We start from the raw sequence: 87,154 nt of genomic DNA, 5'->3' as shown, positions 1-87,154 counted from the left end.
CCTCAAGGGACGCTCCGCGTCCAGTGACGCGGAGCGTCACGGGCTGCATTCCCACGCAGAGCGTGGGAACGATCACTATAAGAGGAACCGGGATGAAAACCCTCTGGCAACACTGCCACGTCGCAACCATGGCCAACGGCGCCTATTCGATCATCGAGGATGCCGCGATCGTCACGTCCGGCACGCTGATCGAGTGGATCGGCCCACGCACTCAATTGCCGTCCGGTGAATACCCTGCGCTCAATGATTTGCAGGGTGCGTGGGTCACCCCCGGTCTGATCGACTGCCATACCCACACCGTGTTCGGCGGCAACCGCAGCGGCGAATTCGAGCAGCGTCTGCAAGGCGTCAGCTATGCCGAGATCGCCGCGCAGGGCGGCGGCATCGCCAGCACCGTGCGCGCCACTCGCGAAGCCACTGAGGACGAGCTGTTCGCCAGCGCCGCCAAACGCCTGAAAAGCCTGATGCGCGACGGCGTGACCACGGTGGAAATGAAGTCGGGCTACGGTCTCGATCTGGCCAACGAGCGCAAGCTGCTGCGAGTCATCCGGCACCTGGCCGAAGAGCTGCCGATCAGCGTGCGCAGCACTTGCCTGGCGGCGCACGCGTTGCCGCCGGAGTACAAGGATCGCGCCGACGAATACATCGATCTGGTCTGCGAGCAGATGCTCCCGGCCCTTGCCGCCGAAGGTTTGGTCGATGCCGTGGATGCGTTCTGCGAATACCTGGCGTTTTCGCCGGAGCAGGTCGAGCGGGTCTTCGTCGCCGCGCGACAACTCGGACTGCCGGTGAAGCTGCACGCCGAGCAATTGTCCTCGCTGCACGGCTCCAGCCTCGCCGCACGCTACAAAGCCTTGTCCGCCGATCATCTGGAATTCATGGACGAGGACGATGCCATCGCCATGGCCGCCGCCGACACCGTCGCTGTGCTGCTACCGGGCGCGTTCTACTTCCTGCGCGAAACCCAATTGCCGCCGATGGACGCGCTGCGCAAGCACAAGGTGAAGATCGCCATCGCCAGCGACCTCAACCCCGGCACCTCGCCGGCGCTGTCGTTGCGTCTGATGCTGAACATGGCCTGCACCTGTTTCCGCATGACTCCGGAAGAAGCCCTGGCCGGGGCGACCCTTCATGCCGCGCAGGCGCTGGGCATGGCTGACACCCACGGCTCGCTGGAGGTCGGCAAGGTCGCTGATTTCGTGGCGTGGGACATCGAGCGTCCGGCGGATCTGGCCTATTGGCTCGGTGGCGATCTGGACAAGCGTGTCGTGCGTCACGGCGTCGAATCGAATCTGTAGGAGAGCGGTTGTGGACAAAGTACTGAATTTCAAACAAGGGCGCGTGCCGCTGCTGATCAGCATGCCCCACGCCGGTTTGCGTCTGACCCCGGCGGTCGAAGCCGGGCTGATCCCCGCTGCGAAGAGTCTGCCGGACACCGACTGGCATATCCCGCAGCTCTACGATTTTGCCGAGGAGCTGGGCGCCAGCACCCTGGCCGCCGAGTATTCGCGTTTCGTCATCGACCTCAACCGGCCGTCCGACGACAAGCCGTTGTATGCCGGGGCAACCACCGGTTTGTACCCGGCGACGTTGTTCGACGGCATTCCGTTGTTTCAGGAAGGTCTGGAACCGTCGAAAGAGGAGCGCGCGACTTACCTGGAGCAGATCTGGACGCCGTACCATCGCACCTTGCAGCAAGAGCTGGCGCGACTGAAAGCCGAATTCGGCTACGCGCTGTTGTTCGATGCGCACTCGATCCGCTCCATCATCCCGCACCTGTTCGACGGCAAACTGCCGGACTTCAACCTCGGCACCTTCAATGGCGCCAGTTGTGATCCGCAACTGGCTGCTGAACTGGAAGTGATCTGCGCGCGGCACGAGCAGTTTACTCATGTGCTCAACGGTCGCTTCAAAGGCGGGCACATCATCCGCCAGTACGGCGATCCGGCGCAGAACATCCACGCCGTGCAGCTGGAACTGTGTCAGTCCACCTACATGGAAGAGTTCGAACCGTTCCGCTACCGCGCCGACCTCGCCGAACCGACGCGGGTGGTGCTCAGGGAATTGCTGCAGGGACTGCTCGCTTGGGGTGAAAAACACCACAACGCCTGAAGCACCCCTGCAGGAGCTGCCGAGGGCTGCGATCTTTGATCGTTCCCACGCTCTGCGTGGGAATGCAGCCCGTGACGCTCCGCGTCACTGGACGCGGAGCGTCCCAAGAGGCGTTCCCACGCAGAGCGTGGGAACGATCAGGCCCCGGAGCATGCTCATTGACGCAAATCGGGTTTATGATGCCCAACGGCAGAATAATACGAGTCCCCCCAGGGATGACCTCGACCCCTTACGGAGCGCGCAATGCAGACTTTGTTTCCGCAGATCAAACCCCACGCCCGGCACGATCTGGCTGTCGATGACACCCATACGCTGTACGTCGATGAAAGCGGCTCGCCGGAGGGTTTACCGGTGGTGTTCATCCACGGTGGCCCCGGCGCCGGCTGCGACGCCCAGAGCCGACGCTATTTCGATCCGAATCTGTATCGCATCGTCACCTTCGACCAGCGCGGCTGCGGTCGCTCGACGCCGCACGCCAGCCTGGAAAACAACACCACCTGGGATCTGGTCGAAGACCTTGAGCGCATCCGCAAACACCTTGGCATTGAAAAATGGGTGCTGTTCGGCGGCTCGTGGGGTTCGACCCTGGCGCTGGCCTACGCGCAAACCCACCCGGAGCGGGTCCATGGTCTGATTCTGCGCGGGATCTTTCTCTGCCGTCCGCAGGAAATCGAATGGTTCTATCAGGCCGGCGCCAGCCGTCTGTTCCCCGATTACTGGCAGGACTACATCGCGCCGATCCCGCTGGACGAGCGCGACGACCTGCTCAACGCTTTCCACAAACGCCTGATCGGCAACGATCAGATCGCCCAGATGCATGCGGCGAAGGCGTGGTCGACCTGGGAAGGGCGCACCGCGACCCTGCGCCCGAACCCGCTGGTGGTCGATCGTTTCTCCGAGCCGCAACGCGCGCTGTCGATTGCGCGGATCGAATGCCACTACTTCACCAACAATGCCTTCCTTGAGCCGAACCAGCTGATTCGCGACATGGGCAAGATCGCTCATCTGCCCGGCGTGATCATTCACGGTCGTTACGACGTGATCTGCCCGCTCGACAACGCCTGGGAATTGCACCAGGCCTGGCCGAACAGTGAATTGCAGGTGATCCGCGACGCCGGCCACGCCGCATCCGAGCCAGGCATCACCGATGCGCTGGTGCGCGCCGCGAGCAAAATGGCCCAGCGCCTGCTCGACCTGCCGCTCGAAGAAGCATGAAGGCGCTGTTGCAACGCGTACGCGGCGCGCGGGTAGAGGTCGCCGGCGAGGTAGTCGGCGCGGTCGATCAGGGTTTGCTGGTGCTGGTGGCGGTAGAACCCGACGACACGCGTACCAGCGCCGACAAACTTCTGCATAAGCTGCTTAACTATCGGGTATTCAGTGACGCCGAGGGCAAGATGAATCTGTCCCTGGCGGATGTGGGTGGCGGGTTGCTGCTGGTCTCTCAGTTCACCCTCGCCGCAGACACCAGAAGCGGCCTGCGTCCGAGCTTTTCCACGGCCGCACCGCCGGCGCTGGGTGAAGAATTGTTCGACTATTTATTGAGTCAGGCGAAACAGGTGCATGGCACTGTGGCATCAGGTAGATTCGGCGCCGATATGCAGGTGCACCTGGTCAACGATGGCCCGGTAACCTTCCTGTTACAGACCTGACAGTGCCTGAAACATGTTTTTCGGCAATTTCGACTGTTTTTAGGCTGTTTTCGCGATAAATACTTTGTTACCCCTGATGCGTTGTCATCCGGGCTACTAGATAATCGCGCGCTGCGGGGATCGACATTCGTTGATCCGTTTTGACTTAGGTAGAGACTTGTCTGGATCCGATTGGGGAATCATTTTGCCCCGGCGGAGTCGGAACATTGCTCGCCAACCTGGCATAAAGATAGCTGGCCGTTGGTTTATTGATCTGTTTTCGGCGAGGGTTGCTCGTGATTGTTAGTCCCTGTAATGCAGCAAAAATGTCTGCCAAACGCATGCGAAGTGCTCTGGTAGCGGGTTCGGCGCTCCTGTGCCTGCTCAGCGCCGGTCAGCTTTGGGCGTTCAATCTTGACGACGTATCGGCCAAGGCCAAAGAGCTGGCCGGGCAGAAGTTCGAAGCCCCGCGCAGCAACCTGCCGAACGAATTCCGCGAAATGAAGTTCGCGGACTACCAGAAGATCCGCTTCCTCACCGAAAAGGCTGAGTGGGCCGATCAGAAGACGCCGTTCAAGCTCTCCTTCTATCACCAGGGTATGCACTTCGATACACCGGTGAAAATCAACGAAATCACTGCGAACACCGTCTCGGAGATCAAATACGATCCGAGCCGCTTCGATTTCGGCGATCTGAAATTCGATCCGAAAGCCACCGAGCAACTGGGCTATGCCGGTTTCCGTGTGCTGTACCCGATCAACAAGGCCGACAAGCAAGACGAGATCATGACCATGCTCGGCGCGAGTTACTTCCGCGTCGTCGGCAAGGGCCATACCTATGGTCTGTCGGCCCGTGGTCTGGCGATCGATACTGCGCTGCCGTCGGGTGAAGAGTTCCCGCGTTTCCGCGAGTTCTGGATTCAGCAGCCCAAGCCGGGCGACAAGCACCTGGTGATCTTCGCTCTGCTCGACTCGCCGCGTGCCACTGGTGCCTACCGTCTGATCCTGCGTCCGGGCAGCGACACCATCGTCGACGTCAAAGCGCAGATGTTCCTGCGTGACAAGGTTGGCAAACTGGGTATCGCGCCGCTGACCAGCATGTTCCTGTTCGGCGCCAACCAGCCGTCGAAAGTGCTCAACTACCGTCGTGAACTGCACGACTCCAGCGGTCTGTCGATTCATGCCGGCAACGGCGAGTGGATCTGGCGCCCACTGAACAACCCGAAACATCTGGCCGTGAGCAACTTCAGCGTCGAGAACCCGCGTGGTTTCGGTCTGCTGCAGCGTGGCCGTGACTTCAGCCACTACGAAGACCTCGACGACCGCTACGACAAGCGCCCAAGCGCCTGGATCGAGCCGAAGGGCGAGTGGGGCAAGGGCACTGTCGATCTGGTAGAGATTCCGACCGCTGACGAAACCAACGACAACATCGTTGCGTTCTGGAGCCCGGAAAAAATGCCGGAGCCAGGCCAGCCGCTGGACTTCGCCTACCGCATGCACTGGACCATGGACGAAGCAGCACTCCACGCGCCGGACAGCGCCTGGGTGGCACAGACCCTGCGTTCGACCGGTGACGTCAAGCAATCGAACCTGATCCGTCAGCCCGATGGCAGCGTGGCCTATCTGGTCGACTTCGAAGGTCCATCGCTGGCGGCACTGACGCCGGATGCCGACGTGCGCAGTCAGGTCAGCGTCGGTGACAACGCCGAACTGGTCGAGAACAGCGTGCGCTACAACCCGGAAACCAAGGGCTGGCGCTTGACCCTGCGGATGAAGATCAAGGATCCGAGCAAAGCGACCGAAATGCGTGCCGCCCTGGTTCAGCCAGTGGTCACAGCAGATCTGGGCAAATCGGTGCCGGCGTCCAATTCGTCGGTCGCCAAGGCTGACAAGGTTGCCGCCAAGCAACAGGAAAAACTCGACAAGGAAGCCAAGGCCGCCGAAGCCAAACAGGCTGAAGCCAAGCCTGCAGCCGACGCCAAGGACAAGGCCAACAAAGACGCCAAGCAGCCAGTCGCTGCCGACGCGGCCCCAGCCACACCGGAATCGGCGCCGACTGAAGAAGTCCTGACCGAGACCTGGAGCTATCAGTTGCCTGCCGATGAGTAATTCACCAGTACAGCCAGAGACTCTGTCCGAGTATCTGGCGCATCTGCCGATGACCGACGAGCAACGCGCGGAACTCGCGGGTTGCCAGTCGTTCAGCGAGCTGCATGAACGCCTGTCGTCCTCGACATTCGACGCTCCTGCCGAAGCCGCCCAGGCTTCGGTGGGCAAGCGTCTGACCCTGAGCACTGCCGAAGAACTCGCTGAAGCGGAAATGCTGGTGCTCGACGCCAGTGGTCGGGTCAGCCTCAAGGCGACCCCGCCGATCCGCCGCACCAAGGTCGTGCCGGAGCCATGGCGCACCAATATCCTGGTGCGTGGCTGGCGCCGTCTGACCGGGCGCACCAACCCGCCGCAGCCGCCGAAGGACGCCAATGTCCTGCCGGCCGCGCGCTGGCGCACCGTCGGTTCGATCCGCCGCTATATCCTGTTGCTGCTGATGCTCGGCCAGACCATCGTTGCCGGTTGGTACATGAAAGGCATCATGCCGTACCAGGGCTGGTCGTTCGTCGATCTCGATGAAGTCCTGCATCAGCCGCTGCTGCAAACCGCCACGCAAGTGCTGCCGTACGCGCTGCAAACCAGCATCCTTATTCTGTTCGGGATTCTGTTCTGCTGGGTCTCGGCCGGTTTCTGGACCGCGCTGATGGGCTTCCTCGAGTTGCTCACCGGCCACGATAAATACCGTATCTCCGGGAAAAGCGCCGGTAACGAGCCGATTCCCAAAGATGCGCGTACTGCGCTGGTAATGCCGATCTGCAACGAAGACGTGCCGCGTGTATTCGCCGGTCTGCGTGCGACGTTCGAATCGGTCGCCGCCACCGGTGACCTGGATCGCTTCGACTTCTTCGTCCTCAGCGACAGTAACGACACCGATATCTGCGTCGCCGAGCAACAGGCCTGGCTGGATGTCTGCCGCGAGGCCAAGGGCTTCGGCAAGATCTTCTATCGCCGTCGTCGCCGTCGCGTGAAACGCAAGAGCGGCAACCTCGACGACTTTTGCCGTCGTTGGGGTGGTGACTACAAGTACATGGTCGTGCTCGACGCCGACTCGGTGATGAGCGGCGAGTGCCTGACCAGTCTGGTACGTCTGATGGAAGCCACGCCGGACGCCGGGATCATCCAGACCGCGCCACGTGCGTCGGGCATGGACACCCTGTATGCGCGGATGCAGCAGTTCGCCACCCGCGTGTACGGCCCGCTGTTTACTGCCGGTCTGCACTTCTGGCAGTTGGGTGAATCCCACTACTGGGGTCACAACGCGATCATCCGCATGAAGCCGTTTATCGACCACTGCGCTTTGGCGCCGTTGCCGGGTAAAGGTGCTTTCTCCGGTGCGATCCTTTCCCACGACTTCGTCGAAGCTGCGCTGATGCGCCGTGCCGGTTGGGGCGTGTGGATTGCCTACGACCTGCCGGGCAGTTACGAAGAGCTGCCGCCGAACCTGCTCGACGAGCTCAAGCGTGACCGTCGCTGGTGCCACGGCAACCTGATGAACTTCCGCCTGTTCCTGGTCAAGGGCATGCACCCGGTGCACCGCGCGGTGTTCCTCACCGGCGTGATGTCCTACCTGTCGGCGCCGTTGTGGTTCTTCTTCCTGGTGTTGTCGACCGCGCTGCTGGCGGTGAACACGCTGATGGAGCCGCAGTACTTCCTCGAACCGCGTCAGCTCTATCCGCTGTGGCCACAATGGCACCCGGACAAGGCCATCGCGCTGTTCTCGACGACCATCGTGCTGCTGTTCCTGCCGAAGCTGTTGAGCATCATCCTGATCTGGGCCAAGGGCGCGAAAGAGTTCGGCGGCAAGTTCAAGGTGACCCTGTCGATGCTGCTGGAGATGCTATTCTCCATGCTGCTGGCGCCGGTGCGGATGATTTTCCACACCCGTTTCGTCCTCGCCGCGTTCCTCGGTTGGGCCGCGACCTGGAACTCGCCGCAGCGTGACGACGACTCGACGCCGTGGAGCGAAGCGGTCAAGCGCCACGGTCCGCAGACGTTGCTGGGCTTCTTGTGGGCGCTGCTGGTGATCTGGCTGAACCCGAGCTTCCTCTGGTGGCTGGTGCCGATTGTCGGTTCGCTGATGCTGTCGATCCCGGTATCGGTGATCTCCAGCCGTGTCGGCCTTGGTTTGAAGACCCGTGACGAGAGCCTGTTCCTCATCCCCGAGGAATACAATCCGCCACAGGCCTTGCTGGCCACCGATCAGTACACCCACGAGAACCGCTATCACGCCCTCAACGACGGCTTCGTCCGCGCCGTGGTCGATCCTCAGCAGAACGCCTTGGCGTGCTCGCTGGCGACCTCGCGTCACGGCCAGGCCGAGCCGATCGAGTGGCTGCGTCAGGAACGTGTGCGTCACGCGATCAAGGTCGGCCCGGCCGGGCTGAACAACCATGATCGCCTGCAACTGCTTAGCGACCCTGTCGCACTGGCACGCCTGCACGAGCAGGTCTGGGCCGAAGGTCACGCTGAGTGGCTGGACGCCTGGCGAGCTTCGGTGAAAGCCGATCCGCACGCGCCGTTGCTGCCGCTGCGACCGGTGAGCCTGCAGGCTCAGCCGGCCTGATGAGAAAACCCCGCTGATTCAGCGGGGTTTTTTTATGTCCGCTGTTGAGCTGCGAACAAATACCGATCAAACCTAAAACCAGTGCATAGCATCCCTCGCCAAATTGGCGCGCCCGTTATCTACGACGCGCAGACCGCGCCGCTGCCTTCGCGAGCAGGCTCGCTCCCACCTTGGAATGCGTTTCCCTGTGGGAGCGAGCCTGCTCGCGAATGGCATCACCTCGGTTACAGGCGAACCGAGGTTGTGCATCAACTCAGACTTTGAAACGGCCTACCAGCATCTGCAGATGCGTGCCCAGTCGCGCCAGTTCAACGCTGGATGCGGCAGTCTCCTCGCTCGCCGCCGAGGTCTGATCGGACACATCGCGCACGTTCAGTACGCTGCGGTTGATCTCTTCGGCCACGGCGCTCTGCTGCTCGGCGGCTGCGGCGATCTGCTGGTTCATTGCCTGGATCGCCGAGACGGTGCGGGTGATGCTTTCCAGTGAGCCACCGGCACGCCGGGTCAGTTCGACGCTGCTGTCGGTGAGGCTGCGGCTGTTGTCCATGATCGTCGCCACTTGCTGGGTACCGTTTTGCAGACCGACGATCAGCTCCTCGATCTCTTCGGTGGACTTCTGCGTGCGCTGGGCGAGGCTGCGAACTTCGTCGGCAACCACGGCGAAACCACGTCCGGCTTCACCGGCGCGGGCCGCTTCGATGGCGGCGTTGAGGGCCAGCAGGTTGGTTTGCTGGGCCACCGACTTGATCACATCGAGGACGCTGCCGATCTTGTCGCTTTCACGCTTGAGCTCGCCCATGGCTTCGGTGGAATGCCCCACCTCGACCGCCAGACGTTCGATCTGGGCGATGGCTTCGCCGACGACCTTGTCACCTTCGCGGGCCTGTTGATCAGCGGCGACAGCGGCCTCGGAAGCTTCTTCAGCGTTGCGCGCGACTTCCTGCACGGTAGCAGCCATTTCGTTCATGGCGGTGGCGACCTGATCGGTCTCGACCTTCTGATTATTGACCCCGGCGCTGGTCTGCTCGGTCACCGCGGATAGCTCTTCAGCGGCGCTGGCGATCTGCGTGACGCCGTCGCTGATGCCACCGATCAATTCGCGCAGGCCTTGAGTCATGCTCTGCATCGAGCGCTGCAATTGGCCGAGCTCATCGCGGCGCAGGGAAACCAGGTTGTGGGTCAGATCACCGGCGGCCACGCGCTCGGCTACTTTGAGGGTCTGGGTCAGCGGAATGATGATCTGCCGAGTGATGATCCACGCTGCCAGCAAACCGAACATCAGCGCCAACACAGTGGCGATCAGCAGCATGTTCTTGGCGTGGGCGGCGTCGGTGTCGCGCACCACGGTTTGCGATTCGGTGAGCTTCTTGCTGGCCATGATCAGGATGTCGCCCTGAGCCGACATGCTGGCCAGTGCAGCGGCGTTCTTCACCTGTGAATCACGGAACTGAGCGACGGCGGCGCGATAGGCCTTGAGCGAGTCGGTGGCTTGCTGCAGGTTGGCGATGTGTTGCTCCGGCACGCGGGTCGGCAGGCTCTCGAGATTTTTTAGGGCGTTGTCGATGGCAGTCAGCGCCGGTTGCTCGGCATCGGCCTTGCCGCTATAGGTGTAACCGCGCACCTGATAGCGCGCCTGCTGCAACAGTTTGCTCAGCTCGATCACCGCGTTGTATTGGGCGACGCTGTCGCCTTGCAGTAGCGCACTTTCAACTTCGCCAACCTTGGCCACGGCATTATCGGCGTTGGCGCCAAGCTTGCTCCGCGCGTCTTCACGCTGGACGGTGGCCTGGGTCATTTCGCCGAAGGCGCGTTTGTATTCGGCGACCGCAGCAAGCTGTTGGTCGACCATCGCCACATCGGATGGCTGCTCGATCATGCCGCGTGCCGATTGCAGACCGCTTTCAAGTTGGTTGAGGTATCCATTGACCGCGCCCGGGCCCTGTTCGCCACGGCGCATGTCGTAGTCCATGCGCGCCAGGCGCAGGTCTTTGGTCAGCTCATTGAGGCTGGAAATGAAACCGAGCTTGTCGCCACGGCTGATGATGCCGCTCATGCCGGTCCAGCCGGTGAAAGTGATCAACAGCGTCAGCAACAGCACCAGGCCGAAACCGATGCCCAGCTTGCGTTTGACGCTGACGTTTCCAAGACTCTCGGCTAACCAACGGTACATGCGACCACTCCCTTCGGACCACTTAATTGGACTTATAGGGGGTGTATCGGCTGGGTGATGGCAATCTGTAACGCCACTTGTCTGCGACTGTAGGGGCTTGTATGAGCTGACGAGTGCAACGAGGCTGCGATCCTTTGATCTTGCTTTTAAAACAAGATCAAAAGATCGCAGCCTTCGGCAGCTCCTACACAGGATCGTTGTTGCGTCAGAACAGGCGTGCGAGCAGGGCGGTGACGGCGGTTTCGACGCGCAGGATGCGCTCGCCCAGTTGCACCGGTTGCAGGCCGGATTTGGCCAGCAGATCGATTTCGTAGGGAATCCAGCCACCCTCGGGGCCGATGGCCAGGGTCACCGGTTCGCTCAGAGCGCGCGGGCAGGGCGGGAAGTTGCCGGGGTGGCCTACCAGGCCGAGGGTGCCCTCGGCGATCGCCGGCAAGCGATCTTCAACAAAAGGCTTGAAGCGCTTTTCGATGACGATCTCCGGCAACACCGTATCGCGAGCCTGTTCGAGCCCGAGGATCAACTGCTCACGAATCGCTTCCGGCTCCAGAAATGGCGTCTGCCAGAAGCTTTTTTCGACGCGATAGCTGTTGACCAGAATCACCTTGGCCACGCCCATGGTCGCGACGGTCTGGAACACGCGGCGGAGCATTTTCGGCCGGGGCAGGGCCAGCACCAGGGTCAGCGGCAGTTTGGCCGGCGGTGGCTGATCGAGGTTGACGCGCAGCTCCGCTTCGCCGGCTTCCAGACGCAGCAACTCGGCCGAACCCATCAACCCGTTGATGCGCCCGACGCGCAGGCTGTCGCCGACTTCCGAACGATGCACTTCCTGCATGTGGGTCAGGCGACGATCACGCAGAATCACGCGGTCGGCCGCAATGAAGTCGGCCTCTTCGAGCAGCAGCAGGTTCATGCCTGGGTCGCTGGCGGCTGGTCGTTGTGGTCGTCGGCCGGCGTTTCGTCCGGGCGTTCGCGCTTGCTGACCAGCGCGCCAAAGAGGATGCCGATTTCGAACAGCATCCACATCGGCACAGCCAGCAGGGTCTGCGAGAAGATGTCCGGCGGGGTCAGGATCATGCCGACCACGAAGCAGCCGATGATCACGTACGGGCGGATCTTCTTCAGGTATTTGACGTCGACCACGCCGATCCACACCAGCAGGACCACGGCCACCGGGATCTCGAACGCCACGCCGAAGGCGAAGAACAGCGTCATGACGAAATCGAGGTAGCTGGCGATGTCGGTCATCATCTCCACGCCGGCCGGGGTGGCAGCGGCGAAGAATTTGAAGATCAATGGGAAGACGAAGTAATAGGCGAACGCCATGCCGATGTAGAAGAGCAGGATGCTGGAGATCAGCAACGGTACCGCAACGCGTTTTTCATGCTTGTACAGGCCCGGTGCGATAAAGCCCCAGATCTGATGCAGGATCACTGGAATCGCAAGAAACAGCGAAACCATCATCGTCAGTTTCAGCGGCGTCAGGAACGGCGACGACACGTCGGTGGCGATCATCGTCGCGCCGACCGGCAGGTACTGGCGCAGCGGCGTCGAGACGAAGGTGTAGATCTGCTGGGTGAACGCGAACAGCCCGGCAAAAATAATGAAGATCGCCGCCACGCAACGCAGCAGGCGGGTGCGCAACTCGGTGAGGTGCGATACCAGCGGCATGTGCTGGTCGTTTTCCGGAAGATCGCTCATGGGGCTCGCGGCGGCAGTGTAGGGTCTTGAGGCGCTGGTGTAGTCGGCGCGGCGGAGGGCGCTACGTGTTCAACCGATGTGTCTGTGGTAACCGGCGCCGGTCCTGGCGGTGTTACAACAGGTGCAGGTGCAGTGGGAGCGGCAGCGCTGTGAATCGTCTGCTCGCCCACAGGCTCGACCGGCGACGGCTCCTGCTGGTTCGGATTGAAGATCTTCCGCGCCTCTTGCTCCAGCGACAGAATATGTTCGTTGTGCAGTTGCCGACGGATCTCGTCGGCACCGATTTCACGTTCAACTTCCTGTTTGATCGCGTTGAAGCTGCGCTTCAGGCGGCCGACCCACAGACCGGCGGTGCGCGCCGCGCCCGGCAGACGCTCGGGGCCGAGCACCAGCAGGGCGACGAGGCCGACGAGCAGCAGTTCAGAGAAGCTGATACCAAACATTAGTCAGTGCTCACACGTCTTTGCGGATCGGCTCTTCGACTTTTTGCGCCTGCACGTCGATGGTGTGCGGCGGGTTGGCCTGAGCGGTGGTTTGCGGCTGCACCGGTGGCACAGGCTGGGCCGGCGGGGTCACGCTAGGCTCGGCCGGTTTTTCGTCGTCGTTCATGGCTTTGCGAAAGCCCTTGATCGATTCGCCAACGTCGGTGCCGAGGTTTTTCAGTTTCTTGGTACCGAATACCAGCACCACGACAATCAGAATGACGACCCAGTGTTTCCAGTCAAAAATGCCCATGTGGCGATTCCTCTCTAAAAGTTGTTCAGGCGGACGGACGCGAGGCTTTCTCGACGTGTCCGGACAGGCCGAAGCGACGGTCCAGTTCATCCAGCACGGCCTGCGGATGCTGCCCCAGTTGGGCGAGCATGACCATGCTGTGGAACCACAGGTCGGCGGTCTCGTAGATCACATCACTGCAATCGCCGCTGATGGCGGCATCCTTGGCGGCAATAATGGTTTCGACCGACTCTTCGCCGACTTTCTCCAGAATCTTGTTCAGCCCCTTGTGATACAGGCTGGCGACATACGAACTGTCGGCGGCTGCGCCTTTGCGCTCTTCAAGTACCTGAGCGAGGCGGGTCAGGGTGTCACTCATGTGTGTGTCCTGCGGAATAGATAGCGTGCGGGTCTTTCAGTACCGGGTCGACCGTTTTCCAGTCGCCGTTTTCGAAGACCCGGTAAAAGCAGCTTTGACGGCCGGTGTGGCAGGCGATGTCGCCGATCTGTTCAACCATCAGGATGATCACGTCGGCATCACAGTCCAGGCGCATCTCATGCAGGGTCTGCACATGGCCGGACTCTTCGCCCTTGCGCCACAGCTTGCCACGGGAACGTGACCAGTAGATTGCACGATTCTCCGCAGCGGTCAGTTCGAGCGCTTCGCGGTTCATCCAGGCCATCATCAATACGCGCCCGGTCTTGTGATCCTGGGCAATCGCCGGCACCAGGCCGTCAGCGTCCCACTTGATCTCGTCCAGCCAGTTTTTCATCGTCAAATCTCGAAAAGCAGCAGCAAGCCATGAGCTTCGAGCTGCAAGTAAAAGCAGGTTGCGGTGTTCCGGTGTCGTCAAGCTTGCAGCTGGCAGCTTATAACTTGCAGCTGATTCGTGCTATCGGCGAACGACCAGATACAAACCGACCGCGATCATGATTCCGGCGGGCCAGTGCGCCCACTCGGTCAGCGGACCACCCGCAGCGAGGATCGCGCCGCCGGCCAGATGCGCGCAGCCGAGCAGGCGCAGGAACCAGTCGTCCTTGCGTTTGCGCCACGGCGGCGGAGGGTCTTTGGCGTGGGGTTGCGACATGCGTTCGAGCAGATCGCGGGCCATGTTCGACAGGTGCGGAATCTGTTCCAGCTGGCTCTGCACGTTGCCCAGCAAGGCTTTCGGGCTGACGCGTTCGCGCATCCAGCGCTCGAGAAACGGCTGCGCGGTGTTCCACAGATCCAGATCCGGGTACAGCTGACGACCGAGGCCTTCGATGTTCAGCAAGGTCTTCTGCAACAGCACCAGTTGCGGCTGCACTTCCATGTTGAAACGGCGAGCGGTCTGGAACAGGCGCATCAGCACCTGGCCAAATGAAATATCTTTTAACGGTTTTTCGAAGATCGGTTCGCACACCGTACGGATCGCCGCTTCGAATTCGTTGAGTTTGGTTTCCGCCGGCACCCAGCCCGAATCGATGTGCAACTGCGCCACACGGCGGTAGTCACGCTTGAAGAAGGCGAACAGGTTGCGCGCCAGATAATCTTGGTCTTCCGGGGTCAGGCTGCCGACGATGCCGCAGTCGATCGCGATGTATTGCGGGCTCCACGGATTGACCGTGCTGACGAAAATGTTGCCCGGGTGCATGTCGGCGTGGAAGAAACTGTCGCGGAACACCTGAGTGAAGAAAATCTCCACGCCACGCTCGGCGAGCATTTTCATGTCGGTGCGCTGGTCAGCGAGGGTCGCCAGATCGGTGACCTGGATGCCGTAGATGCGCTCCATGACCAGCACTTTCGGCCGGCACCAGTCCCAATAGACTTGCGGCACGTACAGCAGCTGCGAGCCTTCGAAGTTGCGGCGCAACTGGCTGGCGTTGGCCGCCTCGCGCAACAGATCGAGTTCGTCGTAAATGGTCTTTTCGTAATCCTGCACCACGTCGACCGGGTGCAGCAGGCGCGCGTCAGCGGAGAATTTTTCCGCCGCGCGGGCGAGGATGAACAGCCATGCCAGATCCTGCGCGATGATCGGTTTCAGGCCCGGGCGAATGACCTTGACCACGACTTCTTCGCCACTTTTCAGCTGCGCCGCATGCACCTGCGCCACCGAGGCCGAGGCCAGCGGGGCAACGTCGAAACGGCTGAACACTTCGCTGATTTTCTTGCCCAGCTGTTCTTCGATCAGCTTGATCGACACTTGCGAATCGAACGGCGGCACGCGGTCCTGCAGCAGCATCAGCTCATCGGCGATGTCTTCCGGCAACAGGTCGCGGCGGGTCGAAAGAATCTGCCCGAACTTGATGAAGATCGGCCCCAGATCCTGCAACGCCAGACGCAAGCGCGCACCACGGTTGAGTTCCAGCGGCTTGCGCGGCAGCCAGCGCCACGGCAGCAAAAAGCGCACGGCCAGAAGGAACCAGGGCAGTGGCAGATCGAACAGCAGGTCATCGAGGCGGTAGCGGATCACGACGCGCTGGATGCGCAACAGACGGCGGACGGCAAGCAGCTTCATGCGTTATCGCTTGGGTCGAGGGATCGGGAAAGGCGCTCGAAACGCGCCTCGAGTCGTTCCAGATCAAGTTTGATCCGGTCCAGTTCGCTGAATCGCGCTTCCGCTTCGCGCTGCCCGACGAGGGTGCGCGATTCTTCGGCGAGGTATTCGGCAAGATTCTGGTTGAGGCTGGCAAATCCTTGTTGATACCAGCGCGCGCGGCTGCGCAGGTGACCACCGAGCAATTGCGTGGCGACCGGACCGAGCCAGCGCGAGAGTTCGTACTCCCAGTCCAGCTCAAGATCCTGCAGCACGCCGGCCAGCTCCAGCAACACACCGCTGTCGCCATCGAGCTCGACTTCGGGTGCGTGCAGCACCGCGGTCTTGTCTTTGCTCAGGGCCAGTTTCACCAGGCTTGAGGCCGGTGCACGCAACGTGCAATCGACATCCGCTGCCCACTGCGAGGCGAGCATCAAGCCTTCGTCGCTGGGCAGGATGAACAGTTGCAGCGCCGGGCTGCGGCAGTCAACGGCAATCACCTTGCCGGCCAAATGCGCCAGGCGCGGCAGCGCCGTGCTGTCGAGACGCAGCACCCGGTTGAGGCCGAGTTCGACGCTGGCGAGCAGCCCGGTAAGCAACATCAGGGCTTGATGCCGCGGTGCAGGGCGACGATGCCTGCGGTCATGTTGTGATAGGTCACGCGGTCGAAACCGGCCTCGACCATCATCGACTTCAGGGTTTCCTGATTCGGGTGCATGCGGATCGATTCGGCCAGGTAACGATAGCTTTCCGAATCGTTGGTGATCAGCTTGCCCATCAGCGGCATGAAGGCGAACGAGTAGGCGTCGTAGGCTTTCGACATCAGTGCGTTGGTCGGCTTGGAGAATTCCAGTACCAGCAGGCGTCCGCCGGGCTTGAGCACGCGCAGCATCGAACGCAACGCGTCCTCTTTGTGCGTCACGTTGCGCAGGCCGAAGGCGATGGTCACGCAGTCGAAATGGTTGTCCGGGAATGGCAGTTTTTCCGCGTCGGCCTGGACGAATTCGACGTTGCCGGCAACGCCCAGATCGAGCAGACGATCCCGGCCGACCTTGAGCATCGACTCGTTGATGTCGGCCAGCACGACCTGGCCGGTCGGGCCGACGAGGTTCGAGAACTTGCGGGTCAGGTCGCCGGTGCCACCAGCGATGTCGAGCACGCGGTTGCCGCTGCGCACGCCGGAAAGCTCGATCGCGAAACGCTTCCACAGACGGTGCATGCCGCCCGACAGAAGGTCGTTCATCAGGTCGTATTTCGCGGCTACGGAATGGAAAACCTCAGCGACTTTTTCCGCTTTCTGGCTTTCCGGAACGTTTTTGAAGCCGAAGTGAGTGGTGGGTTCGGCATCGCTGCCTTTGCGCTGATCAGTCATATCGCTGTCACCAAAAGAGAATGCGCGACATTCTAATCCCCAAGCCATGCTTTGTCTTGGAATGGCTAAAGGTAAGATGGGCAACCTTCGGGACGATTTGCCGCAGATGCGGTCAAGATTCAACGTCAGCCATTCAATCATCAGGAGTCATTCCATGGCCAAAATCAGTGTTGAGCGCGCCCACACCCTGGGCAAGGACGCCGCCCGCGAAAAGGCCGACAAACTGGCCAAAAAGCTCAACGAACAATACGGCCTTGAGCCGCAGTGGTCGGGCGACACCCTGAACCTCAAGCGCTCTGGCGTGAAAGGTGAAGTGCATGTGGCGGACGATTCGATCAGGGTCGACGTCGAACTGGGCCTGATGATGTCGGCCATGAGCGGCATGATCAAAGCCGAGATCGAGAAAGCCCTAGACAAAGCCCTGGCCTGAACAGCAAAAGATCGCAGCCTTCGGCAGCTCCTACATGGGAATGCGTACTCCTGTAGGAGCTGCCGAAGGCTGCGATCTTTTCATTCAGGCACCACCGATTCACATCAGTTGTTAGGGTGCCCTTTCTAATTTTTCTCCCTACTTTGTGCCTGAGCCCGACACTCGTCCGGCAGTTCCTCAAACCTTCTGCGCGTGAGGTGCACCATGGCCAAAGTCATTTTGAAGAAAAAAATCGACGCTTCGACTTCCACTCTGAGCGACGTCAAATCCTATGCCCGCAAGATCTGGCTGGCAGGCCTGGGCGCCTACACCAAGGTCGGCCAGGAGGGCAGCGAGTACTTTCAAGAACTCGTCGCCGCCGGTCAAACCGTTGAAAAGAAAGGCAAAAAAGCCGTCAGCGAAAAACTCCTCGCGGCCAACGCCGAGATCGACGACGCGGCCACTCAGGTCAGCTCGTTCAAGGGTCGCGTTGAAGTTCAGCTCGACAAGGTCGAGAAGGCCTTCGACAACCGTGTGGCCAGCGCCTTGAATCGGATCGGCATTCCGTCTAAACATGACGTTGAGGCACTCTCTGCTAAGCTCGATGAGCTGACGGCATTGCTCGAACGCGTCGCGCGAAAATCTTAAGGAGAACGGGATGGCTGGCAAAAAGAACACCGATAAAGAAAGCAGCTCGTGGGTCGGGAAGGTCGAGTCCTACTCCCGCAAAATCTGGCTGGCTGGTTTAGGCGTGTACTCGAAGATCGACACTGACGGCAGCAAACTCTTCGATGCATTGGTCAAAGACGGCGAGAAAGCCGAGAAGCTCACCAAGACTGCCGTCGGCAAGAAAGTCGAGGACTCGACCTCTTCGGCCAAGTCGCGCATCAGCGGCGTGAAAGACCGCGCCATGGGCAAGTGGGACGAGCTGGAAGGCGCTTTCGACAAGCGCCTGAACAGTGCGATTTCGCGCCTGGGTGTGCCGAGCCGCAATGAGGTGAAGGCGCTCAACGCCAAGGTCGACACGCTGACCAAACAGATCGAAAAACTCACCGGTCTGAAAGCTCAGCCTGTGGCGGCAAAAACCGCTGCGGCGAAACCTGCCACTAAAACTGCAGCGGCCAAACCTGCGGCGAAAACCGCAGCCAAGCCACTGGCCAAAGCGGCGGCAAAACCTGCAGCGAAGGCTGCGGCCAAAACGGCAGCCACCAAGCCTGCGGCCAAAGCGGCAGCCAAACCGGTTGCCGCCAAGGCCGCTGCCAAACCGGCAACCAAAGCGGCAGCAAAACCTGCGGCTAAAGCTGCAGCGAAACCAGCGGCCAAGCCAGCAGCGAAAACTGCTGCCGCCAAACCCGCTGCGAAGCCTGCGGCCAAACCGGCTGCGGCGAAAAAGCCAGCAGTGAAAAAACCGGCCGCGCCGAAAGCCGCTGCGCCGAAACCGGCCGCCGCACCATCGACTGCTCCAACAGCTCCGGCCAACGCGGCAAACTCCGCTGCGGCACCTACGGCAGCCGCTACTCCGACTGCAGCATCGACCCCGTCGACGCCATCCAGTCAGTCCTGATTTCAGGGCAAATCAAAAACGCCCGGCCTGTGAAGGTCGGGCGTTTTTTTGAAGATCAAAAGATCGCAGCCTTCGGCAGCTCCTACAGGGGAATGCATTCAAATGTAGGAGCTGCCGAAGGCTGCGATCTTTTGATTGTGGGTCAGTCGTGATCCTCAAGGTATTGCAGGGCCATTCGCTCTGTCGCCACCTTCACTGGCGGCAGCAAATGCGGCGCCACCAGCATCATGATCTGATAAACCACCAACCTGACCTCACCCTCACGATCCAGAATCCGCTGGTAATCCAGCGAGAACAGCAGCGTCATGGTCACCTGCTCGACCAATTGCCCCAAGGCCTGGGTATCGCTGACCAGTTGCCCCGAAGCCTTCAGTCGCGCCAGCAACGACGCCAGCGTGCGCTTCAGCGCATTGAGCAGATTGCGAATTCCCTTGGCCAGTTTCGGCAAGCGGCCGGCGAGGTTCGACAGGTCCTGGAACAGGAACCGGTATTGCGCCAGGCGCTCGACGATCAAATGCAGAAACAGCCAGTAATCCTCCGGTGCAAGCTCCACGTCCGGTGGCGGGTCGAGCAGGGGCGCGAGCTCGTGCTGGAAGCGTTCGAACAGGCCGAGAATCAGCGGTTCCTTACCGTGGAAGTGGTAGTAGAGGTTGCCTGGGCTGATCCCCATTTCGTTGGCCACCTCCATGGTGGAAACGTTCGGCTCACCCTTTTCGTTGAACAGTTGCAGTGCACATTCGAGGATCCGGTCGCGGGTTTTCATCCAGTCTTCTTAGAAAATTTCGGTTGAGCGTCAGCGCACATGCACATAGGTGCCGGGTGCCGCTTCCATCGGTGGATAGTTCGGATTACCCAGTGTTGTGCGGGTCTCGTTAAGGGCGCCGGAGCGCTGCGCGACCCATTCCAGCCACTGCGGCCACCAGCTGCCGTCGACGTGTCTGGCATCGTAGTACCAGGCGCGCGGGTCACTGCTCAGTTTGGCGTTTTCGACGTAGGCAGCTTTCGGGTTGCTCGGCGGGTTGAGGATGCTCTGCACGTGGCCGCTGTTGGACAGCACGAAACGTCGTTCGCCACCGAGCAGAAGGGTCGAGCGATACACCGCGTCCCATGGCGTGATGTGGTCGTTCATGCCGGCGACGCTGAAGCTGTCGACATTGACCTTCTGCAGATCGATCGGCGTACCGCACACTTCTAGACCGCCTGCGTGGATCAGCGGGTTGTGCTTGAAGAAGTCCAGCAGATCGCCGTGCAGCGCCGCCGGCAGGCGGGTGTTGTCATTGTTCCAGTAGAGAATGTCGAAAGCGGGCGGCTCCTTGCCCAGCAAGTAGTTGTTGACGAAATAGCTCCAGATCAAATCGTTGGGGCGCATCCAGGCGAAGACTTTGGCCATGTCGCGACCCTCGAGCACGCCTCGCTGATACGAGCGACGCTTGGCCGCTTCCAGTGTTTGCTCGTCGGCGAACAGCGTGGCCGGGGTTTCGATCTGGCTGTCGAGCAGACTGACCAGATACGTCGCGCTGGCGACCCGGCGCAGTTGCCGTTTGGCCTGCAAATGCCCTTGCAGGGCGGCGATGGTCAGGCCGCCGGCGCAGGCTCCCATCAGGTTGACTTCGCGGGTGCCGGTAATCGCCCGGCAGATGTTCATCGCTTCTTCGACCGCTTCGACGTAACTCGACAGGCCCCACTCGCGATGGCGCACATCAGGATTGCGCCAACTGATCATGAAGGTTTGCAGGCTGTTTTTCAGGGCGTACTGGACGAAGCTGTTCTGCGGGCTCAGATCGAAGATGTAGTACTTGTTGATTTGCGGTGGCACCACCAGCAGCGGTTTGGCGTACTGCTTTTCGCTCATCGATTTGTACTGGATCAGCTCGAACATTTCATTGCGAAACACCACCGATCCGCTGGTGGTCGCCACGGTTTTGCCGACCTCGAACGCCTGCTTGGTCACTTGCCGTGGCAGGCCGTCGTTGTGCAGCAGATCATCGAACAGATGGCTCAGGCCACGCACCAGACTCTGCCCGCCGGAATTGAACAACTCCTTGACCGCCAGCGGATTGAGCAGAGTGTTGGACGGCGCCACAGCGTCATTGAGCAGGGTGAAAGCGAAGTGCGCACGGGCACGATCTTCAGGGCTCATGTCGCCTTCATCGATCCAGCTCTTGACCTGTTTCTGCCAGGCCAGATAAGCCTGCAGGCTGCGTCGGTAGAACGGGTTGAGGCTCCACGCCGGATCGGCGAAGCGGCTGTCTTGCGGATTGGTCGGGTGCAGGGTTTCGCCGAGCAGTACGCGGCCCAACTGTCCGCCAAGCTTCAGCGCATGCTTTGCGCTGTGCAACGGATTGCGCAAGCCGTGGGCGGCGACGCTGCGCAGTGTCGACAGCAGGTCCCTGCCACGCAGACCGGCGATCGCACTCTGGGCGTTGATAAACACGGCGGGGCTGGGCACCACGCCCGTCGCTGGTTTTTCGCGCATGACTCAACACTCCTTCGTCTTCAGGGCAAAAACACACTCACCGAACCAGAACACCATAGACGCTGTTACCGGTTGCTGCCTGCGCGGCGTCCTGCCGCGCGCTTGATTTGGAAAGTGCTGCATAAAGCAGGCCGCCGCGATCAGCCGCCCAGCGGGGTCGGATGCGGGTGCATGACTGCGCGCAGACGCTCCTCTTCGAGAAACTTCATGATGATCGGCGCCACCGCTTCGGCGCGGGTAATCAGGAACAGATGGCCGTCATCGATGATGTGCAACTGCGCATTGGGAATGCGCCAGGCGAGCATGCGCATGTTGATCAGCGGGATCAGTGGGTCGTCATCGCCGGCCAGCACCAGCGTTGGCTGATGGATCTTGTGCAGCCAGTGGATGCTGGTCCAGCCGAGGCCTGCGAACAGCTGCCAGTAGTAGCCGAGCTTGCCCGCCGAGCGCACTTTCGCCGCATGGCTGGCCGCCAGCGTCGGGTCGCGGCGGAACGAGCCGCCGTAGATCATCGGCGCGATGCGGATCACATGGGATGGCTGGATGTAGCGGCGCGGGCTGGCCATCATCCACAGCACTTTCGGCTTGCCCGGGACCATCACCGCACCGGCCGCGGTCGCCGCCAGTACCAGTTTCTTGCAGCGCTCGGGGTAGTCGTAGGCAAACTGCTGCGCCAGGGCGCCGCCCCACGACACGCCGATCACATTGACCTGACCGTAGTCGAGATAGTCGAGCATCCGCGCCGTCAGTTTGGCCAGGCCGGGGAAGCGATACGGTCGGTTCGGCGTCGACGACCCGCCGACCCCGGGGACGTCGAAGGCGATCACTTCCAGATCCGGGTCGAGCGCCGCGACAAACGGGAACACCAGCTCCAGGTTGGCGCCGATGCCGTTGAAAATCAGCAGAGGCGTCAAATGAGGCTTGCCGGGACGCACCGCCGTGCGAAGGGTCTGGCCATCCAGATCGACGGTGCGGAATATGAACGGTTGCGGCATGCTTCAGGCCCTGTAGATTTCAAGTCCACCCGTATTCCTGTAGGAGCGGGCCTTGTGGTGAGGGGATTTATCCCCGTTGGGTTGCGAAGCGACCCCGAATCCTGAAACCGCGATTTGTCAGACTGATCGCGGCTAGTCGATTCACGACTGCTTCGCAGCCGAACGGGGATAAATCCCCTCGCCACAAGGCCCTCTCCCACAATGGGTGGTGTCAGTTACCGTTCGTGAACATAAGTGCCCGGCGAAGCCTCGCCTGCCGGGTACGCTTTGTTGCCCAGTTTCGTCGGGGCCTTTTTCAGGTTGCCCGAGCGCTCGGCCAGCCATGCCTGCCAGTACAGCCACCAGGAATCGGTGTGCTTGGTCGAGTTTTCCTGCCAGTCATCGGCAGTCGCTGCCATCTCTTCGCTGGTCATGTAACGCGATTTCGGGTTGCCCGGCGGGTTGAGGATGCTCTGGATATGGCCGCTGCTCGACAGCACGAATTCAACTTTGCCGCCGAACAGTTGCGCCGACTTGTAGCAGGACTTCCACGGCGTGATGTGATCGTTGGTGCCGGCCAGCGAGAAGATGTCGGCGGTGACCTGCTTGAGGTCGATCGGCGTGCCGCACACTTCCAGTGCATTGGGGCGGATCAGTGGATTGTTTTTGAACATCTCGATCAGGTCGCCGTGGAACGCGGCGGGCAGGCGGGTGGTGTCGTTGTTCCAGAACAGGATGTCGAACACCGGCGGCTCGTTGCCGAGCAGGTAGTTGTTGACCCAGTAGTTCCAGATCAGATCGTTGGGGCGCATCCAGGCGAAGACCTTGGCCATGTCTTTGCCTTCGAGCACGCCGGCCTGGTAGGAGTGGCGCTTGGCGGTCTCTAGGGTCTGCTCGTCGACGAACAGGGCGACATCGCTGTCCAGGGTGGTGTCGAGCACGCTGACCAGCAGGGTGAGGGCGTTGACCTTGTTCTCGCCGAGCGCGGCGTAGTGGCCGAGCAGGGCGGTACAGGTGATGCCGCCGGAACAGGCGCCGAGCATGTTCACATCTTTGCTGCCGGTGATCGCCGTGACCACGTCGACCGCTTCCTTCAGCGCTTCGATATACGTCGACAGGCCCCACTCGCGCTGGGCCTTGGTCGGGTTGCGCCAGCTGATGATGAAGGTCGGCACATTGTTGCGCAGGCAGAAGCGCGCCAGGCTTTTGTCCGGACTCAAGTCGAAAACGTAGAACTTGTTGATCTGCGGCGGCACTACCAGCAGCGGGCGCTCATGGACCTGCTCGGTGATCGGCCGGTACTGGATCAGCTCCAGCACATCATTGCGGAACACCACCGCGCCTTCGGTGACGCCGAGGCTCTTGCCGACTTCGAACGCGCCCATGTTGACCTGGCTCGGCATGCCGCCGTTGTGCACCAGATCCTTGGCCAGATGCGAGAGGCCATCGAGCAGGCTCTTGCCGCCGGTTTCGAAGAAGCGTTTGACCGCCGCCGGATTGGCCGCCGTATTGGTCGGCGCCATGGCTTCGGTCATCAGGTTGATGACGAAATGGCCGCGAGCGATGTCCTTGGCGGACAGGCTGCTGTCATCAATCCAGGCATGCAGTTCCTTGCGCCAGGCCAGGTAGGTTTGCAGATAACGTTTGTATAGCGGGTTCTGGCTCCACGCCGGGTCGGCAAAGCGGCGGTCATCACCGGCCGGTTGCAGCGCGGATTTCCCCAGCAGCACGTTCTTCAGTTCGAGGCCGAAATGGGTCACGTGCCTGACGCTGTGAATCGGTTGTCTGATGGCCTGTTTCAGCACCATTCGAGCAGAGGCCAGCAGATCCTTTCCGCGCAGCCCGACGACGGGGTTAAGCCCCAGAGTGTTTTCCGAGGCTTGGTACTTCAGGTCATCGTTATTCTTGTCACTCATCTACGACGCTCCATTGTCCTGAGACGAGTACCCGGTTTCACGCTGTCGCTTCCACAGCCAATGCCGGGTACTACTGCTCGGGTGACCGTTGATTCTGCATAGCTGCTTTACAGTCGTAGAGCACTGCAGGGAACTTGCCAGCTCCATTGGTTACCCGAGTTTAATTTTTTTCGCAAGCGGCCGATCCGGGGCCGTATGCGCGGAGCATTCAAACAGATGAAGTTAGAAAATGCCCTCTAAAGAGCGAGAGCCACGGCCTAGAGCATCAGCTTGACGAACGACTCGTTCGGATCCCGGGATTTTCCGGCAGCGCGCAGCTCGGCAAGATAATCGTCCCAGAGTTCGTTCTGGCGCTTGCCGAGTTCGTAGAGGTATTCCCAGGTGAACAGGCCGCTGTCGTGACCGTCGTCGAAGGTCAGTTTCAGTGCATAGTTGCCAGCCGGTTCCAGCTTGCTCAGACCCACGTTGAGCTTGCCGAATTGCAGGATCGGTTTGCCGTGGCCCTGGACCTCGGCGGAGGGGGAGTGCACGCGCAGAAACTCGGCGGGCAGGGTGAATTCCTCGCCGGACGCGTAAGTGAGCGTCAGTGTTTTCGAGGCTTTGTGCAGTTTGATGTCGGTGGGAATCATGAAAAACAGCCTTTAGCTGCAAGCTACAAGTTGCAAGCTTAACTCAGCTTGCCGCTTGTAGCTTGTAGCTTGCCGCTCTACAGAATGTAGCGGGACAGATCTTCGTTCTGCGCCAATTCGCCGAGGTGGCTGTTGACGTAGTCGGCGTCGATCAGAATCGCCTTGTCATCGTGGGCGCTGGCGAGGTCGCCGGCGCTGAACGACACCTCTTCGAGCAGACGCTCGAGCAAGGTGTGCAGGCGACGGGCACCGATGTTCTCGGTTTTCTCGTTGACCTGCCAGGCGATCTCCGCCAGACGCTTGATGCCCTCGGGCTGGAACTGGATGTTCAGGCCTTCGGTCTTCAGCAGCGCGCAGTATTGCTCGGTGAGCGAGGCGTGCGGTTCGCTGAGGATGCGTTCGAAGTCTTCCGGGCTCAGCGCCTTGAGCTCGACGCGGATCGGCAGACGACCTTGCAGCTCCGGCACCAGATCGCTTGGCTTGCTCAAGTGGAACGCGCCGGAGGCGATGAACAGGATGTGGTCGGTCTTGACCATGCCCAGTTTGGTATTGACGGTGCAGCCCTCGATCAGCGGCAGCAGGTCGCGCTGTACGCCTTCGCGGGAGACATCGGCGCCGCCGACATTGCCGCGCTTGGCGACCTTGTCGATCTCGTCGATGAAGACGATACCGTGCTGCTCGACCGCTTCCAGCGCCTTGGCCTTCAGCTCTTCTTCGTTGACCAGACGCCCGGCTTCTTCATCGCGCACCAGTTTCAGCGCTTCCTTGACCTTGAGCTTGCGCGACTTCTTCTTGCCCTTGCCCATGTTGGCAAACAGCGATTGCAGCTGGTTGGTCATCTCTTCCATGCCTGGCGGCGTGGCGATTTCGATGCCGGAGACTTCGGCGACTTCGATCTCGATTTCCTTGTCGTCCAGCTGGCCTTCGCGCAGGCGCTTGCGGAACAGCTGACGCGTATTGGAATCGGAGCTCGGCGCTTCTTCGTTGCTGAAACCCATGCGTGCCGGCGGCAGCAACGCGTCGAGGATGCGATCCTCGGCGGCGTCTTCGGCGCGGTGGCGTACGCGGGTCATTTCCTGTTCGCGGAGCATTTTGATCGCGGCATCGGCCAGATCACGGATGATCGACTCGACGTCACGGCCGACATAACCGACTTCGGTGAATTTGGTCGCTTCGACCTTGATGAACGGCGCATTGGCCAGTTTCGCCAGGCGACGGGCGATCTCGGTTTTACCGACACCGGTCGGGCCGATCATCAGGATGTTCTTCGGGGTCACCTCAACGCGCAGCTCTTCAGGCAGCTGCATGCGGCGCCAGCGGTTGCGCAGGGCAATCGCGACGGCGCGCTTGGCATCGTCCTGGCCGATGATGTGGCGGTTGAGTTCGTGGACGATTTCGCGGGGAGTCATGGACATAGTAATTGACGGTCCTCAAGCAGAAACAAGCCGTGGCACACGGGCCGCAACAGGCTTATTCAGCGAGATCCTGCTCCTCAATGGTCTGGGTGTGGTTGGTGAATACACAGATGTCGCCAGCGATGCCGAGAGCGGTTTCGACGATCTCGCGCGCCGACAGGTCGGTCTTTTTCAGCAGGGCGCTGGCGGCGGCTTGCGCGTAGGCGCCGCCGGAACCCATGGCGATCAGGCCATCTTCGGGTTCGACCACGTCACCGTTGCCGGTGATGATCAGCGAAGCATCCTTGTTGGCAACCGCGAGCATCGCTTCGAGGCGGCTCAGGGAGCGGTCGGTGCGCCATTCTTTGGCGAGTTCGACAGCGGCGCGGATCAGGTGACCCTGATGTTTTTCGAGCTGGCCTTCGAAACGTTCGAACAGGGTAAAGGCGTCGGCGGTGGCACCGGCGAAACCGGCGATGACCTGGCCGTGGTAAAGGCGACGGACCTTTTTGGCGTTGCCTTTCATCACGGTGTTGCCGAGAGAAACCTGGCCGTCGCCGCCCATGACGACTTTGCCGTGGCGGCGGACTGAAACGATGGTGGTCAAGGGAAGAGTCTCCACGCAGCGGGGCGAAAATGCCTTATGCCCATTCATATGGGGGTGCTGGAGGGGATTTCAACCGGCAGGGACGATGGGAGACGAATGGTGTGTGTGATGACTGTGGCGAGGGGATTTATCCCCGTTCGGCTGCGGAGCAGTCGCGAAACCATCATTTGCGGTATGCCTGCTGCACCGCAATGGCTGGTTTCAGGGCTGCTTCGCAGCCAAACGGGGGTAAATCCCCTCACCACAAAGTTTGAAGGTCACCTGCAAGTTGCAGCTGACCTCTGAGAGCCTTAGCGGCTCTGACGTTGTTGTAACAACAGGTTACTGAAGCCCGCACCAGCCAGTTGTTTCTGCGCCGTGGTCAGTTGTTCACGGTTGCTGAACGGCCCGACCAAGACGCGGTACCAGGTTTCATCCTTGACCGTGCCGGACTCCACCGCGACGGCTTGGCCGAGCAGAATGATCTGCGCACGCACCTTGTCAGCATCGGTTTCCTTGCGGAACGAACCGGCCTGGAGGAAGAACTTGGTCACTGGCGCGGCCTTGCTCACTGGCGGCGCTGGCGGCGGCGTGATACCCGCCAAGGCTGCCTGCGCCCGTGCGGTGTCGATCTTCGCCGCTTCGGCCGGGGTCACCGGCGTGGTCGGGATGGCCGGCACTTGCGGCGTCGGCAGGGTCTTCTCCGGTACCGCGTCCGGCGGCACGATCACTTCCGATTCCGGCAGCAAGGTGTAGAAGTCGTACTTCGGCTTCACCGGTTGCGTCGGGCTCGGCGGGGTCTTGTTGGCCTCGGCAATCTTCGACGCTTTCTGCTGTTGCTCGACCTTCTCGCGCTTGACCGTGTCGCTGCCCTTGCCCGGTTCCAGTTTCATCAGAAACACGATGAACGCGCCGACGGTCAGGCCGATGGCCATCCACAGCCAGCCCGGAATCGGTTGTTTCGCCGGGGCCTGATAGCGGCTGGCGCCGCGTTTGGGTGCAGGTTTTTTCTTGGCAGCCAACTTACATACGCTCCAGAGTTTCCAGACCCAACAGCTCCAGGCCTTGCTTGAGGGTGCGACCGGTCAGTGCGGCCAGACGCAGACGGCTCTGCATCTGCGCCGGGGTGTCGGCGGCGAGGATCGGGCAGTTCTCGTAGAAGCTGGAGAACAGGCCGGCGACGTCGTACAGGTAGGTGCAGAGAATGTGCGGCGTGCCTTTTTCAGCGACGTTGTTCAACACTTCGCCGAACTGCGCCAGCTTCGCCGCCAGCTCTTGCTCGTGCGCCGCTTCGAGGACGATCTGGCCGTCGACTTCGCTGAAGTCCTTGCCCAGTTTGCGGAACACACCGGCCACGCGGGTGTAGGCGTACAGCAGATACGGCGCGGTGTTGCCTTCGAAATTGAGCATCAGGTCGAAGTTGAAGCTGTAGTCGCTGGTGCGATGCTTGGACAGGTCGGCGTATTTCACCGCGCCGATGCCGACGACCTTGGCGATGTTGCGCAACTCGTCTTCGGCCAGGGTCGGGTTCTTCTCTTTCACCAGGTTGTAGGCGCGTTCCTGGGCTTCGGTGAGCAGATCGATCAGCTTCACGGTGCCGCCATCACGGGTCTTGAATGGACGGCCATCGGCGCCGTTCATGGTGCCGAAACCCATGTGTTCCATTTCCATCGGATGGGTGACGAAACCGGCCTTGCGCGCCACCGCGAAGACCTGCTGGAAGTGCAGGGCCTGACGCTGGTCGACGAAATACAGCGCGCGATCAGCCTTGAGCTTGCCGCTGCGGTAACGCACGGCGGCGAGGTCAGTGGTGGCGTACAGGTAACCGCCGTCGGCCTTGACGATGATCACCGGCAGCGGGTCGCCATCGGCGTTCTTGAACTCGTCGAGGAACACGCACTGGGCGCCGTTGCTCTCGACCAGCATGCCGGCAGCCTTGAGATCGTTGACCACATTGATCAGATCGTCGTTGTAGGCACTTTCGCCCATGACGTCGGCCATGGTCAGTTTGACGTTGAGCAGTTCGTAGATCTTCTGGCAGTGCGACAGCGAGATGTCCTTGAACTTGGTCCACAGTGCCAGGCATTCGGCATCGCCAGCCTGCAACTTGACCACCAGGCCACGGGCGCGGTCGGCGAATTCTTCGGACTCGTCGAAACGCTGCTTGGCCGCACGGTAGAAGTTTTCCAGGTCGGACAGCTCGTCGCTGGTGATCGGGTTTTCCTGCAGGTACGCCATCAGCATGCCGAACTGAGTGCCCCAGTCGCCGACGTGATTCTGGCGGATCACTTCGTCGCCGAGGAACTCAAGCACCCGGGCCACGCCGTCGCCGATGATGGTCGAGCGCAAGTGGCCGACGTGCATCTCTTTGGCCAGGTTCGGCGCCGACAGATCGACCACGGTGCGCTGCGCCGGGCCGGCCTTGCGCACGCCGACATGGGCGTCGGCCAGTGCGGCGTCGAGGCGCGAGGCCAGGGCCTGGGTGTTCTGGAAGAAATTGATGAAGCCCGGGCCGGCGATTTCGGCCTTGGTGACGTTCTCGTCAGCGGGCAGGGCGGCGATGATTTTCTCCGCCAGATCGCGCGGCTTCATGCCGGCAGGCTTGGCCAGCATCATGGCGATGTTGCTGGCGAAGTCGCCGTGGGTCTTGTCGCGGGCGTTCTCCACCTGGATCGCCGGCGTCAGGCCTTCAGGCAACACACCTTCGTTGACGAGTTGGGTGAGGGCTTGCTGGATCAGCTGGCGAATGGTGTCTTTCATGGTCTTCTCTTTCGACCGCAAGCGCGGCGGGCGCATCGATGCGCGGGTGGAAAAACTGGGCATTATCCGTTGCGAAGACGGGCTTGCCAACCTTAGCAGGCAGGATGTGGATATGTGGTGACATCAAAGTCAAAAGATCGCAGCCTTCGGCGGCTCCTACACAGGAATCGGCATTTATCTGTAGGAGCTGCCGAAGGCTCGGGCCGCGTTCGGACGATCTTTTGATCTTCAATACAAATCGACGGGATCAACATCCAGCGACCAGCGCACGGCCCGCCCGCTCGGCATCTGCTCCAGCACCAGCATCCAGCTGGCCAGCAACCGGTGCAACGGCGCCCGCGCGGTCGCCTGCAACAACAGCTGTGCGCGATAACGCCCGGCGCGGCGCTCCATCGGTGCCGGCACCGGCCCGAGCAGCTCGATGCCGCTCAGATTCAATTCGGCCAGCAGGCGTTCGGCCTCGCTGCACGCTTCATCGAGAAAGCCTTCCGCCTGCCCCGGCTTGTGCGCTTCGGCACGCAACAGTGCCAGATGGGCGAACGGCGGCAATCCGGCGGCGCGGCGTTCGCTCAGGGCTTGTTCGGCGAAGGCGAAATAACCCTGCTCGGTCAGTTGCACCAATAAAGGATGGTCGGCCAAATGCGTCTGGATGATCACCTTGCCCGGCTCTTCAGCCCGTCCGGCACGCCCGGCGACCTGGACGATCAGTTGCGCCATGCGCTCGCTGGCGCGGAAGTCGCCGGAAAACAGGCCGCCGTCGGCATCCAGAATCGACACCAGCGTCACCCGTGGGAAGTGGTGCCCTTTGGCCAACATCTGCGTGCCGACCAGAATGCACGGCTGGCCTTTCTGGATCGTCGCGAACAACTGATTCATCGCGTCCTTGCGCGAGGTGCTGTCGCGATCGACGCGCAGTACCGGGTAATCCGGGAACAGAATCGCCAGACGTTCTTCGGCGCGTTCGGTACCGGCGCCGACCGGGCGCAGATCGACCTTGCTGCACTTCGGACACTGGCGCGGCGTGCGCTCGACGTTGCCGCAGTGGTGACAGCGCAACTCGCCGTAACGTTGATGCACGGTCATGCGCGCATCGCAGCGCGAGCACTCGGACATCCAGCCGCAATCGTGGCAGAGCAGGGTCGGGGCAAAGCCGCGCCGGTTGAGGAACACCAGCACCTGCTGGCCGTTGGCGAGGGTCTGGCCGATGGCTTGCTGCATCGGTCCGGAAATACCGCTGTCGAGCGGACGGCTTTTCACGTCCAGACGCAGGAAGCGCGGTTGCTTGGCGCCGCCAGCGCGTTCGTTCAGACGCAGCAGGCCATAGCGACCGGTGTAAGCGTTATGCAGGCTCTCCAGCGACGGCGTGGCGGAGCCGAGCACGATCGGGATGTTTTCCTGCCGTGCGCGTACCAGCGCCAGATCGCGAGCGTGGTAGCGCAGACCTTCCTGCTGTTTATAGGAACCGTCGTGCTCTTCATCGATGATGATCAGCCCGGGATTTTTCATCGGGGTGAACAGGGCCGAACGGGTGCCGATAATAATGTCGGCCTCGCCATCACGGGCGGCGAGCCAGGCTTCCAGGCGTTCGCGATCATTTACCGCCGAGTGCAGCAGGGCGATGCGCGCGTTGAAGCGCTGTTCGAAACGCGCCAGGGTCTGCGGGCCGAGGTTGATTTCCGGGATCAGCACCAGTGCCTGTTTGCCGGCTTCGAGGGTCTCGCGAATCAGTTGCAGATAGACTTCGGTCTTGCCGCTGCCGGTGACGCCGGCCAACAGGAAGGCGTGATAACTGTCGAAGCCGGCGCGAATCGCTTGATACGCCGCGCGTTGTTCACTGTTGAGCGGCAGCTCCGGTTGCGCCAGCCAGTGTTCATGGCGAGCGCCGGGGGCGTGGCGGCGGATTTCGACCTGCACCAGCCCCTTGGCCAGCAGCAGATCGAGGCTGTCCTTGCTCAGCATCAGTTTGCTCAACAACTGATGGGCGACGCCGTGGGGGTGCTGGGCCAGCGTGGTCAGCGCCTCGCGCTGGCGTGGCGCACGGGCCACTCGCGGGTCGTCAACGCTGGCGCCGGGGGCGATCGACCAGAAGCGTTCCTGCCGGGCCTCGGCCAACTCGCCCTGACGCAGCAATACTGGCAAGGCCCAGTTCAAGGTGTCGCCGAGGCTGTGCTGGTAATACTGCGCGGTCCACAGGCACAGCTTGAACAGCGCTGGCGGCAGTGGCGAAGTCGTGTCGAGCAGGGCCAGCGCCGGCTTGAGCTTGTCCGCCGGTACTTCGCTGATGTCGGTGACCTCGACCAGAATGCCGATCATCTCGCGCCGACCGAACGGCACCCGCAGGCGCATGCCCGGCTGCAATTGCTCGCGCCGCACCCCGGCCGGCGCCCGGTAATCGAACAGGCGGCGCAGAGGCGAAGGCAGGGCAAGGCGCAGAATGGCGTCGGGCACGCGGGAGGATCTCTATAAACGCAAAAGAAGGGTTGAACGCAGATCAATTCTGGGAGCGAGCTTGCTCGCGAAGGCGGTGTATCAGACGCTTGGACATTGACTGACACAACGCATTCGCGAGCAAGCTCGCTCCCACAGGGGAATGCGTTCAAGGTCGGGAGCCTAGCAGACGGTCGGTCTCGGTGACAGCTTGCGCGATTGAAAAGGTCTGGTAGAATCCGCGGCCTAATTACGTGCGGTATTCAACAATAGTGTTGGGTGGCGGCACGCTAGCCTGAGGAAGACACCATGAAAGCCGAAATCCATCCGAACTACCCGGAAATCGCTGTTACCTGCAGCTGCGGTAACAAGTTCGAAACTCGTTCGACCTACGGCAAAGCCCTGGCGATCGACGTTTGCAACGAATGCCACCCGTTCTACACCGGTAAGCAGAAGACTCTGGACACCGGCGGCCGTGTGCAGAAGTTCGCAGACCGTTTCGCTACTTTCGGCGTCGGCAAAAAAGCCTGAGGCTGATCATTTTGGAAGGTCGCTTCGACTTCTCCAGACTGATGAAAAAGGCGTCCCTTACGGGCGCCTTTTTTGTGTCTGCGATTTGGCTGTCCGCCGCCCAGGCGTTCTGCCCGACACCCGCAGGGCTGACCAGCGTTTCCGTGCAGCGGGTGGTCGATGGCGACACTCTGCGCCTGAGCGATGGCCGCAGCGTGCGCATGATCGGCCTCAATACGCCGGAGCTGGGCAAGCAGGGCCGCAGCGACGAGCCCTTCGCCGTGGCGGCGCGCAAACGCCTGCAAGCGCTGGTCGATGACAGCGGCGGCCGGGTCGGTCTGCGGCCCGGCAAGCAGGCGAAAGACCATTACGGGCGTACGCTGGCGCATGTTTACAGTGTCAGCGGTGCCAATCTCGAAGCGCAGATGCTTGCCGCTGGCCTGGGTTTTCAGGTCGCGGTGGCCCCGAACGTCGATCTGGTCGCCTGCCAACAGGCCGCCGAACGCAGCGCGCGACAGGCCGGACTTGGTCTCTGGCGGCAATCGCCGGTCCAGAAAGCGCAGCAGATCCAGCGTTCGGGCTTTGCCGTAGTCAGCGGTAGGGTGAGCAAGGTGCAGCGCAATCGCGGCGGAATCTGGATCGAGTTGCAGGACACGCTTGTATTGCGGGTTGCACCCAATCTGCTCGGACAATTTGACAGTGCTGGTTTGCAAGCATTGAAAGGCAGGCAGATCGAGGCGCGTGGCTGGGTGGTTGACCGATCCCGGCGCGGTGGTCTGCAAAAAGGTCAGGCGCGCTGGTTGCTGCCGTTGACCGATCCTTCGATGCTGCACGTACCGCGCTGAAGAAAAATTGTAGACATTTTTCTGATTGATTGTGAACAGTCCAGCCCTTGTGTGCCGTGGCTCTTGGCCCAAAGTCGTAGGGCAGGGCGCTTGACAGCGGTGACTGCCCAGTCTTGTGGGGACTTTGCGAGGCGCGTATCCTCGCTGACCAGTCTGTCCAACAGTAAAAAAGCGGAATGCCAAAATGTCTGATCTGAAAACTGCCGCTCTCGAATACCACGCCAATCCTCGTCCGGGGAAGCTGAGTGTCGAGCTCACCAAGGCCACTGCAACCGCCCGCGACCTGTCGCTGGCCTACAGCCCCGGCGTAGCTGAACCAGTGCGCGAGATCGCTCGCGATCCTGAACTGGCCTACAAATACACCGGCAAGGGCAACCTGGTGGCAGTCATTTCCGACGGCACCGCGATCCTGGGTCTGGGCAACCTCGGCCCACTGGCTTCCAAGCCTGTAATGGAAGGCAAGGGCGTACTGTTCAAGCGTTTCGCCGGCATCGACGTATTCGACATCGAAGTCGACTCCGAAAGCCCGCAGGCCTTCATCGACACCGTCAAGCGCATCTCCATCACCTTCGGTGGCATCAACCTGGAAGACATCAAGGCGCCTGAGTGCTTTGAGATCGAACGCGCTCTGATCGAGCAGTGCGATATTCCGGTGTTCCACGATGACCAGCACGGCACCGCGATCGTGACCGCTGCCGGTATGATCAACGCCCTGGAAATCGCGGGCAAAACCCTGCCGGAAGCGAAGATTGTCTGCCTCGGTGCCGGTGCTGCCGCCATCTCCTGCATGAAACTGCTGGTGAGCATGGGCGCTCGCATCGAAAACATCTTCATGGTTGACCGTACCGGCGTGATCCACTCCGGCCGTGACGACCTGAACCAGTACAAAGCCGTGTTCGCCCACGCTACCGAGAAGCGCACCCTGGCAGACGCACTGGCAGGCGCTGACGTATTCGTCGGTCTGTCCGGTCCGAACCTGCTGAGCGCCGAAGGCCTGCTGTCGATGGCGGCCAACCCGATCGTCTTCGCCTGCTCCAACCCGGATCCGGAAATCTCCCCGGAACTGGCGCACGCCACCCGTAGCGACGTGATCATGGCCACCGGCCGTTCGGACTACCCGAACCAGGTCAACAACGTGCTGGGCTTCCCGTTCATCTTCCGTGGTGCCCTGGACGTTCGCGCCAAGCGCATCAACGAAGAAATGAAAGTCGCCGCCGCCAACGCCCTGCGCGAACTGGCCAAACTGCCGGTTCCACAGGACGTGTGCGATGCCTACGGCGGTGCTCCGCTGGAATTCGGCCGTGAGTACATCATTCCGAAACCAATGGACAAGCGGCTGATCACCCTGATCTCCGACGCCGTGGCCAAGGCCGCGATCGAGACCGGCGTGGCCACCCTGCCGTATCCGAAGAACTACCCGCTGAAAAGCGTGGATGACGTGTTCAACGGTTAAAAGCAGCCGCCCATAAAAAAACCCAGCCTGGTGCTGGGTTTTTTTATGGGCTACAAGCTACAAGCTACAAGCTACAAGCTACAAGCTACAAGCTACAAGCTACAAGCGTGCATCGTTCGCGCTTTTGCTTGCCGCTTGTAGCTTGGCGCTTGCAGCTGCTCCCTAGAACAGATCGATCGGCGCCTGCTCATCCGCCGGCAGCGGACTGCCAGGCACAACGCCGTTGCCCAGCTCGTTCACCGATGGCGGCGTGTCTTCGGCCTTGAACAGTTCGAAGTACGCCCCCGGTGTGCTCGGTGTCGCTGCACGGCCACTGACCGGATCCACCCGCAGGCTGAGCAGACCTTCCGGCTCAGGCTGCACATGCGGCGGCTTGTCTTTCAGCGCGGCCGACATGTAATTCATCCAGATCGGCAGCGCCACGGTGCCACCGAACTCACGGCGTCCGAGGCTTTCCGGCTGGTCGAAACCGGTCCACACGGTGGTTACGTAATCAGCGTTGTAACCGGAGAACCAGGCATCTTTCGATTCGTTGGTGGTACCGGTCTTGCCGGCGATGTCACTGCGGCCCATGGCCAGTGCACGGCGGCCGGTGCCGAGTTTGATTACGTCCTGCAGCATGCTGTTGAGGATGTAGGTGGTACGTCCATCGACAATCCGCTCGGCCACGGCCGGCGCTTGCGGCACTGCCGGATTGCCCGACGCTTCACCGGCAACCGGAGCGGCATTGACCGTGAACGACTCGGTAGCCGGCGCAGCGATACCGTCGGTCGCCGCACCACCCTGTGGCACGGTCGGCGGGTTGGCGACGAACAGCGTGTCGCCGTTACGGCTTTCGATCCTGTCGATGATGTACGGGGTGATCTTGTAGCCGCCGTTGGCAAAGGTGCTCCAGCCAGTGGCGATTTCCATCGGCGTCAGCGTTGCGGTGCCGAGTGCCAGCGACAGGTTCGGCGGCAGGTCCTGCTTGTTGAAGCCGAAGCGGGTGATGTAGTCGATGGTCTTGCCCACACCCATGGCCTGCAACAGGCGGATCGACACCAGGTTGCGCGACTTGTACAGCGCTTCACGCAGGCGGATCGGGCCGAGGAAGGTGTTGGTGTCGTTCTTCGGTCGCCAGACCTTGTCCAGGTACTCGTCGACGAACACGATCGGCGCATCGTTGACCAGGCTGGCAGCGGTGTAGCCGTTATCCAGCGCGGCGCTGTAAACGAATGGCTTGAAGCTCGAACCCGGCTGACGCTTGGCCTGCATGGCGCGGTTGTAGTTGCTCTGCTCGAAAGCGAAGCCACCCACCAGCGAACGGATCGCGCCGTTCTGCGGATCCAGCGACACCAGTGCGCCCTGAGCCTGCGGAATCTGACTGAATTTCAGTGAATTGTCGGTCTGGCGCTGCACGCGGATCAGATCACCGACCTGCGCGACATCCGACGGCTGGCGCGGGTTGGCGCCCATGCTGTTGGTATTGAGGAACGGTCGCGCCCATTTCATCGTGTCCCAGGCAACGTGCTCTTCACCGGTGCGGGTCAGCACTTGCAGGCCGGTTTTATCGACTTGGGTAACGATCGCAGGTTCGAGACTGCTGATGGTGCGCTGCTTGGTCAGTTCGCTGGCCCACGCTTCGCGGGTCTTGCCCGGCAGGCGCGACTCGGGGCCACGGTAGCCGTGGCGCTGGTCGTAAGTCATCAAGCCTTCGTGCAGTGCGGTGTTGGCCATTTCCTGCAGATTGCTTGGCACTGTGGTGGTGACGCGGAAGCCTTCGGTGTAGGCCTCGCTGCCATAACGACCGACCATTTCGGCACGGGCCATTTCGGCGATGTACGGTGCGTTCACTTCCGGGGTCGGCACGTGGTAGCTGGCGTTCAGCGGCTCGTTGATCGCCGCGGTGTAGTCGGCTTCGCTGATCTTGCCCAACTTGTACATGCGCCCGAGGATCCAGTCGCGGCGTTCTTTGCTGCGTGCCGGGTTGGCCAGCGGGTTGAAGCGCGACGGAGCCTTTGGCAGACCGGCGATCATCGCCATCTGCGCGAGGCTGATGTCACGGATCGATTTGCCGTAATACACCTGCGCCGCCGCCTCGATGCCGTAGGCGCGGTTACCCAGGTAGATCTTGTTGACGTACAGCTCAAGGATCTCGTCCTTGGTCAGCTGTCGTTCGATCTGCAGGGCCAGGAGAATTTCTGTGGTTTTGCGCGAAAAGCTGCGCTCGCTGGTGAGGAAGAAGTTCTTCGCCACCTGCATGGTGATGGTGCTGCCGCCGGACTGAATGTGCCCACTCTTGACCAATTGCGTTGCCGCACGCATCAGGCTGCTCGGGTCGACGCCATAGTGATTGGCAAAATTGTCGTCTTCAGCACTTAGTAACGCATTGATGAAATTGGGCGGAATGTCGGCGAAACGGATCGGCGTACGGCGCATTTCGCCAAATTCTGCGATCAACTTGTTGTCGCTGCTGTAGACGCGCAGAGGAATCTGCAACTGAATGCTTCTCAGCGCCTCCACAGACGGCAAACCCGGACTAAGGTAAAGAAAGGCGCCGCTGAGACTTAAGAGCAGTCCGCAGAAAACGGCGACGATGGACCAACCGAAAAATTTCAGCAGACGAATCAAGGCTTTTGGACATCCAGGGCAAAGAATGAATTTGGCACGGGGCTGCGGTTACACACAGAGCCATCCGCGCGGGCAGTAAAAAGCGGAGAAAATCGCTGGGCATTATAAGCACTTTTCCGTCGGAGGGGTCATTGGCGCTTCTGTCAAGACGGGGGTGAAGGAACGCAATGCGTATTACAGAGTCCGTAACTCACGGAAAGTCATAGGGAATTGGTAGTGCTGGGACTCTTCAATAAAAAGACCAATGCGTTACTGGGGATCGACATCAGCTCCACGTCGGTGAAGCTGCTGGAACTGAGCCGTCAGGGCGAGCGCTACCGGGTCGAGGCCTATGCGGTGGAGCCGTTGCCTGCGAACGCTGTGGTCGAAAAGAACATCGCCGAACTCGAGGGCGTTGGCCAGGCACTGAGCCGCCTGCTGGTCAAGGCGCGTACCGGGGTCAAGAGCGTGGCGGTGGCAGTCGCGGGTTCGGCGGTGATCACCAAGGTCATCGAGATGGACGCCGGGCTGTCCGACGACGAACTGGAAAACCAGCTCAAGATCGAGGCCGACCAATACATTCCCTATCCGCTGGACGAAGTCGCCATCGACTTTGAAGTCCAGGGCGTCTCGCCGCGCAACCCGGAACGGGTCAACGTGCTGCTTGCCGCCTGTCGCAAGGAAAACGTCGAGGTGCGTGAAGCGGCGCTGGCGCTCGCCGGCCTGACCGCGCGGGTGGTGGATGTCGAGGCCTACGCGCTGGAGCGCTCGTTCGGCCTGCTGGCGACGCATCTGGCGGCCTCACAGGAGCGCCTGACCGTGGCGGTGGTCGACATTGGCGCGACCATGACCACTCTCAGCGTCCTGCACAACGGCAAGATCATCTATACCCGCGAGCAATTGTTTGGCGGGCGCCAGCTCACCGAAGAGATCCAGCGCCGCTACGGCCTCACGGTCGAACAGGCAGGCCTGGCGAAAAAACAGGGCGGGCTGCCTGACGATTACGTCAGCGAGGTCCTGCAGCCATTTCGCGAGGCGCTGGTGCAGCAAGTCTCGCGCTCGCTGCAGTTCTTCTTCGCCTCCGGCCAGTACAACGCGGTCGACCATATCCTGCTCGCCGGCGGCACCGCCTCGGTGCCCGGCCTGGACCGTCTGATCGAACAGCGTCTGGACACGCCGACGCAGGTCGCCAACCCGTTCGCCGACATGGCTTTAGGCAGCAAGGTCAATGCTGGGGCGCTGGCCAGTGATGCGCCAGCCTTGATGATTGCCTGCGGGCTCGCGCTCAGGAGTTTCGACTGATGGCGCGGATCAACCTTCTCCCCTGGCGCGAGGAGCGCCGCGAAGAACGGCGCAAACGCTTTCTGCTGGTGCTGATCGGCGTGCTGGCCGGCTCTATCGGCGCGGTGCTGATTGCCGACCAGATCATCACCGCAGCCATCGATCGGCAAATGGCGCGCAACGATTACATCGGCAAACAGATCGCCGTGGTCGACGAACGCATCAAGCAGATCAGCGAGCTCAAGGCGCGCCGCCAGCAACTGGTCGAGCGCATGCGCATCATCCAGGACCTGCAGGGCAACCGGCAGATCAGCGGGCGAATCTTCGATCAGTTGGCGCGCACGTTGCCGGACGGCGTGTATTTCACCGATGTGAAAATGGCCGGCAAGACCTTGTCCATCAGTGGCGCGGCGGAGTCGAACAACCGGGTCTCCGAGCTGATGCGCAATCTCGACGCGTCCGACTGGTTCGACGCGCCGAGCCTGAATGAGGTCAAGGCCACCAGCGCCGATCAGGTAGAGCAGGCCAACATCTTCCAGCTGACCGTTCGTCAGACCCAGCCCAAGGTTGTGGAGGACGAGCAATGAACGCCTCCGAGTGGCTGCAAAGCCTGCGCAACATCGATTTCAACGACCTCGATACCAGCAACATCGGTTCCTGGCCGCCGGCCGTGAAAACCCTGTGCGGTGCGCTGGTGATGGTGTTGATCCTCGCGCTTGGCTATTACTTCTTCATCAGCGACATGGAAAATCAGCTCGACCTCAAGCGCGAAGAAGAAATCACCCTCAAGGAACAATTCGCCAGCAAGGCGCGGCTGTCGGCGAACCTTGAGCTGTATACCCAGCAAATGAAGGAAATGGAAAACACCTTCGGCGTGCTGCTGCGGCAATTGCCCAGCGACACCGAAGTGCCGGGCCTGCTCGAAGACATCACCCGCACCGGTCTGGGCAGCGGCCTGGAATTCGAAGAGATCAAACTGCTGCCGGAAGTGACCCAGCCGTTCTACATCGAACTGCCGATCCAGATCACCGTGACCGGCGCCTATCACGACCTCGCGACCTTCGTCAGCGGCGTCGCCGGCCTGCCGCGAATTGTCACTCTGCACGATTTCGAACTGGCGCCGGCCAATCCCGAGGGCGGGACGAAGCTGCGCATGAGCATTCTTGCCAAGACGTACCGCTATAACGACAAGGGGCTGGAGAAATGACCCCGATTCGTTATCTCGTCCTGCCCGTGGTGCTGGCGTTGAGCGGTTGCGGTGGCGGTGATGATTTCAGCGACCTCGACGCTTACCTCAACGAAGTGCGCCTGCGTCCGGCGGGCAAGATTGAACCAACGCCGACATTCCGGTCTTACCCCACATTCACATACAGCGCCGCCAACCTGCGCAGTCCGTTTTCACGGCAGGCGCGGGTCGATCTGGCCGGGCAGAAGCACGGCTCGCGCAACGTCAAACCCGACCCCAACCGGGTCAAGCAATATCTTGAAGGATTCAATATCGAGCAGTTCGAAATGGTCGGCACGATCGCCAATGCCTCGGGCTCGTTTGCGCTGTTGCGCGGCGCAGGCGGGGTGCATCGCCTGAAGGTCGGCGACTACCTGGGCCGCAACGACGGCCGCATCGTCGCCATCAGCGCCACCCAGGTCGATGTCGTCGAGATCGTGCCCGACGGCGCCGGCGCCTGGCTGGAGCGGCCGCGCACCATTCCTTTGAAAGAGCACTCATAGTGGAAGTCGAACAATGAACAGGATTTTCTCCACCCTCGGTTTTTCGCTATGGATAGCGCTGGTGTCACCGATGGTAATGGCGGCCAGTCTGAAAGCGCTGGATGTTGCCGCGCTGCCGGGTGACCGCGTCGAACTGAAGCTGTCGTTCGACGGCCCGCCACCACAGCCCAAGGGCTACACAACCGAGTCGCCGGCGCGCATTGCACTGGATCTGCCGGGCGTGACCAGCCAGTTGGCCAACAGGAATCTTGATCTGGGCAGCGGCAACGCGCGCACGGCCACGGTGGCCGAAGCCAAGGATCGCACGCGGCTGATTGTCAGCCTGACGCAATTGGCGCCGTACAGCACGCGGGTCGAGGGCAATAATCTGTTTGTGGTGGTCGGTCAGGGCGCTTCCGCGACTGCGCCGCGCCCGGCTGCCGTTGCACCGCGTGCCGCCACGGCCGCTGCGGCACCTGCCAGACCAGCCGCGCAACGAAGCAGGGCGATCCGCGGCGTCGATTTCCAGCGCGGCACCGAGGGCGAGGGCAACGTGGTCATCGACCTCTCCGATCCGACCATCGCCCCGGATATTCAGGAGCACGATGGCAAGATCATCCTCAGCTTCGCCCGCACGCAATTGCCGGAAAAACTGCGCGTGCGCCTGGATGTCAAGGACTTCGCTACGCCGGTGCAGTTCGTCAACGCAGCGCTCACCGGCGATCGCACCGTGATCAGTGTCGAGCCCAGCGGCACCTTCGACTACTCAACGTTTCAGACCGATAACAAGCTCACCGTGAGCGTTCGGCCGATGAGCATCGACGACCTGCAAAAGCGCAACGCCGACCGTCAGGCCTATGTCGGCGACAAGCTGTCACTGAATTTTCAGGACATCGACGTGCGTTCGGTACTGCAACTGATCGCGGACTTCACCAATCTCAATCTGGTAGCGAGCGATACGGTGCAGGGCGGTATCACCTTGCGCCTGCAAAACGTGCCGTGGGATCAGGCACTGGATCTGGTGCTGAAAACCAAGGGGCTGGACAAGCGCAAGATCGGCAACGTGCTGCTGGTCGCGCCGGCCGATGAAATTGCCGCTCGCGAGCGTCAGGAACTGGAATCGCAGAAGCAGATCGCCGAGCTGGCGCCCCTGCGTCGCGAGCTGCTGCAAGTCAATTACGCCAAGGCGGCGGACATCGCCAAGCTGTTCCAGTCGGTGACCAGTGCCGAGGCCAAGGTCGACGAGCGCGGTTCGATTACCGTCGATGAGCGAACCAACAACATCATTGCCTACCAGACCCAGGATCGCCTCGACGAACTCCGGCGGATCGTCGCGCAGCTGGATATTCCGGTGCGCCAGGTGATGATCGAGGCGCGCATCGTTGAGGCCAACGTCGATTACGACAAGAGCCTGGGCGTGCGCTGGGGCGGTTCAGTGCAGAACAAGGGCAACTGGAACGCCTCCGGGGTCAACGGTTCGTCGAGCACCATCGGTACGCCGGGCAGCACCGGCACCAACTCGCCGTTCGTCGACATGGGCACGGTCAATAACACTTCGGGGATCGGAATCGCATTCATCACCGACAACGTGCTGCTGGATCTCGAACTGACGGCGATGGAAAAGACCGGCAACGGCGAAATCGTCTCGCAGCCGAAGGTGGTCACCTCGGACAAGGAAACCGCGAAGATCCTCAAAGGCACCGAGATTCCCTATCAGGAGGCCAGCTCCAGCGGCGCGACCTCGGTGTCGTTCAAAGAGGCCTCGCTGTCGCTGGAAGTTACTCCGCAGATCACCCCGGACAACCGCATCATCATGGAGGTCAAGGTCACAAAGGATGAGCCGGACTACCTGAACAAAGTGCAGGATGTGCCGCCAATCAAGAAAAACGAGGTCAACGCCAAAGTGCTGGTAAATGACGGCGAGACCATCGTAATCGGCGGTGTTTTTTCAAATACTCAAAGCAAGGTCGTAGATAAGGTGCCATTTCTTGGCGATGTGCCGTATCTTGGCCGCCTTTTCCGGCGTGATGTGGTTTCGGAGAAAAAATCCGAGCTGCTGGTATTTCTCACTCCGCGTATCATGAATAACCAGGCGATTGCTGTGAGTCGTTGATTCTGTGCGAAATTTGATACTTGTAGGACCGATGGGTGCTGGCAAAAGCACCATCGGCCGATTGCTGGCCAAAGAGCTGCGCCTGCCGTTCAAGGATTCCGACAAGGAAATTGAGCTGCGCACGGGTGCCAATATCCCATGGATCTTCGACAAGGAAGGCGAGCCCGGCTTTCGTGACCGTGAGCAGGCGATGATCGCCGAGCTGTGCGCGTTCGATGGCGTGGTGCTGGCGACCGGCGGCGGCGCGGTGATGCGTGATGCCAATCGCAAGGCCCTGCATGACGGCGGGCGCGTGGTGTATCTGCACGCCTCCGTCGAGCAACAGGTCGGCCGCACCTCCCGCGATCGCAATCGGCCGCTGCTGCGTACCGCCGATCCGGCGAAAACCCTGCGCGACCTGCTCGAGATCCGTGACCCGCTGTATCGGGAAATTGCCGATCTGGTGGTGGAAACCGACGAGCGGCCGCCACGCATGGTGGTGCTCGACATTCTCGACCGCCTCGCGCAGTTGCCGCCCCGTTAAAGCATCGTCCGAAATGCGCTATCCTCGGCGTCTTGTCAGCGTCCGCCGAGGGTGTGGCGGATGCCGGGCGAGCGGCGTCATACCGCTACAGGCCGCAGAACACCAATAATTTCAGGGCAGGACGCCTGCTTCCATCTTCACTGTGGGGACACATGCAGACACTCAAGGTCGATCTAGGCGAGCGCAGCTACCCGATTCATATTGGCGAAGGTCTGTTGGATCAGCCGGAACTGCTGGCGCCGCATATCCACGGGCGGCAGGTGGCAATCATCTCCAACGAAACCGTCGCGCCGCTCTATCTCGAACGTCTGACCCGCAGCCTGTCTCAGTTCTCGGTGATCTCGGTGGTGTTGCCCGACGGTGAAGCCTTCAAGAACTGGGAAACCCTGCAACTGATTTTCGACGGTCTGCTGACCGCCCGTCACGACCGCCGTACCACCGTGATCGCCTTGGGCGGCGGGGTGATCGGCGACATGGCCGGGTTCGCTGCCGCCTGCTATCAGCGCGGTGTCGATTTCATCCAGATTCCTACCACGCTGTTGTCGCAGGTCGATTCCTCAGTCGGCGGCAAGACCGGCATCAACCATCCGCTGGGCAAGAACATGGTCGGCGCGTTCTATCAGCCGAACGTCGTGCTGATCGACACCGCATCGCTGAAAACCCTGCCCCAGCGCGAGTTGTCGGCGGGCCTGGCGGAAGTCATCAAGTACGGCCTGATCTGCGATGAGCCGTTCCTGACCTGGCTGGAAGAAAACGTCGACGCCCTGCGCGCGCTGGACCAGACCGCGCTGACCTATGCGATCGAGCGTTCCTGCGCGGCCAAGGCTGCGGTGGTCGGTGCCGATGAAAAGGAAACCGGCGTGCGCGCCACGCTCAACCTCGGCCATACCTTCGGCCACGCCATCGAAACCCACATGGGCTATGGTGTCTGGCTGCATGGCGAAGCGGTGGCGGCGGGTACCGTGATGGCGCTGGAAATGTCCGCGCGTCTGGGCTGGATCAGCGACCAGGAGCGTGATCGCGGCATTCGTCTGTTCCAGCGTGCCGGCCTGCCGGTCATTCCGCCTGAAGAGATGCACGAAGCCGATTTTCTCCAACACATGGCAATTGATAAAAAAGTGATCGACGGTCGTCTGCGCCTGGTGCTGCTGCGCCGGATGGGCGAAGCGGTAGTGACCGACGATTATCCGAAAGAGGTTCTACAGGCCACGCTGGGAGCGGATTACCGCGCCCTGGCTCAGCTTAAAGGTTAAAACGATTCCGATGACTAGTTTGCATGCCGACGAGGCGTTTCTCGGCCATTTCCAGTTAAGTCACGACCCGTTCGCGCCACGGGTGCCGGGCTTCAAGTTCTTCCCGGCCCAGCGCAAACCGGTGCTGGGCCAACTGCATCACCTGGCGCGTTACAGCCAGTTGCTGCTGGTGGTCACCGGCCCGCAGGGCAGCGGCAAGACGCTGCTGCGGCAGGCGCTGGTGGCCAGCACCAACAAGCAGTCGGTGCAAAGCGTGGTGGTTTCCGCCCGTGGCGCCGGTGATGCGGCCGGCGTGCTGCGCCAGGTGGCGCAGGCGCTGGATGTCGCTCAGGCCGAAGTCGGTGCGATTCTCGAGCAGGTGGTGCAGCTGGGTCTGACCGGGCAGGAAGTGTATCTGCTGGTGGATGATGCCGAGCAGCTCGACGAGTCCGCGCTGGAAGCGTTGATGGCGCTTGGCGCCGGCACGCCGGAAGGTCGTCCGCATGTGTTCCTGTTCGGCGAGTCGTCGCTGATCGCTCAGCTCGAGGCTTTGCAGCTCGAAGAAGAGCGTTTCCACGTTATCGAATTGCAGCCGTACACCGAAGAAGAGACCCGCGAATATCTCGACCAGCGGCTGGAAGGCGCGGGCCGGGGTGTCGAACTTTTCACCGCAGATCAGATCTCTGATATTCACGAAAGCTCCGAGGGCTGGCCGGGCAACATCAACCAGGTCGCTCGCGATGCACTGATCGAAGTCATGATTGCCAGCCGCTCCGCGGTCAAGCGTCCAAGTATGGGGTTCAACATGCCGAAGAAACACGTATTGGCGATTTCCGCCGTCGTTGTGGTCGCGGTTGCCGCCGCCTGGCTGATGCCGGGTCGCAGCAAGGCACCGACCACCGGTGCTCCGGCCAATGAACAGGCGCAACTGCCATTGGGTCAGGGCGCAGCGAATGGCGCCAACCCGTCCGTCGAATTCGCCGGCAACACCCAGCCGATGCCGCTGCCATTGGTCGGCAACTCGCAGCCGGTCATGCGTGGCCCGCTGGCAGAAGCCGCCGGTGGCATCACCGAAGGCGACGACGGCGTGCCGCTGGAAGGCTCCAGCGATACGCCGCCGACCGTAACCACCTCCGCGCCGCCTGCTGGCGTTCCGGCCGGTCCTGCGCCGACACCGGTTCCGACCCCTGCCCCCAAACCGGCACCAACCCCGGCACCGACGCAGATCGCCACAGCCAAGCCCGCTCCGGCCACTCCGGCGCCAGCCGCGAAACCGGCGCCCACTCCGGCCAAGCCTGCCGACAAGCCGGTCACCGTGGCCAAGGCTGCCGGTGGCAGCTGGTACGCCGGTCAGCCGACCAGCAACTATGTCGTGCAGATCCTCGGCACCAGCTCGGAGACCGCCGCGCAGAACTTCGTCAAGGAGCAGGGCGGCGAGTACCGTTATTTCAAGAAAGTCCTCAACGGCAAGCCGCTTTACGTGATCACCTACGGCAACTTTGCCAATCGTGATGCGGCCGTTTCTGCCATCAAGGCCTTGCCAGCGAAGGTTCAGGCTGGTAAACCTTGGCCTCGCACTGTCGCCAGCGTCCAACAGGAACTGGCAACAACTCGCTGAAGATTCGGCGGCCTTACCCAGGCCGCCTCTCCCGGCACCTCAAAATCTCCATAAGTGCGCGCTTTCTGAAAAGGATGCGTGCCTTGTGGTGTCTGCGTCACAGTAGTTTTTGAGTCGTTGCGGTCAGAATTTAAAAAAGTTTTGACTAGCACAGCATATCGCTTTAAACCTTTCACAAATGCGACATGAATTTGCGACAGTTCGTCGTCAAATTTGTGAGCCTCTGTGTCGCTGTGTACAATGACCACCCTTTTGCCCCCGCTAAGCCGGCGTACGTTCGGCGCGGAACGCAAGTGGTTGAATTGAAAAGAAATTTGCCTCGAATAGAGGCAGCCTGGTGAGAAAGTGTCTATGAAAGCAGGTCTGTACCAACCAGATGAATTCAAGGATAACTGCGGTTTCGGCCTGATAGCTCATATGCAGGGCGAGCCCAGTCATACCCTTTTGCAAACGGCCATCGAGGCCCTGACCTGCATGACCCACCGCGGTGGGATTAATGCCGACGGCAAGACCGGTGACGGTTGCGGTCTGCTGATTCAAAAACCCGACGCCTTCCTGCGAGCCATTGCCCAGGAAAGCTTCGGCGTCGATATGCCCAAGCAATATGCAGTGGGCATGGTGTTCTTCAATCAGGATCCGGCCAAGGCCGAAGCCGCTCGCGAGAACATGAACCGCGAGATCCTTGCTGAAGGCCTGCAACTGATCGGCTGGCGCAAAGTGCCGATCGACACCAGCGTCCTCGGCCGCCTTGCCCTTGAGCGCCTGCCGCAGATCGAACAGGTCTACATCGGCGGCGAAGGCCTGAGCGATCAGGACATGGCGGTGAAGCTGTTCAGCGCCCGTCGCCGTTCGTCGGTGGCCAACGCCGCTGACACCGACCACTACATCTGCAGCTTTTCGCACAAGACCATCATCTATAAAGGCCTGATGATGCCGGCCGACCTGGCCGCGTTTTATCCGGATCTGAGTGACGAGCGCCTGCAAACCGCGATCTGCGTGTTCCACCAGCGCTTCTCTACCAACACCCTGCCGAAATGGCCACTGGCGCAGCCGTTCCGCTTCCTCGCCCACAACGGCGAAATCAACACCATCACCGGTAACCGCAACTGGGCGCAGGCCCGGCGGACCAAGTTCACCAACGATCTGATGGATCTGGAAGAACTCGGCCCGCTGGTCAACCGTGTCGGGTCCGACTCATCGAGCATGGACAACATGCTCGAACTGATGGTCACCGGCGGCATCGACCTGTTCCGTGGCGTGCGCATGATCATTCCGCCAGCGTGGCAGAACGTCGAAACCATGGACCCGGATCTGCGTGCGTTCTACGAGTACAACTCGATGCACATGGAGCCGTGGGACGGCCCGGCCGGCGTGGTGATGACCGATGGTCGCTACGCGGTGTGCCTGCTCGACCGTAACGGTCTGCGCCCGGCGCGCTGGGTCACCACCAAGAACGGTTTCATCACCCTCGCCTCGGAAATCGGCGTGTGGAACTACCAGCCCGAAGACGTGCTCGCCAAGGGTCGTGTCGGCCCTGGCCAGATCTTCGCCGTGGACACCGAGACCGGGCAGATCCTCGATACCGATGCGATCGACAACCGTCTGAAATCCCGTCATCCGTACAAGCAATGGCTGCGCAAGAATGCCCTGCGCATTCAGGCGACCATGGAAGACAACGACCACGGTTCGGCTTTCTACGACGTCGATCAGCTCAAGCAGTACATGAAGATGTATCAGGTCACGTTCGAGGAGCGTGATCAGGTGCTGCGCCCGCTCGGCGAGCAAGGCTACGAAGCCGTGGGCTCGATGGGCGACGACACGCCGATGGCGGTGCTGTCCCAGCGTGTACGCACGCCGTACGACTATTTCCGCCAGCAGTTCGCGCAGGTCACCAACCCGCCGATCGACCCGCTGCGTGAAGCGATCGTGATGTCGCTGGAAATCTGCCTCGGTGCCGAGCGCAACATTTTCCAGGAGTCGCCGGAACATGCTTCGCGCGTGATCCTCAGCTCGCCAGTGATCTCGCCGGCTAAATGGCGCTCGCTGATGAACCTCGACCGTCCGGGTTTCGAACGGGCGATCATCGACCTCAACTACGACGAAAGCCTCGGCCTCGAAGCGGCGATCCGTAACGTTGCCGATCAGGCTGAAGAAGCCGTGCGCGCCGGGCGTACCCAGATCGTCCTGAGCGACCGTCATATCGCCCCGGGCAAGCTGCCGATCCACGCTTCGCTGGCGACCGGTGCCGTGCACCACCGCCTGACTGAAAAAGGCCTGCGTTGCGATTCCAACATCCTCGTTGAAACTGCCACTGCGCGCGATCCGCACCACTTCGCCGTGCTGATCGGTTTCGGCGCCTCGGCGGTGTATCCGTTCCTGGCCTACGAAGTATTGGGCGACCTGATCCGTACCGGTGAAGTGCTGGGCGACCTCTACGAGGTGTTCAAGAACTACCGCAAGGGCATCACCAAAGGCCTGTTGAAGATCCTGTCGAAGATGGGTATCTCGACCATCGCTTCGTACCGTGGTGCACAGCTGTTCGAGGCCATTGGTCTGTCTGAAGAAGTCTGCGAGCTGAGCTTCCGTGGTGTGCCGAGCCGGATCAAGGGTGCGCGTTTCGTCGACATCGAAGCCGAGCAGAAAGCCCTCGCCGTCGAAGCCTGGAGCCCGCGCAAGCCGATCCAGCAGGGCGGTCTGCTGAAGTTCGTCCACGGTGGCGAATATCACGCCTACAACCCGGACGTGGTCAACACTCTGCAAGCCGCTGTGCAGCAGGGCGACTACGCCAAGTTCAAGGAATACACCTCGCTGGTGGACAACCGTCCGGTGTCGATGATTCGCGACCTGTTCAAGGTCAAGACCCTCGACGCGCCGCTGGACATCAGTGAAGTCGAGCCGCTGGAGTCGGTGCTCAAGCGCTTCGACTCCGCCGGTATCTCGCTGGGCGCACTGTCGCCGGAAGCTCACGAAGCCCTGGCCGAAGCCATGAACCGCCTCGGCGCGCGTTCCAACTCCGGCGAAGGCGGTGAAGACCCGGCGCGTTACGGCACCATCAAGAGCTCGAAAATCAAGCAGGTTGCGACTGGCCGTTTTGGTGTAACTCCGGAATACCTGGTCAACGCCGAAGTGCTGCAGATCAAGGTCGCCCAAGGCGCCAAGCCGGGCGAGGGCGGGCAACTGCCGGGCGGCAAGGTCAACGGGCTGATCGCCAAGCTGCGTTACGCAGTGCCGGGCGTGACCCTGATTTCGCCACCGCCGCACCACGACATCTATTCGATCGAAGATTTGTCGCAGTTGATCTTTGACTTGAAGCAGGTCAACCCGCAGGCGCTGGTTTCGGTGAAGCTGGTAGCAGAAGCGGGCGTCGGCACCATCGCCGCCGGTGTGGCCAAGGCCTATGCCGACTTGATCACCATTTCCGGCTACGACGGTGGCACCGGTGCTTCGCCGCTGACCTCGATCAAATACGCAGGCGCACCGTGGGAACTCGGCTTGGCTGAAACCCACCAGACTTTGCGCGGCAACGACCTGCGCGGCAAAGTCCGGGTGCAGACCGACGGTGGCCTGAAAACCGGCCTCGACGTGATCAAAGCCGCGATCCTTGGCGCCGAGAGCTTCGGCTTCGGTACCGCGCCGATGATCGCACTGGGCTGCAAATACCTGCGCATCTGCCATCTGAACAACTGCGCCACTGGCGTCGCGACGCAGAACGAGAAACTGCGCAAGGATCACTACATCGGCACCGTCGACATGGTGGTGAATTTCTTCACCTACGTCGCCGAAGAAACCCGTGAGTGGCTGGCCAAACTGGGCGTGCGCTCCCTCGAAGAGCTGATCGGTCGCACCGATCTGCTGGAAATCCTCGAAGGCCAGACCGCCAAGCAACATCACCTGGACCTGACGCCGCTGCTGGGCAGCGATCACATCCCGGCGGACAAACCGCAGTTCTGCGGCGTCGAGCGCAACCCACCGTTCGACAAAGGTCTGCTGGCGGAGAAGATGGTCGAGCTGGCCGCGTCGGCGATCAACGACCTCAGCGGTGCCGAGTTCGAGCTGGATATCTGCAACTGCGACCGTTCGATCGGCGCCCGAATCTCCGGCGAAATCGCGCGCAAGCACGGCAACCAGGGCATGGCCAAGGCGCCGATCACCTTCCGCTTCAAGGGCACGGCAGGTCAGAGCTTCGGCGTGTGGAACGCCGGCGGTCTGAACATGTACCTGGAAGGCGACGCCAACGACTACGTCGGCAAAGGCATGACCGGTGGCAAGCTGACCATCGTGCCGCCGAAGGGCAGCGTCTACAAGACTCAGGAAAGCGCCATCATCGGCAACACCTGCCTGTACGGCGCCACTGGCGGCAAGTTGTTCGCCGCCGGCACCGCAGGCGAGCGTTTCGCCGTGCGCAACTCCGGTGCCCACACCGTCGTGGAAGGCACTGGCGATCACTGCTGCGAGTACATGACCGGTGGTTTCGTCTGCGTGCTGGGCAAGACCGGTTACAACTTCGGTTCTGGCATGACCGGTGGTTTCGCCTACGTGCTCGATCAGGACAACACCTTCGTTGACCGGGTCAATCACGAACTGGTGGAAATCCAGCGGATCAGCGGCGAGGCGATGGAAGCCTATCGCAGCCACCTGCAGAACGTGCTGAACGAGTACGTCGCCGAAACCGACAGCGAGTGGGGTCGTGAACTCGCCGAGAACCTCGACGATTACGTGCGTCGTTTCTGGCTGGTCAAACCGAAGGCAGCGAGTCTGAAATCTCTGCTCTCCAGTACTCGTGCGAGTCCGCAGTAACGACGCAGCTTCAAGCCACTAGCTTCAAGCGACAAGCTGAAGCTAGTACGCGTTGTACCGGACTAATGTGATTTTCTTGCAGCTTGAAGCTTGTAGCTTGGAGCTGTCGTGTAAGAGGTTTTAGTAATGGCTGAACGTCTGAATAACGACTTCCAGTTCATCGATGTCGGGCGCAAGGATCCGAAGAAGAAACTGTTGCGTCAACGCAAGAAAGAGTTCGTTGAAATCTACGAACCGTTCAAACCCCAGCAGTCGGCCGATCAGGCCCACCGCTGCCTGGGTTGCGGCAACCCGTATTGCGAATGGAAGTGCCCGGTGCACAACTTCATTCCAAACTGGCTCAAATTGGTGGCCGAGGGCAACATCCTTCAGGCCGCCGAGCTGTCGCACCAGACCAACACCCTGCCGGAAGTCTGCGGCCGGGTGTGCCCGCAGGATCGTCTGTGCGAGGGTGCCTGCACCCTCAACGACGGCTTCGGCGCGGTGACCATCGGTTCGGTCGAGAAGTACATCACCGACACCGCGTTCGCCATGGGCTGGCGCCCGGACATGTCCAAGGTCAAACCGACCGGCAAACGCGTGGCGATCATCGGCGCAGGCCCGGCGGGTCTTGGTTGTGCCGACGTGCTGGTGCGTGGCGGCGTAACCCCGGTGGTGTTCGACAAGAACCCGGAAATCGGCGGCCTGCTGACCTTCGGCATCCCCGAGTTCAAGCTGGAAAAGACCGTGCTGAGCAATCGTCGCGAAGTCTTCACCGGCATGGGCATCGAGTTCCGTCTCAACACCGAAGTCGGCAAAGACGTGACCATGGAACAACTGCTCGCCGAGTACGATGCGGTGTTCATGGGCATGGGCACCTACACCTACATGAAGGGCGGCTTTGCCGGTGAGGATCTGCCGGGCGTTTATGACGCGCTGGATTTCCTGATCGCCAACGTCAATCGCAACCTGGGCTTTGAAAAGTCGCCGGAAGATTTCGTCGACATGAAAGGCAAGAAGGTTGTGGTCCTGGGCGGCGGCGACACGGCGATGGACTGCAACCGCACCTCGATCCGTCAGGGCGCCAAGTCGGTGACCTGTGCCTATCGTCGCGACGAAGCGAACATGCCCGGCTCGCGCAAAGAGGTGAAGAACGCCAAGGAAGAAGGCGTGAAATTCCTCTACAACCGCCAGCCGATTGCCATCGTCGGTGAAGACAAGGTTGAAGGCGTGAAAGTGGTCGAGACCCGTCTCGGCGAACCGGACGCCCGTGGCCGTCGCAGCCCTGAGCCGATCCCGGGTTCCGAAGAGATCATCCCGGCCGACGCCGTGGTTATCGCTTTCGGCTTCCGCCCGAGCCCGGCGCCGTGGTTCGAACAGTTCGAGATCCAGACCGACAGCCAGGGCCGCGTTGTTGCGCCCGAGCAAGGTCAGTACAAGCACCAGACCAGCAACCCGAAAATCTTCGCCGGTGGCGACATGGTGCGCGGTTCCGACCTGGTGGTGACGGCGATCTTTGAAGGGCGCAATGCGGCTGAAGGGATCCTCGATTATCTGGGTGTCTAACCCCGGCGCCTGAGCCAAACGCAATACTCCTGTGGGAGCGAGCCTGCTCGCGAAAGCGGTCTGTCAGCCAACTTCAATGTTGGATGTGCCGGCCTCTTCGCGAGCAGGCTCGCTCCCACAGTTGTTTTAGGGTGTTGCGGAAAATCGTGTCCCAGCGCGACAAATTGACCCGATAGACAAAAGGCTGACCCACATCCGTGCCTTTTGCCTCGCGCTCTGAGAAAATGCCCGCACTTTTTTTCCGGATGCCGACATGACTGCCCTGAAGAACGACCGTTTCCTCCGCGCCCTGCTCAAGCAACCCGTTGACGTCACCCCAGTGTGGATGATGCGCCAGGCCGGTCGCTACCTGCCGGAGTACCGCGCCAGCCGCGCCCATGCCGGCGACTTCATGAGCCTGTGCATGAATCCGGAGTTCGCCTGCGAAGTCACCCTGCAACCGCTCGACCGCTACCCGCAACTGGACGCGGCGATCCTGTTTTCCGACATCCTCACCATTCCCGATGCCATGGGCCAGGGCCTGTACTTCGAGACCGGTGAAGGCCCGCGCTTCAAAAAAGTTGTCAGCACCCTGGCCGACATCGAAGCCCTGCCGATCCCGGATCCGCACAAAGACCTCGGCTACGTGATGGACGCGGTCAGCACCATCCGTCGCGAGCTGAACGGACGTGTGCCGCTGATCGGTTTCTCCGGCAGCCCCTGGACCCTCGCGACCTACATGGTCGAAGGCGGCTCGTCGAAAGACTTCCGCAAGACCAAGGCGATGCTCTACGACAATCCGCAAGCCATGCACCTGCTGCTGGATAAACTGGCGCAGTCGGTGACTTCGTACCTCAACGGCCAGATCATGGCCGGTGCGCAAGCGGTGCAGATCTTCGATACCTGGGGCGGCAACCTGTCGGCGGCGGCGTATCAGGAATTCTCCCTCGCCTACATGAAGAAAATCGTCAGCGGCCTGATCCGCGAGAACGATGGACGCAAAGTGCCGGTGATCCTCTTCACCAAGAACGGCGGCCTGTGGCTGGAAAGCATCGCCGAAGCCGGCGCCGACGCCCTCGGCCTGGACTGGACCTGCGACATCGGCAACGCCCGCGCCCGTGTCGGCGACAAGGTCGCGCTGCAAGGCAACATGGACCCGACCGTGCTCTACGCCAAACCGGAAGCAATCCGCACTGAAGTCGGGCGCATCCTCGCCAGCTACGGCAAGGGCAGCGGCCATGTTTTCAACCTTGGCCACGGCATTACGCCTGAGGTTGATCCAGAACATGCCGGCGCGTTCCTGCGTGCGGTGCATGAACTGTCGGCGCAGTATCACGAGTGATCAGCGCCCAATAAAAAACGCCCGGCCAAATGCCGGGCGTTTTCTTTTGCACGATCTAATGTCGTACCCAAATCAACTGTGGGAGCGAGCCTGCTCGCGAAAGCGGTGTGTCATTCAACACTGATGTTGCCTGACACAATGCATTCGCGAGCAGGCTCGCTCCCACAGGGTTTTATCTCAGGCTTTGACACCCTGCAACGGTGGCAGCTTCGCCAGCTTCAGTGCCACCAGCAGTGCGATCAGCAACAACGCACCAATAAACAGCCCGATCCCGTTCCACCCGCCCAGATGCCAGAACACCCCGCCCGCCGTCCCGGCGATGCTCGAACCGGCGTAATAACTGAACAGATACAGCGACGACGCCTGACCCTTGGCCGTCAACGCGCGCCGGCCGATCCAGCTGCTCGCCACCGAGTGCGCGGCGAAGAAGCCGAAGGTGAACACCAGCATGCCGACGATCACCAGTAACAACGAGGTGAACATGGTCAGTGCCAGTCCGGCGAACATCAGCGCAATCGTCGCCCAGAGCACTTTGCGTCGCCCCAGCTTGTCCGCCAAAGAACCGATTTTCGCCGAGCTGTAGATCCCCGACAGGTAGACCACCGAGAGCAATCCGACAAATACCTGATCGAGGTTGTACGGCGCGGCCAGCAAGCGGTAGCCGATGTAGTTGAACAGCGTGACAAACGCGCCCATCAGCACAAACGCTTCAAGAAACAGCAGCGGCAGGCCGGCGTCGCGAAAGTGCATGGTGAAGCCGTCGAGCAGGCTGCGCGGGTGCAGCGAGCGAGCGCGGAAGTTGCGCGACTCCGGGAGTATCTTCCAGAACACCGCGGCTGCGACCAGCGCCAGCCCGCCAATCACCAGCATCGCCGTGTGCCAGCTGACGAAGTCGATCAGCACGCCGGTGATCAAGCGTCCGCTCATCCCGCCGATCGCGTTGCCGCCGATGTACAAACCCATTGCCAGGCCGATGTGTTGTGGATGGATTTCTTCGCTCAGATAGGTCATCGCTACCGCTGCCAGGCCGCTCAATGACAGGCCGATCAGCGCGCGCATGATCAATACGCCGTGCCAGCTCGGCATCATCGAACTGGCGATGGTGCACAACGCGGCAGCGAACAGTGCGGCGACCATCACCGGTTTACGGCCGATGCGGTCGGAGATCGGCCCGGTGATCAGCAGACCGAAGGCCAACATGCCGGTCGCCACCGAAAGGATCAGGCTGCTCTGCGCCGCGTTGATCCCGTATTCGTGGGACAGCAGCGGCATCATCGGTTGCACGCAATAGAGCAGCGCGAACGTCGCAAAGCCGCCACAGAACAGCGCCAGCACTGTGCGCATGAACGCCGGCGTGCCTTTTTCGATGTAGATCTCCTGCAGCTCGGCGAGAGCATCGTCGTCGGCAGCGGGCGGGATTTCGTGGGCAAGGGGCGCGACAGCAGTTTTCACTTCAGACCTCGGAAAGCACAGCCGGGCAGGCAATGAAAAAATCATATAGCTGGCTAATGTTTCTATCCAATATATTGTTCGACCTGTTTGATAGCTTCAGCGACCTAATGGTAATCCTATGGAACTGCGTCATCTGCGTTACTTCATCGCCGTCGCCGAAGAACTGCATTTTGGCCGCGCCGCACAGGTGCTGGGCATCTCCCAGCCACCACTGAGCCAACAGATTCAGGCGCTGGAGCAACAGCTCGGCGCGCGCTTGTTCGAACGCACCAATCGTCGGGTCGAATTGAGCGAGGCGGGCAGGTTGTTTCTGCAGGAGGCGCGGCTGGTGCTGGCACAAGTCGACAAGGCCGCGGATGTCGCCCGCCGTGCGCAACTTGGCGAGCTGGGTGAGTTGAAGATTGGCTTCACCTCGTCGGCACCGTTCAATTCGACCATTCCGCAGGCGATTTTTTCCTTTCGTCAGCGCTTTCCGGCGGTGCATCTGAATCTGCGCGAAATGAGCAGCACCATGGTCGCCGATGCCTTGGTGGACGAGTCGATCGAGGTGGGCATCATGCGCCCGCTCGGATTGCCGGATTCACTGAGTGTTGTGGAGTTGATGCGCGAGCCATTGGTGGCGGTGCTCAGTTCCAAGCATCCGTTGGCCCAAGGCAGCGACGAAGGCCTGTTTCTCTCGGCGCTGGCGCTGGAACCGTTCGTGTTTTTTCCGCGCAGTTATGGCAGCGGGCTCTACGCACAACTGCTGAGTCTGGCCCGTGATGCTGGCTTCAGCCCGCACTTCGCTCAAGAGGCTGGTGAGGCGATGACCATCATCGGTCTGGTGGCGGCGGGCTTGGGTGTATCGGTGCTGCCAGCGTCCTACCAACGCATGCGCATCGACGGCGTGGTCTACCGCCCGCTGCTCGATCCTGAAGCGATTTCGGCGGTTTGGCTGGTGCAGCGCAAAGATCAGAAATCACCGATGGCCAAGGCGTTTGTCGAACTGCTTACGCGAAAGGTTGAACCGCTGAAAACCTGAAATCAAAAGATCGCAGCCTTCGGCAGCTCCTACACCGATCCATGTAGGAGCTGCCGAAGGCTGCGATCTTTGGACTTTGCCCTTCAAGGCAACCGCACCAAATCCCCCTTCAAAGCCACCCGGGTAACAAAAACTCCTGCGCGGCACTCGTAGGTATTCAAATCCTTGCGCACATGCTGGTCGTAGTAACTGACGATATTGACCACCGCATTCGCTCCGACCCGCTTGGCATCAGCCTGCAATTTGATCAGATTCGACTGCAGCACCCATTCGCACGAAGCCTGATCGCTCTTGTTGAAACCGTTGGTTTTCAAATCACTGACCACCCCTTGGCGCAGCAACTGCTGAGTGCCCTGCGGCCCGTTGCCGATCAGGTAGAACTTCACACTGCCATCCAGCCGACCGGCGCGAATGGCGTCCGACAGCACGGTTTCGAAAGGCATGTACATGAGGTTGGTGGCATTGCTGGCACTGGGCAGCAGGGCGATAAGCGCAGCGGCCATCAGGGCTTTCACTTGCATGGTCATCTCCTTTGACGGTGAAAGGGAACTGCGAGGGCAGGTACTGAGCCGGGACCTGCTTAAGCGAGTGTAGATGGTGCAAGGGAGCGAGGGGATTGCAGAGAGCTACATTTCCCGTTACGGATCTGCCTTAGGGGAACGCTCGATTTTTGCGCAAAATCGCCTCTTTTCCAGTGAGTGCCACGGATGCCTCTTCGATAGCAGCCCAAGGAGGGCAGCGTGCTGATTTGCGATTTCAGAGGCTATGAAGTGCCTGAGATGGTGAAAGTCAGGCCCGTTGTCGTTCTGCGTAAACACCGCAGCAATAGTCTGTTGGTGGGGCTGTGATGGCGCTGGATATGGCGCCGAGAGGCGAAACGCCAGCCGTTGTCTGCCAATGCATTTCAAGCAATACTGCCTGCGTTCCCGAAAGGGGTTTGTGAGACTCTGAGGATCCTGGGCAACCAGCCATCGCAGAGCCAGGCAGGTAATCGGCGATCACAAGCCAACCTGTCTGTGAAAGGGCGCCGAATGGCGCCCTTTGTCATTTCTGGCGTTTACTGAACCTTCGCCAGATCACCCTTCAGCGCAACGCCCGCCATGATCGCGCCGGCGTGGCATTCGTAGGTTTGCGCGTCCTTGCGCTCGTTGCGCTTGTAGAAGCTGACAATGTTGGTCACGGCGTTGGCGCCGGCGTTTTTCGCGGCCTGGTGCAGGCTGATGATTGCCGATTGGGCAACCCATTCGCAGGCGACTTCGTCGGACTTGTTGAAGGCGTTGGTTTTCTTGTTGGTCACGGCGTCGGGGCTGACCACGGTGACTTTGCCCGCCGGGGTGTTGCCGGCCAGATAGAATTTCACGCTGCCATCGATCTTGCCGGAGCGGGTGGCTTCGGCGACGGCTTTGTCGAACGGCAGGTAGACCGCCGTGTCGCGGGCCTGACTGACCGCTGGCAAGGTGCAGAGCAGCAGGGTGACAGCGGCGAGTTTGTTGAAGTGCATGAAGGTCTCCTTGACCTGGATTGATTCGGTTATGCCCAGCGGCGGAAGATCAACGAAGTGTTGACGCCACCGAAAGCGAAGTTGTTGTTCATCACATAATCGTGGTGCATCTGACGAAACTCGCCGCGCAGGTAATCGAGCTTGCCGCAGTGCGGGTCGACCTCGTCGAGGTTGAAGGTGTGCACGTAACGGTCGCTGTTGAGCATCTCGATGCTGAACCATGACTCCAGCGCACCGCAGGCACCGAGGGTGTGGCCGAGGAAACTCTTCTGCGAGCTGATCGGCATGTGTTCGCCAAACAGGCTGCTGGTGGCCAGCGTTTCGGCGATGTCGCCCTGTTCAGTCGCGGTGCCGTGGCCGTTTACATAGCCGATGGCGTCCGGGGTGAGGCCGGCATCTTCCAGGGCCAGCTCCATGGCGCGGCGCATCGTGAGCTGTTCCGGGCGGGTGGTGTGCTGGCCGTCGGCGTTGCTGCCGAAACCGACGATTTCCGCGTGAATGTGCGCGCCACGGGCGAGGGCGTGTTCCAGCTCCTCAAGCACCAGCATGCCGCCACCTTCACCAATCACCAGACCGTCGCGGCCCTTGTCGTACGGGCGAGGGCTGGTCTGGGGTGCATCGTTTTTCAGGCTGGTGGCGTAGAGCGCGTCGAACACCATGGCTTCGGTCGGGCAGAGTTCTTCGGCGCCGCCGGCGAGCATCAACGGCAGGCGGCCAAACTTGATTGCTTCGTAGGCGTAGCCGATGCCCTGGCTGCCGCTGGTGCAGGCGCTGGAGGTGGGGATCAGGCGCCCGGTGAGGCCGAAGAAAATGCTGATATTGGCGGCGGTGGTGTGCGGCATCATCCGCACATAGGAGTTGGCGTTCAGGCCCTCGGCCACCGAGTTGAGCAGCATGTTGCCGAACGCTTTGATTTCGTCAGTGCTACCGGTAGATGAACCACAAGCGACGCCCATGCGCCCGTCCTTGATCGATTCGTCACCGAGCAGGCCAGCGTCAGCCAAGGCTTTTTCCGCCGCGCCGACCGCCAGTCGCGAAACCCGGCCCATGCTGCGCAACTGCTTGCGGGTCCAGTGCGACGGTACGAGAAAATCATCGATAGGCCCGGCCAGACGCGTGTTCAGCTCAGTGAAGCGATCCCACTCGTCCATGCGGCGAATGCCGCTGCGATTGGCCGCGAAATTGCCGGCAATGGTCGGCCAGTCGCTGCCCAGCGAGGTGATGCCGGCCATGCCGGTGACGACGACGCGCTTCATCAGCACAGGCCTCCGTTGACCGCCAGCACCTGGCGGGTGATGTACGAGGCTTCCGCCGACATCAGGAAATTCACCGCAGCGGCCACTTCCTCAGGGGTGCCCATGCGTTGCGCGGGGATCATTTTCATCAGCTCCTCCACCGGCACGTTTTCGTCGAGCATGGCCGTGTCGATCAGGCCAGGGGCGACGCAGTTAACCGTAATTTTGCGCTTGCCCAGCTCGATCGCCAACGCCTTTGCCGCACCGATTACTCCGGCCTTCGAGGCGCTGTAATTGACCTGGCCACGGTTGCCGATCAGGCCCGACACCGAGGTGATGCAGACGATGCGCCCGGCGGCGCGACGACGGATCATCGGCATCATCACCGGGTGCAGAACGTTGTAGAAACCGTCGAGGTTGGTGCGCAGGACCACGTCCCAATCGTCATCGCTCAGCGCCGGAAACGCGCCGTCGCGGGTCAGCCCGGCGTTGAGCACCACGCCGTAATAGGCGCCATGGTTTTCAACGTCGGCTTCGAGAATGCTTTTGCAGGCTTCGCGGTCGGCGACGTCGAATTGCAGGATGCGTGCGCGGCGGCCCAGAGCTTCGATTTCTGCCTGCACCGCTTGGGCTTCAGTCATGCCGCTGCGGCAATGCAGGACGATGTCATGCCCGGCCTGCGCCAGACGCAAGGCAATGGCGCGGCCGATGCCCCGGCTGGAGCCGGTGACCAGTACGGATTCAGTCATCGTGCGACTCCTTTGTCTGTTGCAGATATTGATTGGCTTGCGGCGGACGGAACACGTTCAGCCGGGCGCTGGCATGAATGCCGTCACCGTGGATGTGACATTCGAATACGCCCATGCCGTTGTCGTCTTCCAGTGAGCGCAGGCCGTGGATGGTCAGCTCGCTGCCGGGCGCAAAGGCTTCGACGTTGCACTCGAATTTGCGCGTGCCGAGGAGAAAGCCCAGCTCCGGCGGATTGCCTTTTTGCCGGGCGTGGCAACCGGCGAAAGCGGCGACGCTCTGCGCCATCAGCTCGACGCCGACCCACGCCGGCAGGCTGCCGTCGGGCAGGTTGAACAGGCCGTCGGACTTGACCGTCAGGCGAGTGAAAATCTGCTCGTCATCGAAGCGCTCGATGGCGTCGATCAGGATCATGTCGCCGGCATGCGGCAGCAGTTCGGCGAGCGGCCAGTGGCTCATGGTGCGTCTCCGATAATCAGGCTGACGTTGTTGCCGCCGAAGGCAAACGAGTTGCTCATCAGGTAGCGCGGTGCAATGGACGTCAGGCGTTCGCTCGCGGTCACCCACTTGAGTGGCGGCAGCGCGGGATCGGCCTGGCCGTCCCAGATGTGTGGCGGCAACGCCTGTTCAGGGTTTTCGGCACTCAGACTGAGCCAGCAGAACGCCGCTTCCAGCGCGCCGGCCGCGCCGAGGGTATGGCCGGTCAGCGGCTTGGTTGACGAGCAGGCGACGCCTTGGGGAAACAGCGCCGCGACCGCCAGACTTTCCATCGCGTCGTTGTGCTGGGTCGCGGTGCCGTGCAGGTTCAGGTAGTTGATTTGCCCGGCTTGCAGATGCGCGCGGCCAAGGGCTTTCTGCATCGCTTGCAGAGCGCCGCGACCGCTCGGCTCCGGTGCGGAAATATGGTGCGCATCCGAGCTGGCGCCCGCACCCAGCAGGGCGATTCCCGGGCCCTTGCCGCGCTGTTTGCTCATCACGAACAGTACCGCTGCCTCGCCGATATTGATGCCGTTGCGGTTGGCGGAAAACGGATTGCAGCGTTCATCTGAAACGGCTTCCAGCGAAGAGAACCCGTTCAGCGTGAGCTTGCACAGACTGTCGACGCCGCCGCACAGCACCGCGTCGCACAGGCCCAGATCGAGCAGGCGCTGAGCGCTCATCAGCGCGCGGGCGCTGGAAGTGCAAGCGGTAGAAATCACGTAGGCGGGGCCGCTCAGTTGCAGCCATTCGGCGAGGAAATTCGCCGGGGCGCCGAGTTCCTGCTGGCGATAGTCGTACTCGGGAGGAAATTGCTGTTCGCGGATGTAATGCGCCAGACCCCGGCTGGCCTCGTCGATGCCCGAGGTGCTGGTGCCTAGCACCACGCCTATGCGCTCGCGGCCGAAGGTCTGGATCGCACGATCGATGTCGTCACGAATCTGCAGCGCGGCTTCCAGCAACAGCTGATTGTTGCGACTGCTGTGCTCGACCAGTTCGGCAGGGATCGGCGCCAATTCACCGTGTACGCCGGCCACTGGCAGTTCACGTTCGGCGACCCAGCCGGACTCGCGGCGCATGCCCGAGCAGTCGCCGGCAAACAGATTGCGCGCGACTTCAGACTTGTCGCGGCCCAAAGCGCAGATCACGCCGAGGGCATTCAGGTAAGCGGTCATGGCGTCGATTCACCTAACTGGGAAACGCGATATTGCGGGCCTTGGGGCAGATTCAATTGGAAGCTCAACGGTTGTGAATAGCGGATGTTCCAGCGCGCCGGCAGTGAACGCTGATCGGCCTGTTGCCGGGCGTCGGGATAATTGCCCAGCAGTTCGGCGGAAGGCGTCAAAGCGAACAGCAATGCGGCGAACAACTCCCGCGCTTCCGGGTTCGGCGGCAGCAGACCGTCGGCCTGCCAGTGCCCGTCGATCAGTTGCTGACGGGCCTGGGGAATGCCCAGCGGATCCATCATCGACCAGCGCGTGCCGGCGCCTTCGCGCTGGATCACCAGCAGCCAGTCCTGACGCTGCCCGGCCTGCTCGCGCTCGATGTGCAGTTGCAGCGGCAGAGGCAGTGTCGGGTTGGCCGCTGGCAGCGGTGGCTGGCTGGTGCAGGCACTGAGCAGCAGGGCTGACAAAACGATCACCATCCATGCAGCAAACCCTGTGGGAGCGAGCCTGCTCGCGAATGCAATCTGACATTCGCCACCTTTGCTGACTGATACACCGCTTTCGCGAGCAGGCTCGCTCCCACAGGGTTTCAGGTGTTCAGATCGATAGCCGTACATCAGACAGATTCCTGCAATGGCTTGCGCGCGACGACATTCACCAGCGTCTCTTCACGCTCACCGAATGGCTTGGGTTTGCTCAACCCCAGCCGCTCCAGCAATCCAAAATCCTTCGACCGACTCCACCACAGATACGGGTAGGACACATTGCGCTCGGCAAACTCGAAGCCCTGCTCGCGAATCATCTGCAGATAGCCGGCGGCGCTCTTCTGCACATGCATCGGATGGCGGAACAGCCAGCGAATCACCCAGGTATCAATGTAAGCCTCGGTGGATTCGGCGAACAGCAGATAGCCGCCCGGCTTGAGCACGCGATAGAACTCGGCCAAGGCCTTTTCCTGCTCGACCAGATGATGGAAGGTCTGGTGGCAGAACAGCAGATCGACGCTGGCATCGGCGACGTTGAGCGTGGCGCAATCGCTGCCGATCAACTCGACTGGCATGCCCAGGCGCGTGGCCTCTTCGGCGCTGAGTTGCAGGCTGTGCGGGTCGGCGTCGACGCCGATCAGGCGCTGCGGGGCGAAGGTCTGGCGCAGGTGGCCGAATGACTTGCCCTGACCGCAACCGGCGTCCAGCAGCACCGGGTGTTCCGGCAGCGCTTCACTGAACAAGCCACGCAGGTCGTTGATCGCCACACGTAGCACATGGTGCTGCCAGGTGTGGCTGCGCAGGAACCAGAGACCGAAGCGGGTTTCCTCGACGTAACTGTCGCTCAGGTAATTCATGAGGCGTCCTGCGCGCAGAGTTGGGAAATCATCTTCAGCCGGCGCCGCGCTTCGCTGACGAACGGGTTGCGCTCGTCCCAGGCGTAACCGGCGAGGATCGAACAGATCATCCGGCGAATTTCCGCCTGGCTGTCCTCGTAGAAAATCACGTCCTGGAAGGTGCCGGCGTACCAGCCTTCGACGTAGCAGCGGAACGTGTCGACGCCGCGTTTCAACGGCTCGGCAAATTCGCTTTGCCAGTCCACCGTTTCACCCTGCAACTGACGGTGCAGCACGCCAGCGGCCATGCTTGCCGAACGCATGGCGATGGTCACGCCGGAGGAGAACACCGGATCGAGAAATTCTGCGGCGTTGCCCAGCAGCGCGAAGCCCGGGCCATGCAAAGTTTTCACATTGGCCGCGTAGCCGCCGAGGGTGCGCGCCGGGGTGTCCCAGACCGCGTTGTTCAGAACCCCGGCGAGGCTTGGCGTCTCGGCGATAAAACTGCGCAGGCAGGCATCCAGGTCGCTGTCGCGGCCCTGAAAATGATCCTCAGCAGCCACCACGCCCACCGAGCAGCGGCCGTTGCTGAACGGGATGGTCCAGAACCACACATCGCGATGCTCGGGATGGGTGGTGACGAGGATCTTTTCACGGTCGAACGCCGGATTGTCGATGTGATCTTCGACATGGGTGAACACGGCCTGACGCACCGGGAAATTCGAAGGTGCTTCGAGGTCGAGCAAGCGCGACAGCACGCGGCCGTAGCCGCTCGCGTCCAGGACGAAATCGGCTTCGACGCGGTACTCGCTGCCATCTTCGCGGCGCACATCGAGTTGTGGTTTCGCCTGATCGAAATCGACGCTGACAATCGCATCGCCATAACGGATTTCCGCACCTTGCAATGCTGCTTGATCGGCCAGCAACTTGTCGAAATCGGCGCGCTGCACCTGGAACGTGGTCGGCTTGCCGGCGGTGAAGGTGTCGCCAAAATCGAAGGCGCTGTAGCGCTCGCCCCAGGCAAACGCCGCGCCGGTCTTGCGCTGGAACCCGGCGGCGTTGACGGCGTCGAGCATGCCGGCTTCTTCGACGAAATCCAGGCAGTGGCTGAGCAGGCTTTCGCCAATGGAGAAGCGCGGGAAGTGCTGGCGCTCGAGCACCAGCACATCGTGGCCCTTGCGCTTGAGCAGGGCAGCGGCGATAGCGCCGGACGGGCCGGCACCGATGATCACGACCTGACGGGATTCCATTTCAACGATTGGCACGTGAGCTCCGGGGCAAGGGACTGTTCAGATTCAGGGGCGCGCGATGCAGGCCGATCAGGGCCGGCAGCAGCGTCGCGATCAGGCCCATCAGCATCAGCGCGAAATACAGCGCCGGGGTGATGAGCTGTTGTTGCAATAGCAGATTGAGAAAGACGATTTCGCTCAGGCCGCGAATGTTCAGCAGCACGCTTTCGCGCCAGCGGCTGGCGCCAGCGAACGAGGCGCCGGCCCAACCGAGGCCGAGCCAGTTGCCCAGCAGTTTACTGGCAATCGGCAACAGCAGCAGCGCCGCCCACTGCCCGGCGTCGAGGCTGGCGAGGGCGCTGTGCACGTCGATCTGGACGATGCCGAACGTGAGGATCAGCGGGATCGCGATCCACGTCTGCAAGCGGCTCATCCAGCGTGCCGGCAACGGCAGCACCAACGGCACTTTCAGCAGCGCCATGCACAGCAGATAGCCGATGCCGAAAATCAGCGCGTTGAGTTTGTAATGCTCGGCCATCACCAGCAACGCGAAGAAGCCGAGGCTGTAGGTCAGCGGGCGACGCACGCGCAGCAGGTGCAAAAGCAGCGGCGCGCCGGCCATGGCCACGGGCAGCAGCAGGCTGCTCAGGTGCAGGCTGCCTTGGGCTAGGCCGAACAGCGCCCAGCAGGTCAGATCGATAAGGATCGCGGTTTGCACCAGCCGCCGCGTGGCAGTGGGCGGGTAATCGATGTGACGCAAATACAGGTACAACACCGGGATCGCCGTTATGGCGAAGACCAATCCGATGGCCAGTGCGTTGAGCCACGGCTGCGACGGCAGCAACCAATACGCAACCGCCAGCCCGCAAGCGAACGGCACGGCAAAACTCGGCACAGCTATTTTCACGCTCTGGCGATCCAGACGCAGATCGATGACATCGCTGAGGATGTGCCCGAGCAGCAAGGCGAAGCTCAGGCTGTAGAGATCTTTCAGCCAGTGCGGCGCGATCAGTTGCGCGCCGCTGAGCTGCCAGCCCGGTTCGATCCAGAAGTACATCAGCAACGGCAAGCCGAAGCTCGCCAGCAGCAACTGACTGACGATCGGAATCAGGCCGAAGTGACGGCCGACCCGGGTCGCCAGGGCAAACAGCGCCAAGGCCAGCAACCAGAAGCCGAAGACCATCATGCCGCTGGCTCCGCAACCGGTTCATGGCGTCCGGCCCACGGCGCGAGCATGAAGCTGAACGCCAGACCGAGGCTTACCGACAGGCCGAAATTACTCACCGCCGGCGTACTGGAGACCGCCAGCAGGCCGAACGATAGCCATGTGGTGACGGCGGCGAGCAAGGTGCCGAGCAGACTTACCGCCGCGCCGCCCACCTGTTCGCGCATGAGGATTGCGTAATCGACGCTGATCGCCGTCACCAGCAACAGGCCGAAAAGGCTGAACAAGGTCAGTGGCTGACCGAGCCAGCCAAGGCTGGCCAGACTGCACAGCGCCGCCAGCAGTGGCAGGGCGACGATGCGCAGTGCGCCAGTCAGGCCGAACGGCAGCATCAGCACCAGCACGATCAACACGCAGGAGGCCAGTTTCAGTTCGGCGGCGCTGATCTGCGTGGCGGCAAAGACCTTGTTCAGGTCACCGAGGCGATCGATCAGCACCACTCCCGGCAAATCGAGTGCCTGCACGCGCAGCAACGACGGATTGTTCAAGCCCTGCAAACTGGTCATCGCTGCGACGCCGTCTTCAGTCGGTCCAAGCCACAGTGTCCGATACGGCTCACCGAGCGGTCCGGCCAGCGCGGCGTCGATGTCTTCGGCGGGCAGGGTCTGCAACTGCTGCAATTCGTTTTGCAAAGCCGCCGCCGGCACGCCGAGATTGAGCAGCGGTTGCCAGAACGACGGCAGCTTGTTCAGTGATTCGCGCACTTGCTGTTGCTGACTCGGCGCGCTGACCAGTTGATCGAGGGCCAGATAGCCTTGCAGTTTGTCGAGGTTGACCAGTTGCTGCAGCCGTTCGCTCAGCGCTGCCTGGCGCTCAAGCAATTGCTCCTGATTGGCCGCGCGGATCAGGAAGAACTGGCTGGTCGGTTGATACCCGGTGATGCGCGCGATGGTCTGCGCTTCGTCGGTCAGATGCTGCGGCGCGCCGACCCATTGGCGGATGTCGTTTTTGCTCTGCAGTTGCATCAGGCCGCCGACGCAGAAGGCGATCAGCAGCGCCAGCAGCACGGGCGTGCGCATGCAACCGAGCAGCGCCTCACGCAGATGAATCAAACGTTCGGCCAGGCGCAGCGGCCATTGCGCCGGGCGCAGTTGGACATTTTTCAGCAGCGCCGGCAGCAGACAAACGGCAGAAAGATAGGCACCGAGCAAGCCGGCGGCGGAGAACACGGCGATCTGCGTCAATGCCGGGAACGGCGTCCACGCCAGCGCCAGATAGCCGATAACGCTGGTGATCAGGCTCAGGGTCAACCCCGGCAAGGTCAAGCGCAGGGCCGGCCAGCTGCGCCAGGGCTTGAGACTCCAGCTCTTGGACAGATAGTGCAGCGGGTAATCCACGGCAACGCCGATCAGACTCGAACCGAGCACCAGCGTCATCACATGCATGTGACCGAACAGTGCCACACAGGCCACCGCGCCGAACAGCATGCCGACCAGCACCGGAACAAACGCCAGCAGCACGCGCCAGCGGCGAAACGCCAACAGCAGCAACAGCAGAATGCCAACCGTCGCGCCACCGCCGACCCAGGTCATTTCGCGGGTGGCTTGTTGCTGGCCGTTGGCGGCGTAGAGCAGGCCACTGGCGGCGAGCAACTGCACGTCGCTTTTCGCCGCTTGTTCGCGGCTGTGCTGGAGCAGCTCTGCCACTTGCAACGGCAGGTTCATGTCGAAGGCATTGCCGGTGGTGCGCGCACGCAGCATCACCCAGCTCTTGCCGTCGGCCTCGGCGACCAGTGCGCCGCTGCCAATGTCCAGTTGCACTGCGCCATGTTTCGGCTGGCTGTTCTGGATGCGCCCGGTCAGGCCGAGCCAGTCGTCCTGGCTCGGCACCAGGGTGAAGCCGTTGAACGGATCGAACAGCGCCTGCACCCGCTGCTGGATGAACGCGTCGGGGTGCTCGCTGAGTAACTGCCGATCATCCGCCGAGAGCATCGCCAAACGCCCTTGCAGCAATTGCTTGCGCAGCGCCGGCAAGTCGGCTTGCAGGTTCCACTGCACGGTTTCGAACAGACCGCTGGCCTGCCATTGTTCGCCCAGTTGCTGGGCCATGGTCAGCGCTTGCTGGCGATCGGCGTGGCCGACCAGCACCAGCATTTCGCGATTGAGCGGTTCTTGCATGCGCTGTTCGGCGCGCACTTCCAGCGCGTCTGGACTGGTGCCGGGTACCAGCTCCATGAGATTGGCCGACAGCGGCGCACCGTCGCGCCACTGCCAGGCAGCCAGCGCGACGACGGCCAGCAGCAGGCTCAGAAACAGCCAGGGCAGCTTGCGTTCACTCGGCAAAGTCATGTTGCTCCGCTTCGCTCAGGGGTTGCTCGGCCGTGCTGTCCTGCATGCGCAGCAGGGTGCTGTCGCCCTGGGTTTCCAGCAGCTCGATGGTTTGCACAAGGGCGCCACCATCGATATTGATCTGCTTGAACACTTGCTTGAGCAGCATCGAACGCGGCGTCAGAGTCAGTTGCCACTGCTGCGCCGTGCCGCTCAGGGCCAGTTCGAAATCGCGCTGCAAACCGCTGCTGTCACCTTGCAGCACGGCGAGGAACAAACGGTTCTGCTCGGCGCCGGCGCTCTTGTTCGGCAGCAGTTGCCAGCCGTTGGTGTCACGGCGGGCGATGCCATTGGCGGTGATGCGGTAATCCTGTTGCAGCGGAGTTTTCAACAGCCACAGCAGGCCATGATTTTTAGCGAGGACGAAGCTGCCCTTGCTGATCAGCGGCTGCGGCAGGGCGCGCAGGTGTTTTTCCTGGATGAACTGGCCGTGGATAACATCCGGTTTCGCCAGTTGTTCACTCAGTTGTTGCAGTTCGAAGGCATTGGCCCATGACGACACGGCCAGCAGCGTCAACGCGCCGAGGCTTCTGTAAAACACATTCATCGCAGCATCCTTTCCACGGCATCGGTGAAGACTTTGGGTGAAGCCAGTTGCATCTCGCGGCTGCTGACTTCGACAGCGACCTGCACGGAGCTTGCGCGGGTCAGGCGTTCGCCGGTCTGCAGGTCGCTGATCAGATAGTTGATCTTCAGACGGTTTTCCCACTCGACCAGACTGGCGCGCACGTTCAGCCGTTGGCCGAACACCGCGCTGCGCACGTAGCGCAGTTGCAGGTCGATGATCGGCCAGGCGTAACCCGACTCGACCATGTGCGTGTAGTTATGGCCGATCTTGTCCAGCAGCGCACAGCGCGCCACTTCGAGGTATTTGACGTAATGGCCGTGCCAGACCACGTGCATGGTGTCGACGTCGAAAAACGGCACGAGAATTTCGCTATCGGCGTGAAGCACTCCGGCACTACGCATGCAGCCTCCAGTGTTGCGCGGCGATGCGTTGCAGGCACAGGCGCAGTTCGCCTTCCAGCGCGCGGTCTTCGATGACCGGCGGGAAGTCCTTGGCCAGCTCTTCGTGCATCGCTGCCAGTGCCGGCGGCAGCGGGCGCGCATCGGCGGCTTGAGCGCGCAGCCACACGCCCTGATTGGCGGCGAGCAGCGTGGCGGCGGCGACCTGTTCGGTCAGCTCCAGCACGCGAATCGCATCACGGGCGGCGATGGTGCCCATGCTCACCTTGTCCTGGTTGTGGCACTCGGTGGAGCGCGAGAACACGCTGGCCGGCATGGTGTTTTTCAGCGCTTCGGCGGTCCAGGCGCTGGTGCCGATCTGCACCGCTTTGAAGCCATGGTTGATCATCGCCCGATCAGCCGGGGCGCCGGAGAGGTTGCTCGGCAAGCCGTGGTTGTAGCGCTCGTCGACCAGCAACGCCAGTTGCCGATCGAGCAGATCGGCGACGTTGGCCACGAGGTTTTTCAGGCTGTCCATGGCGAACGCAATGTGCCCGCCGTAGAAGTGTCCGCCATGCAGAACGCGCTCGGCTTCGGCGTCGATGATCGGGTTGTCGTTGGCGCTGTTCAGCTCGGTCTCGATGAAGCCGCGCAGCCAGTTCAGGCTGTCGGCCAATACGCCGAGCACATGCGGCGCGCAACGCAGCGAATAACGATCCTGCAGGCGATGCAGTGGTGCGGTCGGCGCGTCGATCGCCAGATCCTTGCGCAGCCACGTGGCGACCTGCATCTGTCCCGGATGCGGCTTGGCGGCGAACAGGCGTTCGTCGAAGTGCTCCGGGTTGCCTTGCAGCGCGACGACGTTGAGCGCGGTGATGCGCGTGGCCAGTTGCAGCAAATAATCGGCGCGGGCGAAAGCGAGGCAGGCGAGGCCGGTCATCACCGCCGTGCCGTTCATCAGCGCCAGCGCCTCTTTCGGGCGCAGCACCAGCGGCGTCCAGCCGAGCTCGCGATGCACGTCGGCAGCCTGACGACGTTCGCCACGGAACAGCACTTCGCGCTCGCCGGACAGGGTTGCGGCGACATAGGACAGCGGCGTCAGATCGCCGCTGGCACCCACCGAACCCTCTTCGGGAATCAACGGCAGGATGTCGTATTCGAGAAACGCATGCAGACGCTCGAGCAGTTCGACGCGCACCCCGGAGACGCCGTGACACAACGACTGCAAACGCGCTGCCAGCACCGCGCGAGTGGCCTGCGCGTCGAGCAGTTTGCCCAGGCCGCAACCATGAAAGGTGTAGAGATGACGCGGCAAGGCTTCGACGTGATGCAGCGGCACCGCGACCACGCAGGAATCGCCGTAACCGGTGGTGACCCCGTAGATCACGCCTTCCTTGTCCAGCAGCGAATCGAGAAAACGCGCGCCCTTGGCGATGCGCTCGCGATAGTCGGCGTCAGCCTGCAACTGCACGGGCGCCTGACGGTTGGCCAGGGCCAGCACGTCTTCGATGCGCAAAGGGCGTTCGCCGAAGGTTACCGGCTCATGGGTTGGCGTCGTCATCGGTCTTCCAGAAAGGGTAAAAGTTGAACCATTGCTGCGGGGCTTCGAGGCAATAGTGACTCAGGCGCTGCGCGTAGCGAGTGGCCCACTGATGAATGACCTGCTCGCGCTCGCGGCGCGTCCACACCACCGCGTCGGCGAACGGTTCGAGAGTCAGGCGATAGTGGCCGTCCGGTTGCTTGAGGCACATCAGCAGGTTGACCGGGCACTTGAGCAGGCCGGCCAGCAACCACGGGCCTTGCGGAAACGGCGCCGGATGGCCGAGAAAATCCACCGTCACGCTGCGCCCGCCATGCAGTGGCACGCGGTCGCCGGCAATCGCCAGCCACTCGCCGCGTTCCAGCCGTTCGTGCAGTTGCAGCATGATCACCGGGTCGAGTTCGCTGACCTGGATCAGGCGCAGATTGGTCGCCCCGGCCTCGCCAAGCAAGCGGTTGAATTGTTCGGCGTGCTTGGTGTGCACCAACACATTCATGGTGACCTTTTCGCCGATCTCCGCCAGCGCCCGGCACACTTCGAGATTGCCCAGATGCGCGCCGACCAGCAGTTGCCCGCGACTGCCGCGCAACTGCTTGCGCAGCAGCGCCGGATCGATGATTTCGATCTGCTCGATGCTCAGCTTGCCGTTCCACACGTCGAGCTTGTCGAGCAGCGAATCGGCAAAGGTCATGAATTGGCCGAACACCCGCCAGTGGCTCGGACGCAGGTCGTCGCGCCGGCTCCACGCGGCCAGCCGCTGCTGGTACTGCCAGGCACTGCGCCGGGCGATGCGGCCGAACAGGAAGAAATACAGGACGATGCCATAAAGCAACGGACTGAGCAGGCGGCGGCCGAGGACTTTGGCGGCGAACGCGGTGAATTTCATCAGCAGGAAACTGCCGCGCTCTTCGCGGTCGGCCCAGTGCTTCTTGTCGACTTCTTCGCTCATGGTTTCCACCGCCGCCAGAGGATCAGCGGCCAACGCAGCAACATGCCGAAGAACAGCCGCGTGTGCATGCTGGAAATCAGCGCGTTGTCGTGGAACAGGCGGAAGTGCGACACGCCGTCCAACGGGTAATGCACGCTGGTCTGCAGCCAGCGCATCGGCTGATTGCGCCAGGCCAGACGCACAAGAATGTCCGAATCGAAATCCATGCGCTTGCCGACCTTGGCCGAATCGATCACCGCCAGAGTCGGCGCCAGCGGATAGACACGGAAGCCGCACATCGAATCGCGAATTTGCAACGACAGGGTGTTGATCCAGACCATCACGTGGGTCAGGTAGCGCGCGTACAAACGCCCTTTCGGCACGCTCTCGTCGAACAGCGGATAGCCACAGATCATCGCCTCGGGATGGCCGCGGGATTCGCCGACGAAGCGCGCGACGTCGTGCAAATCGTGCTGGCCGTCGGCATCGACCTGCAAAGCATGGCTGTAGCCCAGACGCGAGGCCTCACGCAGACCGGTCATCACCGCGCCGCCCTTGCCCTGATTGGCCGTCAGGCGCACCAGGAAAACCCTGTCGCGCTCGGCCAGGGCGTCGAGCACCCGCGCGCAGGACGGCTCGCTGGCATCGTCCACCAGAATGCACGGCAGACCTTGTGCGAGCAGGGCATCGACCACGGTCGTGATCGCGGTTTCGTGGTTGTACACCGGGATTACGGCGCAGGGGTTATGCATGGGCAGGCCCCAGGAGAATGCGTCCGCTGGAACACGTCGCCGTGTCGTTGCGATAAGCGAAATACAACTTGCCGCGCTCGGCATCGAAACGCAGATGCAACTGGATTTCATCACCCGGGCGCACCAGTTGCTGGAATTTCAGCACTTCCATTCCGGCAAACGCGCCGTCCAGCCTCAGCAACTGCCGACCCAGATTCAGCGCCCACTCCACCTGCACTACGCCGGGCAACACCGGTGCCTTGGGAAAGTGTCCGCTGAAGTAGGCCAGATCCGGCGGCACGCTGAGTTGCAGGCTCCACTCGCCGTCGCTTGCACTTTGCTCCAGCACTTCGGGGGCTTTCGGCCGTGCGGCCAGCAGCAGCGCTTCGACGTCGGCTTGCGCCAGTTTGCCCTGGCTGTTCAACGGTATTTGCCGCAGCAGGCGCCAGCGCCGGGGCAGGGCGAGGGCTTCGCAATGTTGGCTCAGATGTTTGCGCAGGGTCTCGGTCAGGCCACGGCGGCCGTGCTCGCGCAGGGCGAACAGGCCCGATTCGCTGAGCACCAGCAGCGCACCGAGCGAGGCGCGGTTTTCCTGCACGACACCGAGGCGCGCCTCGGCGACCCAGTCATGGGCTGCCAAGGCTTGCTCGAGCATCGGCAACGAGATGCGTTTTTCTTCCAGTTTGACGATGCGGTCCAGACGCCCCAGCAGCTCGAAGCGACCATCGGCGGCAATGCGCGCGGCGTCGGCGCTGTGTTCGACATGGCCGGCAGGCAGGTAAGGCGAGGCGATCAGCAGGGCGCCGTCGCTGTCCTGACTCAGTTCGACGCCAGTGAACGGCTGCCACAACGATTCGCCCTGACGCCAGGCGATGCCGCCGGTTTCCGAGCTGCCGAGGATTTCCGTCGGCCATTGTTGCAAGCGCTGGTGCAGGCTTTGCGCCGCTTCCGGCGGCAACGCGCCCCCGGAGGAAAACACCCGGCGCACCGCGCTCAAGGCTTGCCAGTCGAGGTTGTCGCCCATGCGCTTGAGCAGCGCCGGGCTGGCGACCCAGGCGAAGGCCGGGTATTCGCGGCTGGCGCGCTGCAAGTCTTCGGAGAACGCCAGTTGCCGGCGCACCAACGGGCGCCCGGCGCACAAGGGCCACAACACGCGAAACAGCAGGCCATAGATGTGTTGCGTGGCGACACTGCCGATGATGCAGGCTTCACCGAGGTCTGCGCCCCACAGCTGTTCCAGCGCTTCGACTTCATTGGCCAACTGGCGCAGGGTCTTGTCGATGCGCTTGGGGTCGCCGCTGGAGCCGGAAGTGCACAGGCTCAGGTGGCATTGATCGAGATCCAGTTCTGCACCGGGCAGGCCGGGCTGAGTGAAGTCGTGCAACTGGGCGTCGTCCGGTTGATCGGTCAGCCATAGATCGACTTCCTGCGACCAGCGCTGACGCGTCTGCGCTTGCAGATCCGCCGGCAGCAACACGCTGACGCCGGCACGCCACGCGCCGAGCAGAGCGATGGCAAGGTTGGCGGCATCTTCCAGATGCACGGCCAGCCTTTTCACGCCTCGTCTTTGCAGACCCGCGGCGACCCTCAAGGCCTGCGCTCGCAGTTGCGTGTGATCGAGTGCCGGCGCCTGGCAGATCGCCCGTGCCGGCAGTGCCTTGAGCAACAGCTGCTCAAGTTTTATCCAATTCATGTACGGCCTCTTACCCGTTGTCGTATCAGCCATTCAATGGCAAACATCAGGCCGATCAATCCATAGGAGATCAGGCCGGTGTACAACATCCACCAATCCAGCGGCGCCCACAGGGTGAGGAGGGCGGCGCACAAACCGTTGCAGAAGAAAAACACGCTCCAGGCCAGCGTCACCTTGCGCGTATAGCGAATGGCAACCTGCGGCAGTTCCGGCTCGCGCAAGCGCGCCAGACGCTCGACCATTGGCGGGCCGTATTTCAGGCTGGCGCCGAACAGCACCAGCATGAACGCGCTGATCAGCACCGGGTACCAGCGCAGCAACTGCGGGCTGTCGAACACCGCCAGCAGCAGGCAGAACACCATCGCCACGCACGCCATCCACAGGCTGCCGGGCTTGCGTTCGCCGGTCAGGGCGCGCGCCAGCCACAGGCTGCCCAGCAGCAGTGCAAATTGCCACGGGGCGAAATGCTCCATGCCGAAATACACCGCAAAGGGGTACATCAGACCGGCCAGCAGCAGGCCCAGGCCGATCAGTCGGCTCATGCGGCCGGTTGAACCAGACGGAACACCGCCTCGACCACGTCACCGACGGTGCGCACTGATTTGAACTCTTCGGCGGCGATTTTCTTGCCGGTCTGGCGTTTGATGTGATCGATCAGGTCAACCGCATCGATGCTGTCGATTTCCAGATCCTGATACAGATTGGCGTCCATGCTTACGCGGGCCGGATCCAGCTCGAACAGCTCGACCAGGGCATCGCGCAGGGTGTTGAAGATATCGTCACGAGTTTGCATGGTCCGGTCTCAAGCTGCCTGTTTTGCCGTGACGAATGCCGCAAGGCTGGCCACGTTGGTGAAATGGTTGCGAGTGTCTTTGGCATCGGCGTCGATCTTGATGCCGTATTTTTTCTGGATCGCCAGGCCCAGTTCGAGCGCGTCCACGGAGTCCAGGCCGAGGCCTTCGCCGAACAATGTCTGCTCGTCGCCGATGTCCTCGGGGCTGATGTCTTCGAGGCCCAAGGCGTCGATGATCAGCAGTTTGATGTCACGCACCAGGCTAGCGGTGTTCAGATCGCTCATCTGCGGCGAGCTCCTTAATGAAATAGTCATGCAAATAATCGTTGAGCTTGCGCGAGGCCTGCGGTGCGGGGCCTTGCGCGGCGAAGGTCTGTGGGTCTATATCGGCCCCCACGCGAAAACTGAAGTGCACGCGGCGATGGGGGATGCGATACCACGGCTCGGCTTTGGTCAGGGTGGTCGGGCTGACCTTGATGATCACCGGGGTAACGATTTTCGCACCGCGCAGGGCAATTGCCGCCGCGCCCCGATGAAAGGCCGGCGCCTGTCCCGGTTGGGTGCGCGTGCCTTCGGGGAAGATGATCAGAGTCTGGCTGTCCTGCAACGACTGCGCGGCGGCGTCGAGCATGTCCATGCTGCCGTCGTTGCTGATGTACTCGGTGCGGCGCAGCGGGCCACGAGTGAACGGGTTTTCCCAAAGGGTTTTCTTCACTACGCAATTGGCGTGGCGCACCAGACCGATGAGAAACACCACATCGATCAGCGACGGGTGGTTGGCGATGATCATCTGCCCCGGCCGGCCGAGGCGCTCGGCACCTTCGATGTCGTAAGTGAGCACGCCGGTGCGGGCCATGAAACGCACGAAAAACCAGAACAACCGACTGACCGTACGCCGCGCGCGCAGGCGATGTACCAGCGCGTCACCGGGCAGGCAGCCGAGCAGCGGAAATACCAGCAGGCGCAGACACAGCCCGCCGAGCCCGAACAAGGCGAAGCTCGCAGCAGTGGCCAGCAGGCGCCAGTAGTAGGCGTCGCGGTGTTTGGCCGTCACGGGTTGCGATGCCAGGTCCATACACGATTTTTCCACGCATGTTGGCAGTCAGGTTGCTGGCCGAGCAGGGTTCGCAGCAGGTTGAGCGCGTGCGGCCAGTGCGCCTTGGACCGGGTTTCGGTGCTGCTGTTCAGGGTCAGCCGCCAGTCGGTACCGGGCGTGAGCAATAAACCCAGCGCGTAAGGGAATGGCACGTCATCGACCCACTGCGAGTACGCCTCGGGCGGTTGCTCTTCGGTGATCACCAGCAGCACGGCCGGGGCGCCTTCATCAAGCAGTGCCGCCGCTTCGAGCATGCCGTGTTCAAGGCCATCGCCAGCCGCCGCGAGGGCGGTCATTTCGCTGGTTTCACCGCGCATGATCGACCACAAACCGATGATCGCGTTATGCACTGAAAGGCTGAATTGGGTCGGCGACAAGGGCTGTTCGGTGGCCAGATCGCGGAGGATTTCAAACGTGCGTGGGGTTTCGCCGTGCCGCGAGACGAACACCAGTGGCAGATGGTCCCGGCCTTCGGCCAGCGGCCAGCCAACGCTGAAGGCCATCCGCGCCAGGCGGCTGAGGCGACGGCGTTGCATGGCCGGCAGAAACGACACATCGGGCGCGGCATCACTGCTCTGCAGCACGACCGGTTGTCGGCTCCAGGCCTGCCAGGCGTCCACGCTGTCGAGCCCCGGGGCCCACGCGCGCCATTGGGCGATGTTGAAGTTGATCACGGACATTCATCCCGCCCCTGCGGGCTTTCGTTGACGCGTTGAGTCGCCAGCGCCGCAGCAGGCTTGGCTTGGCGCAGGGCGCCGGGTGGCGCGCATTATCCCGGTGCGACGGGTGTGTAGCAAATGTTGGTTACATTTTGCCCAACAAAATGTACCGAGCGGTTCGCTGCATGGCTATCACTTGGCCATTATCCAGATTTGACGCGGCGTGTCTGTCAGGTGTCTCTGGGATGGCTGGCGGTTTTTTCCATGCCTGGGCGTCGATTTTTACACCGGACGACGTAGTCCATGTCCGTGAAGGTAGCGAAGCGCGGTCACCGCCAACTACACTCGGTCATTCTTTGATACACGGAGGTTTGGTCATGCGGCGCGTGGTGTTCAATCAGAAAGGTGGCGTGGGCAAATCCAGCATCGCCTGCAATCTGGCGGCGGTCAGCGCCAGCGAGGGTTATCGCACGTTGTTGGTCGACCTCGATGCCCAGGCCAATTCCACTCAGTATTTGACCGGTCTCACCGGCGACGATATCCCGATGGGTATCGCTGACTTCTTCAAACAGACGCTGTCCTCCGGGCCGTTCTCGAAAAAGAATCAGGCGGACATCTATGAAACGCCGTTCGACAACCTGCACATCATTACCGCCACCGCCGAGTTGGCCGACCTGCAGCCCAAGCTCGAGGCGAAACACAAGATCAACAAGCTGCGCAAGTTGCTGGACGAATTGTCCGAGGACTACGACCGGATTTATCTGGATACCCCGCCAGCACTGAATTTCTACGCGGTATCGGCGCTGATTGCCGCGGATCGCGTGTTGATCCCCTTTGACTGCGACAGCTTTTCACGTCAGGCCCTGTACGGCCTGATCGCCGAGATCGAAGAGTTGAAGGATGACCACAACGAAGGGTTGGAAGTCGAAGGCATTGTGGTCAATCAGTTTCAGGCGCGGGCCAGCCTGCCACAGCAGATGCTCGATGAGTTGATTGCCGAAGGCTTGCCGGTATTGCCGGTGTACCTGAGCAGTTCGGTGCGTATGCGCGAGTCGCACCAGGCCAGCATGCCGCTGATCCACCTCGATCCACGGCACAAGCTGACCCAGCAATTCGTCGAATTGCATAACCTGATCGAAGGTCACTGATCCGTCGAAGAATTCACAATCCCTGTGGGAGCTGGCTTGCCAGCGATGAGGGCAGCAGATTCTGCATCTTTCGTGACTGATCGATCGCAATCGCTGGCAAGCCAGCTCCCACAGGTTTCTGTGTTGGGTCAGATGCCTTGACTACGCAGCCACGCCATCAACTGCGGCAATGGCAACGCACCGCTCTGCCGCGCCACTTCCCTGCCGTTTTTAAACAGAATCAGGCTCGGAATCGAGCGAATCCCCAACTGCGCCGACAACTGCTGATTCGCTTCGCTGTCGAGCTTGGCCAGCCGACACTTGCCCGCGAGCTGCGCCGCAGCCTGTTCGAACACCGGCGCGAACGACTTGCACGGCCCGCACCAGTCCGCCCAGACATCCACCAGTAACGGCAGATCGCCCTTGGTCTGACTGGCGTAATCGCCCTGCTTGAGTTCGAAGGGTTTGCTCAACAACACCGCAGACTTGCAGCGCCCGCATTTGGGCTGGTCAGCCAGGCGCTCGGCGGGGATGCGGTTGAGGCCGTTGCAGGTGGGGCAGGGGATGAGGAGTGGGGTGGTCATTATTGGTTCTCTGATAGGCAGTCTATAGAACTGATTTGGAGTCGATCTGCCAACTTATCAATGTCGCAACTGCTCACATTTTTCTCAAAACCGTTCCGGGATCAATGGCTGGTCTGAAGACCAATTCGGCGTTTTACGCTTGTCGTGAGGAGATCGCTTTGTCTTTATCTGCGTGCTACTTTTGTTGCACTAATCCAGGAGTCGATGATTCCTATGCATCAAATCGGAGCGACATAATGTCCGTAACTTCCAAGATACGCCGCCAAGGCGGCGCTGCCGTCATTACGATTCCGCCCACGCTTCTAAAGTTGTTGCATCTGGAGGTTGGCGCACAGCTAGAGCTGAATGTGGTCGATGGCGAACTGATTGCTCGTCCAGCCGTAGCCGCTACGCGTAAGCGTTATAGTTTGTCAGAGCTACTCGAAGGCGCAGAAGAATTGCAGAAACTTAACGCCCAGACTAGCGAGACTCTTGAAGGTGATTCTGTCGGCCGGGAGCTAGGTTGATGGTGCGCCGACAGCCCCCTCAGCGGGGTGACGTTTACTGGATTGATCCAAACCCAGTGGCGGGGCGGGAGATGATGAACAGACATCGCTTTGTGGTGATTACGCCCAGAGAGATCAACGCATTGGGCGTGAGCATGACGGTGCCTGTTACTAGCGGTGGGAATTTCAGCCGGAATATGGGTTTGGCGGTCGCTATTACTGGCCACGAAACCAATGGTGTAGCGGTGTGTAATCAGGTTCGCAGTTTTGACATAGAACAACAGGTACGAGACGGCACGGCCAAATTCATCGAGCGACTGGATGACGTGACAATGTCTGACATCGTCGACCGTGTAATCAGTGCAATCGACCCGCTAAGCTGAAGCGCCTACGAAGAACAACTGATCTCCAAATGCTTGCCCCACTCCGGTGGCCGCTCGGCGTAACCTTCCATCCCCGGCTGCTCCTCAAACGGTTTGTTCAGCACCGCATGCAGTCGGCGTACCTCGGCATAATCCCCTTGTTCCGCCGCATCAATAGCCTTTTGCGCCAGATAATTGCGCAGGATGTACAGCGGATTCACCGCGTGCATCCGCGCTCGGCGCTGCTCTTGATCGGCGTAGCCATCGCGGGCAACCCGGGCGATGTAGCGCTCGCCCCAAGCATCAAAACCTTTGATGTCGACGAAATCATCACGCAAGCGGGCGACTGCCTGCTCAGGTGAGTCTTCGCCAAGTCGGCGGAAGAACAGCGTGTAGTCGACGCCGCTGTTCTGCATCAGTTGCAACAGGTCTTCCAGCAGCTTCTGGTCATCGTCTTCGGCAGTGGTGAAGCCGAAGCGGCGGCGCATCAGGTCGAGGTAATGCGCCTGGAACAGCGGAAGGTACAGGCCAAGGGTTTCGCGCAGGGCTTCGACGCTGATGAACGGCGTCAGTGCCTGGGCGAGGGCGCTGAGGTTCCACTGGCCCACCGGCACCTGATTGCTGAACGAGTAGCGGCCCTGATCATCGGAGTGATTGCAGATGAAATGCGCGTCGAAGTCATCGAGGAAGGCGAACGGGCCGAAGTCGAAGGTGATGCCGAGGATCGACATGTTGTCGGTGTTCATCACTCCATGGCAGAAGCCATAAGCCTGCCACTTGGCGATCAGCTCGGCGTTGCGCTCGACGATCTCGCGGAACATCGCCAGATACGGTTCCGGTTGTTCCAGGCATTCGGGAAAGTGCATCGCCAGCACATGCTCACCAAGCTGTTTCTGCTGCTCGGGGCGCTTGGTGTAGTAGAAATATTCGAAGTGGCCGAATCGGACATGGCTCGGCGCCAGACGCAGCACCATCGCCGCGCGTTCCTGCTTTTCCCGCCAGACCGGCGTGTCGGAGCCAATCACACAGGCGGCCCGCGAAGACGGGATGTTCAGCGCAAACAGCGCCTCGGAAGCGAGAAACTCGCGAATCGATGAGCGCAGCACCGCGCGACCATCGCCCATGCGCGAAAAGGGCGTTTGCCCGGCGCCCTTGAGGTGCAGGTCCCAGTGCTCACCAGCGTTGTTGTAGACCTCGCCCAGCAACAAACCGCGACCGTCACCCAGTTGCGGGGTGTAGCCGCCGAACTGATGCCCGGAATAGACCATCGCCCGTGGTTCGGCGTCGGCCCAGAGCTTGTGGCCACCGAACAGTTGCGCGAATTCTTCGGTTTCAGCGCTGGCCGGATCAAGATCCAACAGAGCCAGGGCGGCCGGACTGGCGACCACCAGGCGCGGATTGTCGATCGGCTCGGGCAGCACGTGCGCGGAGAACGCGTCGCCCAGGCGGGCGAAGCGATTGTCGAAAGTCAGTTCGTCGAGGGCTTTCACGGGCGGCTCCAGCAGAATGTCCGAGCATTCTGCTGGGACCATGTCGGTTAGTCGAGTTTGCTCGGTGGCGGTTCCGGCAACGGTTTCTGCCCGTCGACGATCGGCACGATGGTTTTGTTCTCGGGTTCCACAGGCACCATCTTGTATTCCTGACCGTGGAGGTTCTTCAGATAAACCTCCATCTGCCGGAACGAGATGTTGATGTGCTGCTTCTTGAACTCGCGATTGATGAAGCGGTTAACCTCATCCAGCACCGGGTTGCGGTCGCCGAGATCGCGTACATGCATGCGCAGTTCGTGGTCGAGGGTGCTTTCGCCGAAGTTGAGGAAGTACACGTGTGGCTCCGGTTCTTTGAGCACACGCGGGTTCTCCCGGGCTGCTTTGAGCAGCAGTTCCTTGACCAGGTCCAGATCCGAGCCGTAATCGACGCCCAGTTTCAACGTGACGCGGGTGATGGTGTCGGTCAGCGACCAGTTGATCAATTGCCCGGTAATGAACGTTTTGTTCGGGACAATGATGTCCTTGCGGTCGAAGTCGGTGATGGTGGTGGCGCGGATGCGGATCTTGCTCACCGTGCCCGAGAGGTTGCCGATGGTGATGGTGTCGCCGATTCGCACCGGGCGTTCGAAGAGGATCATGATGCCGGAGATGAAGTTGGCGAAGATCTCCTGCATACCGAAACCGAGGCCCACCGACAGCGCCGCCACCAGCCACTGCAACTTGTCCCAGCTGACGCCGAGGGTCGACAGGGTGGTGACGAAACCGACTCCGGCAATCACGTAGGACAGCAGCGTGGTTGTCGCATAAGCGCTGCCCTGGGCCAGGTTGAGCTTGGACAGCACGAACACTTCGAGCAGGCCGGGCAAATTGCGCGCCAGCGCGAAGGTGATACCGATGATGATCAGCGCGCCGAGCATGTCGCCGATGCTGATCGGCACCATGCTCATGTTGGCGCCAGTGCCGCTGGTGTATTCGTAGAGGGTGATGTTGTCCAGATACGAGAACACCGAAATCAGGTCCGACCAGACCCAGTACAGCGCCGCGATGAAACCGCCGAGCAGGGCCAGACGGATCAGGCGCAGGGACTGTTCGTTGACCTTTTCGATGTCCAGGGTCGGCTCTTCGATCACCGCTTCGCCGTCGCCGGCCTCTTTTGCCGCCTGCCGTTTGGCCAGCGCGCGCTGGTAAGCCAGACGCCGCGCGGCAACGCTCAGACCACGCACGAAGGTGGCCTCGATCACCAGCCAGAACATCAGCAGGTACAGGGTATTGATCAAGCGGTCGCTGAGTTTCAGCGCGGTGTAGTAGTAGCCGAAGCACACCGCGACAAACAGGGCGATCGGCAGCAGGGTGAACATCACTCCGACGGCTTTGCGGAACAGCGAAGCGTTCTGGTGCGTCGGGCTGCTGATCAGCAGGCGACTGAGCAGCCACGCCATCAAGGCGTAGCAGGTCAGCACCACCGGCATGCCGAGCACGTCATCGGCCAGCGCCGCCGGTTGCAACTCGGCGACGGCTACCACGGCCACCAGCGCCATGACCACAAGGCCCAATCGACGCACCCAGCCCTGAAGGAACTCGACCTGCGGCTTCTCCCAGCGGAAGTGCAATTCCGCCACGCCACCCGGCGCAAGAATCCGGTACGCGGTGTAGAACACCAGCCAGGCCTGGCCCATCTGCAGCAGCGCCGCGCCCATGTTGGCGTTCTGCCCGCGCGCGTCGATCTGCAGGGCCAGGCCGCACAGCGCCAGACCCAGCGCCACTGGCATTGCCAACAGGATGTTGATCAGAATCGCCTGCGGCGTGTGCCACTGGCTGTCGCGCTTGAAGTGGCCGATGTCCTGGTGAACCTTGTTGAGTCGTCCGTACAGCGCCTTGCGGCGCCACAACAGGGCGCCAATCAGCAGCGCCAGAGGCAAGAACAGCAATGGCCGCTGGGTCAGGCCGTCAGCCAGTTCGCTCAGGCTCGACGCCCATGGCAAGGTATTGACCTGCCGCTCCAGGCGCTCGGGCACACCGCGCATCCATTCCACGTCCAGCGGCTTGTTGCTGGGAATCCAGAACATCTGTTCGTCGAGGGTCGCGCGCAGGCTTTGCGCGGTGCTCAGCAGTTGTTTCTGGTTGAGCTGCAGGGTGATCGATTCGTTGAGCATCGCGCTCAACTCGCGGTTCAGCCGCTCGAGCAGATCAGCGCGGGTGTTGGCCAGATCGAGCAGGCTCTTGCGCAGTTGCGGGGTGACCTGCTCCGGCGGCTGGGTGGCCAGCAAATTGTCGACGTAGGTCGCCGGATTGCTCAGCAGCTCCCGCTGCTGGCTGACATCGAACTGATACAGGCGAATATCGGCAATCTGGTCGGCGAGGTCGCGGTCGACCTTCAAGTGCGGCAGCGCCTGCTTCTGTTTGTAGAGGATTTTCGACAGCAGCAGGCTGCCCTTGAGCACGTTGATTTGCTCGTCCAGCGCCGAATCGCTCTGGGTCAGGGTGTCGAGTTGCTGTTTGGTCTGCAGGTTCTGCTGCGTGACTTCGTTGAGACGGTCGGTGCTCTTGAGCAAATAGTCGGAAAGCTTGAGATTGGTCGCGCTCTCGCTCGCCAGCAGGCTGCTGCCGCCGGCCTTCTGCGCTTCGATCGATTGCTGGGTAACGGTTTCCTGCGACTGCGCCAGACGCTTCTGGTTGATCAGGGTTTGCAGTTCCTGGATCTCGCGGTCGAGGCGGTCGGATTTCTCCGAAAGCAAGTCGTGCTGGGCATTGCCGAGATCCTGCAACTGGGTGTTGCCGGCCAGTTCCTGGCGGCGCAGTGGAATCAGTGCATTGAGTGCGGCGAGTTCGGCGTTCAACTGGTCGCGCTGTTCGGCGGTGACCGTTTTGCCCGTGTCCTTGCCGGATTTGAGGATGGTGTTGATCTGCTGGATGCGCGTCTGGCTGGCAGAGATCTCCGCCTGAGCGCGCTCGGGGCGAGTCTGTGCGGTGATGATCAGGCTGTTGGCTTCGGCCAGGGCTTTTTGCAGATCGCTCTGCTGGGTCGAGCGATCGGTAAGGATCTGCTCCAGTTGCTGAATCGACTCCTTCGGAAAGCGCTGCGCGACCGGCACTGGCGCGGTGGCCTTGAGGCGGCTCAGTTCGCGGGTGTTTTCAATCGTCTGCTTCGGCGCGTTGGCCAACTGACGCTTGAGATCGATCAGTTTCTGCTCGTAATCACGCTGGTTGTTCAGCTGATTGAGGGTGTTCTGCAGGACGGTCTGCAGGGTCTTCTTGTCGGCGTCCGGCAGCTTGCTGTCGGCCAGCTTATCGAGGCTGGCCTGCACGGCATCGCTGGACGGTGGTTCGGCAGCATGCAGCGGGCCGACGACAAGACTGAGGCCCAGCAGGGCCGCGGCGAAAAAGGAGCGCAGGGTAGGCATAGAGACCGGTCAAGCAAGTGAGAGTGGGAGCAGTTTAGAGGAAGAGTCCGGGGCCCGGGCGACTTCCTTCGGGGAATCTGACGCCCACTTTGCCGATCTTGTTCCCGTCCATGACCGCCACCGTCCAGTGGGTGTTGTTCCACTCCACCTGGTCGCCGACGATGGGAGCACCCCCGACTTTTTGCGCGATGAACGCGCCCAGAGTCATGTCCGGATCGATGCCTTCGGCCGGCAAGCCATACAGCGCTGCAACCGCTTTAAGCTGGGCGTCTCCTTCGAGCACGAAGTCGCCGAAGAAACGCAGATCGAGGCCGCGTTGCGGTGCCTGGCTGAACAGTTTGCCGAGGGCCGGCAAGTTGTGTTCATGGCCAATAACACACAGCAAATCATCGACTTCCAGCACCGTACTACCCGACGGATGGAGCAGTTGCTGGCCACGAAACAGCGCCGCGATGCGTGTGCCCTCGGGCATTTTCAGCTCACGCAGGGGCGAACCGATGCACCATTTCTCCGCGCCGAGCTTGTAAACGAACAGTTCCCACTCGCTGGTGACGTGCACTTCCAGTGCCGCTCGGGATATCGGCGCTGGCTCTGGCGGAACGGTCACCTTGAGCAATTTGGCCACCCACGGCAGGCTCGTGCCCTGCACCAGCAGCGAGACCAACACGATGAAGAACGCCAGATTGAAGTAGAGCTGCGCTTGCGGCAGGCCGGCCATCAGCGGGAACACCGCAAGAATGATCGGCACCGCGCCGCGCAGGCCGACCCAGGAAATAAAGGCTTTTTCGCGACCGTGGAAAGCCTTGAACGGTAGCAGGCCGACCATCACCGACAGCGGCCGCGCGAACAGAATCATCCACAGCGCCAGACCTAGGGCGGGCAGGGCGATCGGCAGCAGATCGTGGGGCGTGACCAGCAGGCCCAGCACCAGGAACATGCCGATCTGCGCCAGCCAGGCCATGCCGTCGAGCATATGCAGAATGCCGTGGCGGCTGCGCACCGGGCGGTTGCCGATCACCAGACCGCACAGATAGACAGCAAGGAAGCCGCTGCCATGCAAGGCGTTGGTCAGCGCGAACACCACCAGACCGCCAGCAATGATCAGGATCGGATAGAGCCCGGCGGCGAGATTGATGCGATTGACCAGTTGCAGCATCACCCAACCGCCGCCCAGACCGATCACGCCACCGATGCCGAACTCGCGGATCAGGTGGGTCAGCAGGCTCCAGTGCAGGCCGGTTTCGCCGCTGGCGAGCATGTCGATCAGGGTGACGGTGAGAAACACCGCCATCGGGTCGTTGCTGCCGGATTCGATTTCCAGACTGGCGCTGACCCGTTCGTTGAGGCCTTTACCGCCGAGCAGCGAGAACACCGCAGCGGCGTCGGTCGAGCCGACGATGGCGCCGATCAGCAGGCCCTGAATCAGATTGAGGTCGAACAGCCACGCAGCGGCCATGCCGGTCAGCCCGGTGGTAATCAACACCCCGACCGTGGCCAGCGACAGCGCCGGCCACAAGGCCACGCGGAAACTCGACACCCGCGTACGCAAGCCGCCGTCGAGCAGGATCACTGCCAGGGCGAGGTTGCCGACCAGATAGGCCGTCGGGTAGTTATCGAAAATGATCCCGCCACCATCGACTCCGGCCGCCATGCCGACCGCGAGAATGATGACCAGAATCGGAATGCCGAGACGTGAAGAAAGCGAGCTGACAAGAATGCTTGCGCCTACCAGCAACGCGCCGATCAAGAACAGGCTGTTGATGGTCGTCGCATTCAAAGGCAGTACTCCAGAAGCGTAAAGACGAGGCACAAACTGACCATGCAGTCTGCGTGCCAGCGATTCTAACCTGTTGAAATGTGATGCTGTCAAAAAGCTTTTTTGCAGAATCGCCTTGCACATGCGGCGAATGATGACTGTGGCGAGGGGATTCATCCCCGTTCGGCGGCGCAGCCGTCGTAAAACCGCTGTACGCGGATCCTTAAAGGGAACCGCATACGCTGCTTTTGGGGCGGCTTCGCCACCCAACAGGGATAAATCCCCTCACCACAGGGGAAGCTCAAGCGAGGTGTGTTACAGGCTGAACCGCCCAACCATGTTGTTCAGATCCAGCGCCAGGCGCGACAGCTCATTGCTCGCTGCGCTGGTCTGATTGGCGCCGGTCGCCGACTGGACCGACAGATCGCGGATGTTGACCAGATTGCGATCGACTTCCCGCGCCACCTGCGCCTGCTCTTCGGCTGCGCTGGCGATGACCAGGTTGCGCTCGTTGATTTCGACGATGGCGCTGTTGATCGTGTCCAGCGACATCCCGGCGCCACGGGCGATATTCAAGGTCGATTCGGCGCGCTCGGTGCTGTTGCGCATCGAATCCACGGCGTGTTCGGTGCCGCTCTGGATGCTGCCGATCATGCGTTCGATTTCGCTGGTCGACTGCTGGGTGCGATGGGCCAGTGCGCGCACTTCGTCCGCCACCACGGCAAAACCACGACCGGCCTCACCGGCACGGGCCGCTTCGATTGCTGCGTTCAATGCCAGCAGGTTGGTCTGATCGGCGAGGCCACGAATCACGTCGAGCACCTTGCCGATATCGCGGGATTCATTGGCCAGGTCGCCGATCAGCGACGCGGTGCTCTGCACATCGGCGCTCATGCGTTCGATGGCGCTGACGGTTTCCTGCACCAGATCACGACCGTCGCCCGCCGAAGTGGTGGCGTTTTTCGAGGCTTCCGAAGTGCTGACCGCGTTGCGCGCGACTTCTTCGACGGCACTGGTCATCTCATTGACCGCAGTGGCGGCCTGCTCGATTTCGTTGTTCTGCTGGGTCAGGCCGCGAGCACTCTCGTCGGTGACGCTGTTCAGCTCTTCCGCAGCAGACGCAAGCTGTGTGGCCGAACCGGAGATGCGCTGCAGGGTGTCGCGCAGCTTCGATTGCATCTTCGCCATCGCCGCCAGCAGGCGCCCGGCTTCATCTTCGCCATCGACATGGATCGGCTGGGTTAGGTTGCCTTCGGCGATGGTTTCCGCCGCCTCGAGTGCCTTGGAAATCGGCTTGGTAATGCTCACGGTCAGCAACCAGGCGAACAGCAGGGTCAGGCCGCTGGCGATCACCAGCAGGGTCACCACCAGATTGAACGACAGCGAGTACTGATCCTTCGCGCCCTGGTCGGTTGCGGCGATCTGCTGGGTGTTGATATCCAGCAAGCGCGCCAGCGCGGTATTCACCGCTTCCGAATTGCTCAGCAAATCGCTGTTGAGCATCTGCCGCAACTCGTCGATCTGATTGTTGCGCGACAGGGTTTTCATACGCTCTTCGAGCTGACGGTACTGCGCCAGCAATTGCACGTACTGATCGTACGCCGCACGTTCCTGCGGGCCTTCGATCAGTGGCTCGTATGCGCGTTGCGCATCGGCGATCTGGCGGTTGCGCATGTCGAACAGTTCGATGGTTTTCTGCTGCACGTCGGGTTCGCGATTGATCAGCAAACGGTAAGAGAGCACGCGCAGGCGCAGGGTCAGTTGAGTGAATTCGTCCAGAGCCTTGATCGACGGCACGCTGGCGGTGGCGATGTCTTCGCCGGCCGCGCGGATCTTGCTCATCTGGTTCAGCGCAAACACGCCGAGGATCAACATCAGGCCGCCGATCAGGGCGAAGCCGGTGAACGCCCGTGGGGCGATATTCATATTGCGAAGGGACATGGGCGGATACCGAAAAGGGCCGCATCCATGCGGGCTGAGACTGCTGTATGGGTGACTTATCGGTCATACGACTAAAGTCTTGAGGTGGTGTGCGTATTTGTCGCAGACAGGCTTGAGCGACGAAGTGCAGGAACCAGATCGACCAATCACAGTCTTTTAAACTCGCGAGAACGCTTGCCCGCCAGGAAAATCAAGGCCTTGCGCCGGTTTAACCCTGGCATCCGTGGTGACTTTTCTTTATCGTACGCGCCCTTTGAAAAACGCTTGGAAGATCAAAATGTTGGAAGCATCCCTCAGCCAATTGGAACAGCTCGTCAGCGACCTCGTGCAACAGAACCAGACTCTGCTGCAGACCAACCAGACTCTGTC

Annotated in this window: 77 protein-coding genes and 4 pseudogenes (1 of these 81 running past the window's edge); 30 read left to right on the top strand and 51 right to left on the bottom strand. The window is 61.4% G+C overall.

What is annotated here, in order from left to right; translation table 11 throughout:
- Nucleotides 1-92: 92 nt before the first annotated feature.
- From hutI to mdoH, 6 genes are all read left to right on the top strand, one after another.
- Nucleotides 93-1,298, top strand: coding sequence for an imidazolonepropionase (gene hutI, locus AC0IXA_RS22645; RefSeq protein WP_471814532.1), 1,206 nt, complete (start codon nt 93-95; stop codon nt 1,296-1,298).
- A 10-nt stretch (nt 1,299-1,308) separates the two neighbouring features.
- Entirely contained in the window at nt 1,309-2,112 is an 804-nt protein-coding gene (gene hutG / locus AC0IXA_RS22640) for an N-formylglutamate deformylase (protein ID WP_471814531.1), read from the top strand.
- A gap of 243 nt (nt 2,113-2,355) precedes the next feature.
- Nucleotides 2,356-3,327: a prolyl aminopeptidase gene (pip, locus tag AC0IXA_RS22635; protein WP_024011249.1), complete on the top strand. Its 972-nt coding sequence runs from the start codon at nt 2,356-2,358 to the stop codon at nt 3,325-3,327.
- On the top strand, nt 3,324-3,761 hold the full coding sequence (dtd, locus tag AC0IXA_RS22630) for a D-aminoacyl-tRNA deacylase (RefSeq protein WP_073471585.1): 438 nt from the start codon (nt 3,324-3,326) through the stop codon (nt 3,759-3,761). Before pip ends, dtd begins: the two co-directional genes overlap by 4 nt.
- Before the next feature lie 305 nt (nt 3,762-4,066).
- Nucleotides 4,067-5,848: a glucan biosynthesis protein G gene (locus tag AC0IXA_RS22625; RefSeq protein WP_160768503.1), complete on the top strand. Its 1,782-nt coding sequence runs from the start codon at nt 4,067-4,069 to the stop codon at nt 5,846-5,848.
- Complete coding sequence (gene mdoH / locus AC0IXA_RS22620; RefSeq protein ID WP_130910699.1) at nt 5,841-8,411, top strand: glucans biosynthesis glucosyltransferase MdoH; 2,571 nt, start codon at nt 5,841-5,843, stop codon at nt 8,409-8,411. Before AC0IXA_RS22625 ends, mdoH begins: the two co-directional genes overlap by 8 nt.
- Nucleotides 8,412-8,664: 253 nt before the next feature.
- Here the strand turns inward: mdoH and AC0IXA_RS22615 are convergent, their stop codons facing one another.
- The 11 genes and pseudogenes from AC0IXA_RS22615 to ubiE all read right to left on the bottom strand — a co-directional run bounded on the left by AC0IXA_RS22615 (nt 8,665) and on the right by ubiE (nt 16,884).
- Entirely contained in the window at nt 8,665-9,378 is a 714-nt protein-coding gene (locus AC0IXA_RS22615; protein WP_371262571.1) for a methyl-accepting chemotaxis protein, read from the bottom strand.
- A gap of 141 nt (nt 9,379-9,519) precedes the next feature.
- Nucleotides 9,520-10,464: pseudogene (locus AC0IXA_RS22610) on the bottom strand (methyl-accepting chemotaxis protein); the annotation flags it as partial.
- Nucleotides 10,465-10,786: 322 nt separating this feature from the next.
- Complete coding sequence (locus tag AC0IXA_RS22605; RefSeq protein ID WP_122508487.1) at nt 10,787-11,494, bottom strand: 16S rRNA (uracil(1498)-N(3))-methyltransferase; 708 nt, start codon at nt 11,492-11,494, stop codon at nt 10,787-10,789.
- Nucleotides 11,491-12,282: a twin-arginine translocase subunit TatC gene (gene tatC, locus AC0IXA_RS22600; RefSeq protein WP_016772075.1), complete on the bottom strand. Its 792-nt coding sequence runs from the start codon at nt 12,280-12,282 to the stop codon at nt 11,491-11,493. The genes AC0IXA_RS22605 and tatC overlap by 4 nt, the downstream gene beginning before the upstream one ends.
- Nucleotides 12,279-12,725 carry a Sec-independent protein translocase protein TatB gene (tatB, locus tag AC0IXA_RS22595; protein ID WP_016772074.1) on the bottom strand — a complete coding sequence of 149 codons (447 nt, stop codon included), beginning with the start codon at nt 12,723-12,725 and terminating at the stop codon, nt 12,279-12,281. The genes tatC and tatB overlap by 4 nt, the downstream gene beginning before the upstream one ends.
- A gap of 10 nt (nt 12,726-12,735) precedes the next feature.
- Nucleotides 12,736-13,017 carry a twin-arginine translocase TatA/TatE family subunit gene (locus tag AC0IXA_RS22590; protein ID WP_016772073.1) on the bottom strand — a complete coding sequence of 94 codons (282 nt, stop codon included), beginning with the start codon at nt 13,015-13,017 and terminating at the stop codon, nt 12,736-12,738.
- Nucleotides 13,018-13,042: 25 nt separating this feature from the next.
- A complete protein-coding gene (locus AC0IXA_RS22585) occupies nt 13,043-13,375 on the bottom strand; it encodes a phosphoribosyl-ATP diphosphatase (protein WP_003220849.1) in 333 nt (110 codons plus the stop codon).
- Nucleotides 13,368-13,769, bottom strand: a complete 402-nt coding sequence (gene hisI / locus AC0IXA_RS22580; RefSeq protein ID WP_007899278.1) for a phosphoribosyl-AMP cyclohydrolase — start codon at nt 13,767-13,769, stop codon at nt 13,368-13,370. The genes AC0IXA_RS22585 and hisI overlap by 8 nt, the downstream gene beginning before the upstream one ends.
- A gap of 120 nt (nt 13,770-13,889) precedes the next feature.
- Nucleotides 13,890-15,494 carry a ubiquinone biosynthesis regulatory protein kinase UbiB gene (gene ubiB, locus AC0IXA_RS22575; RefSeq protein ID WP_024011256.1) on the bottom strand — a complete coding sequence of 535 codons (1,605 nt, stop codon included), beginning with the start codon at nt 15,492-15,494 and terminating at the stop codon, nt 13,890-13,892.
- A complete protein-coding gene (locus AC0IXA_RS22570) occupies nt 15,491-16,114 on the bottom strand; it encodes a ubiquinone biosynthesis accessory factor UbiJ (protein WP_122601422.1) in 624 nt (207 codons plus the stop codon). The genes ubiB and AC0IXA_RS22570 overlap by 4 nt, the downstream gene beginning before the upstream one ends.
- A complete protein-coding gene (gene ubiE, locus AC0IXA_RS22565) occupies nt 16,114-16,884 on the bottom strand; it encodes a bifunctional demethylmenaquinone methyltransferase/2-methoxy-6-polyprenyl-1,4-benzoquinol methylase UbiE (RefSeq protein WP_016772069.1) in 771 nt (256 codons plus the stop codon). The genes AC0IXA_RS22570 and ubiE overlap by 1 nt, the downstream gene beginning before the upstream one ends.
- 154 nt (nt 16,885-17,038) lie before the next feature.
- On the opposite strand from ubiE, the gene AC0IXA_RS22560 reads away from it, so the two are divergent.
- The 3 genes from AC0IXA_RS22560 to AC0IXA_RS22550 all read left to right on the top strand — a co-directional run bounded on the left by AC0IXA_RS22560 (nt 17,039) and on the right by AC0IXA_RS22550 (nt 18,857).
- Nucleotides 17,039-17,314 carry a polyhydroxyalkanoic acid system family protein gene (locus tag AC0IXA_RS22560; RefSeq protein ID WP_016772068.1) on the top strand — a complete coding sequence of 92 codons (276 nt, stop codon included), beginning with the start codon at nt 17,039-17,041 and terminating at the stop codon, nt 17,312-17,314.
- 204 nt (nt 17,315-17,518) lie between these two features.
- A complete protein-coding gene (locus AC0IXA_RS22555; protein WP_110602576.1) occupies nt 17,519-17,941 on the top strand; it encodes a phasin family protein in 423 nt (140 codons plus the stop codon).
- 10 nt (nt 17,942-17,951) lie between these two features.
- Entirely contained in the window at nt 17,952-18,857 is a 906-nt protein-coding gene (locus AC0IXA_RS22550; RefSeq protein ID WP_471814530.1) for a phasin family protein, read from the top strand.
- A gap of 142 nt (nt 18,858-18,999) precedes the next feature.
- Here the strand turns inward: AC0IXA_RS22550 and AC0IXA_RS22545 are convergent, their stop codons facing one another.
- The 9 genes from AC0IXA_RS22545 to argS all read right to left on the bottom strand — a co-directional run bounded on the left by AC0IXA_RS22545 (nt 19,000) and on the right by argS (nt 29,592).
- Nucleotides 19,000-19,620, bottom strand: a complete 621-nt coding sequence (locus AC0IXA_RS22545) for a TetR/AcrR family transcriptional regulator (protein ID WP_024011259.1) — start codon at nt 19,618-19,620, stop codon at nt 19,000-19,002.
- A 30-nt stretch (nt 19,621-19,650) separates the two neighbouring features.
- Entirely contained in the window at nt 19,651-21,333 is a 1,683-nt protein-coding gene (gene phaC / locus AC0IXA_RS22540) for a class II poly(R)-hydroxyalkanoic acid synthase (protein ID WP_341638414.1), read from the bottom strand.
- A gap of 140 nt (nt 21,334-21,473) precedes the next feature.
- A complete protein-coding gene (gene phaZ, locus AC0IXA_RS22535; RefSeq protein ID WP_016772063.1) occupies nt 21,474-22,328 on the bottom strand; it encodes a poly(3-hydroxyalkanoate) depolymerase in 855 nt (284 codons plus the stop codon).
- Between the two features lie 215 nt (nt 22,329-22,543).
- The gene (phaC, locus tag AC0IXA_RS22530; protein WP_076565222.1) at nt 22,544-24,223 is read right to left on the bottom strand and encodes a class II poly(R)-hydroxyalkanoic acid synthase; all 1,680 of its coding nucleotides are present in this window, start codon (nt 24,221-24,223) and stop codon (nt 22,544-22,546) included.
- Between the two features lie 257 nt (nt 24,224-24,480).
- The gene (locus tag AC0IXA_RS22525; RefSeq protein WP_041477560.1) at nt 24,481-24,852 is read right to left on the bottom strand and encodes a gamma-butyrobetaine hydroxylase family protein; all 372 of its coding nucleotides are present in this window, start codon (nt 24,850-24,852) and stop codon (nt 24,481-24,483) included.
- Between the two features lie 77 nt (nt 24,853-24,929).
- Nucleotides 24,930-26,267 carry an ATP-dependent protease ATPase subunit HslU gene (hslU, locus tag AC0IXA_RS22520; RefSeq protein WP_016772060.1) on the bottom strand — a complete coding sequence of 446 codons (1,338 nt, stop codon included), beginning with the start codon at nt 26,265-26,267 and terminating at the stop codon, nt 24,930-24,932.
- 55 nt (nt 26,268-26,322) lie between these two features.
- The gene (gene hslV, locus AC0IXA_RS22515; protein ID WP_007968352.1) at nt 26,323-26,853 is read right to left on the bottom strand and encodes an ATP-dependent protease subunit HslV; all 531 of its coding nucleotides are present in this window, start codon (nt 26,851-26,853) and stop codon (nt 26,323-26,325) included.
- 290 nt (nt 26,854-27,143) lie between these two features.
- Nucleotides 27,144-27,854: an SPOR domain-containing protein gene (locus AC0IXA_RS22510; RefSeq protein WP_016772059.1), complete on the bottom strand. Its 711-nt coding sequence runs from the start codon at nt 27,852-27,854 to the stop codon at nt 27,144-27,146.
- Between the two features lies 1 nt (nt 27,855).
- Nucleotides 27,856-29,592: an arginine--tRNA ligase gene (argS, locus tag AC0IXA_RS22505; protein ID WP_041477563.1), complete on the bottom strand. Its 1,737-nt coding sequence runs from the start codon at nt 29,590-29,592 to the stop codon at nt 27,856-27,858.
- Between argS and AC0IXA_RS22500 the strand changes: the two genes are divergently transcribed.
- Nucleotides 29,591-29,713 carry a hypothetical protein gene (locus tag AC0IXA_RS22500; RefSeq protein WP_016772057.1) on the top strand — a complete coding sequence of 41 codons (123 nt, stop codon included), beginning with the start codon at nt 29,591-29,593 and terminating at the stop codon, nt 29,711-29,713. The two genes, argS and AC0IXA_RS22500, sit on opposite strands and share 2 nt — an antisense overlap.
- Before the next feature lie 107 nt (nt 29,714-29,820).
- Here AC0IXA_RS22500 and AC0IXA_RS22495 read toward each other — a convergent pair whose 3' ends face one another.
- Nucleotides 29,821-32,040, bottom strand: coding sequence for a primosomal protein N' (locus tag AC0IXA_RS22495; RefSeq protein ID WP_471814529.1), 2,220 nt, complete (start codon nt 32,038-32,040; stop codon nt 29,821-29,823).
- A gap of 288 nt (nt 32,041-32,328) precedes the next feature.
- On the opposite strand from AC0IXA_RS22495, the gene rpmE reads away from it, so the two are divergent.
- The 3 genes from rpmE to AC0IXA_RS22480 all read left to right on the top strand — a co-directional run bounded on the left by rpmE (nt 32,329) and on the right by AC0IXA_RS22480 (nt 34,827).
- The gene (gene rpmE / locus AC0IXA_RS22490) at nt 32,329-32,550 is read left to right on the top strand and encodes a 50S ribosomal protein L31 (RefSeq protein WP_016772055.1); all 222 of its coding nucleotides are present in this window, start codon (nt 32,329-32,331) and stop codon (nt 32,548-32,550) included.
- 41 nt (nt 32,551-32,591) lie between these two features.
- Nucleotides 32,592-33,374, top strand: a complete 783-nt coding sequence (locus AC0IXA_RS22485; protein WP_471814534.1) for a thermonuclease family protein — start codon at nt 32,592-32,594, stop codon at nt 33,372-33,374.
- 184 nt (nt 33,375-33,558) lie between these two features.
- Nucleotides 33,559-34,827, top strand: a complete 1,269-nt coding sequence (locus AC0IXA_RS22480; protein ID WP_016772053.1) for a malic enzyme-like NAD(P)-binding protein — start codon at nt 33,559-33,561, stop codon at nt 34,825-34,827.
- 162 nt (nt 34,828-34,989) lie between these two features.
- On the opposite strand, the gene AC0IXA_RS22475 is transcribed toward AC0IXA_RS22480, so the two are convergent.
- Nucleotides 34,990-37,434, bottom strand: coding sequence for a penicillin-binding protein 1A (locus AC0IXA_RS22475; protein WP_471814533.1), 2,445 nt, complete (start codon nt 37,432-37,434; stop codon nt 34,990-34,992).
- A gap of 219 nt (nt 37,435-37,653) precedes the next feature.
- Between AC0IXA_RS22475 and AC0IXA_RS22470 the strand changes: the two genes are divergently transcribed.
- The 11 genes from AC0IXA_RS22470 to hemE all read left to right on the top strand — a co-directional run bounded on the left by AC0IXA_RS22470 (nt 37,654) and on the right by hemE (nt 53,553).
- Nucleotides 37,654-38,718 (top strand): pilus assembly protein PilM, encoded by a 1,065-nt coding sequence (locus AC0IXA_RS22470; RefSeq protein ID WP_024011266.1) that lies wholly within the window; start codon nt 37,654-37,656, stop codon nt 38,716-38,718.
- A complete protein-coding gene (locus AC0IXA_RS22465) occupies nt 38,718-39,284 on the top strand; it encodes a PilN domain-containing protein (protein WP_217864584.1) in 567 nt (188 codons plus the stop codon). Before AC0IXA_RS22470 ends, AC0IXA_RS22465 begins: the two co-directional genes overlap by 1 nt.
- Nucleotides 39,281-39,904, top strand: a complete 624-nt coding sequence (gene pilO / locus AC0IXA_RS22460; protein WP_071174143.1) for a type 4a pilus biogenesis protein PilO — start codon at nt 39,281-39,283, stop codon at nt 39,902-39,904. Before AC0IXA_RS22465 ends, pilO begins: the two co-directional genes overlap by 4 nt.
- Complete coding sequence (locus AC0IXA_RS22455; RefSeq protein ID WP_471814528.1) at nt 39,901-40,425, top strand: pilus assembly protein PilP; 525 nt, start codon at nt 39,901-39,903, stop codon at nt 40,423-40,425. The genes pilO and AC0IXA_RS22455 overlap by 4 nt, the downstream gene beginning before the upstream one ends.
- A gap of 13 nt (nt 40,426-40,438) precedes the next feature.
- Complete coding sequence (pilQ, locus tag AC0IXA_RS22450; RefSeq protein WP_122611068.1) at nt 40,439-42,517, top strand: type IV pilus secretin PilQ; 2,079 nt, start codon at nt 40,439-40,441, stop codon at nt 42,515-42,517.
- A gap of 4 nt (nt 42,518-42,521) precedes the next feature.
- A complete protein-coding gene (aroK, locus tag AC0IXA_RS22445) occupies nt 42,522-43,040 on the top strand; it encodes a shikimate kinase AroK (protein ID WP_281881604.1) in 519 nt (172 codons plus the stop codon).
- 152 nt (nt 43,041-43,192) lie between these two features.
- Nucleotides 43,193-44,293 (top strand): 3-dehydroquinate synthase, encoded by a 1,101-nt coding sequence (aroB, locus tag AC0IXA_RS22440; RefSeq protein ID WP_471814527.1) that lies wholly within the window; start codon nt 43,193-43,195, stop codon nt 44,291-44,293.
- A 10-nt stretch (nt 44,294-44,303) separates the two neighbouring features.
- Nucleotides 44,304-45,890 (top strand): AAA family ATPase, encoded by a 1,587-nt coding sequence (locus tag AC0IXA_RS22435; RefSeq protein ID WP_471814526.1) that lies wholly within the window; start codon nt 44,304-44,306, stop codon nt 45,888-45,890.
- A gap of 351 nt (nt 45,891-46,241) precedes the next feature.
- Nucleotides 46,242-50,687, top strand: coding sequence for a glutamate synthase large subunit (gltB, locus tag AC0IXA_RS22430; RefSeq protein ID WP_471814525.1), 4,446 nt, complete (start codon nt 46,242-46,244; stop codon nt 50,685-50,687).
- 126 nt (nt 50,688-50,813) lie between these two features.
- Nucleotides 50,814-52,232: an FAD-dependent oxidoreductase gene (locus AC0IXA_RS22425; protein WP_007909438.1), complete on the top strand. Its 1,419-nt coding sequence runs from the start codon at nt 50,814-50,816 to the stop codon at nt 52,230-52,232.
- A gap of 253 nt (nt 52,233-52,485) precedes the next feature.
- The gene (gene hemE, locus AC0IXA_RS22420; protein WP_016772044.1) at nt 52,486-53,553 is read left to right on the top strand and encodes a uroporphyrinogen decarboxylase; all 1,068 of its coding nucleotides are present in this window, start codon (nt 52,486-52,488) and stop codon (nt 53,551-53,553) included.
- Nucleotides 53,554-53,730: 177 nt separating this feature from the next.
- Here hemE and AC0IXA_RS22415 read toward each other — a convergent pair whose 3' ends face one another.
- Nucleotides 53,731-55,005, bottom strand: a complete 1,275-nt coding sequence (locus AC0IXA_RS22415) for an MFS transporter (protein WP_252868658.1) — start codon at nt 55,003-55,005, stop codon at nt 53,731-53,733.
- Nucleotides 55,006-55,123: 118 nt separating this feature from the next.
- Here AC0IXA_RS22415 and AC0IXA_RS22410 point away from each other — a divergent pair, with 118 nt between their 5' ends.
- A complete protein-coding gene (locus AC0IXA_RS22410) occupies nt 55,124-56,026 on the top strand; it encodes a LysR family transcriptional regulator (protein ID WP_471814524.1) in 903 nt (300 codons plus the stop codon).
- An 83-nt stretch (nt 56,027-56,109) separates the two neighbouring features.
- On the opposite strand, the gene AC0IXA_RS22405 is transcribed toward AC0IXA_RS22410, so the two are convergent.
- Nucleotides 56,110-56,547 carry an excinuclease gene (locus AC0IXA_RS22405; RefSeq protein WP_130899548.1) on the bottom strand — a complete coding sequence of 146 codons (438 nt, stop codon included), beginning with the start codon at nt 56,545-56,547 and terminating at the stop codon, nt 56,110-56,112.
- 219 nt (nt 56,548-56,766) lie between these two features.
- On the opposite strand from AC0IXA_RS22405, the pseudogene AC0IXA_RS22400 reads away from it, so the two are divergent.
- A pseudogene (locus AC0IXA_RS22400) lies at nt 56,767-56,865 on the top strand (type II toxin-antitoxin system PemK/MazF family toxin); the annotation flags it as partial.
- Nucleotides 56,866-57,083: 218 nt separating this feature from the next.
- On the opposite strand, the gene AC0IXA_RS22395 reads toward AC0IXA_RS22400, so the two are convergent.
- From AC0IXA_RS22395 to AC0IXA_RS22295, 21 genes are all read right to left on the bottom strand, one after another.
- Nucleotides 57,084-57,527 (bottom strand): excinuclease, encoded by a 444-nt coding sequence (locus AC0IXA_RS22395; RefSeq protein ID WP_400556175.1) that lies wholly within the window; start codon nt 57,525-57,527, stop codon nt 57,084-57,086.
- Nucleotides 57,528-57,556: 29 nt separating this feature from the next.
- Entirely contained in the window at nt 57,557-58,783 is a 1,227-nt protein-coding gene (locus AC0IXA_RS22390) for a beta-ketoacyl-ACP synthase (protein WP_073471608.1), read from the bottom strand.
- Nucleotides 58,783-59,511 carry a 3-oxoacyl-ACP reductase FabG gene (gene fabG, locus AC0IXA_RS22385; protein WP_471814523.1) on the bottom strand — a complete coding sequence of 243 codons (729 nt, stop codon included), beginning with the start codon at nt 59,509-59,511 and terminating at the stop codon, nt 58,783-58,785. Before fabG ends, AC0IXA_RS22390 begins: the two co-directional genes overlap by 1 nt.
- Nucleotides 59,504-59,968, bottom strand: coding sequence for a hotdog family protein (locus AC0IXA_RS22380; protein ID WP_471814522.1), 465 nt, complete (start codon nt 59,966-59,968; stop codon nt 59,504-59,506). Before AC0IXA_RS22380 ends, fabG begins: the two co-directional genes overlap by 8 nt.
- Nucleotides 59,965-61,161 carry a beta-ketoacyl-[acyl-carrier-protein] synthase family protein gene (locus tag AC0IXA_RS22375; RefSeq protein ID WP_471814521.1) on the bottom strand — a complete coding sequence of 399 codons (1,197 nt, stop codon included), beginning with the start codon at nt 61,159-61,161 and terminating at the stop codon, nt 59,965-59,967. Before AC0IXA_RS22375 ends, AC0IXA_RS22380 begins: the two co-directional genes overlap by 4 nt.
- Nucleotides 61,158-61,631 carry a hypothetical protein gene (locus tag AC0IXA_RS22370; protein WP_471814520.1) on the bottom strand — a complete coding sequence of 158 codons (474 nt, stop codon included), beginning with the start codon at nt 61,629-61,631 and terminating at the stop codon, nt 61,158-61,160. Before AC0IXA_RS22370 ends, AC0IXA_RS22375 begins: the two co-directional genes overlap by 4 nt.
- Nucleotides 61,632-61,768: 137 nt before the next feature.
- A complete protein-coding gene (locus AC0IXA_RS22365) occupies nt 61,769-62,494 on the bottom strand; it encodes a class I SAM-dependent methyltransferase (protein ID WP_130911767.1) in 726 nt (241 codons plus the stop codon).
- Entirely contained in the window at nt 62,491-63,738 is a 1,248-nt protein-coding gene (locus AC0IXA_RS22360) for an NAD(P)/FAD-dependent oxidoreductase (RefSeq protein WP_024011286.1), read from the bottom strand. The genes AC0IXA_RS22365 and AC0IXA_RS22360 overlap by 4 nt, the downstream gene beginning before the upstream one ends.
- Nucleotides 63,725-64,888, bottom strand: coding sequence for a cation:proton antiporter (locus tag AC0IXA_RS22355; protein ID WP_471814519.1), 1,164 nt, complete (start codon nt 64,886-64,888; stop codon nt 63,725-63,727). The genes AC0IXA_RS22360 and AC0IXA_RS22355 overlap by 14 nt, the downstream gene beginning before the upstream one ends.
- Nucleotides 64,885-67,215: an MMPL family transporter gene (locus AC0IXA_RS22350; RefSeq protein ID WP_471814518.1), complete on the bottom strand. Its 2,331-nt coding sequence runs from the start codon at nt 67,213-67,215 to the stop codon at nt 64,885-64,887. Before AC0IXA_RS22350 ends, AC0IXA_RS22355 begins: the two co-directional genes overlap by 4 nt.
- A complete protein-coding gene (locus tag AC0IXA_RS22345) occupies nt 67,199-67,801 on the bottom strand; it encodes an outer membrane lipoprotein carrier protein LolA (protein ID WP_341638432.1) in 603 nt (200 codons plus the stop codon). Before AC0IXA_RS22345 ends, AC0IXA_RS22350 begins: the two co-directional genes overlap by 17 nt.
- On the bottom strand, nt 67,798-68,223 hold the full coding sequence (locus tag AC0IXA_RS22340; RefSeq protein ID WP_122747993.1) for an acyl-CoA thioesterase: 426 nt from the start codon (nt 68,221-68,223) through the stop codon (nt 67,798-67,800). The genes AC0IXA_RS22345 and AC0IXA_RS22340 overlap by 4 nt, the downstream gene beginning before the upstream one ends.
- The gene (locus AC0IXA_RS22335) at nt 68,216-69,760 is read right to left on the bottom strand and encodes an HAL/PAL/TAL family ammonia-lyase (protein ID WP_471814517.1); all 1,545 of its coding nucleotides are present in this window, start codon (nt 69,758-69,760) and stop codon (nt 68,216-68,218) included. Before AC0IXA_RS22335 ends, AC0IXA_RS22340 begins: the two co-directional genes overlap by 8 nt.
- Nucleotides 69,741-70,688, bottom strand: a complete 948-nt coding sequence (locus AC0IXA_RS22330) for an LpxL/LpxP family acyltransferase (RefSeq protein WP_073471618.1) — start codon at nt 70,686-70,688, stop codon at nt 69,741-69,743. The genes AC0IXA_RS22335 and AC0IXA_RS22330 overlap by 20 nt, the downstream gene beginning before the upstream one ends.
- Complete coding sequence (locus AC0IXA_RS22325; protein WP_122508517.1) at nt 70,685-71,419, bottom strand: glycosyltransferase family 2 protein; 735 nt, start codon at nt 71,417-71,419, stop codon at nt 70,685-70,687. The genes AC0IXA_RS22330 and AC0IXA_RS22325 overlap by 4 nt, the downstream gene beginning before the upstream one ends.
- Nucleotides 71,412-73,091: an ApeI family dehydratase gene (locus AC0IXA_RS22320; protein WP_471814516.1), complete on the bottom strand. Its 1,680-nt coding sequence runs from the start codon at nt 73,089-73,091 to the stop codon at nt 71,412-71,414. The genes AC0IXA_RS22325 and AC0IXA_RS22320 overlap by 8 nt, the downstream gene beginning before the upstream one ends.
- The gene (locus tag AC0IXA_RS22315; RefSeq protein WP_280038692.1) at nt 73,088-73,633 is read right to left on the bottom strand and encodes a COG4648 family protein; all 546 of its coding nucleotides are present in this window, start codon (nt 73,631-73,633) and stop codon (nt 73,088-73,090) included. The genes AC0IXA_RS22320 and AC0IXA_RS22315 overlap by 4 nt, the downstream gene beginning before the upstream one ends.
- The gene (locus tag AC0IXA_RS22310) at nt 73,630-73,884 is read right to left on the bottom strand and encodes an acyl carrier protein (protein ID WP_016772026.1); all 255 of its coding nucleotides are present in this window, start codon (nt 73,882-73,884) and stop codon (nt 73,630-73,632) included. Before AC0IXA_RS22310 ends, AC0IXA_RS22315 begins: the two co-directional genes overlap by 4 nt.
- A 9-nt stretch (nt 73,885-73,893) precedes the next feature.
- On the bottom strand, nt 73,894-74,169 hold the full coding sequence (locus tag AC0IXA_RS22305) for a phosphopantetheine-binding protein (protein ID WP_471814515.1): 276 nt from the start codon (nt 74,167-74,169) through the stop codon (nt 73,894-73,896).
- Complete coding sequence (locus AC0IXA_RS22300; RefSeq protein ID WP_471814514.1) at nt 74,147-74,959, bottom strand: lysophospholipid acyltransferase family protein; 813 nt, start codon at nt 74,957-74,959, stop codon at nt 74,147-74,149. The genes AC0IXA_RS22305 and AC0IXA_RS22300 overlap by 23 nt, the downstream gene beginning before the upstream one ends.
- The gene (locus AC0IXA_RS22295) at nt 74,935-75,660 is read right to left on the bottom strand and encodes a beta-ketoacyl synthase chain length factor (RefSeq protein WP_016772023.1); all 726 of its coding nucleotides are present in this window, start codon (nt 75,658-75,660) and stop codon (nt 74,935-74,937) included. The genes AC0IXA_RS22300 and AC0IXA_RS22295 overlap by 25 nt, the downstream gene beginning before the upstream one ends.
- A 356-nt stretch (nt 75,661-76,016) precedes the next feature.
- Here AC0IXA_RS22295 and AC0IXA_RS22290 point away from each other — a divergent pair, with 356 nt between their 5' ends.
- Nucleotides 76,017-76,787, top strand: coding sequence for a ParA family protein (locus tag AC0IXA_RS22290; RefSeq protein ID WP_471814513.1), 771 nt, complete (start codon nt 76,017-76,019; stop codon nt 76,785-76,787).
- A 128-nt stretch (nt 76,788-76,915) separates the two neighbouring features.
- Here the strand turns inward: AC0IXA_RS22290 and trxC are convergent, their stop codons facing one another.
- Complete coding sequence (gene trxC / locus AC0IXA_RS22285; RefSeq protein WP_341638437.1) at nt 76,916-77,350, bottom strand: thioredoxin TrxC; 435 nt, start codon at nt 77,348-77,350, stop codon at nt 76,916-76,918.
- A 236-nt stretch (nt 77,351-77,586) separates the two neighbouring features.
- Here trxC and mazE point away from each other — a divergent pair, with 236 nt between their 5' ends.
- Nucleotides 77,587-77,856: a type II toxin-antitoxin system antitoxin MazE gene (gene mazE, locus AC0IXA_RS22280; protein ID WP_008077592.1), complete on the top strand. Its 270-nt coding sequence runs from the start codon at nt 77,587-77,589 to the stop codon at nt 77,854-77,856.
- Complete coding sequence (gene mazF / locus AC0IXA_RS22275; RefSeq protein WP_471814512.1) at nt 77,856-78,218, top strand: type II toxin-antitoxin system toxin MazF; 363 nt, start codon at nt 77,856-77,858, stop codon at nt 78,216-78,218. Before mazE ends, mazF begins: the two co-directional genes overlap by 1 nt.
- A 5-nt stretch (nt 78,219-78,223) precedes the next feature.
- Here the strand turns inward: mazF and selO are convergent, their stop codons facing one another.
- The 5 genes and pseudogenes from selO to AC0IXA_RS22250 all read right to left on the bottom strand — a co-directional run.
- Nucleotides 78,224-79,687, bottom strand: coding sequence for a protein adenylyltransferase SelO (gene selO, locus AC0IXA_RS22270; RefSeq protein ID WP_471814511.1), 1,464 nt, complete (start codon nt 79,685-79,687; stop codon nt 78,224-78,226).
- A 47-nt stretch (nt 79,688-79,734) separates the two neighbouring features.
- Nucleotides 79,735-83,088, bottom strand: coding sequence for a mechanosensitive channel MscK (gene mscK / locus AC0IXA_RS22265; RefSeq protein ID WP_076565278.1), 3,354 nt, complete (start codon nt 83,086-83,088; stop codon nt 79,735-79,737).
- Nucleotides 83,089-83,122: 34 nt separating this feature from the next.
- Entirely contained in the window at nt 83,123-84,865 is a 1,743-nt protein-coding gene (locus AC0IXA_RS22260; RefSeq protein WP_024011302.1) for a potassium/proton antiporter, read from the bottom strand.
- 294 nt (nt 84,866-85,159) lie between these two features.
- Nucleotides 85,160-85,759, bottom strand: a pseudogene (locus tag AC0IXA_RS22255) (methyl-accepting chemotaxis protein); the annotation flags it as partial.
- A gap of 303 nt (nt 85,760-86,062) precedes the next feature.
- Nucleotides 86,063-86,719 (bottom strand): annotated as a pseudogene (locus AC0IXA_RS22250) (MCP four helix bundle domain-containing protein); the annotation flags it as partial.
- A gap of 343 nt (nt 86,720-87,062) precedes the next feature.
- Here AC0IXA_RS22250 and AC0IXA_RS22245 point away from each other — a divergent pair.
- A protein-coding gene (locus AC0IXA_RS22245) for a hypothetical protein (RefSeq protein ID WP_341638440.1) crosses the window boundary here: on the top strand, nt 87,063-87,154 show its 5' end (the start). The gene runs 139 nt beyond the window's last position; the window shows 92 of its 231 coding nt (coding positions 1-92); its start codon is at nt 87,063-87,065; its stop codon lies off the right edge, out of view.

Source organism: Pseudomonas sp. AC083, from assembly GCF_979253165.1.
Note: the sequence above shows the minus strand (reverse complement) of the source record. Positions and strands in the feature narration are given on the sequence as shown.

Bases quoted from the DNA above. Each gene is read 5' to 3' on its own strand.
- hutI (WP_471814532.1), top strand. From the start codon at position 93: ATGAAAACCCTCTGGCAACACTGCCACGTCGCAACCATGGCCAACGGC.
- pip (WP_024011249.1), top strand. From the start codon at position 2,356: ATGCAGACTTTGTTTCCGCAGATCAAACCCCACGCCCGGCACGATCTG.
- dtd (WP_073471585.1), top strand. From the start codon at position 3,324: ATGAAGGCGCTGTTGCAACGCGTACGCGGCGCGCGGGTAGAGGTCGCC.
- AC0IXA_RS22625 (WP_160768503.1), top strand. From the start codon at position 4,067: ATGTCTGCCAAACGCATGCGAAGTGCTCTGGTAGCGGGTTCGGCGCTC.
- mdoH (WP_130910699.1), top strand. From the start codon at position 5,841: ATGAGTAATTCACCAGTACAGCCAGAGACTCTGTCCGAGTATCTGGCG.
- AC0IXA_RS22615 (WP_371262571.1), bottom strand. From the start codon at position 9,378: ATGAACGAAATGGCTGCTACCGTGCAGGAAGTCGCGCGCAACGCTGAA.
- AC0IXA_RS22605 (WP_122508487.1), bottom strand. From the start codon at position 11,494: ATGAACCTGCTGCTGCTCGAAGAGGCCGACTTCATTGCGGCCGACCGC.
- tatC (WP_016772075.1), bottom strand. From the start codon at position 12,282: ATGAGCGATCTTCCGGAAAACGACCAGCACATGCCGCTGGTATCGCAC.
- tatB (WP_016772074.1), bottom strand. From the start codon at position 12,725: ATGTTTGGTATCAGCTTCTCTGAACTGCTGCTCGTCGGCCTCGTCGCC.
- AC0IXA_RS22590 (WP_016772073.1), bottom strand. From the start codon at position 13,017: ATGGGCATTTTTGACTGGAAACACTGGGTCGTCATTCTGATTGTCGTG.
- AC0IXA_RS22585 (WP_003220849.1), bottom strand. From the start codon at position 13,375: ATGAGTGACACCCTGACCCGCCTCGCTCAGGTACTTGAAGAGCGCAAA.
- hisI (WP_007899278.1), bottom strand. From the start codon at position 13,769: ATGAAAAACTGGCTGGACGAGATCAAGTGGGACGCTGACGGCCTGGTG.
- ubiB (WP_024011256.1), bottom strand. From the start codon at position 15,494: ATGAAGCTGCTTGCCGTCCGCCGTCTGTTGCGCATCCAGCGCGTCGTG.
- AC0IXA_RS22570 (WP_122601422.1), bottom strand. From the start codon at position 16,114: ATGTTGCTTACCGGGCTGCTCGCCAGCGTCGAACTCGGCCTCAACCGG.
- ubiE (WP_016772069.1), bottom strand. From the start codon at position 16,884: ATGACTGATCAGCGCAAAGGCAGCGATGCCGAACCCACCACTCACTTC.
- AC0IXA_RS22560 (WP_016772068.1), top strand. From the start codon at position 17,039: ATGGCCAAAATCAGTGTTGAGCGCGCCCACACCCTGGGCAAGGACGCC.
- AC0IXA_RS22555 (WP_110602576.1), top strand. From the start codon at position 17,519: ATGGCCAAAGTCATTTTGAAGAAAAAAATCGACGCTTCGACTTCCACT.
- AC0IXA_RS22550 (WP_471814530.1), top strand. From the start codon at position 17,952: ATGGCTGGCAAAAAGAACACCGATAAAGAAAGCAGCTCGTGGGTCGGG.
- AC0IXA_RS22545 (WP_024011259.1), bottom strand. From the start codon at position 19,620: ATGAAAACCCGCGACCGGATCCTCGAATGTGCACTGCAACTGTTCAAC.
- phaC (WP_341638414.1), bottom strand. From the start codon at position 21,333: ATGCGCGAAAAACCAGCGACGGGCGTGGTGCCCAGCCCCGCCGTGTTT.
- phaZ (WP_016772063.1), bottom strand. From the start codon at position 22,328: ATGCCGCAACCGTTCATATTCCGCACCGTCGATCTGGATGGCCAGACC.
- phaC (WP_076565222.1), bottom strand. From the start codon at position 24,223: ATGAGTGACAAGAATAACGATGACCTGAAGTACCAAGCCTCGGAAAAC.
- AC0IXA_RS22525 (WP_041477560.1), bottom strand. From the start codon at position 24,852: ATGATTCCCACCGACATCAAACTGCACAAAGCCTCGAAAACACTGACG.
- hslU (WP_016772060.1), bottom strand. From the start codon at position 26,267: ATGTCCATGACTCCCCGCGAAATCGTCCACGAACTCAACCGCCACATC.
- AC0IXA_RS22500 (WP_016772057.1), top strand. From the start codon at position 29,591: ATGGTCTTCTCTTTCGACCGCAAGCGCGGCGGGCGCATCGATGCGCGG.
- argS (WP_041477563.1), bottom strand. From the start codon at position 29,592: ATGAAAGACACCATTCGCCAGCTGATCCAGCAAGCCCTCACCCAACTC.
- rpmE (WP_016772055.1), top strand. From the start codon at position 32,329: ATGAAAGCCGAAATCCATCCGAACTACCCGGAAATCGCTGTTACCTGC.
- AC0IXA_RS22485 (WP_471814534.1), top strand. From the start codon at position 32,592: ATGAAAAAGGCGTCCCTTACGGGCGCCTTTTTTGTGTCTGCGATTTGG.
- AC0IXA_RS22480 (WP_016772053.1), top strand. From the start codon at position 33,559: ATGTCTGATCTGAAAACTGCCGCTCTCGAATACCACGCCAATCCTCGT.
- AC0IXA_RS22465 (WP_217864584.1), top strand. From the start codon at position 38,718: ATGGCGCGGATCAACCTTCTCCCCTGGCGCGAGGAGCGCCGCGAAGAA.
- pilO (WP_071174143.1), top strand. From the start codon at position 39,281: ATGAACGCCTCCGAGTGGCTGCAAAGCCTGCGCAACATCGATTTCAAC.
- AC0IXA_RS22455 (WP_471814528.1), top strand. From the start codon at position 39,901: ATGACCCCGATTCGTTATCTCGTCCTGCCCGTGGTGCTGGCGTTGAGC.
- pilQ (WP_122611068.1), top strand. From the start codon at position 40,439: ATGAACAGGATTTTCTCCACCCTCGGTTTTTCGCTATGGATAGCGCTG.
- aroB (WP_471814527.1), top strand. From the start codon at position 43,193: ATGCAGACACTCAAGGTCGATCTAGGCGAGCGCAGCTACCCGATTCAT.
- AC0IXA_RS22435 (WP_471814526.1), top strand. From the start codon at position 44,304: ATGACTAGTTTGCATGCCGACGAGGCGTTTCTCGGCCATTTCCAGTTA.
- gltB (WP_471814525.1), top strand. From the start codon at position 46,242: ATGAAAGCAGGTCTGTACCAACCAGATGAATTCAAGGATAACTGCGGT.
- AC0IXA_RS22425 (WP_007909438.1), top strand. From the start codon at position 50,814: ATGGCTGAACGTCTGAATAACGACTTCCAGTTCATCGATGTCGGGCGC.
- hemE (WP_016772044.1), top strand. From the start codon at position 52,486: ATGACTGCCCTGAAGAACGACCGTTTCCTCCGCGCCCTGCTCAAGCAA.
- AC0IXA_RS22410 (WP_471814524.1), top strand. From the start codon at position 55,124: ATGGAACTGCGTCATCTGCGTTACTTCATCGCCGTCGCCGAAGAACTG.
- AC0IXA_RS22405 (WP_130899548.1), bottom strand. From the start codon at position 56,547: ATGCAAGTGAAAGCCCTGATGGCCGCTGCGCTTATCGCCCTGCTGCCC.
- AC0IXA_RS22395 (WP_400556175.1), bottom strand. From the start codon at position 57,527: ATGCACTTCAACAAACTCGCCGCTGTCACCCTGCTGCTCTGCACCTTG.
- AC0IXA_RS22390 (WP_073471608.1), bottom strand. From the start codon at position 58,783: ATGAAGCGCGTCGTCGTCACCGGCATGGCCGGCATCACCTCGCTGGGC.
- fabG (WP_471814523.1), bottom strand. From the start codon at position 59,511: ATGACTGAATCCGTACTGGTCACCGGCTCCAGCCGGGGCATCGGCCGC.
- AC0IXA_RS22380 (WP_471814522.1), bottom strand. From the start codon at position 59,968: ATGAGCCACTGGCCGCTCGCCGAACTGCTGCCGCATGCCGGCGACATG.
- AC0IXA_RS22375 (WP_471814521.1), bottom strand. From the start codon at position 61,161: ATGACCGCTTACCTGAATGCCCTCGGCGTGATCTGCGCTTTGGGCCGC.
- AC0IXA_RS22370 (WP_471814520.1), bottom strand. From the start codon at position 61,631: ATGGTGATCGTTTTGTCAGCCCTGCTGCTCAGTGCCTGCACCAGCCAG.
- AC0IXA_RS22365 (WP_130911767.1), bottom strand. From the start codon at position 62,494: ATGAATTACCTGAGCGACAGTTACGTCGAGGAAACCCGCTTCGGTCTC.
- AC0IXA_RS22355 (WP_471814519.1), bottom strand. From the start codon at position 64,888: ATGATGGTCTTCGGCTTCTGGTTGCTGGCCTTGGCGCTGTTTGCCCTG.
- AC0IXA_RS22350 (WP_471814518.1), bottom strand. From the start codon at position 67,215: ATGACTTTGCCGAGTGAACGCAAGCTGCCCTGGCTGTTTCTGAGCCTG.
- AC0IXA_RS22345 (WP_341638432.1), bottom strand. From the start codon at position 67,801: ATGAATGTGTTTTACAGAAGCCTCGGCGCGTTGACGCTGCTGGCCGTG.
- AC0IXA_RS22340 (WP_122747993.1), bottom strand. From the start codon at position 68,223: ATGCGTAGTGCCGGAGTGCTTCACGCCGATAGCGAAATTCTCGTGCCG.
- AC0IXA_RS22335 (WP_471814517.1), bottom strand. From the start codon at position 69,760: ATGACGACGCCAACCCATGAGCCGGTAACCTTCGGCGAACGCCCTTTG.
- AC0IXA_RS22330 (WP_073471618.1), bottom strand. From the start codon at position 70,688: ATGAGCGAAGAAGTCGACAAGAAGCACTGGGCCGACCGCGAAGAGCGC.
- AC0IXA_RS22325 (WP_122508517.1), bottom strand. From the start codon at position 71,419: ATGCATAACCCCTGCGCCGTAATCCCGGTGTACAACCACGAAACCGCG.
- AC0IXA_RS22320 (WP_471814516.1), bottom strand. From the start codon at position 73,091: ATGAATTGGATAAAACTTGAGCAGCTGTTGCTCAAGGCACTGCCGGCA.
- AC0IXA_RS22315 (WP_280038692.1), bottom strand. From the start codon at position 73,633: ATGAGCCGACTGATCGGCCTGGGCCTGCTGCTGGCCGGTCTGATGTAC.
- AC0IXA_RS22310 (WP_016772026.1), bottom strand. From the start codon at position 73,884: ATGCAAACTCGTGACGATATCTTCAACACCCTGCGCGATGCCCTGGTC.
- AC0IXA_RS22305 (WP_471814515.1), bottom strand. From the start codon at position 74,169: ATGAGCGATCTGAACACCGCTAGCCTGGTGCGTGACATCAAACTGCTG.
- AC0IXA_RS22300 (WP_471814514.1), bottom strand. From the start codon at position 74,959: ATGGACCTGGCATCGCAACCCGTGACGGCCAAACACCGCGACGCCTAC.
- AC0IXA_RS22295 (WP_016772023.1), bottom strand. From the start codon at position 75,660: ATGTCCGTGATCAACTTCAACATCGCCCAATGGCGCGCGTGGGCCCCG.
- AC0IXA_RS22290 (WP_471814513.1), top strand. From the start codon at position 76,017: ATGCGGCGCGTGGTGTTCAATCAGAAAGGTGGCGTGGGCAAATCCAGC.
- trxC (WP_341638437.1), bottom strand. From the start codon at position 77,350: ATGACCACCCCACTCCTCATCCCCTGCCCCACCTGCAACGGCCTCAAC.
- mazE (WP_008077592.1), top strand. From the start codon at position 77,587: ATGTCCGTAACTTCCAAGATACGCCGCCAAGGCGGCGCTGCCGTCATT.
- mazF (WP_471814512.1), top strand. From the start codon at position 77,856: ATGGTGCGCCGACAGCCCCCTCAGCGGGGTGACGTTTACTGGATTGAT.
- mscK (WP_076565278.1), bottom strand. From the start codon at position 83,088: ATGCCTACCCTGCGCTCCTTTTTCGCCGCGGCCCTGCTGGGCCTCAGT.